The 115343-nt window shown below is 36.3% G+C and carries 132 protein-coding genes, 2 riboswitches and 1 other annotated feature (1 of these 135 running past the window's edge); of the genes, 37 read left to right on the forward strand and 95 right to left on the reverse strand.

Annotated elements, in window-relative coordinates; all coding sequences use genetic code 11:
* Positions 1 to 112 precede the first annotated feature (112 nt).
* From corA to spoIIM, 9 genes are all read right to left on the reverse strand, one after another.
* Positions 113 to 1075 (reverse strand): magnesium/cobalt transporter CorA, encoded by a 963-nt coding sequence (gene corA / locus ABH960_RS11390; RefSeq protein ID WP_002067031.1) that lies wholly within the window; start codon positions 1073 to 1075, stop codon positions 113 to 115.
* Positions 1076 to 1285: 210 nt separating this feature from the next.
* Positions 1286 to 2590 carry a pyrimidine-nucleoside phosphorylase gene (locus ABH960_RS11395; RefSeq protein ID WP_002067030.1) on the reverse strand — a complete coding sequence of 435 codons (1305 nt, stop codon included), beginning with the start codon at positions 2588 to 2590 and terminating at the stop codon, positions 1286 to 1288.
* Positions 2591 to 2597: 7 nt separating this feature from the next.
* Positions 2598 to 3419, reverse strand: a complete 822-nt coding sequence (locus ABH960_RS11400; protein ID WP_404445169.1) for a purine-nucleoside phosphorylase — start codon at positions 3417 to 3419, stop codon at positions 2598 to 2600.
* 12 nt (positions 3420 to 3431) lie between these two features.
* Positions 3432 to 4616, reverse strand: a complete 1185-nt coding sequence (deoB, locus tag ABH960_RS11405) for a phosphopentomutase (protein ID WP_002014935.1) — start codon at positions 4614 to 4616, stop codon at positions 3432 to 3434.
* 364 nt (positions 4617 to 4980) lie between these two features.
* On the reverse strand, positions 4981 to 5712 hold the full coding sequence (locus ABH960_RS11410) for a FixH family protein (RefSeq protein WP_404445173.1): 732 nt from the start codon (positions 5710 to 5712) through the stop codon (positions 4981 to 4983).
* A 140-nt stretch (positions 5713 to 5852) separates the two neighbouring features.
* On the reverse strand, positions 5853 to 6743 hold the full coding sequence (xerD, locus tag ABH960_RS11415) for a site-specific tyrosine recombinase XerD (protein WP_002067028.1): 891 nt from the start codon (positions 6741 to 6743) through the stop codon (positions 5853 to 5855).
* 6 nt (positions 6744 to 6749) lie between these two features.
* Positions 6750 to 6980 carry a YqzK family protein gene (locus tag ABH960_RS11420; protein WP_002165108.1) on the reverse strand — a complete coding sequence of 77 codons (231 nt, stop codon included), beginning with the start codon at positions 6978 to 6980 and terminating at the stop codon, positions 6750 to 6752.
* A gap of 103 nt (positions 6981 to 7083) precedes the next feature.
* Positions 7084 to 7539 (reverse strand): ferric iron uptake transcriptional regulator, encoded by a 456-nt coding sequence (fur, locus tag ABH960_RS11425; RefSeq protein WP_000392654.1) that lies wholly within the window; start codon positions 7537 to 7539, stop codon positions 7084 to 7086.
* Between the two features lie 106 nt (positions 7540 to 7645).
* Positions 7646 to 8293, reverse strand: a complete 648-nt coding sequence (spoIIM, locus tag ABH960_RS11430; RefSeq protein ID WP_002014939.1) for a stage II sporulation protein M — start codon at positions 8291 to 8293, stop codon at positions 7646 to 7648.
* Between the two features lie 126 nt (positions 8294 to 8419).
* Here spoIIM and ABH960_RS11435 point away from each other — a divergent pair, with 126 nt between their 5' ends.
* On the forward strand, positions 8420 to 8971 hold the full coding sequence (locus tag ABH960_RS11435) for a GNAT family N-acetyltransferase (RefSeq protein ID WP_002033881.1): 552 nt from the start codon (positions 8420 to 8422) through the stop codon (positions 8969 to 8971).
* 23 nt (positions 8972 to 8994) lie between these two features.
* Here ABH960_RS11435 and ABH960_RS11440 read toward each other — a convergent pair whose 3' ends face one another.
* The gene (locus ABH960_RS11440; RefSeq protein ID WP_002014941.1) at positions 8995 to 9534 is read right to left on the reverse strand and encodes an NUDIX domain-containing protein; all 540 of its coding nucleotides are present in this window, start codon (positions 9532 to 9534) and stop codon (positions 8995 to 8997) included.
* 74 nt (positions 9535 to 9608) lie between these two features.
* On the opposite strand from ABH960_RS11440, the gene mciZ reads away from it, so the two are divergent.
* Both mciZ and ABH960_RS11450 read left to right on the forward strand, forming a co-directional pair.
* Positions 9609 to 9737 (forward strand): Z-ring formation inhibitor MciZ, encoded by a 129-nt coding sequence (gene mciZ / locus ABH960_RS11445; RefSeq protein ID WP_000870295.1) that lies wholly within the window; start codon positions 9609 to 9611, stop codon positions 9735 to 9737.
* A gap of 53 nt (positions 9738 to 9790) precedes the next feature.
* Complete coding sequence (locus ABH960_RS11450; RefSeq protein WP_002088476.1) at positions 9791 to 10705, forward strand: aldo/keto reductase; 915 nt, start codon at positions 9791 to 9793, stop codon at positions 10703 to 10705.
* Positions 10706 to 10763: 58 nt separating this feature from the next.
* On the opposite strand, the gene ABH960_RS11455 is transcribed toward ABH960_RS11450, so the two are convergent.
* The 3 genes from ABH960_RS11455 to ABH960_RS11465 form a co-directional block, all read right to left on the reverse strand.
* Positions 10764 to 11591 carry an aldo/keto reductase gene (locus ABH960_RS11455; protein WP_404445182.1) on the reverse strand — a complete coding sequence of 276 codons (828 nt, stop codon included), beginning with the start codon at positions 11589 to 11591 and terminating at the stop codon, positions 10764 to 10766.
* 129 nt (positions 11592 to 11720) lie between these two features.
* The gene (locus ABH960_RS11460) at positions 11721 to 12245 is read right to left on the reverse strand and encodes a GrpB family protein (RefSeq protein WP_002165106.1); all 525 of its coding nucleotides are present in this window, start codon (positions 12243 to 12245) and stop codon (positions 11721 to 11723) included.
* Between the two features lie 68 nt (positions 12246 to 12313).
* A complete protein-coding gene (locus ABH960_RS11465; RefSeq protein ID WP_002014945.1) occupies positions 12314 to 12577 on the reverse strand; it encodes a YqkE family protein in 264 nt (87 codons plus the stop codon).
* A 200-nt stretch (positions 12578 to 12777) separates the two neighbouring features.
* Between ABH960_RS11465 and ABH960_RS11470 the strand changes: the two genes are divergently transcribed.
* Positions 12778 to 14367 (forward strand): bifunctional metallophosphatase/5'-nucleotidase, encoded by a 1590-nt coding sequence (locus tag ABH960_RS11470; protein ID WP_113937127.1) that lies wholly within the window; start codon positions 12778 to 12780, stop codon positions 14365 to 14367.
* Positions 14368 to 14538: 171 nt separating this feature from the next.
* Positions 14539 to 14856: a ferritin-like domain-containing protein gene (locus tag ABH960_RS11475; RefSeq protein ID WP_404445187.1), complete on the forward strand. Its 318-nt coding sequence runs from the start codon at positions 14539 to 14541 to the stop codon at positions 14854 to 14856.
* 49 nt (positions 14857 to 14905) lie between these two features.
* Here the strand turns inward: ABH960_RS11475 and ABH960_RS11480 are convergent, their stop codons facing one another.
* Entirely contained in the window at positions 14906 to 15382 is a 477-nt protein-coding gene (locus ABH960_RS11480) for a ribbon-helix-helix domain-containing protein (RefSeq protein ID WP_002014948.1), read from the reverse strand.
* 131 nt (positions 15383 to 15513) lie between these two features.
* Between ABH960_RS11480 and ABH960_RS11485 the strand changes: the two genes are divergently transcribed.
* Together ABH960_RS11485 and ABH960_RS11490 are read left to right on the forward strand one after the other, a co-directional pair.
* Positions 15514 to 16512, forward strand: a complete 999-nt coding sequence (locus ABH960_RS11485) for an alpha/beta fold hydrolase (RefSeq protein ID WP_404445190.1) — start codon at positions 15514 to 15516, stop codon at positions 16510 to 16512.
* A 119-nt stretch (positions 16513 to 16631) separates the two neighbouring features.
* Positions 16632 to 17951: a Na+/H+ antiporter family protein gene (locus ABH960_RS11490; RefSeq protein ID WP_404445193.1), complete on the forward strand. Its 1320-nt coding sequence runs from the start codon at positions 16632 to 16634 to the stop codon at positions 17949 to 17951.
* 25 nt (positions 17952 to 17976) lie between these two features.
* Here ABH960_RS11490 and ABH960_RS11495 read toward each other — a convergent pair whose 3' ends face one another.
* Together ABH960_RS11495 and ABH960_RS11500 are read right to left on the reverse strand one after the other, a co-directional pair.
* Positions 17977 to 18903, reverse strand: coding sequence for a LacI family DNA-binding transcriptional regulator (locus ABH960_RS11495; RefSeq protein WP_404445196.1), 927 nt, complete (start codon positions 18901 to 18903; stop codon positions 17977 to 17979).
* Between the two features lie 114 nt (positions 18904 to 19017).
* On the reverse strand, positions 19018 to 19494 hold the full coding sequence (locus tag ABH960_RS11500) for a GNAT family N-acetyltransferase (RefSeq protein ID WP_404445199.1): 477 nt from the start codon (positions 19492 to 19494) through the stop codon (positions 19018 to 19020).
* A gap of 82 nt (positions 19495 to 19576) precedes the next feature.
* On the opposite strand from ABH960_RS11500, the gene ABH960_RS11505 reads away from it, so the two are divergent.
* Positions 19577 to 20500, forward strand: coding sequence for an alpha/beta hydrolase (locus tag ABH960_RS11505; RefSeq protein ID WP_002014993.1), 924 nt, complete (start codon positions 19577 to 19579; stop codon positions 20498 to 20500).
* Positions 20501 to 20510: 10 nt separating this feature from the next.
* On the opposite strand, the gene ABH960_RS11510 is transcribed toward ABH960_RS11505, so the two are convergent.
* Positions 20511 to 20756, reverse strand: coding sequence for a DUF2552 family protein (locus tag ABH960_RS11510; RefSeq protein ID WP_002014992.1), 246 nt, complete (start codon positions 20754 to 20756; stop codon positions 20511 to 20513).
* 139 nt (positions 20757 to 20895) lie between these two features.
* Between ABH960_RS11510 and ABH960_RS11515 the strand changes: the two genes are divergently transcribed.
* The 5 genes from ABH960_RS11515 to ribH all read left to right on the forward strand — a co-directional run bounded on the left by ABH960_RS11515 (position 20896) and on the right by ribH (position 25319).
* Positions 20896 to 21102, forward strand: a complete 207-nt coding sequence (locus tag ABH960_RS11515) for a CDGSH iron-sulfur domain-containing protein (RefSeq protein ID WP_001151582.1) — start codon at positions 20896 to 20898, stop codon at positions 21100 to 21102.
* Between the two features lie 190 nt (positions 21103 to 21292).
* A riboswitch (FMN riboswitch) is annotated at positions 21293 to 21436 on the forward strand.
* Positions 21437 to 21745: 309 nt separating this feature from the next.
* Positions 21746 to 22858, forward strand: a complete 1113-nt coding sequence (gene ribD, locus ABH960_RS11520) for a bifunctional diaminohydroxyphosphoribosylaminopyrimidine deaminase/5-amino-6-(5-phosphoribosylamino)uracil reductase RibD (RefSeq protein ID WP_404445204.1) — start codon at positions 21746 to 21748, stop codon at positions 22856 to 22858.
* Positions 22840 to 23484, forward strand: coding sequence for a riboflavin synthase (ribE, locus tag ABH960_RS11525; protein ID WP_404445207.1), 645 nt, complete (start codon positions 22840 to 22842; stop codon positions 23482 to 23484). The genes ribD and ribE overlap by 19 nt, the downstream gene beginning before the upstream one ends.
* Before the next feature lie 12 nt (positions 23485 to 23496).
* On the forward strand, positions 23497 to 24708 hold the full coding sequence (gene ribBA / locus ABH960_RS11530) for a bifunctional 3,4-dihydroxy-2-butanone 4-phosphate synthase/GTP cyclohydrolase II (protein WP_404445210.1): 1212 nt from the start codon (positions 23497 to 23499) through the stop codon (positions 24706 to 24708).
* A gap of 149 nt (positions 24709 to 24857) precedes the next feature.
* Positions 24858 to 25319 carry a 6,7-dimethyl-8-ribityllumazine synthase gene (gene ribH, locus ABH960_RS11535; RefSeq protein ID WP_000230892.1) on the forward strand — a complete coding sequence of 154 codons (462 nt, stop codon included), beginning with the start codon at positions 24858 to 24860 and terminating at the stop codon, positions 25317 to 25319.
* 23 nt (positions 25320 to 25342) lie between these two features.
* Here the strand turns inward: ribH and ABH960_RS11540 are convergent, their stop codons facing one another.
* The 8 genes from ABH960_RS11540 to ABH960_RS11575 form a co-directional block, all read right to left on the reverse strand.
* On the reverse strand, positions 25343 to 25663 hold the full coding sequence (locus ABH960_RS11540) for a hypothetical protein (protein ID WP_002088493.1): 321 nt from the start codon (positions 25661 to 25663) through the stop codon (positions 25343 to 25345).
* Between the two features lie 181 nt (positions 25664 to 25844).
* Complete coding sequence (bioB, locus tag ABH960_RS11545) at positions 25845 to 26843, reverse strand: biotin synthase (RefSeq protein ID WP_113937121.1); 999 nt, start codon at positions 26841 to 26843, stop codon at positions 25845 to 25847.
* A 1-nt stretch (position 26844) separates the two neighbouring features.
* On the reverse strand, positions 26845 to 27654 hold the full coding sequence (gene bioC, locus ABH960_RS11550; protein ID WP_404445215.1) for a malonyl-ACP O-methyltransferase BioC: 810 nt from the start codon (positions 27652 to 27654) through the stop codon (positions 26845 to 26847).
* Positions 27620 to 28360: an alpha/beta fold hydrolase gene (locus tag ABH960_RS11555; protein ID WP_404445218.1), complete on the reverse strand. Its 741-nt coding sequence runs from the start codon at positions 28358 to 28360 to the stop codon at positions 27620 to 27622. Before ABH960_RS11555 ends, bioC begins: the two co-directional genes overlap by 35 nt.
* A complete protein-coding gene (bioF, locus tag ABH960_RS11560) occupies positions 28357 to 29544 on the reverse strand; it encodes an 8-amino-7-oxononanoate synthase (protein ID WP_404445221.1) in 1188 nt (395 codons plus the stop codon). The genes ABH960_RS11555 and bioF overlap by 4 nt, the downstream gene beginning before the upstream one ends.
* Complete coding sequence (gene bioD, locus ABH960_RS11565) at positions 29510 to 30238, reverse strand: dethiobiotin synthase (protein WP_404445224.1); 729 nt, start codon at positions 30236 to 30238, stop codon at positions 29510 to 29512. Before bioD ends, bioF begins: the two co-directional genes overlap by 35 nt.
* Complete coding sequence (gene bioA / locus ABH960_RS11570; protein WP_404445226.1) at positions 30238 to 31671, reverse strand: adenosylmethionine--8-amino-7-oxononanoate transaminase; 1434 nt, start codon at positions 31669 to 31671, stop codon at positions 30238 to 30240. The genes bioD and bioA overlap by 1 nt, the downstream gene beginning before the upstream one ends.
* Before the next feature lie 77 nt (positions 31672 to 31748).
* On the reverse strand, positions 31749 to 32105 hold the full coding sequence (locus tag ABH960_RS11575; protein ID WP_404445229.1) for a hypothetical protein: 357 nt from the start codon (positions 32103 to 32105) through the stop codon (positions 31749 to 31751).
* 142 nt (positions 32106 to 32247) lie between these two features.
* Positions 32248 to 32467, forward strand: a binding site (T-box leader).
* Between the two features lie 277 nt (positions 32468 to 32744).
* On the opposite strand from ABH960_RS11575, the gene nhaC reads away from it, so the two are divergent.
* Positions 32745 to 34118: a Na+/H+ antiporter NhaC gene (gene nhaC, locus ABH960_RS11580; RefSeq protein ID WP_404445232.1), complete on the forward strand. Its 1374-nt coding sequence runs from the start codon at positions 32745 to 32747 to the stop codon at positions 34116 to 34118.
* Between the two features lie 49 nt (positions 34119 to 34167).
* On the opposite strand, the gene cpdB is transcribed toward nhaC, so the two are convergent.
* Positions 34168 to 36540, reverse strand: coding sequence for a bifunctional 2',3'-cyclic-nucleotide 2'-phosphodiesterase/3'-nucleotidase (gene cpdB / locus ABH960_RS11585; protein WP_404445235.1), 2373 nt, complete (start codon positions 36538 to 36540; stop codon positions 34168 to 34170).
* Positions 36541 to 36904: 364 nt separating this feature from the next.
* Here cpdB and ABH960_RS11590 point away from each other — a divergent pair, with 364 nt between their 5' ends.
* Both ABH960_RS11590 and ABH960_RS11595 read left to right on the forward strand, forming a co-directional pair.
* The gene (locus ABH960_RS11590; RefSeq protein WP_002067002.1) at positions 36905 to 37684 is read left to right on the forward strand and encodes a GDSL-type esterase/lipase family protein; all 780 of its coding nucleotides are present in this window, start codon (positions 36905 to 36907) and stop codon (positions 37682 to 37684) included.
* Between the two features lie 72 nt (positions 37685 to 37756).
* Positions 37757 to 38203 carry a MarR family winged helix-turn-helix transcriptional regulator gene (locus tag ABH960_RS11595; RefSeq protein ID WP_404445238.1) on the forward strand — a complete coding sequence of 149 codons (447 nt, stop codon included), beginning with the start codon at positions 37757 to 37759 and terminating at the stop codon, positions 38201 to 38203.
* 24 nt (positions 38204 to 38227) lie between these two features.
* Here the strand turns inward: ABH960_RS11595 and ABH960_RS11600 are convergent, their stop codons facing one another.
* The 7 genes from ABH960_RS11600 to argC form a co-directional block, all read right to left on the reverse strand.
* A complete protein-coding gene (locus tag ABH960_RS11600) occupies positions 38228 to 38449 on the reverse strand; it encodes a hypothetical protein (RefSeq protein ID WP_404445241.1) in 222 nt (73 codons plus the stop codon).
* 58 nt (positions 38450 to 38507) lie between these two features.
* Entirely contained in the window at positions 38508 to 39059 is a 552-nt protein-coding gene (locus tag ABH960_RS11605; protein ID WP_404445244.1) for a DUF2062 domain-containing protein, read from the reverse strand.
* A 148-nt stretch (positions 39060 to 39207) separates the two neighbouring features.
* Positions 39208 to 40158: an ornithine carbamoyltransferase gene (argF, locus tag ABH960_RS11610; protein WP_002014968.1), complete on the reverse strand. Its 951-nt coding sequence runs from the start codon at positions 40156 to 40158 to the stop codon at positions 39208 to 39210.
* A 12-nt stretch (positions 40159 to 40170) separates the two neighbouring features.
* Positions 40171 to 41331: an acetylornithine transaminase gene (locus ABH960_RS11615; protein WP_002129009.1), complete on the reverse strand. Its 1161-nt coding sequence runs from the start codon at positions 41329 to 41331 to the stop codon at positions 40171 to 40173.
* On the reverse strand, positions 41328 to 42095 hold the full coding sequence (argB, locus tag ABH960_RS11620) for an acetylglutamate kinase (protein WP_404445248.1): 768 nt from the start codon (positions 42093 to 42095) through the stop codon (positions 41328 to 41330). Before argB ends, ABH960_RS11615 begins: the two co-directional genes overlap by 4 nt.
* A gap of 11 nt (positions 42096 to 42106) precedes the next feature.
* Positions 42107 to 43330 carry a bifunctional glutamate N-acetyltransferase/amino-acid acetyltransferase ArgJ gene (gene argJ, locus ABH960_RS11625; protein ID WP_404445251.1) on the reverse strand — a complete coding sequence of 408 codons (1224 nt, stop codon included), beginning with the start codon at positions 43328 to 43330 and terminating at the stop codon, positions 42107 to 42109.
* Between the two features lie 10 nt (positions 43331 to 43340).
* Positions 43341 to 44378, reverse strand: coding sequence for an N-acetyl-gamma-glutamyl-phosphate reductase (gene argC / locus ABH960_RS11630; RefSeq protein ID WP_003191291.1), 1038 nt, complete (start codon positions 44376 to 44378; stop codon positions 43341 to 43343).
* Between the two features lie 224 nt (positions 44379 to 44602).
* On the opposite strand from argC, the gene ABH960_RS11635 reads away from it, so the two are divergent.
* Positions 44603 to 44788: a YqzH family protein gene (locus ABH960_RS11635; protein WP_242307720.1), complete on the forward strand. Its 186-nt coding sequence runs from the start codon at positions 44603 to 44605 to the stop codon at positions 44786 to 44788.
* 29 nt (positions 44789 to 44817) lie between these two features.
* Here the strand turns inward: ABH960_RS11635 and ABH960_RS11640 are convergent, their stop codons facing one another.
* Positions 44818 to 45612 (reverse strand): SDR family oxidoreductase, encoded by a 795-nt coding sequence (locus tag ABH960_RS11640; RefSeq protein WP_002129013.1) that lies wholly within the window; start codon positions 45610 to 45612, stop codon positions 44818 to 44820.
* Positions 45613 to 45621: 9 nt separating this feature from the next.
* Positions 45622 to 46575: an MBL fold metallo-hydrolase gene (locus ABH960_RS11645; protein WP_002014957.1), complete on the reverse strand. Its 954-nt coding sequence runs from the start codon at positions 46573 to 46575 to the stop codon at positions 45622 to 45624.
* A gap of 166 nt (positions 46576 to 46741) precedes the next feature.
* On the opposite strand from ABH960_RS11645, the gene proI reads away from it, so the two are divergent.
* Positions 46742 to 47581 carry a pyrroline-5-carboxylate reductase ProI gene (gene proI / locus ABH960_RS11650; RefSeq protein WP_002066991.1) on the forward strand — a complete coding sequence of 280 codons (840 nt, stop codon included), beginning with the start codon at positions 46742 to 46744 and terminating at the stop codon, positions 47579 to 47581.
* Between the two features lie 57 nt (positions 47582 to 47638).
* Here the strand turns inward: proI and sdaAA are convergent, their stop codons facing one another.
* The 4 genes from sdaAA to rnz form a co-directional block, all read right to left on the reverse strand.
* Positions 47639 to 48517 carry an L-serine ammonia-lyase, iron-sulfur-dependent, subunit alpha gene (gene sdaAA / locus ABH960_RS11655; RefSeq protein ID WP_002033842.1) on the reverse strand — a complete coding sequence of 293 codons (879 nt, stop codon included), beginning with the start codon at positions 48515 to 48517 and terminating at the stop codon, positions 47639 to 47641.
* An 18-nt stretch (positions 48518 to 48535) separates the two neighbouring features.
* Positions 48536 to 49195, reverse strand: a complete 660-nt coding sequence (gene sdaAB / locus ABH960_RS11660; RefSeq protein WP_002088527.1) for an L-serine ammonia-lyase, iron-sulfur-dependent subunit beta — start codon at positions 49193 to 49195, stop codon at positions 48536 to 48538.
* Between the two features lie 45 nt (positions 49196 to 49240).
* Positions 49241 to 49387, reverse strand: coding sequence for a hypothetical protein (locus tag ABH960_RS11665; protein WP_158080567.1), 147 nt, complete (start codon positions 49385 to 49387; stop codon positions 49241 to 49243).
* A gap of 553 nt (positions 49388 to 49940) precedes the next feature.
* On the reverse strand, positions 49941 to 50864 hold the full coding sequence (rnz, locus tag ABH960_RS11670; protein ID WP_002014952.1) for a ribonuclease Z: 924 nt from the start codon (positions 50862 to 50864) through the stop codon (positions 49941 to 49943).
* A gap of 189 nt (positions 50865 to 51053) precedes the next feature.
* Between rnz and ABH960_RS11675 the strand changes: the two genes are divergently transcribed.
* From ABH960_RS11675 to ABH960_RS11685, 3 genes are all read left to right on the forward strand, one after another.
* The gene (locus ABH960_RS11675) at positions 51054 to 51305 is read left to right on the forward strand and encodes a DUF3932 family protein (RefSeq protein ID WP_000665712.1); all 252 of its coding nucleotides are present in this window, start codon (positions 51054 to 51056) and stop codon (positions 51303 to 51305) included.
* 196 nt (positions 51306 to 51501) lie between these two features.
* A riboswitch (M-box (ykoK) riboswitch) is annotated at positions 51502 to 51669 on the forward strand.
* Between the two features lie 331 nt (positions 51670 to 52000).
* Positions 52001 to 54706 carry a magnesium-translocating P-type ATPase gene (gene mgtA / locus ABH960_RS11680; RefSeq protein WP_404445260.1) on the forward strand — a complete coding sequence of 902 codons (2706 nt, stop codon included), beginning with the start codon at positions 52001 to 52003 and terminating at the stop codon, positions 54704 to 54706.
* A gap of 76 nt (positions 54707 to 54782) precedes the next feature.
* Entirely contained in the window at positions 54783 to 55484 is a 702-nt protein-coding gene (locus tag ABH960_RS11685; RefSeq protein ID WP_016096135.1) for an MgtC/SapB family protein, read from the forward strand.
* A gap of 174 nt (positions 55485 to 55658) precedes the next feature.
* Here ABH960_RS11685 and ABH960_RS11690 read toward each other — a convergent pair whose 3' ends face one another.
* A complete protein-coding gene (locus ABH960_RS11690; protein WP_404445263.1) occupies positions 55659 to 56897 on the reverse strand; it encodes a DNA polymerase IV in 1239 nt (412 codons plus the stop codon).
* A gap of 142 nt (positions 56898 to 57039) precedes the next feature.
* Here ABH960_RS11690 and ABH960_RS11695 point away from each other — a divergent pair, with 142 nt between their 5' ends.
* On the forward strand, positions 57040 to 57246 hold the full coding sequence (locus ABH960_RS11695) for a hypothetical protein (RefSeq protein WP_000809197.1): 207 nt from the start codon (positions 57040 to 57042) through the stop codon (positions 57244 to 57246).
* Between the two features lie 52 nt (positions 57247 to 57298).
* Here the strand turns inward: ABH960_RS11695 and ABH960_RS11700 are convergent, their stop codons facing one another.
* Together ABH960_RS11700 and ABH960_RS11705 are read right to left on the reverse strand one after the other, a co-directional pair.
* Complete coding sequence (locus tag ABH960_RS11700; RefSeq protein ID WP_404445267.1) at positions 57299 to 58417, reverse strand: tripeptidase T; 1119 nt, start codon at positions 58415 to 58417, stop codon at positions 57299 to 57301.
* 127 nt (positions 58418 to 58544) lie between these two features.
* On the reverse strand, positions 58545 to 59090 hold the full coding sequence (locus ABH960_RS11705) for a GNAT family N-acetyltransferase (RefSeq protein ID WP_002015105.1): 546 nt from the start codon (positions 59088 to 59090) through the stop codon (positions 58545 to 58547).
* 188 nt (positions 59091 to 59278) lie between these two features.
* Between ABH960_RS11705 and prli42 the strand changes: the two genes are divergently transcribed.
* Positions 59279 to 59371, forward strand: a complete 93-nt coding sequence (gene prli42, locus ABH960_RS11710) for a stressosome-associated protein Prli42 (RefSeq protein WP_000549036.1) — start codon at positions 59279 to 59281, stop codon at positions 59369 to 59371.
* Between the two features lie 90 nt (positions 59372 to 59461).
* Here prli42 and ABH960_RS11715 read toward each other — a convergent pair whose 3' ends face one another.
* The 19 genes from ABH960_RS11715 to ABH960_RS11805 all read right to left on the reverse strand — a co-directional run bounded on the left by ABH960_RS11715 (position 59462) and on the right by ABH960_RS11805 (position 78088).
* Positions 59462 to 59701, reverse strand: coding sequence for a DUF3894 domain-containing protein (locus tag ABH960_RS11715; protein ID WP_002088543.1), 240 nt, complete (start codon positions 59699 to 59701; stop codon positions 59462 to 59464).
* Between the two features lie 64 nt (positions 59702 to 59765).
* Positions 59766 to 60326 carry a L,D-transpeptidase gene (locus ABH960_RS11720; RefSeq protein ID WP_002067076.1) on the reverse strand — a complete coding sequence of 187 codons (561 nt, stop codon included), beginning with the start codon at positions 60324 to 60326 and terminating at the stop codon, positions 59766 to 59768.
* 16 nt (positions 60327 to 60342) lie between these two features.
* Positions 60343 to 61311, reverse strand: a complete 969-nt coding sequence (locus tag ABH960_RS11725) for an aromatic acid exporter family protein (RefSeq protein ID WP_002033971.1) — start codon at positions 61309 to 61311, stop codon at positions 60343 to 60345.
* 100 nt (positions 61312 to 61411) lie between these two features.
* On the reverse strand, positions 61412 to 62134 hold the full coding sequence (locus tag ABH960_RS11730) for an amino acid ABC transporter ATP-binding protein (RefSeq protein WP_404445274.1): 723 nt from the start codon (positions 62132 to 62134) through the stop codon (positions 61412 to 61414).
* Entirely contained in the window at positions 62127 to 62786 is a 660-nt protein-coding gene (locus ABH960_RS11735) for an amino acid ABC transporter permease (protein ID WP_404445277.1), read from the reverse strand. Before ABH960_RS11735 ends, ABH960_RS11730 begins: the two co-directional genes overlap by 8 nt.
* 36 nt (positions 62787 to 62822) lie before the next feature.
* The gene (locus ABH960_RS11740) at positions 62823 to 63602 is read right to left on the reverse strand and encodes a transporter substrate-binding domain-containing protein (RefSeq protein WP_002192550.1); all 780 of its coding nucleotides are present in this window, start codon (positions 63600 to 63602) and stop codon (positions 62823 to 62825) included.
* Positions 63603 to 63852: 250 nt separating this feature from the next.
* The gene (locus ABH960_RS11745) at positions 63853 to 64266 is read right to left on the reverse strand and encodes a BrxA/BrxB family bacilliredoxin (protein ID WP_002015097.1); all 414 of its coding nucleotides are present in this window, start codon (positions 64264 to 64266) and stop codon (positions 63853 to 63855) included.
* Positions 64267 to 64409: 143 nt separating this feature from the next.
* Entirely contained in the window at positions 64410 to 64817 is a 408-nt protein-coding gene (locus ABH960_RS11750) for a YjdF family protein (protein WP_002067071.1), read from the reverse strand.
* Positions 64818 to 64939: 122 nt separating this feature from the next.
* Positions 64940 to 65404 carry an NUDIX hydrolase gene (locus ABH960_RS11755; protein WP_002138271.1) on the reverse strand — a complete coding sequence of 155 codons (465 nt, stop codon included), beginning with the start codon at positions 65402 to 65404 and terminating at the stop codon, positions 64940 to 64942.
* A 69-nt stretch (positions 65405 to 65473) separates the two neighbouring features.
* Positions 65474 to 66178, reverse strand: a complete 705-nt coding sequence (locus ABH960_RS11760) for a DUF421 domain-containing protein (RefSeq protein WP_113937098.1) — start codon at positions 66176 to 66178, stop codon at positions 65474 to 65476.
* 106 nt (positions 66179 to 66284) lie between these two features.
* Positions 66285 to 67463, reverse strand: coding sequence for an FtsW/RodA/SpoVE family cell cycle protein (locus ABH960_RS11765; protein ID WP_113937097.1), 1179 nt, complete (start codon positions 67461 to 67463; stop codon positions 66285 to 66287).
* Between the two features lie 340 nt (positions 67464 to 67803).
* Positions 67804 to 69126, reverse strand: a complete 1323-nt coding sequence (locus ABH960_RS11770) for a dihydrolipoamide acetyltransferase family protein (protein WP_404445282.1) — start codon at positions 69124 to 69126, stop codon at positions 67804 to 67806.
* A gap of 15 nt (positions 69127 to 69141) precedes the next feature.
* Positions 69142 to 70125 (reverse strand): 3-methyl-2-oxobutanoate dehydrogenase subunit beta, encoded by a 984-nt coding sequence (bfmBAB, locus tag ABH960_RS11775; RefSeq protein ID WP_000290070.1) that lies wholly within the window; start codon positions 70123 to 70125, stop codon positions 69142 to 69144.
* 13 nt (positions 70126 to 70138) lie between these two features.
* The gene (gene bfmBAA, locus ABH960_RS11780; RefSeq protein ID WP_002033961.1) at positions 70139 to 71140 is read right to left on the reverse strand and encodes a 3-methyl-2-oxobutanoate dehydrogenase subunit alpha; all 1002 of its coding nucleotides are present in this window, start codon (positions 71138 to 71140) and stop codon (positions 70139 to 70141) included.
* A gap of 27 nt (positions 71141 to 71167) precedes the next feature.
* Complete coding sequence (lpdA, locus tag ABH960_RS11785) at positions 71168 to 72589, reverse strand: dihydrolipoyl dehydrogenase (RefSeq protein ID WP_002015090.1); 1422 nt, start codon at positions 72587 to 72589, stop codon at positions 71168 to 71170.
* 4 nt (positions 72590 to 72593) lie between these two features.
* Positions 72594 to 73697, reverse strand: a complete 1104-nt coding sequence (gene buk, locus ABH960_RS11790; protein ID WP_404445287.1) for a butyrate kinase — start codon at positions 73695 to 73697, stop codon at positions 72594 to 72596.
* Positions 73698 to 73784: 87 nt separating this feature from the next.
* Positions 73785 to 74885 carry a leucine dehydrogenase gene (locus tag ABH960_RS11795; RefSeq protein WP_002015088.1) on the reverse strand — a complete coding sequence of 367 codons (1101 nt, stop codon included), beginning with the start codon at positions 74883 to 74885 and terminating at the stop codon, positions 73785 to 73787.
* Between the two features lie 35 nt (positions 74886 to 74920).
* The gene (yqiS, locus tag ABH960_RS11800; protein WP_404445290.1) at positions 74921 to 75820 is read right to left on the reverse strand and encodes a phosphate butyryltransferase; all 900 of its coding nucleotides are present in this window, start codon (positions 75818 to 75820) and stop codon (positions 74921 to 74923) included.
* A 195-nt stretch (positions 75821 to 76015) separates the two neighbouring features.
* The gene (locus ABH960_RS11805; RefSeq protein WP_404445293.1) at positions 76016 to 78088 is read right to left on the reverse strand and encodes a sigma 54-interacting transcriptional regulator; all 2073 of its coding nucleotides are present in this window, start codon (positions 78086 to 78088) and stop codon (positions 76016 to 76018) included.
* A 137-nt stretch (positions 78089 to 78225) separates the two neighbouring features.
* Between ABH960_RS11805 and ABH960_RS11810 the strand changes: the two genes are divergently transcribed.
* A complete protein-coding gene (locus tag ABH960_RS11810) occupies positions 78226 to 78459 on the forward strand; it encodes a DUF2627 domain-containing protein (RefSeq protein WP_001190193.1) in 234 nt (77 codons plus the stop codon).
* Positions 78460 to 78510: 51 nt separating this feature from the next.
* Here the strand turns inward: ABH960_RS11810 and ABH960_RS11815 are convergent, their stop codons facing one another.
* Positions 78511 to 79239, reverse strand: a complete 729-nt coding sequence (locus ABH960_RS11815; RefSeq protein WP_002033957.1) for a glycerophosphodiester phosphodiesterase — start codon at positions 79237 to 79239, stop codon at positions 78511 to 78513.
* Positions 79240 to 79289: 50 nt separating this feature from the next.
* Here ABH960_RS11815 and ABH960_RS11820 point away from each other — a divergent pair, with 50 nt between their 5' ends.
* Positions 79290 to 79436 (forward strand): YycC family protein, encoded by a 147-nt coding sequence (locus ABH960_RS11820; RefSeq protein WP_001247671.1) that lies wholly within the window; start codon positions 79290 to 79292, stop codon positions 79434 to 79436.
* A gap of 240 nt (positions 79437 to 79676) precedes the next feature.
* Here the strand turns inward: ABH960_RS11820 and ABH960_RS11825 are convergent, their stop codons facing one another.
* The 15 genes from ABH960_RS11825 to accB form a co-directional block, all read right to left on the reverse strand.
* Complete coding sequence (locus tag ABH960_RS11825; protein ID WP_002167694.1) at positions 79677 to 80240, reverse strand: PRK06770 family protein; 564 nt, start codon at positions 80238 to 80240, stop codon at positions 79677 to 79679.
* 297 nt (positions 80241 to 80537) lie between these two features.
* Positions 80538 to 81332, reverse strand: coding sequence for a sporulation transcription factor Spo0A (gene spo0A, locus ABH960_RS11830; protein ID WP_002015081.1), 795 nt, complete (start codon positions 81330 to 81332; stop codon positions 80538 to 80540).
* A 286-nt stretch (positions 81333 to 81618) separates the two neighbouring features.
* Positions 81619 to 82911 carry a SpoIVB peptidase gene (spoIVB, locus tag ABH960_RS11835; protein ID WP_002015079.1) on the reverse strand — a complete coding sequence of 431 codons (1293 nt, stop codon included), beginning with the start codon at positions 82909 to 82911 and terminating at the stop codon, positions 81619 to 81621.
* Positions 82912 to 83030: 119 nt separating this feature from the next.
* On the reverse strand, positions 83031 to 84770 hold the full coding sequence (recN, locus tag ABH960_RS11840) for a DNA repair protein RecN (protein ID WP_002088564.1): 1740 nt from the start codon (positions 84768 to 84770) through the stop codon (positions 83031 to 83033).
* 270 nt (positions 84771 to 85040) lie between these two features.
* On the reverse strand, positions 85041 to 85490 hold the full coding sequence (gene argR, locus ABH960_RS11845; RefSeq protein WP_002015076.1) for an arginine repressor ArgR: 450 nt from the start codon (positions 85488 to 85490) through the stop codon (positions 85041 to 85043).
* A 142-nt stretch (positions 85491 to 85632) separates the two neighbouring features.
* Positions 85633 to 86472 carry a TlyA family RNA methyltransferase gene (locus ABH960_RS11850; protein ID WP_002015074.1) on the reverse strand — a complete coding sequence of 280 codons (840 nt, stop codon included), beginning with the start codon at positions 86470 to 86472 and terminating at the stop codon, positions 85633 to 85635.
* A 3-nt stretch (positions 86473 to 86475) separates the two neighbouring features.
* The gene (gene dxs, locus ABH960_RS11855; RefSeq protein ID WP_002129043.1) at positions 86476 to 88368 is read right to left on the reverse strand and encodes a 1-deoxy-D-xylulose-5-phosphate synthase; all 1893 of its coding nucleotides are present in this window, start codon (positions 88366 to 88368) and stop codon (positions 86476 to 86478) included.
* 308 nt (positions 88369 to 88676) lie between these two features.
* Positions 88677 to 89570, reverse strand: a complete 894-nt coding sequence (gene ispA / locus ABH960_RS11860) for a (2E,6E)-farnesyl diphosphate synthase (RefSeq protein WP_002015072.1) — start codon at positions 89568 to 89570, stop codon at positions 88677 to 88679.
* Entirely contained in the window at positions 89570 to 89800 is a 231-nt protein-coding gene (gene xseB, locus ABH960_RS11865) for an exodeoxyribonuclease VII small subunit (RefSeq protein ID WP_000428422.1), read from the reverse strand. The genes ispA and xseB overlap by 1 nt, the downstream gene beginning before the upstream one ends.
* The gene (gene xseA, locus ABH960_RS11870) at positions 89790 to 91148 is read right to left on the reverse strand and encodes an exodeoxyribonuclease VII large subunit (protein WP_002015068.1); all 1359 of its coding nucleotides are present in this window, start codon (positions 91146 to 91148) and stop codon (positions 89790 to 89792) included. The genes xseB and xseA overlap by 11 nt, the downstream gene beginning before the upstream one ends.
* Before the next feature lie 26 nt (positions 91149 to 91174).
* Entirely contained in the window at positions 91175 to 92035 is an 861-nt protein-coding gene (gene folD, locus ABH960_RS11875) for a bifunctional methylenetetrahydrofolate dehydrogenase/methenyltetrahydrofolate cyclohydrolase FolD (RefSeq protein ID WP_113935552.1), read from the reverse strand.
* A gap of 23 nt (positions 92036 to 92058) precedes the next feature.
* Positions 92059 to 92451 (reverse strand): N utilization substance protein NusB, encoded by a 393-nt coding sequence (gene nusB / locus ABH960_RS11880; RefSeq protein ID WP_113935553.1) that lies wholly within the window; start codon positions 92449 to 92451, stop codon positions 92059 to 92061.
* 348 nt (positions 92452 to 92799) lie between these two features.
* Entirely contained in the window at positions 92800 to 93192 is a 393-nt protein-coding gene (locus tag ABH960_RS11885) for an Asp23/Gls24 family envelope stress response protein (protein WP_000807630.1), read from the reverse strand.
* A 22-nt stretch (positions 93193 to 93214) separates the two neighbouring features.
* A complete protein-coding gene (gene accC / locus ABH960_RS11890; RefSeq protein WP_002015065.1) occupies positions 93215 to 94567 on the reverse strand; it encodes an acetyl-CoA carboxylase biotin carboxylase subunit in 1353 nt (450 codons plus the stop codon).
* A 16-nt stretch (positions 94568 to 94583) separates the two neighbouring features.
* Positions 94584 to 95072, reverse strand: a complete 489-nt coding sequence (gene accB / locus ABH960_RS11895) for an acetyl-CoA carboxylase biotin carboxyl carrier protein (RefSeq protein WP_404445309.1) — start codon at positions 95070 to 95072, stop codon at positions 94584 to 94586.
* 471 nt (positions 95073 to 95543) lie between these two features.
* Here accB and ABH960_RS11900 point away from each other — a divergent pair, with 471 nt between their 5' ends.
* On the forward strand, positions 95544 to 95741 hold the full coding sequence (locus tag ABH960_RS11900; protein WP_012261697.1) for a hypothetical protein: 198 nt from the start codon (positions 95544 to 95546) through the stop codon (positions 95739 to 95741).
* A gap of 58 nt (positions 95742 to 95799) precedes the next feature.
* Here ABH960_RS11900 and ABH960_RS11905 read toward each other — a convergent pair whose 3' ends face one another.
* The 9 genes from ABH960_RS11905 to ABH960_RS11945 are packed head-to-tail and all read right to left on the reverse strand — an operon-like array spanning position 95800 to position 101321.
* Complete coding sequence (locus ABH960_RS11905) at positions 95800 to 96456, reverse strand: SpoIIIAH-like family protein (protein ID WP_002067104.1); 657 nt, start codon at positions 96454 to 96456, stop codon at positions 95800 to 95802.
* A 15-nt stretch (positions 96457 to 96471) separates the two neighbouring features.
* Entirely contained in the window at positions 96472 to 97134 is a 663-nt protein-coding gene (spoIIIAG, locus tag ABH960_RS11910) for a stage III sporulation protein AG (RefSeq protein WP_404445313.1), read from the reverse strand.
* Positions 97124 to 97756 carry a stage III sporulation protein AF gene (spoIIIAF, locus tag ABH960_RS11915; protein ID WP_404445316.1) on the reverse strand — a complete coding sequence of 211 codons (633 nt, stop codon included), beginning with the start codon at positions 97754 to 97756 and terminating at the stop codon, positions 97124 to 97126. The genes spoIIIAG and spoIIIAF overlap by 11 nt, the downstream gene beginning before the upstream one ends.
* Before the next feature lie 12 nt (positions 97757 to 97768).
* Entirely contained in the window at positions 97769 to 98941 is a 1173-nt protein-coding gene (spoIIIAE, locus tag ABH960_RS11920; protein WP_002067101.1) for a stage III sporulation protein AE, read from the reverse strand.
* 10 nt (positions 98942 to 98951) lie between these two features.
* Positions 98952 to 99335: a stage III sporulation protein AD gene (gene spoIIIAD / locus ABH960_RS11925; RefSeq protein WP_078172833.1), complete on the reverse strand. Its 384-nt coding sequence runs from the start codon at positions 99333 to 99335 to the stop codon at positions 98952 to 98954.
* Positions 99336 to 99358: 23 nt separating this feature from the next.
* Complete coding sequence (gene spoIIIAC / locus ABH960_RS11930; protein WP_000020914.1) at positions 99359 to 99562, reverse strand: stage III sporulation protein AC; 204 nt, start codon at positions 99560 to 99562, stop codon at positions 99359 to 99361.
* 14 nt (positions 99563 to 99576) lie between these two features.
* Positions 99577 to 100092 carry a stage III sporulation protein SpoIIIAB gene (spoIIIAB, locus tag ABH960_RS11935; protein WP_002088574.1) on the reverse strand — a complete coding sequence of 172 codons (516 nt, stop codon included), beginning with the start codon at positions 100090 to 100092 and terminating at the stop codon, positions 99577 to 99579.
* On the reverse strand, positions 100086 to 101012 hold the full coding sequence (gene spoIIIAA, locus ABH960_RS11940; protein ID WP_404445323.1) for a stage III sporulation protein AA: 927 nt from the start codon (positions 101010 to 101012) through the stop codon (positions 100086 to 100088). The genes spoIIIAB and spoIIIAA overlap by 7 nt, the downstream gene beginning before the upstream one ends.
* 27 nt (positions 101013 to 101039) lie before the next feature.
* Positions 101040 to 101321, reverse strand: a complete 282-nt coding sequence (locus ABH960_RS11945; RefSeq protein WP_000816054.1) for a YqhV family protein — start codon at positions 101319 to 101321, stop codon at positions 101040 to 101042.
* Positions 101322 to 101499: 178 nt separating this feature from the next.
* On the opposite strand from ABH960_RS11945, the gene ABH960_RS11950 reads away from it, so the two are divergent.
* Together ABH960_RS11950 and ABH960_RS11955 are read left to right on the forward strand one after the other, a co-directional pair.
* On the forward strand, positions 101500 to 102081 hold the full coding sequence (locus ABH960_RS11950) for a GNAT family N-acetyltransferase (RefSeq protein ID WP_404445327.1): 582 nt from the start codon (positions 101500 to 101502) through the stop codon (positions 102079 to 102081).
* Entirely contained in the window at positions 102062 to 102382 is a 321-nt protein-coding gene (locus ABH960_RS11955; RefSeq protein ID WP_404445330.1) for a hypothetical protein, read from the forward strand. Before ABH960_RS11950 ends, ABH960_RS11955 begins: the two co-directional genes overlap by 20 nt.
* 35 nt (positions 102383 to 102417) lie before the next feature.
* Here the strand turns inward: ABH960_RS11955 and efp are convergent, their stop codons facing one another.
* Genes efp through ABH960_RS11975 form a run of 4 tightly spaced genes read right to left on the reverse strand, consistent with a single transcriptional unit; the run spans position 102418 to position 105044 of the window.
* A complete protein-coding gene (gene efp / locus ABH960_RS11960) occupies positions 102418 to 102975 on the reverse strand; it encodes an elongation factor P (RefSeq protein WP_002129052.1) in 558 nt (185 codons plus the stop codon).
* Between the two features lie 21 nt (positions 102976 to 102996).
* The gene (gene pepQ / locus ABH960_RS11965; protein ID WP_002015050.1) at positions 102997 to 104058 is read right to left on the reverse strand and encodes a Xaa-Pro dipeptidase; all 1062 of its coding nucleotides are present in this window, start codon (positions 104056 to 104058) and stop codon (positions 102997 to 102999) included.
* 4 nt (positions 104059 to 104062) lie between these two features.
* Positions 104063 to 104503: a type II 3-dehydroquinate dehydratase gene (gene aroQ / locus ABH960_RS11970; protein ID WP_002015049.1), complete on the reverse strand. Its 441-nt coding sequence runs from the start codon at positions 104501 to 104503 to the stop codon at positions 104063 to 104065.
* Between the two features lie 55 nt (positions 104504 to 104558).
* Positions 104559 to 105044, reverse strand: a complete 486-nt coding sequence (locus ABH960_RS11975; protein WP_002015048.1) for a YqhR family membrane protein — start codon at positions 105042 to 105044, stop codon at positions 104559 to 104561.
* A 244-nt stretch (positions 105045 to 105288) separates the two neighbouring features.
* Between ABH960_RS11975 and ABH960_RS11980 the strand changes: the two genes are divergently transcribed.
* Entirely contained in the window at positions 105289 to 106209 is a 921-nt protein-coding gene (locus ABH960_RS11980; protein ID WP_002015047.1) for a DUF1385 domain-containing protein, read from the forward strand.
* A gap of 79 nt (positions 106210 to 106288) precedes the next feature.
* Positions 106289 to 106690 (forward strand): SA1362 family protein, encoded by a 402-nt coding sequence (locus tag ABH960_RS11985; protein ID WP_002015046.1) that lies wholly within the window; start codon positions 106289 to 106291, stop codon positions 106688 to 106690.
* Positions 106691 to 106768: 78 nt separating this feature from the next.
* On the opposite strand, the gene ABH960_RS11990 is transcribed toward ABH960_RS11985, so the two are convergent.
* The 3 genes from ABH960_RS11990 to splB all read right to left on the reverse strand — a co-directional run bounded on the left by ABH960_RS11990 (position 106769) and on the right by splB (position 109057).
* Entirely contained in the window at positions 106769 to 107416 is a 648-nt protein-coding gene (locus tag ABH960_RS11990; RefSeq protein ID WP_050000317.1) for an HAD family hydrolase, read from the reverse strand.
* A gap of 53 nt (positions 107417 to 107469) precedes the next feature.
* Complete coding sequence (mntR, locus tag ABH960_RS11995) at positions 107470 to 107898, reverse strand: transcriptional regulator MntR (protein WP_001143080.1); 429 nt, start codon at positions 107896 to 107898, stop codon at positions 107470 to 107472.
* Between the two features lie 133 nt (positions 107899 to 108031).
* On the reverse strand, positions 108032 to 109057 hold the full coding sequence (gene splB / locus ABH960_RS12000; protein WP_002067092.1) for a spore photoproduct lyase: 1026 nt from the start codon (positions 109055 to 109057) through the stop codon (positions 108032 to 108034).
* Between the two features lie 156 nt (positions 109058 to 109213).
* On the opposite strand from splB, the gene ABH960_RS12005 reads away from it, so the two are divergent.
* The 4 genes from ABH960_RS12005 (at position 109214) to ABH960_RS12020 (ending at position 111938) form a co-directional block, all read left to right on the forward strand.
* Positions 109214 to 109567 (forward strand): PadR family transcriptional regulator, encoded by a 354-nt coding sequence (locus ABH960_RS12005; RefSeq protein WP_404445338.1) that lies wholly within the window; start codon positions 109214 to 109216, stop codon positions 109565 to 109567.
* Positions 109536 to 110222: a DUF1129 domain-containing protein gene (locus ABH960_RS12010; RefSeq protein WP_404445341.1), complete on the forward strand. Its 687-nt coding sequence runs from the start codon at positions 109536 to 109538 to the stop codon at positions 110220 to 110222. Before ABH960_RS12005 ends, ABH960_RS12010 begins: the two co-directional genes overlap by 32 nt.
* 7 nt (positions 110223 to 110229) lie before the next feature.
* The gene (locus ABH960_RS12015; protein ID WP_372488340.1) at positions 110230 to 110898 is read left to right on the forward strand and encodes a DUF1048 domain-containing protein; all 669 of its coding nucleotides are present in this window, start codon (positions 110230 to 110232) and stop codon (positions 110896 to 110898) included.
* Between the two features lie 200 nt (positions 110899 to 111098).
* Entirely contained in the window at positions 111099 to 111938 is an 840-nt protein-coding gene (locus ABH960_RS12020; RefSeq protein WP_002138306.1) for a hypothetical protein, read from the forward strand.
* Positions 111939 to 111966: 28 nt separating this feature from the next.
* Here the strand turns inward: ABH960_RS12020 and ABH960_RS12025 are convergent, their stop codons facing one another.
* Positions 111967 to 112803 (reverse strand): lipoate--protein ligase family protein, encoded by an 837-nt coding sequence (locus ABH960_RS12025; protein ID WP_002015039.1) that lies wholly within the window; start codon positions 112801 to 112803, stop codon positions 111967 to 111969.
* A 170-nt stretch (positions 112804 to 112973) separates the two neighbouring features.
* Here ABH960_RS12025 and ABH960_RS12030 point away from each other — a divergent pair, with 170 nt between their 5' ends.
* Positions 112974 to 113357: a rhodanese-like domain-containing protein gene (locus ABH960_RS12030; RefSeq protein ID WP_002015038.1), complete on the forward strand. Its 384-nt coding sequence runs from the start codon at positions 112974 to 112976 to the stop codon at positions 113355 to 113357.
* 37 nt (positions 113358 to 113394) lie between these two features.
* On the opposite strand, the gene ABH960_RS12035 is transcribed toward ABH960_RS12030, so the two are convergent.
* Positions 113395 to 113931, reverse strand: coding sequence for a hypothetical protein (locus tag ABH960_RS12035; protein ID WP_002129065.1), 537 nt, complete (start codon positions 113929 to 113931; stop codon positions 113395 to 113397).
* A gap of 317 nt (positions 113932 to 114248) precedes the next feature.
* Between ABH960_RS12035 and ABH960_RS12040 the strand changes: the two genes are divergently transcribed.
* Both ABH960_RS12040 and ABH960_RS12045 read left to right on the forward strand, forming a co-directional pair.
* On the forward strand, positions 114249 to 115226 hold the full coding sequence (locus tag ABH960_RS12040) for a LacI family DNA-binding transcriptional regulator (protein WP_404445345.1): 978 nt from the start codon (positions 114249 to 114251) through the stop codon (positions 115224 to 115226).
* Between the two features lie 98 nt (positions 115227 to 115324).
* Positions 115325 to 115343, forward strand: the beginning of a protein-coding gene (locus tag ABH960_RS12045) for a TetR/AcrR family transcriptional regulator (RefSeq protein WP_002034003.1). The gene runs 563 nt beyond the window's last position; only the first 19 of its 582 coding nucleotides appear in the window; its start codon is at positions 115325 to 115327; the stop codon falls past the right edge of the window.

Raw genomic sequence — 115343 nt, forward strand, 5'->3', positions numbered from 1 at the left:
GTCTTCAAACGAAAAACACCTCCATTGAATTTGCATACTTAGTATGCGAATTCAGGAGGTGTTTTTTTCATGTACCACTATTCGGGTTCACTTCAAAATCCTCGGTGTTTTTTTACTTAAACCAACCTTTTTTATAAAACCAAGCCATCATTCCGCCGCCAATTAATGCCATTAAAATTAAGCAAATAAAATAACTATACTTCCCGCCAAGCTCTGGCATATGTGCAAAGTTCATGCCGTATACCCCTGCAATAAATGTTAACGGCATGAAAATAGTTGAGAAAACAGTTAATGTTTTCATAATATTGTTCATATGGTGGGAATTCAACGAAAAGTAACTATCTCGAATATCTGCTGTTAATTCACGGCTCGCTTCAATCATCTCTGTCAGTTTAAGCAAATGATCATGTATATCTTTAAAATAAATTTCATGATCGCTTATACCGTAAAAACGTGTTGAATTTAATATACGATACAATAAATCACGCATCGGAATAATCGTACGCCTTAGCTTAGATAAATCTGCACGAATATCAAATACTTCTTCTAGCACACTTCCTGCTGTCTCACCCGTTAAATTATCATCAATTGCATTTAAATGGTCTTCAATGTAATAAACAGGTGCGAAATAATCATCTACAATTTGGTCAATAATTGTATGTGCTACATGCAAAGGGCTCTTCTTAATACGTTTCTTTTCACCAAGCGTTTTCCATACTCTTTCAATCGCATTGTTATGAGAGAAATGGAAAGAAACTATATATCGATCACTAATAAATAAATCGATTTCATGCGGTTCTAATCCGTCTTCTCCGAATGCATGAAGAACTAAAAAGTTATATCCATCATAAAAATCTACCTTTGGTCTCTGTACATACTCTACACAATCTTCAATTGCAAGGGGATGGAACTTGAAGTGATCTTGTAAAATATATGTATATTCCTCTTTCGTTGGCTTATATAAATCAAGCCAATACCATATGATGTTCTCTTTTTTCGTTTCTTCTAGCGAAACATCATATAAAACTTCATTTTTTTTCGTTATTGCACAAATTCTAATCATAATTTCACCCATTACTATTATAAACAAAAAATAGTAAAAAAAGCCAAGGAGAAATCTCCTCAGCTTTTTTTATCCCGCTATTTGCGGGCAGTAAGACCCCTACCTCAAAATTCAGCGAAAGCAAAGAAGTTAGGTCTGGGTCGGGCTGCCCGTAAATGCCCGATTGGTGAAGGCTAATAATCAGTGGGGATAAAGCCCCCCACTGATTAAAGTTTCACTTTATTACTTCGTTACAATACCGTGTACTAAAGTTGGTGCATCTACGTGATCTTTAGCGATTTTCATGTTCTCATAAATTTTCGCTTTTACGTCTTCAACATTTTCGCGGTTTGCGTAAATTGTAACAAGAGAGTCACCTTTTTTCACGCTATCGCCTACTTTTTTGCGAAGCATTAGACCAACTGCTAAATCAATTTCAGACTCTTTCGTTGCACGCCCTGCTCCTAAAAGCATTGCTGCTGTTCCGATTTCATCTGCAACGATTTCCGATACGTAACCGTCTTCTTTCGCTTCCACTTCAATTTTAAATTGTGCTTGTGGCAATTTAGAAGGATCATCAACAACAGATGCATCGCCGCCTTGCGCGGATAAGAACGTTTTAAATGATTCTAGCGCTTTACCATTGTTCATTACTTCAATTAACTTTTCACGTGCATCTTCTAAAGATGAAGCTTGTCCAGCAAGGTACACCATCTGACTTCCAAGTGTTAAACATAACTCTTCTAAATCTTTCGGTCCCTTACCTTGTAATGTATCAATTGCTTCTTGTACTTCTAATGCATTACCAATTGCTTCACCAAGCGGCTGACTCATATCAGAAATAACCGCCATCGTATTACGACCAACGTTATTACCGATGCGTACCATTGCTTCTGCTAAACGCTTTGCATCTTCATCCGTTTTCATAAACGCGCCTGCTCCAGTTTTTACATCAAGAACAATTGCATCTGCACCAGCAGCAATTTTCTTACTCATAATTGAGCTAGCGATAAGAGGAATTGAATTTACTGTTGCAGTTACATCACGAAGCGCATATAACTTTTTATCAGCAGGTGTTAAGTTTCCACTTTGACCAATAACAGCGATTTTATTTTCATTTACAAGACGCATGAATTCATCATTTTCAATTTCCACATGGAATCCTGGTACTGCTTCTAATTTATCAATTGTACCACCCGTATGTCCTAGACCTCGTCCAGACATTTTCGCAACTGGTACACCTAAAGCAGCTACTAATGGACCTAATACAAGTGTCGTTGTATCACCAACTCCACCCGTTGAATGCTTATCTACTTTTACCCCTTCAATGGCTGATAAGTCAATTGTATCACCGCTATTTACCATTGCCATCGTTAAATCTGCACGTTCTTGATCATTCATATCTTGGAAGAAAATTGCCATTGCAAGTGAACTCATTTGATAATCTGGAATACTACCATTTGTGTATCCTTCAACGATAAAGTTAATTTCTTCTGTCGTTAATGCATGTCCATCACGTTTTTTTGCAATTAGGTCCACCATTCTCATTGTGAAGTCACCCCTTCATTTGTTTTACAATTGCTTTTACTAATGCTAAGAAATTAGCTTTAACACGTTCTGTCGTTTCAATTACTTCATCGTGGTGAAGTGGTTGATCTAAAATACCAGCTGCCATATTTGAAATACAAGAAATACCTAGTACTTTCATACCTGCATGACGAGCTACAATTACTTCTGGTACTGTTGACATACCAACTGCATCTCCGCCAAGTGTACGAAGCATACGAATTTCAGCAGGTGTTTCATATACAGGACCTGTCATTCCAACATATACACCTTCTTGTACTTTAATATTTAAATCTACTGCAACTTGTTTCGCCATTTCGCGAAGTTCTGGCGTATATGATGTAGACATATCAGGGAAACGTACACCCATTTCAGAATCATTTGGTCCGATTAATGGGTTCGTACCCATGAAGTTAATATGGTCTGAAATTAACATAAGATCGCCTGGTTCAAATGATGTATTTACACCACCAGCTGCGTTCGTTACAACAACTGTTTCTACACCTAGTTCTTTCATAACACGAACTGGGAATGTTACTTTTTGCATATCGTATCCTTCGTAGAAATGGAAACGTCCTTGCATTGCTACTACTGTTACACCTTGAAGTGTACCGAATACAAGTTGACCTGCATGTCCTTCTACAGTTGAAACCGGGAATTCAGGGATTTCACTGTATGGTACTGCTACTGCGTTCTCGATTTCATCTGCTAATACACCTAGTCCAGATCCAAGGATTAGTCCTACTTGTGGTGTCTCTTGAAATTTCTCTTTTAAGTATGAAGTTGATTTTGTAATTAGTTCACGATTCATCTGTTTATCCCCCTATTTCTTTAGCTCGTTTAAGAAGCTTGTTCCATGTTCTGGCATTTTAACATTAAAGTTTTCTGCTACAGTTGCACCAATATCAGCAAATGTTTGACGAAGTGATAACTCTTGTCCGCCTTCTTTCATGCTTGGGCTATATGCTAATAACGGTACATATTCACGTGTATGATCAGTACCAGGATGTACTGGATCATTACCATGGTCTGCTGTAATTAATAATAGATCATCTTCTTTTAGTTTTTCGAATACTTCTGGAAGACGTGCGTCATATTCTTGTAGAGCTTCTCCGTACCCTTGTGGGTCACGACGATGACCAAATAAGGCATCAAAGTCAACTAAGTTTAAGAAGCTAATACCTGTAAAGTCCATATTTAATGTATCTACAAGCTTGTCCATTCCATCCATATTTGATTTCGTACGAAGTGATTCAGTTACACCTTCTCCATCATAAATGTCAGCAATTTTACCAATAGCAATTACATCATAATCGCTATCTTTAAGTTCATTCATTACTGTGCGACCAAATGGTTTTAACGCATAGTCATGACGATTTGGTGTACGTGTGAAGTTTCCTGGCTCTCCAACGAACGGACGAGCAATAACACGCCCTACCATGTACTTCTCATCTAATGTTAATTCACGTGCGATTTTACAAATTTTATATAGCTCTTCAAGTGGTACTACTTCTTCATGAGCTGCGATCTGTAATACACTATCAGCAGAAGTGTAAACAATTAAAGAACCTGTTTCCATTTGTTCTTGACCAAGCTCAACAAGTACCTCAGTTCCAGAAGCTGGTTTATTACCGATAATTTTACGACCTGTCTTTTCTTCTAATTCATCAAGTAATTCTTTCGGGAATCCTTCAGGAAACACTTGGAATGGTGTATCAATGTAAAGGCCCATGATTTCCCAGTGACCTGTCATTGTATCTTTACCTGTAGATTTCTCTTGCATTTTTGTATAATATCCAAGCGGTTTCTCTACTTTAGAGATTCCTTTCATTTCACGAATATTACCAAGGCCTAATTTCACCATGTTTGGCATGTGTAATCCATTCATATGTTCAGCGATATGACCAATTGTATCAGAACCTAAATCACCAAACTGCTCAGCATCTGGTGCTTCACCGATTCCCACAGAGTCCATTACGACTAGGAAAATACGTTTATATTTATTCATAACTGCAACCTCCTATATGTTCAGTTCTACTTCTTGTAGTATGTTCAAAACGCTATAAAGTGAAACTGTTATCAATGGGAATTATCTTTCGTCCTCATTATTAAACAGTACTGCTTTAAATCATTCTCTAACTTTTTCGTTTTACTTTCAAACGAATAAAAAACATTTCTAGGTTTTTCCAAGTCAGATGTCAGACATCTGATATTGATATCATAACATGTTTACGCTTTCTTTTTAATACATTTTCGTAGAATTCCTCATTTTCTTTACCCTTCTATTGTAATCCATTCTGCAAAGAAGTGCTAATCATTTTATAACATATTTCCTAATATAAAAATAAAAAGCAGCTCTAAAGAGCTACTTTTTATTTTACTTCTACTGTTTCTTCTTTATGTTCATGTAGTTCACCTTTTTTAACATGAACTTTCACTTTGTAAGCACCGTTTTCTTTGAAAGTATGTTTCGTTTCATACTCTCCTTTATTTCCTTCTTTCGCTGGAATAAATTCGTGCTTTTCAACACCATCTTTCCAAATCTCAAGTTGTACTTCAGCACCAGTTAACGCTTCTTCTTTTTGCTTCAAATGAACTTTCATTGTTGATTCAGCATTTGCTTTAATATCACCAGCCATAAGATGTATCATCGTATCACTTTTATGATCCCCATGACCTTCTTCTTTTTTCGCATCTTCTACTTTTGCATTTCCTACAGCGACTTTTGTTTCTGGCATAACATGCATTTCACGTGCATTTGTATGAGGAATAATATGATATACTCCATCAGTTTCAAATGTTTTCTCTACTGCATAAACACCTTTTCCTTTATGCTTACCATCTAACATCTCGTGTTTCTCGTCGCCATCTTTCCAAATCTCAAACTTTACGTCATCAGCATCCGTTACTCTTTCTTTTCCTTGTGTAACAAGTGCTTGTACTTCTGTTTTTTCACCAGGTTTAATTTCTTTCGGATTCGTTTGAACCGCTACTTTTATAGCTTCAAGTTTCTGTTCTTTTTTCGGTTCTTCTTTGTTTGTATTACAGCCAGCCAATGCTAGCATCGCGATAAATAATGTAATAATAAGTTTTTTCATCTTCATTTCCTCCTTCATACTTTCCTTAGTATAGAGGAAATACATTGTAATATTCTAGTCTTCTGCTGAAAACAATGTACGAAATGTTTGTGAAGTTTCTGTGAAATGGTTCACTCTTCTTAATCTATGAAAAAAGAGCATAGTGACTATGCTCTCGGGTGAAACTGTTTATATACATCTTTTAATCTAGTTTTTGAAACGTGCGTATAAATTTGTGTCGTCGAAATATCTGCATGTCCAAGCATTTCCTGTACAGCACGTAAGTCTGCCCCATTTTCTAATAGGTGCGTAGCAAAAGAGTGACGCAACGTATGCGGTGTAAGCTCTTTTGCAATATTCGCTTCTTTCGCTAGCCGTTTTAAAATTTTCCAAAATCCCTGCCTCGATAATCGATTACCATGATGGTTTAAAAAGAGCGCATCTACTGCTTTTTTACCCATCAATTCTCTTCTTCCTTTTTCAATATACTTTTGAATCGCTTCTGTCGCTAAGCTTCCTAGTGGAATAATTCTTTCTTTGTTCCCTTTCCCGATACAGCGAACAAATCCCATCGTTAAGTGCACATCTTCTAAATTTAATGCAATTAATTCTGAAACACGAAGTCCTGTTGCATACAACAACTCTAACATTGCCTTATCACGAATCCCAAAAGCACTTGCCGTTTTCGGTGTTTGAAGCAATGCTTCCACTTCGTCGATTGATAATACTTTTGGTAATTTTCGTTCCCCTTGTGGCGTTTCAATATGTACCGATGGGTCATGCTCCACTGCTCGTTCACGAAGTAAAAATTGATGAAACGAACGAATCGATGCAATATGACGCGCCAATGTTTTTGAAGATTTCCCGTTTTCTTTTAAATGCTGCAAAAAGTTAACAATATGCAAGCGTGTCACTTCATGAAACGTCTTCGTTTGTTCTACATTTTGCAAATACTTCACATAGCTTTTTAAATCGCGTTCATAAGATACAACTGTATTTTTCGCTAAACCTTTTTCAACAATCATATAATGAATAAAATCTTTTAATTGATCTTCCAATCTACACTACTCCCCATTTTCATAGAAAAACATCATTCTATTTACGAAAGCATCCTTTTCCGGCTCCTCATTCCCTGATACTTTTTCTACAGTCTCTTCTTTTGGCTTTTCATAACGATGGTAACTTTCATATTCTTGATTTATCCATAGTATAGCGAAATAAAACAAAATCGTACAACTTGTAAATAATAAAAATACTTTCATCCCATCAAAAGTTAATTTTAAAGCTCGGCGCATTGTAAATTCCTCCAAAATATAAGTTATTACAACATATGCCAAGCTTTCACCAATTTATACCTTATTCAAATAAAAAACCTCTTCCTAGTTAAATAGGAAAAGGTTATTTTTCATCCGTTTCATTTTCTTGACAATTTTTACAAATCCCATGGAATGTTAAACGATGATCTTTCACCTTAAAGCTCCAGTCTCGTTCCACTTTATTCTCCACTTCACCAAGTAAATCTTCTTGTATTTCTTGTACAGCACCGCATTGTGTACAGATTAAATGATGATGGAAACGCTGTGCACCTTCTTGGCGTAAGTCATAACGCGAAACACCGTCTCCAAAGTTAATTTTATCGACAACTTTCAACTCAGACAATAACTCTAAAGTTCGATAAACGGTTGCTAATCCGATCTCTGGCGACTTTTCTTTTACAAGGAGGTATACATCTTCTGCGCTTAAATGATCTTCTTCATTTTCTAGCAGCACACGAACTGTTGCTTCACGTTGTGGTGTCAATTTATAGCTCGCTGCATGTAATTGCTTCTTAATTCGTTCAATTCTTTCTTCCATTCGGTACTACTCCCTCCTCGCCACTCTTACACCATTATATCAGAAGAAGGGCTCCTGTCAAAAGAAAAACAATAAAAACAAATTGATAATTATTCTCAAAAAGTATTTATTGTTTGTTAATAGCCTCCACAACTTCTTTCATTAAAACTGGTGATGCATACACTTCGACACTGGAAGCAATAGCTAATACCGCTCCAATCACGAGAAAAAAGCATGTATAGCGAATTAATAACGGTAATAGTGGCTCAGTTATTTTCCGAATAAATTGATGCCTAATCATTCTCAAGGAAAAGCTTGCAGCAATTGTTGTCATTACGAGAAATACAGGAATTATAATTAAATTTTGTGGCAATACAGATACAAATGCTAATAATAGTCCATTCCATCCGTGCTGACTTACTAAAAAACCTACTGTAAATCCAACAACTACCCCTTTTAAAAATAGTAAGATAAAAATGAGCGGCAACCCAATAATTGAAATCCCCAAAATCCAAATAAAGCCGATATATTTTAATTGCGAAAAGTAACTTTCTCGAAACATTTCGCCTGCGACAGCAAATTCTCCTTTAGAAACTTGTCCAAAAAAACGCTGTAAATAAAATGATAAATCTTGCTTTTGGTTTATTTGCAAACTATTCACAAGAATCGCTCCAAATATTACTCCCATCAGTAATAAAACCGCATTAAATATATATAGTGAAGAATTTTCCTGTATGTGAGACATTACACGGTCTTGCCACGTTTTTCGCCACATTTTCCTTCCCTCCGTTCACACTCTTACTAAAAATGTATGAAAGAAAGAAAAAAAGTATGACGAATTAGCATTGAAATTCCGCTCTACTTTGCTAAACTAAAAAGTAGAGAATAGGAGGGATTTCTCTTGAAACCATTATTATTAGATTTTCCAACATTATTTCAAACTGAGCGCTTGCAAGTACGTAAGCCGTTTCCAGGTGATGGAACAGAAGTATATGAAGCAATCCAAGCTTCGCTAGAAGACTTATTACCATGGATGCCAATTACTGCTGAAACAGAAGAACGTGCTGAAGAAATTGTTCGCGAAGCTCACGGACAGTTTTTACTTCGTGAAACACTTGATTTCCACTTATACGATAAAGTATCTGGTACATTCATCGGAGCTATTACGCTCAAGCCTGAAAACTGGGATATTCCAAAGTTTTCACTTCACTTTTGGCTACATAGCGCTTATACAAAGCATGGCTATATGACAGAAGCCATTAAAGGTGCGATTCAATTTGCATTTGATAAACTAGGTGCTAGAAGAATTGAAATTCGTACTGATGCAACAAATATAAACGCATGTAACTTAGCAGAACGTCTAGAATTTATTTTAGAAGGTACAATGGAAAATGATTTCCTAGCACCCGATGGCAGCTTACGCGATGCACGTGTATATGCAAAAATCAACTAAAAACACTCGCCTTAGGCGAGTGTTTATTTTTGTAATTGTAAATATTGTACTGCAAACATCGTCTTAGCATCATGTATGCGAAGGTCTTTCATAAGATCAATCGCTTCTTCTAATGACACTTCCATTAATTCCACAAATTCATCTTCATCTAAAGCTGCTTTATTTTCTTTTTGTTTTAATCCTGTCGCTTTATATACATATAAAATTTCATCTGCAAAACCAGGTGATGTATAGAAAGATGTAATAAGCTCCATATTTTCACATACATATCCTGTTTCTTCTTCTAATTCACGAACTGCTGTTACCTCTGGCTTTTCCCCAGGTTCTAACTTCCCAGCAGGAATTTCCACAATTGCCTTTTCGAGAGCTTTACGATACTGCTCAACGAGTACAATTTTCCCCTCATCAGTAATAGCAATAATAGCAACTGCCCCAGGGTGATTTACGATTTCACGTTTACTCATTTCTCCATTTGGTAATACTACATCATCAACACGAACTTTTATAACCCTACCATCAAAAATCGGTTCAGTTTTTACTGTTCTTTCTGCAAGATTACTCATACTACTTCATCTCCCTGTTCTATTTCCTAATCGTTCTTCATACATTTTACCACATTGAAAGGAGCGTGATAGAAATGAAAGTTTACATTTTACCAAATCGCGTCACTTTAGTCGGCAAAGCATGGCAAATTCGTCATAAGCTAAAACAATATGGCAAAGAGTATACAACTGTACAAGAGTGGATTACAGCAAATAAAAAGTAAACGTTTGTCAACCTCCTTCCCCTTTCGTACAATAAAGGTAAGGAGGTTGACCTATGAAAAAACGTCAATTAGGAAACTCAGATTTATATGTTACGGAAATTGGATTTGGCTGTATGTCTCTCGGTGCATCTGAGGCTGAAGCTATGCGTATTATCGATGAGGCAATCGATTTAGGAATTAATTTTTTTGATACAGCGGACTTATACGATTATGGATTAAATGAAGAATTTGTTGGAAAAGCTCTGAAAGGAAAACGCGACCAAATTGTTCTTACAACAAAGGTTGGAAATCGATGGACAGAAGAAAAAAACGGTTGGTCTTGGGATCCTTCTAAAGCTTATATAAAGGCCGAAGTAAAAGAGAGTTTACGTAGACTTCAAACAGATTATATTGATTTATATCAACTGCATGGCGGGACGATTGAAGATCCTATAGATGAAACAGTTGAAGCCTTTGAAGAATTAAAAAAAGAAGGGATTATTCGTCATTATGGTATCTCTTCTATACGTCCAAATGTCATTCGTGAGTATGCAAAACGATCAAATATCGTTAGCATATTAATGGAATACAGCCTTTTAAATCGTCGCCCTGAAGAATGGTTCCCGCTTCTTAATGAACAGCAAATTAGCGTTATTGCTCGCGGACCACTTGCGAAAGGGATTTTAACTAACAATAATGCAAGAAAGATAGAAAGAGTAAAAGAAAAAGATTACCTCTCTTATTCTTACGATGAGTTATATTCGACACTCGCGAGTGTAAAAGAAATAATCGGGGAAAGCTCTTTAACAGGAACAGCTATTCAATATTGCTTACATAACGAAACTGTTGCAGCTGTTATACCTGGTGCAAGCTCTATTCAACAATTGCAAGAAAATATACAAGCTAGCCAACAGTTATCTTTAACAAAAGAAGAATATGTACAACTTCAAAAGATTGTTAAGTATGATTCATATGCTTTGCATCGCTAAAATATTGATACCGATAAAAGCAAAAGACTGCCTCCCAACACTAGGCGGCAGTCTTTTTTTATAACGTATCATATTTATCAGGATTCGTTCCTACATGTAAATTACGATTTAACGTATTAATTTGATCCATCTCTTCTTCAGTTAATGAGAAATCAAAAATAGTAAAGTTCTCTTTAATACGAGATGGCGTAACAGATTTAGGAATAGTCACAATCCCACTTTGAATATCCCACCTTAATATAACTTGTGCAGGTGACTTTTCATATTTTTTAGAAATAGCCTGAATAATTGGATGCTGGAATACTTCGCCGCCTCTCATTAAAGGACTCCACGCTTCCATCTGAATTTGCTCACCTTGACAGAAATCACGCAATTCAAATTGCGCTAACATTGGATGAAGTTCAACTTGATTTACCATCGGCTTCACTTTGCAATTTGGTAATAACAGTTCTAAATGATGTTTATGAAAATTAGAAACACCAATCGCGCGCACTTTACCTTCTTCATATAGCTTTTCTAAAGCACGGTACGTATCAACATACTTCCCTCTTATCGGCCAATGGATTAAATATAAATCTACATACTCCATTTGTAATTTCTTTAAACTTTTTTCAAACGCCTCGAGCGTCTCCTCGTACCCTTGATCGTCGTTCCAAACTTTTGTTGTAATAAACAAGTCTTCTCGCGGGATTCCAGATTCATGAACCGCTTCTCCGACACCGCTTTCATTTTCATATACAGTTGCTGTATCAATCGAACGGTATCCAACTTCTAACGCTGTTTTTACTGCTTGTTTAACTTCGTCGCCTTCTTTCGCTTTATAAACGCCTAGACCAATCATCGGCATTTTCACGCCATTATGAAGTGTAGTTGTTGGAATATGCACAGTCGTTCTCCCTTTCATTGTTACATTTTTATAAACCACTACTTTATTTCAACAAGATTTATTCAAAATGTCAAAACATACGTACAGTTTACATAATAATTTTATACCCCTTTAGAAAATAACATGAACTCAGTCGTTCACGTTACTTTCTATCCATTTCTTCGCTTTTTCATCAACATTACGTACAAATTCATTTTTTCCTTCTGTATACAACGTGCCATCATATGTATATTTTTCAGCTAGTTCTTTCTTTAAAGTCGCATACGCTTCTGCTTCTTCACAATGAGCCATCATATAATCACGAAATGCTAAATGCCTTACTATCTCAGGGTTTCCTTTTTCAAATACGTGTAAGTGATACGAGCGTTTTTCCTCAGTTCCATGAATAAAAAAACGACGACCTGAAATACCATTTTCCCCTTTCACGATGTAACCAAGCTCTTTAAATCGTTCATTCCAATGATCTACTCTGTCGATACTTTCTACTTCCATGATCATATCAATAATAGGTTTAGCTGCTAGTCCTGGCACTGACGTACTTCCAATATGATGGATTTTTACCGTTTCTGGCATCGCCGATTTTAATCTTTCGGCCTCCATTTGAAATTTCTCACTCCAATGATTTTCATACGGAACGACTACAATTTTCCTCATTCTAACTCCCCTTTTCTTACAAACTCGTCAAAAAAATGATCAGTGGCATTTCACTGATCATCTTTTTATTATTTAAAGTCTTTCCAAGTAAGGCTACTTTCACTTAACAGTTCTTCAAATGATTTATTCTTTTCACGTTCTTTTTGTTCTTTACGCTTTCTTTCTTGTTCTGCTGCCTCTTTTTTCTCTTCTCTCACTTGCAACTCTTTTTTCTTATTCTTTAATTGTTGCATTAACGAATCGTTCAATTGATCACCTAGTGTAAGTGATTCTTTCTCTGGTTGATTCATTTGAGAGTGTCTTTGTGTTTGTCTTTGCTTCTTTTTCTTCATACTATTCACCTTTTACTTTTTTCTCCATTATAGAGGATACACGGCGAAATCGACAATAAAAAAGGTTCCCTACTCTATTATTTATCTTTTGTAAATATGTTAATTTTTCGAAAAAACTAAATTTTATATGGATATAATCCTAGTAATCTATTAAAATTATGTCGTATGATGTCAGATTATAAAAAAAGGAGAAATTAATTATGTGGAAAAAAATTATTCCTGCTGTTGCTGTTTTAAGTACTATTACTTTTTCAAGCGTATTCGCCGCTCCTCCATCTCAGACTCCTGCCGAACAAAACCGATACATAGACGTACAAATGCTTGGTATTAATGATTTACATGGTCAACTAGATACTGTAAAAAAAGTTAACAATAAAGAAGCTGGTGGCGCTGATTATTTAGCTACTTATTTAAAAGAACGTAAAAAACAAAACCCTAATACACTTCTCGTACATGCCGGTGATATTGTCGGAGCCAGCCCACCAGTTTCCGCATTATTACAAGACGAACCAACAATTGAATTTTTAAATGACTTAAAGTTTGATGTTGGTACAATCGGAAACCATGAATTTGATGAAGGTATCGATGAAATGAAACGCCTCATTTACGGTGGATATCACGAAAAAACAGGGAATTTCAAAGGAGCAAACTTCCCTTATGTCGCTGCAAACTTCTATAATAAATCAACTGGCCGCTTATTTTTACCACCATTCACTGTAAAAATGGTTGACGGAGTTCCTGTAGGGTTCATTGGAGTTGTTACAACGGATACACCGAATGTCGTTATGCCTACTATGCTTAAAAATGTAGAAATCACTGATGAAGTAGAGGCTATTAATAAATCCACACAACAATTAAAACGTCTCGGCGTTAAATCTATCGTAGTCCTTGCACATGTCGGCGGAACAACTGATGAGTCTGGTGTAACAAATGGAGACCTCACTCGAATTGCAAATGAAACAGATCCAGAAGTCGATGTTATTTTCGGCGGACATAGTCATACGTATGTAAATGGTACTGTAAATAATAAACTTATCGTGCAAGCGAACTCTTACGGGATGGCTTTCTCTGATGTAGATGTAACGATTGATAGAAAAACAAAAGATATTGTGAAGAAAAAAGCTGAAGTTATTACAACGTACCATGAAGGTGTAGAGCCTGATAAACAAGTAAAACAAAAGTTAGATCAATATAAAGAAAAAATCGCACCTCTTGTAAATGAAGTAGTCGGAAAATCTACAGCACCTATCGACCGTAAACAAAACGATGCTGGTGAATCTACACTTGGAAATTTAGTTGCGGATGCCCAGCGCCAAACTATGCAAACACAAATCGCTCTTATGAATCCTGGTGGAATTCGTAATGATCTAGACGCTGGAGATATTACATGGGGCGAATTATACGGCATTCAGCCTTTCGGAAACCAATTAATTAAAGTAGATCTAACAGGTCAAGATATTCGTGATATTTTAAATCAACAATGGCAAAAAGGAGCAACGAGAATGCTTCAAATTTCAGGTATTCAATACACTTGGGATGCAAATAAACCAAATAACGAAAAGGTTACGAATATCCGTTTAACAAATGGTGAAGAATTAGTTCCCTCTAAAACGTATAGCGTAGTTGCAAATGCTTTCCTAGCTTCTGGCGGTGATGGATTCGTATCCTTTAAAAATGGAAAAAATGCTGAAACTGGTCCAAACGATTTTGAAGCATTAGTCGATTATGTAAAACAAGTGAAAGAACCAATTCAGCCGATTATTGATGGACGTATTCAAAAAAACAATTAAATACTATTCAAACTAGTGCGTGACACTCGAAAGAAGAAGCTCCTTTTATATGCAAGGAGCTTCTTCTTTTAGAGTCATACGTATTGTCATTCTTCTAGTGCAGTAAAGGATACGCACATAGCCCCTTGTTTCTTCGTAGTATATAGAAAACTATAATGGGAAGATTTGTATGTGTTTTCATCAAACAATGACGATACATTGTATCGAAAAAACGACAAACACATTCGTAGTATTGAGAAAGCAATTAATGGAGAATATAGCGCCATTCATTTTCATGCTAGATTAGCTACTTTAGCTCCAGACATAAATGAACGAACTCAAATCCTTGAAATTCGGCAAGATGAGCAACGAACAGTTGATTTTTACTTAGAAATTGCTGACGAAACGACAAATCAACAAGTGAAAGAAACATTTCGGCGCGCAGCAGCTGATGAACAAAATCATGCCGTTTGGTTCCTATATTACTTTTCGAAACAAAATAAAAAATGAAATAAAAGAAAGGATACACGCTCTTATATGGAACATAGTATCCTTTCTTTTATTTCTCTGGATACGTTTCATGATTAACATCATACCGTTGCAAAAATTCCTGTAGTGCTTCTTCTACAATTTTAGACTTTTGAATCCCTTTTGATTCCGATATAACATCTAGTCTTGCTAATACTTCTATATTAATCGAAAAGGTTCGTTTCTTTTTCTCTGTGCTCTTACTTATAATTTGAACACTTACTTCTTCTCTTTTTCTTAGCAATTCATAAATGCTTTGTAATTGTTCATAAATTAGTAATTGATAGTCTGTTTTTGCATATTGAAGGGCAGTAGCTTCTTGGATTTGCAAATGACGTGGCTCTTCACCATCACCTATAAAGATACGTTTTTTCTGCTCTCCATCATATTCATATCCAATCACCCTTAATTTCTTTGATAATGTATATGGGCTCATTTCAAGCCGTTTCGCTATAATAGCGATTGATTCGCGTCTATTTAAAGAATCAATAATTTCTCCAATCGTCACATTCTCCCTCCTCTCTTAATCGCCTAAACTTGAAATCAAACCAGTATGTTATGATACAATGATTTTCTAGTAGTATATGCAAAAGAAAGAGCCTGTGCGATTCATACCATTTAAGAAAAGGAGGTTTACATATGCTTTTTCGTAGCCATACCCCTCAGTTTTACAACGAAAAGAAGCAACTAATCCCTAACAGTATCGCTACGATAGAAAGCGTTATGATTAATGACCGGAAACAATCTCTCCTTATACGCGGCCAAAACGTGGAACAGCCTATTTTATTATGCTGCCACGGCGGCCCTGGTATGGCACAAATCGGCTTTATTCGCCATTTTCAAAAAGAGTTAGAAAAGCACTTTATCGTTATTAATTGGGATCAGCGAGGGGCAGGTAAATCCTTTTTATGGCGGGACATCCAAACAAATCTTACGATTGATCAATTTTTTTCAGATGCAAAAAAGGTTATTCAATATCTTCTCAAACGCTTTAATAAGCAAAAACTATTTCTCGCAGGTCATTCTTGGGGAAGTATTATCGGACTACAAATCACTAATCAATGTCCCGAATATATAGAAGCATACATCGGCATCGGTCAAATCGTACATATGAAGCAAAATGAAGAATTACTATATCAACATTTAATTAGCTCTGCCAAAAAACATGACCATAAAAAGGCATTAGCTTCTCTTTTAAAATTAGGGAAACCACCCTTTTTAGATACGAGACGCCTCATTATTCAAAGAAAGTGGCTTGGTACATTCGGAGGAGCAATCCAAAATGGATCTTCCTTTTCTTTCATACGAAAAGGCTTCTTTTCTCCTGAATATACGCTATTAGATTGGTTCAAATTTCTCGCAGGAAATTTAAAATCCGGAGTTTTATGGGAAGAGATGCTGACAATCGATTTCTTTTCATCTATTTCAAGTTTATCTGTTCCTGTTTATTTTTGTTCTGGTCGCTATGATTATCAAACTCCTTATGCACTCGTTCAACAATATTGCGATATCATTCAAGCTCCTATTAAAAAGATGATTTGGTTTCCAAACTCGGCACATTCTCCAGATTTAGAAGAGCCTGAGTTATTCGCTAAATCTTTACAATCAATTAAACAAGAACTATCTTTTCAACATTAATAACAAAAGGCGCTTTTACATTTCATAGAAAACATTTTATAATGATATGTCGCAAGTATATGTCACTACAAACACTTGCTTGCCTTAACAGAATAAAAATTAGGGAGATTACATTTATTATGAACGCTGTACTCATCGCAGTAGCAGTCATGCTACTGCTTAGTTTGTTACGTGTCCAAGTCATTGTCGCCATTATCGTTGGAGCTTTAACAGGCGGACTTATCGGCGGACTCGGTATTTCAGAAACAATTAGTACTTTTACAGCCGGTCTTGGGAACAGTGCTCCTATCGCATTAAGCTACGCAATGCTCGGTGGATTTGCTATTTCCCTTTCAAAAACAGGACTTCCTGATGCAATGATCCAATCAGCTTTAAAATGGATCGGCAACGAACAAGACACGAAAAAACAAGTCTATTCTAAAATACTTATATTATTTATCATTTTAATAATGGCTTGCTTCTCACAAAATATTATCCCTGTTCATATCGCCTTCATCCCAATCTTAATTCCAGCACTTTTAAAAGTATTAAATGAGCTGAGGGTGGATCGTAGGCTTGTAACATGTCTTATTACATTTGGGTTAATTACCCCTTACATGTGGGTTCCAGCAGGGTTCGGAAAAATTTTTCATGACGTATTGCAAACAAATGCTGCGCAAAGCGGTCTTACATTTGATGTCGCACTTATTCCAAAAGCGATGACTATTCCAGCAATCGGTATGATTATCGGATTATGTGTAGCGGTTTTCATTACATACCGAAAACCACGTACATATGAAACAGAACAAATTCATTCTGCACAGAATGAAATCGTTCCCTATACGAAAAGAAGCATTACTTTGGGTTTATTATCAATACTCGCTACATTAACTGTACAATTAGCAACAGAATCAATGATTTTTGGTGCTTTAGCAGGTATTATCGTCTTATCAGTTAGCGGTAGCCTCCCTCTTAAAGAAGCCGATGCTATTTTAACGAGTGGAATGCGTATGATGTCCTTTATCGGATTTGTTATGATTTCTGCCGCTGGATTTGGCGCTGTTCTTCGAAAAACTGGACATGTTGAATCTCTTGTGCAAACGAGTGCACATATAATCGGAAATAATAAACCGCTTGCTGCATTTCTTATGCTCATTATTGGACTTCTCGTTACGATGGGAATTGGCTCTTCCTTTTCAACCATCCCAATCTTAACAACAATTTTCGTACCGTTATGCGTCCAGCTCGGATTTAGTCCCATGGCTACAATCGCAATTATCGGTACAGCTGGTGCACTTGGTGATGCAGGTTCTCCAGCATCTGATAGTACACTTGGACCAACGTCCGGTTTAAATGCTGATGGTCAGCACCATCATATATGGGATACATGTGTCCCAACATTTCTACACTATAATATACCGTTACTTATATTCGGCTTTATTGCCGCAATTACACTATAAAAGGTGCGTTTTAAAAACGCACCTTTTACTTTGTTGTTTCTCTCTCAATGCATCTAAATTCTGTTTCCACTTCTTCTTGTCGCACTTGTTTCTTCTTTATTTTTCCTATTAACTGTTGAAAAGCTATTTCCCCATTTTCTTCGATATAACTTCCAATCGTCGTTAATGATGGACTTATCCATTCACCCTCTACACTCCCGTTAAATCCAATGATTTGTAACTTACCTGGTATATGAATATTAAGAGTTTTCGCCGCCCTGATTAGCTCAATAGCGACCTTATCACTTGAAGCTACAACCCCATCTATGTATGGATGCTTTTGTAACAATTCAAGAAACTGTTGATTCGTATACCCTTGTACAATTCCCTCTCGATAAGAAAGTCCTTCTTTCCAAGCAGTATCTAGAAATCCTGCCACATGCTCTTCCATTTCTTCACTCTCTACTTCCTCACCGATATAAGCAAGAAACTGGCAGCCTTTCTCTTTTAATAAAGAAACAGCTTTCTGTCCACTTTCATAATAGCTCATAAGAGATTGTCGTTCTTCAAGCACAGCGAAAGGAAGTGAGATTTCTCCTATACTTCGAAAAACAGATTTCGTCATTATAACGCCTGCAATGTTATTTTGCGCCAACATATCTATGTATCTATTCTTATTTTCTATATTACAAACTATTACTTGATACCCTTCTTTGTATGCTATTTCCTCAACGAAACGGAGCAAAGTGATGTATGATGGATTATGCAAATTATCTACAAGTAATGCAATCACCGTTGAAGGCTGTTTAAATAAAGGCTTTGCTGTAGCATTCGGTCTATAATGTAATTCTTCAATTGCTTTTTTTACTTGTTTCACCGTATCTTCATGGACATATCCTTTTTCGTTAATGACTCTTGAAACGGTTGCGACTGAAACACCGGCCAATTTTGCAACATCACGTATAGTTGCCACATCGTCACCCCTTAATATGGTAATAGATTACAATTTTAAATTAAACCAAAATATAACATTCGTCAAGGTTATTGTTTTATATTTCTGAAAATTGTTACACAATTTCCACTCTACTCAGAAAATATACTCCAGCTGAATTTCATGTGAAATCGCGATATTATCATAACCAATAAATGGAATTTCTTTCTTTATTTTTCGTGCTTCCTTTACCGCATCAATATATAAGTTCGTCATCATGAAGCTACGTTTTTGATAAAAACGAAGTGCGTTCATATTATCATTCGTCGTAATAAGCCACACTTTTTTACATTCGTTCTCTTTTGCCACTCGCAATACACAATCCACCAGTTTTGTACCAATCCCCTTCCCTTCCTCAAAACTATTTAACGATACAATTTCACACATATTTTCTATCACTTTATATGTTGAAATTCCTACTATTCTGTTATTTCTAAGTGCAATAAAACCAGGTAATTCTTCTAATTGATGTACTCTGCCTCGCGAGACCATCATTGAGCTTCCCCAGTTTTCACACATAAAATCCTGAATTGCTTCTTTCATTTCTGGTGTGATTTTTTGTATATGAACCATACACGATTTCTCCCCTTTTCACATCATTGTGATACAATGTTAGTGTATCACATGTAGAGGTATTTGGAGGATGAGGTAAAGTATGAAACGTTTTTTTACAGCATTGTTTACTATACTAGGCGCACTAACTGCGATTGGGATTTTCTTTACAAATAAAGTTATGTACTTGAAGAAAAAAACAGAGGAAGAAGTTTTAGAACGCGAAACGAAAAAGCATTTTCATTTGGACGATTTTAAGGCTATTCAAAAAGAAGAGGTTCACATCCCTTCTCAATTCGGATACGAACTTCACGGATATTACATGCCAGCTGGTCATTCCAATAAATTTATGATTTTTTGCCACGGTGTGACTGTAAATAAAATGAATTCCGTTAAATATGCAAACTTATTTTTAAATAGAGGATATAACGTATTTATTTATGATCATCGCCGTCATGGTAAAACCGGTGGTAAAACAACAAGTTATGGCTATTATGAAAAACATGATTTAAAGTCAGTAGTTGACTGGCTAAAAGATCGTTTCGGAACGAATATTACACTCGGAATTCATGGTGAATCTATGGGTGCTGCAACTCTTCTTCAATATGCAGGACTTGTAGAAGATGGTGCTGATTTTTATATTGCTGATTGTCCTTTCTCTGATTTTTATGGACAGTTACAACATCGTTTGAAAGTTGAGTTTCATTTGCCAAAATGGCCTTTATTACCTTTAGCAAATGCCTTTTTAAAAGTTCGTGATGGCTATACAATTCGTGAAGTTTCACCAATTGATTGTATAAAAAATATTAACAATCCGGTTCTCTTTATTCATAGTAAAGATGATGACTATATTTTATCTGATATGACGAAATCACTTTATGAAGCGAAAGAAAATAATAAACAGCTTTATATTGCAGAACATGGTGCACACGCTTGCTCTTATAATGAAAATAAAGAAGAGTACGAAGATGCCATCGATCAATTTTTAAACACATATGTAAAAGAAACAAAAAACAGGCTTGCATAAGCCTGTTTTTTTACTGCGCTAAAACGTCTGTAACTTGTTCCATATTTTCAGAAATCCACTTTACTGCCTCGTCTAGCGTTGGGAATTCCGTCGTTTGAAAAGTTACCTCATCTTGAAGTAACCAAACATCTTTCGGTTCTTGTCCTACACCTGCGATTGACCAATGAAGTAAACTATATGGATGATTATCATTCAAAAATGATGCCCATGTGCGCTCATTTGCAATATTTTGTAGTGTGTGTAATTTTTTATCCATCTTTCGTCACCTTACTCTAGTCAGTTATAAAAACTATTATAACACTCTCTTCTCTCTCAAACAAAGTGCTCTTTTTATATTGTCAAGTACTCTCCCTAATTATATGATGAGAGTAAGCGTTTGGAAAGGAGGGATAACGTTGGCAAAAGTACAAATTAAAGTGAATGATAATGGCTCTTTTCGCGTTACAGGGGACGTGGAATTAGTTGACTCACAAGGGAATGTATTCCCAGCAAAACCGGCATTTTCTTTATGTCGTTGTGGTTTATCAAAAAACATGCCTTATTGCGATGCTTCGCATAAAGGAAAATTCGAGTCTGTTGTTAGAGCACCAGAGGCAGAGTAATTTTGGACGTAACATGCACATTTTTTTGTGCATGTTTTTTCTTTTGATCAAAGCCTATACAGCCCTTCCCCTTTCAACATTTCTATTACTTTCGTCCCCATTCAAATCGGCATATATTTTCACACAATTCTTCACATTCGAATATTTTCCACTTTGCTTTTTTCTTTTTTGTGCTATAATGTGAGCAAACAACATCCTTCGGGGTCGGGTGAAATTCCCAACCGGCGGTGATGAAGCGATAGCTTCTAAGTCCGTGACCCGTTTTCAACGCGAAAACGGTGGATCTAGTGAAACTCTAGGGCCGACAGTATAGTCTGGATGGGAGAAGGATATGTTTTCTAGTAATTTTATATAGCGAATACACTTTTATTTCAGTATGCATATTTTTAAAGTTTCATTTTGAATCTTTATATATGTTTTATTTTGTATACTTATGTTTCTATACTGAAATAAAAAGATACGACTAGCGTTGAAAGAATTTGATATTTTGCTAGGTTTTTTCCTTATGCCAAAATATCAGTCATCGTTAGGTTTCTTTCCTATACTTTCGTATTCGAACTATATTTCTAGAAATCACGTCTCCCAAACCCCAAGGATATAAAATCCTTGGGGTTTTTTGATTTTTTCAGGAGAGGTGAAAAGAATGACAGATCAAGAATATATGAGGATTGCCTTGCAGTTAGCACAAGGAACATCGGGACAAACAAGCCCAAATCCTATGGTTGGTGCTGTTGTTGTAAAAGATGGAAACATCATAGGAATGGGAGCTCACTTGCGTGCTGGTGAAGAACATGCCGAAATTCATGCACTTCATATGGCTGGTGAAAAAGCAAAAGGTGCTACTGTTTATGTAACACTTGAACCGTGTAGCCATTTTGGAAAAACACCACCTTGCTGTGAATTACTCATTGAAAAAGGAGTTCAGCGTGTTGTAATTGCTACTCTTGATTGCAATCCACTCGTTTCCGGAAATGGAAAAAGGAGATTAGAAGAAGTTGGAATCGAGGTAACTACTGGTGTTCTTGAGGCGGAAGCCACTTTATTAAATCGATACTTTTTTCACTATATGAAAACGAAACGTCCCTTTGTAACAATAAAAACAGCAATGAGCTTAGATGGAAAAACAGCAACTGTAACCGGTGAAAGTAAGTGGATTACAGGCGAAGAAGCACGCGCTGACGTTCACCAATATCGTCATATACATGATGCTATTCTAGTCGGTGTGAATACAGTTCTAACTGATAATCCACACTTAACAACACGAATTTCAAACGGAGGTAAACATCCTATACGCGTTATTTTAGATACCCACTTACGAACGCCGCCATCTTCTCATGTCATAACAGATGGCTTAACTCCGACATGGATTATTGTCGGTAAGGATGTAAATAAAGAGAAAATAGCGTCTTATGAATCTAACAATATAGCTGTATTCCAAATGAAAACACAGCAAATTGAAATACAAGATGTCCTATCCCTGCTCGGTGAGAAACAAATTCTTTCTCTGTTCGTTGAAGGTGGTCAAACGGTGCATGCAAACTTCTTAAAAACAAATTGTTTTAATGAAATCGTGACCTATATAAGCCCGAAATTAATTGGTGGAAAAGATGCACCCACCTTATTTGGCGGAGCTGGTTTTTCGAAGTTACAAGATGCACTTTCCTTAACAATTCAAGAGATAAAACAAATCGGTAATGACATAAAAATTGTTGCAACCTTAAAAAGCGAGGTGACGGAATGTTTACAGGAATCGTAGAAGAGTTAGGAACGATATCAAGCATGACTCAAAGTGGTGAAGCAATGAAGCTAACTATTAGCGCGAATCAAATTTTATCCGATGTCAAATTAGGTGATAGTATCGCGGTTAACGGCATTTGCTTAACAGTAACTACTTTTACGACTACTTCATTCACTGTCGACGTAATGCCTGAAACAATGAAAGCAACATCACTTCGTATGCTAAAGCCAAGTGCCAAAGTGAATTTAGAACGGGCGATGGCTGCAAACGGACGATTCGGTGGACATTTCGTCACCGGACATATCGATGGCATCGGTACGATTTTAACTAAAAAACAACATTACAATGCCATCTATTACAAAATAGCAATTTCTGATGAATTACTACGCTATTGTTTGCATAAAGGATCCGTTGCTGTTGATGGCACTAGCTTAACAATATTTGATATAGACGAATCTTCAATTACAATTTCACTCATCCCCCACACAGTAAGCGAGTCTATAATCGGAGAAAAAAAAGCCGGGGACATCGTAAACATTGAGTGTGACATGATTGGAAAATATATTGAACGCTTTATCTCAAAGCCCGCAAAAAGAACTGGTTCAATGACCGAAAGCTTTTTACAAGAAAACGGATTTCTATAAGGAGGAAGCACAATGTTTCATCGTATTGAAGAAGCTCTAGAAGATTTAAAACAAGGAAAAGTCGTTATCGTATGTGATGATGAAAACCGAGAAAATGAAGGCGATTTTATTGCTTTAGCAGAGTACATTACACCAGAAACGATTAATTTTATGATTACACACGGTCGTGGTCTCGTTTGCGTACCGATTACGGAAGGGTACGCAGGACGTCTACAGTTAGAACCAATGGTATCTCATAATACAGATTCACATCATACTGCTTTTACAGTAAGCATCGATCACGTTTCTACAACAACAGGCATTAGTGCTCATGAGCGTGCTACAACAATACAGGAATTATTAAATCCCGCATCTAAAGGAACTGATTTTAACCGCCCTGGACATATCTTTCCATTAATTGCGAAAGAAGGTGGCGTCCTTCGCCGCGCAGGTCATACAGAAGCTGCTGTTGATTTAGCAAAACTTTGCGGAGCTGAGCCCGCCGGCGTCATTTGCGAGATTATAAATGAGGACGGTACGATGGCACGTGTACCTGATTTAATAGAGTGTGCAAAACAATTTGATATAAAAATGATTACAATTGAAGATTTAATTGCTTATCGCCGCCACCACGAAACACTTGTGACGAGAGAAGTGGCAATTACATTACCTACAGATTTCGGTAATTTCCATGCAATTGGCTATTCTAACTCATTAGATATGAAAGAACATATCGCGCTCGTAAAAGGTGATATTTCAACAGGCGAACCTGTACTTGTACGCGTTCATTCAGAATGCTTAACAGGAGATGTATTTGGTTCGTGCCGCTGTGATTGCGGACCACAGCTACATGCTGCACTTGCTCAAATTGAGCGTGAAGGAAAAGGTGTTCTTCTCTATATGAGACAAGAAGGACGAGGCATTGGCCTTCTGAATAAGCTTCGCGCTTATAAGTTACAAGAAGAAGGGTTAGATACTGTAGAAGCAAATGAAAAACTTGGGTTCCCAGCTGATCTTCGTGATTACGGTATTGGTGCTCAAATTTTAAAAGATTTAGGCTTACAAAGTTTACGATTATTAACGAATAATCCACGAAAAATTGCTGGCTTACAAGGTTACGATTTAGAAGTAACCGAGCGTGTACCGTTGCAAATGCCAACAAAAGAAGAAAACAAAACGTATTTACAAACGAAAGTAAGCAAATTAGGACATTTACTAAACTTATCCCGCATTAACGGGCAGTAAAACTCCCACCTCAAAATTCGGCTGGAGCAAAGAAGTTAGGTGGGAGATCAACTGCCCGTAAAGGCCCGATTGGTTCAACTAATAATCAGCGGGGGATGAATCCCCCCACTGATTATAGTTTCACTTTATAATTAAAGGAGAGATACATTATGGTATTCGAAGGTCATTTAGTTGGTACAGGATTAAAAGTTGGGGTTGTTGTTGGACGTTTTAATGAGTTTATTACAAGTAAGTTACTTGGCGGAGCTTTAGATGGATTAAAGCGTCACGGTGTAGAAGAGAATGATATTGATGTTGCATGGGTTCCTGGTGCATTTGAAATTCCTTTAATCGCTAAAAAGATGGCCAATAGCGGAAAATATGATGCTGTTATTACATTAGGTACAGTAATTCGCGGTGCTACAACACATTACGATTACGTTTGTAATGAAGTAGCAAAAGGTGTTGCGTCTTTATCACTACAAACGGACATTCCAGTTATTTTCGGTGTATTAACGACAGAAACAATTGAACAAGCGATTGAACGTGCAGGTACAAAAGCTGGTAATAAAGGATATGAATCGGCAGTTGCTGCGATCGAAATGGCTCATTTATCAAAACAATGGGCTTAAAAAAGAGGCTACGGCCTCTTTTTTTATTTTCTCACCTTTTTTCGTACATCTTCTATTAATTCATCCATCGTTTTTCCTTCTGTTTTTATACGAAGAGCTTGTGCTGTTCTCCACACATTTTCTCTCTTTTCCGCTTCTTCTATAATAGAAATTTCCTTCCTCACTTCTTTTAAATCTTTTCCTTCTGTTTCAAGCCCAAAATGTTCAGCTTTCGTTCGAAAATGCTGTTCAATTCTTTGTTGCATTTCTTTTTGTTCAGGATTTTCAGCCGCCTTAACTGGATCAGCACTTATCGCTTTTATTAAAATCAGACAGGTCATAATAGTTAATATGTATTTGTACATGTAAAATCCTCCAACCCGATATAAATTACATTTTTACTATGTACAATTAGGGCTTGGAAAATTCGTCCACAAAATTATTTTTCTCGTCCAAAAGTGACTACTATCAAGCGTTAATGGACTTTTATTACATTTTATTTACAAAAAAAAGCAAACCCTTTAAAGAGTTTGCTTTTCATCTATCTTATAGCGCACATTCTTCAATCTCAAATCCTAAATCTTCAATCATACCCCAGTCCGCAGTCGGCTCTTGTCCAGCTGTTGTTAAATAGTCCCCGACAAAGATAGAGTTTGCTGCAAATAAACCAAGTGGCTGTACAGAACGTAAATTAAGTTCTCGACCACCTGAAATACGAATTTCTTTTGTTGGATTTACAAAACGCATCATCGCCAGCACTTTTAAACATTCTACAGGTGTTAATTCTTTTTGTCCTTCAAGCGGAGTACCCTTTACAGCAACAAGGAAATTACATGGAATAGAATCAGCATCTAAACGTTGTAATTCAAATGCAATTTCAGCGCGCTGTTCAATCGTTTCTCCCATTCCGAAAATTGCTCCAGAGCATGGAGAAATACCGGCTTGCTTCGCTTTTTGGACTGTATCAACACGATCGTCATACGTATGCGTTGAACAAATGCTATCATAATTGTTGGCATGCGTATTTAAATTGTGATTATAACGATGCACACCAGCTTCTGCTAACTGACCTGCTTGATCTTCATTTAAAAATCCTAAACAACAGCAAATTTTTAAATCTGTCGTTTCACGAATTTCCTTAACTGCTCCAATAACGTGATTTACTTCTTTATTCGTCGGACGACGACCAGATGCAACAATACAATATGTACCTGCTTTACGACGAATTGCTTCGTGCGCTCCTTCAACAATTTTCTCTTGTGTTAACCATGCATACTTATCAATCGGTGCTTCTGAAATAATAGACTGTGAACAATACCCGCAATCTTCAGGGCATAAACCAGATTTCGTATTTATAATCATGTTCAACTTTACTTTCTTACCAAAATGATGATGGCGAATGATGTAAGCTGCATTCATAATTTCTAAAACCTCTGTATCATCAGCTTCTAATATTGCAATTGCATCTTCTTTCGCAATCATTTTCTCTTCTACTACGTCGTATGCAAGTTTTTTCCAATCCCTTTTTATTTGTACTTGTTTCATTTCATCTCTTCCCCTCTTTTGTTATATACGTAAATAAAGCATGATATGTTGCTACTATCCCTTCTTTTTCCGTGAAGTCTCTTTCGTATATACGAAGCATCGTACGAAAGAGTGAAGGGCTTTGACAATAAGACTCTTCATTACTATTGGTCGCTCCTACTTTTCGAATAGAATGTAGAAACTCCCTAACTTCTGCAAATCTTTCTATGTAACATGTTTCAGAAACATGTACATTTCCTAATGGCATTTCACATATATTTACTAACTGTTCTTTCGAAACGAATCGTTGTCCTATTGAAGTACAATTGTGTATCCCCTTTTCTTTCTTAGCGCGCTGAAAAGACGTATGCAATTCTTGAAAAGTCGTATTACCAAACGTGGAAAATAATAATATTCCTTCTTCAGACAAATAGTTAAATAAATTTTTCACTGTCTCTTTTAAATCATTAAGCCATTGAAATGTAGCATTTGAAATGATGACATCATATGAATTTTCTAATTTTAATTGTTCAATATCTTCACATCGAAACATCACATTTTCCAAACTTTTTCTAGTTTTCGCGACTGCAATCATCTCATCAGCAAAATCCACAGCTGTAATATGAACTTTCGGAAATAAATTTGATAATTGCTCTGTTACATATCCTGTCCCGCATCCAAGTTCTAAAATACGTATCGATGATGTTTCACTATATCGTTCCTTCAATGTAGAAAGTAACGAATACGCCATCTTTTTTTGTACATTTGCATATTGATCGTAGGATACAGCCGCCCCGTTAAACCGTTTTTGCAGTAACGTTTTGTTGATCATGTCGTATCCCCTCTACAAATTGAATAATTTCATTTGCGCAATATTCAAAATTCGTTACACATAATGCATGCCCAGCACCGCTTACTACTTTTAGGTTGGCATTCGTATTATTGGCCATACTATGGGCTGCAGACAATGGACATATTACATCCTGCTCTCCATGAAGGAGTAACAGCGGGGCTTTCATATCTATTACTTCATTTCTCATATCTGTTTCTATTAAATAATCTAAGCCTAATTGTAAAGACTGAATCGAGTCTCCTTTAAACTTCTGCGCAATCTCTTCAAAACTCGTATTCTCCCTCAGCTCACTTTTTGTAAACATATTTTCATAGAAACGCTTCAAAGTATCTTCTTTTTTTCTCGTTAAATTCTTTTTCATACGTTCTACATGCAAGGAATTCCATCCACTTGTATAGTCACTTGTATTGGTAAATTTAGCGGTACCACCAATTAGTACCATACCTTGGGCCTTAATCTTTTTATAAGCTTGTACTGCCGCTAACGCTCCTAGTGACCATCCAACTAAAATTACATTTTCATCCTGCGATACATCTATTATTCGCCCCGCAAATTCACTTTGTTCTTTCACGTTACGCCAATCTATACATTGAACAGAATATCCTTTAAAATACGGCAGAACCAAAGTCCAAACACCTTCTTCCATTCCCCATCCTGGAATAAAAATAAGCTTTAGCTCTTTCATACTAAAAACCCCTCTTCTTTACCAATGCATATAATATGCTGAATAGCCCATTTTAAATCGGCTATTGTATGTTGTGACGTAACTGCAAAACGGACTCGGGAACTACCAACTGGAACAGTCGGCGGACGAATTGCAATGGCTGCGATACCTACCTCTTGTAACCTTTCACTAAACCGTAAAGTATTTTCATTTGACCCAACTACAATCGGTACAATATGAGTTGAGCTATTCCCAATATCAAAACCAGCTTCTTGTAAATGCGTCCTGAAATATGCACCATTCTCTATAAGTCGCTCTCTTCTTTCGTTATCTTCTTTCACAATTTCAATTGCTTTTCGGATCGCCCCTAATGTTCCTGGTGGTAAAGCTGTAGTAAAAATCAAGCTTCTCATCATATTTTGTAAATACTCTATATAAATGGAATCACCCGTTAAATACGCACCATAACACCCTAAAGCCTTACTAAACGTCCCCATATGTATATCAATTTTTTGAGCAATATCTTTTTCTACATGAGATAATCCGGCTCCACCGATTCCATATATTCCACTTGCATGTGCTTCATCAACTATAATGATTGCCCCGTATTTCTCTTTCAGCTGAACTAAGCCTCTCAAATATGCAATATCTCCATCCATACTAAAAATCGTATCTGTTACGATTAATTTTCTCTTTTCTGGTGACGCTATTTGCAACATCTTTTCTAAATGATCCAAATCATTATGACGATATCTTTTATGCTCTGCTCCGCTTAATATAATTCCATCAACAATACTTGCGTGATTTAATTTATCACTAAAAACCATATCGTGACGACAGGATAAAGCAGATATAGCACCTACATTTGCTGTATACCCGCTATTTACAATTAAAGCTTTTTCAGTACCTTTCCAATCACATATACTTCTCTCAACCTCTTCATACAGTGGATAATTTCCTACAACGAGACGAGAGGCAGTCGCTCCAGTTCCATATTTTTTTGTGCAGACAATAGCAGCTTCTTTCAACCTTTCATCTCCAGCTAACCCTAAATAATTATTTGATGCTAAATTTAGCATCCTTTTCTCATTTCGAATAAGCCATGTCTCTTCCGCTTTCTCTGTTACATGTAAATTACGATACTGCCCTTGCTCCTTTAATTGTTCTACTTTAGATTGAAGATGCGTGCGCCACATTTGATTCATTTTGGATGAGCTCCTCTAATTTTGAAATCATAATATGTTCTTTTGCCGATTCCAATAATTCTTCCCTTGTAAACTCACCTTCAAGGAATGGTAATAACCCTAAAACCGGCACGCCACTTAACTCCTCAATCATTATTTTATTTTCTTGCACTCTTTCTTTTTCATATCCTTTACATCCAGATAAAATTACACCTGCTACTTTTAATCCATGTGCTTTTGCATAAGAAATTGTTAAAATAGTATGATTAACTGTCCCAAGCGTAGGACGCGCTACTACAATAAGAGGAAGCTGTAATTCTTTTGCAAAATCAATCACTAAAGCATCTTCTGTATATGGAACTGCAAGCCCACCAGCCCCTTCTACAAATAGGCTATTAAACTTTTTTAGTAGTTCATTATAGTGATCAGTAATTTCTTTTAACGTTACTGTCCTTCCAGCTCTTTTCATGGCAAGTCTCGGAGCAAGTGGTTCTTCAATGGAATAAGGACAAATTTCATCCTCTTCTGTCGGTACACCCGATAATGCTTTTAACCTTGCTGCATCACCCTCAGGATTTGATGCAACATGTCCACTTTGCAACGGTTTATATACACCAACATTATGTCCACGCTCTCGAAATATACCTGCCAATGCTCCTGTCACTACCGTTTTGCCAACTTCTGTATCCGTTGCTGTTATAAAGAAACCACTCATTACTCTCCCTCCGTAACATCCGAGATTGCTTTATATAAAATGCGTAACATCTCATCAATCTCAGCCACCGTAGATGCAAGAGGAGGCATAAATACAATCGTATTACCGAGTGGTCGCAAAATCATGCCCAGCTCTCTTGAGCGTTTACACACTTGAACACCGACTCTTTCTGTCCATTCAAACGATTCTTTCATTTCCTTATTCTTCACAAGTTCAATACCAACCATTAGCCCACACTGACGAATATCTCCTACGTGCTTATATTCATTAAGAGCTTCTAATTGTGCCGCTACATATTCTGCTTTATGCGCAACATCTTCTATTAAATTAGTCTTTTCATATAGTTCTAAATTTGCAATTGCTACGGCACAACCTAACGGATTCCCTGTATAACTATGACCATGGAAAAACGTTTTTTGTTCTTCATAGCCTCCTAAAAAGGCATTATAAATTTCATCTGTCGTTACCGTAATTGCCACCGGTAAATAACCACCTGTTAAACCTTTTCCGGCTGTTAAAATGTCTGGCGTCACATCCTCGTGTTCACATGCAAACATTTTCCCGGTACGCCCAAATCCAGTCGCTACCTCGTCTGTAATAAATAATACATTGTATTTTGCACATAAATCGCGAAGCCCTTTTAAGTATCCTTTTGGCATTGTAATCATCCCACCAGCACCTTGCATTAATGGCTCCACAATAATAGCTGCTACTTCTTCATGTTTTTCTTGTAGCATTTCTTCCATTTCTTCTAAATGTTTCTTTACAATTTGTTCCTTATTATCTCCATAAGGAGAACGATATGTATATGGATACGGCATTTTAATTGCCTCAAATAATAGTGAACTATACACTTGGTGAAACAAGTCTATTGCCCCCACTGAAACAGCACCTATCGTGTCACCGTGATATGCTTCTTTTAATGTAACAAATCTTTGTTTTTTCGGTTTTCCTTTATGCTGCCAATATTGAAAGGCCATCTTAATTGCAATTTCAACGGCGCTAGAACCAGAGTCTGAATAGAATACTTTCTTCAAACCTTCTGGTACAACTTCAATTATTTTTTCTGCTAATAAAATAGATGGAACGTTAGCAAGTCCTAGCATAGTAGAATGAGCAATTTTATTTAATTGCTCGCGAATTGCCTCATCTAGTTCTGGTACTTGATGCCCATGAACATTTAACCAAATAGATGAAACACCGTCCCAATATTCATTTCCATTTACATCGTATAGCTTTCTTCCCTCTCCACGTTCAATAATGACAGGATCTTCTTCTAAATAATCTTTCATTTGTGTAAATGGGTGCCATACGTAATCTTTATTCTTCTTCGATAATTCTTCATATGTATAAGATGATTTTTCACTCGTGTTACTATTAACAGCCACAATTGCCACCCCTAATGTTAACTTATTTATAAATAAAGTTAACATTAAAAATAAATGACTGTCAATTATTTTTAAATCAAATAGTTCTTAAAAAAGAACAACTTATCATACGATAAGTTGTTCTACTTTCCATGTTGTATCTTTCCAATTTCTAAAATAATCTCTTCATCTTTTTTTCCTTCTGTATCAATTCCAAGTTGCTTAGCATGCTCAATTAACAAATCATGGCGCTGCTCAAATCTAGTGGTATCTACTTCTTTTGTAACCTCTTCTTTTGTTTTCCCCTCAGTAGAAACTCCTAGTTTCGTAGCTGCTTTTTCCATCGATTTCTTCTCTTCATTTTCTTTCACTTTCTTCACTTCTGACTGCTGTATTTGCTTTTGTTTCGACTGCTCTGATTCAGCTGCAAAAGCTGTGTAAATTCCAGCACTTCCGCCAACGACTAGTAAGGTGGTAAAAAGAATTATTTTTTTCTTCACTCTTTCCTCCCCTTTCAAATTCATTATAACGCACACTTTTACAGTATTAAAAACATTTCTCCTTTATTTCCCTAAAAAAATATCGAATGTTTTTATTGACATGTATGATGAATATATGATAAAAATTTAACTAACATCATATGAATCGGCGTTGATAGGATTTAGTAGTATTTCGTTTTCTGATTTCAGAGAACTGGTGGTCGGTGCGAACCAGTACAGAGCGATTTATGAATTACCCCCTGGAGCTTCTTTTACGAAACGTGAGGAGTAGTGAAAGACGGTTTAGACCGTTATGTCTAAAGAGTGGTGAAACGAAACTGTTTCACAATTTAGGGTGGTACCGCGAATTTTTCGTCCCTGCATATATTGCAGGGGCGTTTTTATTTTATGAGCGCATATCATATGACCCTTTATTTTGTGATACATTCCTTTCACAAGCTAGGGTGGTACCGCGATTTCTTCGTCCCTGCATAATTATATGCAGGGGCGTTTTTTTATCCAATCATTTCCGTATCATATTGAGATGTTGACAATTACCGGTAATTTGTCACAAAATTCTAAATTTTAGAAGGAAATATACAATATTGGCGAATTTTATATAAAAAAGAGCTATTTTAAATTACTTAGGAGGGAAACACAATGGTTTCAAAAATTGAATCTGTTCTTTTAACATTATTTATCTTTTTCTGTATCGGCTTTAGTGTTATCCAATTAGAAGTTTCACCACACATCCCAATTTTATTTGGTATCGTTCTTTTATTAGCATTTGGATTTATGAAAAAAATCTCTTGGTCTACTATGGAAAAAGGGATGATCAGTAGTATTTCAGCTGGTATTCCATCTATTTTTATTTTCTTACTTGTGGGCGTATTAATTAGTGTTTGGATCGCTGCTGGAACAATTCCAACTTTAATGGTATACGGCTTCCAGCTTGTATCTCCTAAAATTTTCGTCCCAACTGTTTTTGTTGTTTGTGCAATTGTTGGAACAAGTATCGGTAGTGCCTTTACGACTGCCGCAACTGTAGGACTTGCCTTTATGGGAATGGGTAGTGCTCTCGGATACGATCCAGCTCTGATCGCTGGTGCAATTATTTCTGGTGCATTCTTTGGAGATAAAATGTCTCCTTTATCTGATACAACAAACTTAGCTCCTGCTGTAACGGGGGTAGATTTATTTGAGCATATTCGTAACATGCTTTGGACAACAGTTCCTGCTTTCATTATTGCTTTTATCGCATTTTTCATTTTAGGAAGCGGTACTAGTGGAGACGTTGACTTCACAAACTTTATTAGCACGTTAGAAAAACACACAACGATTTCTATCGTTACACTTATTCCAATTTTATTACTGTTCCTATTCGCATTTAAAAAAGTTCCAGCAGTTCCAACATTGCTTGCAGGAATTGTGGTAGGAATTATTATTCTCTTTATTTTTAAACCTAGCACTTCTTTAGCTGATTTAATGAAAATTATGCAAGACGGCTACGTTTCTAAAACTGGTATTAAAGACATTGATAGCTTACTATCTCGCGGTGGTCTACAAAGTATGATGATGTCGATTGCTCTTATTTTCCTAGCTCTTTGTATGGGAGGATTATTACAAGGAATGGGTATTATAGCGCAGCTGATGAATATTATCTCTAGCTTTGTAAAAAATAGCACACGCTTAATTATTTCTACTGCTTCAACTGCAATTGGTGTAAACTTCTTACTTGGTGAGCAGTACTTATCCATCGTTTTAACAGGACAAGCATTCGCTAATAAATACGATGAACTCGGTTTAGAACGTCGTAATTTATCACGCGTATTAGAAGATGCAGGTACAGTCATTAACCCGCTCGTACCATGGGGTGTAAGTGGCGTATTCTTAACAAACGTCCTTAGCGTTCCAACATTCGATTACCTTCCATACGCAATCTTCTGTTTAGCTTGCCCAGTCTTAACGATTATCGTCGGCTTTACTGGATTTGGCCTTTCATGGAAGAAAGAAAAAGCAGTACCAGTTTCATAATATAATAAAAAGGATTACCTTAATCGGTGATCCTTTTTATATTTCTCCGCTATCTATTCGCTTTCTTTCTTCTAAATAACATAAGTAATCCCGCTCCAACAAACGCCAGACCTGCTCCAATTGTAGAAGCAACACTTGTACCTGTTTTCGGTAAATCACGTTCCTCTTTATCTGCTTCTTTATTTTCACTTACAGTTTCTTTTGTATTTTGATTATCCGTTGTAGTTTGTCCAGATCCTGCGTTGTTTCCATCTTGTTTTGGTTCATTAACAGCATTACCTTCATCCGTTGGTGGTGTCGTTGGATTTTCTCCGTTATTGCCCTCACCTGTTGGCGGTGCCGTTGGATTCTCTCCATTATTGCCTTCACCTGTTGGTGGTGTCGTTGGATTTTCTCCGTTATTGCCTTCACCTGTTGGCGGTGTCGTTGGATTCTCTCCACCAGTTTCCTTATCATTCTTCTTCGTTATATCAATTGCATATTTAGCAAATTCATTTTCAGATGGTCCAACATATGATATTTTTCCATCTTTCTTTATATGGTTTTGTGCATTTGGTGAAGAATCAAATGTTGTATTTAATTTATCTGCAATAATCGGTTTAAACGTCCAATTTTGATCTGCTGCTGGATTAATAACTGGTGTTTCCTGCATGTACTTCACAATAATTTGACGCGTTTCATCTTGTGATTGGTATACAACTTCGCCTTTACTTACACCAGGGAACGTTTGGCTACTTCCACGATAGTTGTTTGTAGCCACAATAAACTCTTGATTGTCAGCTACAGGCTTACCTTCATACGTCATATTTACAATACGATTCGTATTTTCATTTACAACTTTGCCATCTTTATCGTATTTCGCTGGTTGCGTTACGTCAATTTCGTATTTTAGGCCATCTAAAATATCAAAGTTATATGTAGGATAACCTATATTTACTAATGGTTGTTCTTCTGTTTTCTTTGAATCAATTTGATTAAATTGACCAGCAGACATTTCAAGCCATTCTTTCACTTGTGCCCCGTTTACTTTTACAGCATATAACGTATTTGGATATACATATAAATCCGCTACGTTTTTAATTGCTAACGTCCCTGCTGGAATATCCGTATAGTATGTAGCACCGTTTCGGCCACCTGCTTTAAATGGCGCCCCTGCAGATAATACTGGAATTCCTTTATATTTACTATATTGTCCGTTTTCAGCGAATAGTTTTTCTACATACCATTTTTGTGCATTTGTCACAAGTTGTACGGAAGGATCATCTTGTACTAATGAAAAATAACTATTAATTGGTGCTGTCGTTTTACCTACAGCTGTATTTACATAATCGATTGTCGCTTGATGATCTTCTTTAATTTCATTAACTAATTTTTGATCAGATTCTACTAATGGGTTACCTTTACTATCAGCAATCGGACGAAGTTGTGGCTTAGACTGATCTTTTTGCACTTCCCATTTTCCGTTTACCTTTTTCAATTGCATATCAATAATACCTAAGTTACTACCAAAAACACCAGGCATTACAACTGGAACACCATTAAATATATCCTTCACTTCAGTATGTGAATGTCCCATTAATACTGCATCAACACCAGCAACTCCTGTTAAATAATATGATGCGTTTTCCATTCCAACGTTGTATCCACTCTTATCAACGCCTGAATGAGCTAGTGCAACGATAACGTCCGCACCTTTTGCTTTCATTTCTGGAACTAACTTTTCCGCTGTTTGAACAATATCTTTCGCTTTTACTTTTCCTTCTAAATTCGCTTTATCCCAGTTCATAACTTGCGGTGGAACAAATCCCATTACACCAATTTTCACTTTTTGTTTTTGGCCAGATTCATCCTCTACTTCTTTTTCAAAAATATGATATGGTTCAAAGTAATGCTTGTCATTCTCTTCAATACCATCATGATCATCTGTATAAACATTCGAGTTAATAACTGGGAATTCTGTTTTACTAATCACTTTGTTTAAATAATCTAAACCGTAGTTAAATTCATGATTCCCAAGAGAGATGACGTCATACTTCATTAAATTCATTAAACGATATAATGGATGTGTATAACTAGGATCCACAGGATTTTTCGGATCATTTATTTTATTCGCTACGTAATCTCCAAGCGGTGTCCCTTGTAATGCATCCCCATCATCAAATAGGACAGAGTTCTTCGCTTCTTCACGCGCTTTATTAACAAGTGTTGCAGTTTGCACGAGACCTACTTTATTATCTGTTTTCGTTTGATAATAATCGTAATTCATTAAGTTAACGTGAATATCTGATGTTTCTAAAATTCGTAAGTTAACTGTACTCTCCCCAATTTTTTCCTCTGCTTGAGCTGTTGTTGGCAACACTTGCGGTGCTATAACGCCAATAGCAAGAGTTGCTCCAGCTAACATTTTTTTTGACTTTTTCACAAAAAATCCCCCTTATACAATTACCAGAAATAATGAAATGAATCCCTATCTGTCTCTAACCACATACTTTTTTCTTCTATTAGAGACACGATTTTCATTTCATCCTGCGCTAACGAGTAGTCCCCTTAAACGCTCGATTGATGAAGACTAACAATTAACGGGAGATAAAGCTCCCACTAAGCAGCATTTCACCTTATCTGACATTATCATATATAAAACTCTTTCGTATCGTCAATATTTTTTGACAAACTTCTACAAATTTTCTGTAAAGTCATTGTAAACTTTTCATAAACATATAATATGCCCTTACATTGCTAATACTGCTGAATATGATACAATTACCAATTACAAGGAGGATGAATTTATGAAAAAAGTCATCTTAACAATTGTTTGTCTCCTCCTTCTAATCATTTCTTGTTCTAATTTTGAAAAGAACGATGAGATAGAACAAAAAGGAACTGAAGGAAAAGCAGAAAAAACATCTGCTCCGAGTTGGATTGATAAGCAAACGAACGACTCCTTTTATCACCTCGTATTAGGTGATTCATTTGCAAAAGGATATGGATCTACACAAGGGGGATTTGCCGAATTAGCTTCTAGACAATTAGAAGGACAAATTCATAAACCAATTACGGTAGAAAACCTCGGTGTAAATGGTCTCACTACAGATCGTCTTGTTAAGAAAGTCCAGTCAGAAGAAGTTCAACAAAAAATTAGGGAAGCAAATATCATTACTATTAGTATTGGAGGAAATAATTTATTCCGCTTAAATCGTGATGTAGGTGTTATAGATGGTATTAAAATGTTAAATAAAGAAAAAGCCCGTTTTGAAACGGATGTGAAAAATATTGTAAAGACCGTTCGAGATCAAAATCCGAATGCTTTACTCATTCTCTCTGAACTCTATAACCCTTTACAACTAGATGACTCCATCGCAAGTTATGCAGATATGTTTTTAGACGGTTGGAATGATTCTATTTATTCTATTTCAAAAGCACATCAACCGTCGATCGTTTTACCAATTCGCAAATTAATTTCGAATGATAAAAAAGAGTTACTATTTGACCAAGTACACCCAAATGATAACGGTTATGCGATTATTGCCAATACATTTACAAAGCAAGTGTTATCCTACAAATATTAAGGCTACCATGAAACAATTCTATTTTTATACCTTGTCTTTTTTGTTACAATGATAGTGGAAGGGGGCCGTTATATGGAATCACGCGAGTGGGAACGTATTGTTGATCATCTTCTTTCGCTAGTGCCTCTTTTTTATCGCAAATTTATGCTTCCTGGAGAGTTTTCTTCTCAAAGACATATGCCGCCATCACATACGCAAGTGTTACTGCTTTTGCATGAAAATGCTACATTAGCAGTTTCAGAAATTGGCAAGCGGCTAGCGATTTCACGGCCTAACATGACCCCTCTATTAAACAAACTTATTCAAGAAGAGCTAATAGAGCGTCATTATAGCGAAAAAGATCGAAGGGTCATTTTAATTTCCCTAACAACTGAAGGGAAAATGTTAGTAATTCAGTATCAGCAATTCATTTTAGGCAAACTAAAAGAAAATTTTCAAACATTATCTGAGGAAGAGCGTGAAAAGCTCATTTATTCTCTTAAAACCATTCAAAATTTAATTTTGAAAACAAACGCATAAAGCTGCTTCTAAATAGAAGCAGCTTTATGATTCGTAATAATTACCATAGTATACATTTGAATACGGCCATGTCATTAAATACGGTTTTCGTTCTTGAACAGGTTGCTGCTCAGGCTGTTGCATTTGTTGCATTTGTTGTATTTGTTGTATTTGTTGCTGCGGATATACTCCGAATTGCTGTCTCGCTCCAGTTACAGGATAATAATTTGTATATGGATATACTTGAGGTACATAGTAATAATACATTCATTCTCTCCCCCTTTTTCTTAAACATATTCAAAGGAGAAAATGAATGTGACATTCTTTATATTTGAACAAGTGGTTCTCTCACTTGTTTCTTTCTTTTCTTCAAACGTAACTTACGATTCTTTTCATATAAATAATGCACAACGAAATATGAAATTACCCCAAACACAATTCCTATTATCGTCATACCAATTAATACATATACTTCACTCTGTAATAAGCTCTTTAACATCGTAAAAATATGGCTCGAAAACAAATCTGATATCGTAAATGGTTCATGATGTATTTTCTGTACATGAAATGGGTAAATCATTTTTCCTAGCGCATAAGCAAACGGAAATAAAAATACTGGGAGAAACGATATTTTCCCAATAATATTACCAATGACTGCGGCTGGAAAAGATCCCTTTGCTAACCTGACAATTGGATAAAATATTAAATATACGAGCGATGCCGTATAAATCACCAACATTTCTAAACCAAATCCAATAGCAAAACCTAGTGACACTTTCTTTGCTCCTTCTGGCGATCGAAGCAACCTAAAATATTGAAACTTTAATATTCTCCACATCCGCTGAAAAAACGAATATGTTTTCTTAGTTGTTTTCAAATTCATCATCTCTTTAACTATATTTTTTTATCTAGTATGTCCTTACATGATATGAAAAACAAATTTAGTTTGCTCTTTTTATTATAAATGATATAGAGATAATTAACTAAATATACATCCGACATTTCCATATAAAAAAACCTCCCTTTTAGGAAGGCTCTTCTATATTTTTAAATAAACTCACTAATAAAGCTTTTTGCGCGTGCAACCTGTTACCAGCTTGCTCAAAAACGATAGACTGTGGCCCATCTATAATCTCTCCAGTTACTTCTTCTTCACGATGAGCGGGCAGGCAGTGCAGGAAACGATATGTTTGCTTTGCATGTATAACAAGCTCTTTATTTACTTGGAAAGGCTGGAATAAAGTATATTTTTCTGCTTCTCCTTCTTGGCCCATACTCATCCAAACGTCAGTATAAATAAAATCTGCTCCACTTACCGCTAATTCAGGATTATGCAAAATCTCAATTTCAGCCCCTGTTTCATCAGCAATCGCTAATGCTTTTTTAACAATTTCTTCATTCGGCTCATACCCTACAGGAGTTGCAACAGTCATATTCATTCCGACTTTTGCACTCGCTAGCAATAGTGAATGACATACATTATTCCCATCACCTACATAAGCTAATTTAACTCCTTTAAACGTATGAACTTCTTCATATATCGTCATTAAATCTGCCAATGCTTGGCAAGGATGATGATCATCAGTTAAACCGTTAATAACTGGGATACTGGACTCTTTTGCAAGCTCCTCTACATCCGCATGCGAAAATGTGCGTATCATAATTCCATCAATATAATGAGATAGTACTTTCGCAGTATCTGACACCGTTTCTCCTCTGCCAATTTGCATCTCTTTTCCACTTAAAAACATTCCATGTCCTCCGAGCTGTACCATTCCTGCTTCAAAAGAAACGCGAGTACGGGTTGAATGTTTATCAAAAATGAGACCTAATATTTTCCCTTGTAATAAAGGCTCCTGCTTGTTCTTTTTTAAATATATAGCGAACTCAATTAAAGAAATGATTTCTTCTTGCGTCAATTCTTCTAACGTTAAAAGATCTTTCGTATTTAATTTCGGTACTTGTACAGTTGACATGAAATTTCCCCCTTATATTATTGATGCATTTTTTGTACAAACCACTCTTTTTATCATATATATTGCCTGTTCTAGCTCTTCATTCGTTACAATAAGTGGTGGTAATAGTCTTATAACATTAGGCCCTGCTTGTAATACGAGAAGTCCTGCTTTTTCTAGTTGTTCTATGACATTTGCAACCTCATGCTTGCATTCGATTCCAATCATAAGTCCCTTACCACGAATATTTTGAACACATTCAACGTGTCGTAATTCTTCTTGCAATTTCTTTAATACGTACTCGCCCTTTTCCTGTACCTCTTTAAAAAACGATTGCTCCTTAATGAATTGCAATACTTCTTTCGCTGCAGTCATAGCAATATAATTCCCACCGAAAGTTGAACCGTGTGACCCGGCAGTAAAAGAAGAACCTAGTTCTTTTCGGCCAATCATCGCTCCAACTGGAATACCATTCCCAAGCGCCTTTGCGATGGTAACGATATCAGGAACTATTCCCATTTGCTCATAAGCGAATAGTGTTCCTGTTCTGCCTATTCCAGTTTGTACTTCATCTATAATAAAAAGAGCATTGTACTGATTACATAGTTTTTCAATTTCCTTCAAAAAGGATGGATCAGCTAATATTACTCCTCCTTCTCCTTGAATAACTTCTACCATTACCGCCGCAACTTCTTCATTCATTACTTCCTCTAATGCTCGTATGTCGTTAAATGGTATATGTAAAAAAGACGGAAGTAATGGACCGAATCCTTCTTTCACTTTATCTTGCCCTGTTGCACTCATCGTTCCAAATGTTCTCCCGTGGAAAGATTGCTCACATGTTACTACGAGAGATTTTCCAGTATGCTTACGTGCTAGCTTTAAAGCCGCTTCATTTGCCTCCGCCCCGCTATTACAAAAAAACACATGATCTAATGCTGTATCTTCTGTTAATAATGATGCGACCTCTTCTTGTAAGGAGTTCGTAAATAAGTTAGATATATGCCATATATTTCTAAGTTGCTTTTCTACTGCCTTTACAACCGTAGGATGACAATGTCCTAAGTTACATACTCCAATACCAGAAGTGAAATCTAAATATTGCTCACCACTTTTATCAATAACTTTAGCCCCATTGCCCTTTAGAAATTCAATTTCTCTTCTTCCATATGTTTGAAAAAGATGGTTTGTCATACGATACTCACTCCTTTTGTTACCGTAGTTCCAACACACTCTCCTGTAACCTCAGTAAAATCCTTTGTACCATTTACGATACTAGCCTTTTCCACTCCCATTTTTAACGATGTAAGTGCCGCCTGTACTTTCGGAATCATTCCACCTGTAATGACGCCTTGTTCTATAAAAGTAAGAATTTCATATTCATCCGTTTTCTTTACCAATCTTCCTTCGTGTAATACTCCATCTACGTCCGTTATAAAAATGAGTTCTTTTGCGGATAGTGCATATGCTATTCCAGCTGCAGCGGTATCTGCATTTATGTTATAAACCTCATTACCATTTATCCCAATAGGGGCAATGACAGGAATATAATTCATATCTATCAACCCTTTCAATAGGGCTGTTTCTACATAACTTACTTCTCCTACATATCCTATCGCTTCGCCAACAGGTTGAACTTGAAGTAAATTACCGTCACATCCTGAAAGCCCCACCGCAAGTAAATCATGTTTTTGTAAATTCATTACGAATTTTTTATTCGTACTTCCGCATAGCACCATTTGAACAACATCCATAACCTCTTTTGGTGTTACTCTTAATCCATCTTTCTTTTCTATCTCGATATTAGATTCTTCTAACTTGGCATCAATTTCTGGGCCACCGCCATGGACAATAACAACCTTATACTTATTTTGCAATTTCTTTATACAATCAAAAAAGACACTATTTAATCGATTCAACATGCTACCGCCACATTTAACTACAATATAATCACTCATCTTCTCTCTCCTTATGTACGATAACAAGCATTTATTTTCACATATTCATAACTTAAGTCGCAGCCCCAAGCTGCTCCCGTTTCATCTCCTAAATGTAAACACACATCAATTTTTATTTCATGTTCTTGTAATTTCTTTGTCATTTCCTCTTCAGAAAACATTTGAGGCTCACTATTTTTTAATACGGCGATAGATTGAAGAGTGATATCAATTGTATTTGGGTTAATAATTACTTCACTCTGTCCAGTACTACTAATAATTCGTCCCCAATTTGGGTCCTCACCGTATATCGCTGTTTTCACAAGACTGGAACCGACTATTTGTTTTGCAATTTTCTTTGCTTCTTCATTTGTTCTAGCCCCTAACACGTTTACTTCTATTAACTTCGTAGCACCTTCACCATCTTGTGCAATTTTTTTCGCTAAATCTTCACATACCTTTTGTAAAGCAACTACGAAAGTTTCCCAGTCTTCATGTTCCATATTCATCGTTTTCGTTTCTGATAATCCACTTGCCATAGCGATGACCATATCATTTGTAGAAGTATCTCCGTCCACCGTAATTTGATTAAACGTATGATTCGTAATTTGTGATAATGCTGTTTGCAATACTTCATGCTCTATATTGGCGTCTGTTGTAATAAAACTAAGCATCGTTGCCATATTCGGTTTGATCATCCCTGATCCTTTTGCGACCCCAGCAATGATCACTGCTTTCCCATCAATTATCATCTCATAGCAAGTTTCTTTCGTTATAAGATCTGTCGTTAAAATTGCTTCACAAAAAGAATAAGCTTCACTTACTTCCTTTGTTGGCACAAGAGATTCAATTCCCTTTCGAATGATACCCATCGGTAAAGGTACTCCAATTACACCTGTTGAAGCGACTGCGACGTACTTTTCTTTTATTCCAAAGTGTTCCGCTCCTAATGTTCGCATCTCATAAGCATCTTGCAATCCTTTCATCCCCGTACAAGCATTTGCATTGCCGCTATTTACAACAATTGCTTGTAATTTCCCTTCTGCTGCTATGCTATCCTTCGTTACTTGCAACGGCGCTGCTTGTATTTGATTTGTTGTATACACAGCGGCACATGATGCTGGCACCTCACAAACGATTGCACCCATATCCTTTTTCACCTTTTTCAGACCATTTGCAGTACCGATTGCCAAAAAGCCTTTTGGTGTAACAATTGAACCATTTGCTAATTTTGTAATAGACGATGCTTTAATCATAATTTCCCCCTTATGGATAAAGCGGCATATGCTGTAAACCCGTTGTCTCTTCTAGTCCCGCTAATAAATTTGCATTTTGAACTGCTTGCCCTGCCGCACCTTTCATCATATTGTCTATAACAGAAACGACCGTAACTTTTTCTGTTCTTTCATCGTAAGCTATCCCAATATCACAATAATTTGAGCCCCTTACTTCTTTCGGACTTGGAAATTCTCCTTGCGAGCGAACTCGAACGAAAGCTGAGTATTCATACGTTTCTTCATACAACTTTTGAAGTTGCTCTATTTTCATTTCCTTTTTCACTTTCGCATAAAGTGTAATCATAATCCCTCGTGATATCGGTATTAAATGTGTACTAAACGTGATTGGCCTCGTTTCACGATTCCACTCTGCAAGCATTTGCTCAATCTCAGGAACGTGCTGATGCTGATTAACTTTATAAATGTGTAAGTTATCGTATAACTCAGGAAAGTGAGTCATTGTTGTTGGCGTTTTGCCCGCTCCAGATACTCCTGATTTCGCATCAATAATAATCGAAGCTTCTTCAATCATGCCGCTACGTACTAACGGCGCTACCGCTAATAATGCAGCTGTAGCAAAACATCCTGGGTTTGCAATTAAATTTGCATTTTGGATCTCAGGCCTTTTCCATTCACTTAATCCATATACTGCTTTCCTAAGAAGTTCTTCCTGTGCAGCTGGCCTTTTATACCACAATTCATATGACGAGGGATCTATCATACGAAAGTCTCCAGATAGGTCAATTACTTTTAAACCTACTGCCAATAATTTTGGTGTTAACTCTGCCGATACTCCCGCTGGGGTTGCTAAAAATACAATTTCAGCTTCCTTCTCTATTTTCTCCGCATCAATTTCTTGTAACGTATGGACAAGAACATTTCGAAAATGCGGGTATACATTTGTTATAAATTCACCGACTTGTGAAAAAGAATGGAGAGATGCTATCGAAAAATATGGATGTTGCTCTAATAACCGAATTAACTCAATACCTCCATATCCAGTTGCTCCAATAATTGCGACTTTCATAAGCTCCTCCTCATATCTATTCTTTAAATTAAGTTTGATTATAATATTGCATAATTATAAAGTCAATTAAATATTTATAATTTTTAAAAACTTTAAAATATTAACTTTGCTATAAAAACAATATATACAAGTGGATTTTTATGCAAAAATAGTGCATAGTAGTATTTTCATTTCACTTCAAGTACAATAAAACAATACATGTATACATATAGGCGGGGAAAAACATGAATAAAAAATTAATTGAGAAAATGATTATAAAAAGTTTTCGGCAATATCAATGTAATCCTGTTTCAAAAGAGGATCAGGCAATGCTAATTAAACATATTCAAATGATAATTCATTCAAATACTGAAATTGATGTATACGAGGCTGTTGAGGATATCGTTTACGATTATGTGACTGGAAAATAAAAAATAGGAGATTTCCATATGGAAATCTCCTATTTTTTACTTAATGATTTGCCTGCAACGCGTTCAAATAAACCTGGGAATAATGCGTAGAGCTTTGGCCCCATTCCCATCCACTTCGGCAAGTTTACTTCACGTTTTTTCGTTTGCATCGCCTTTACGATTTGTTCTGCTACATATGTTGGTTTTAACATGTAACGTCCCATATTTTTCACATATGTACCTGATTGATCGGCTATTTCAAAAAAGTTCGTTTCTATCGGTCCTGGGTTAATTGCTGTTACATACACATTTGTGTTAGATAACTCCATACGTAAACTATTCGTAAATCCTAATACAGCGTGTTTTGTTGCTGCATAAGCACTCGACTTCGGAGTTGCAATTTTTCCAGCCAATGAAGCAATATTAATAATTTGTCCTTCGTTCCTTTTTACCATATTAGGTAATACCGCTTTCGTACAAGCTACTAATCCAAATACATTTACTTGAAACATATCCTTTACTTCATCCATTGAAGCATCTTCAAACGTTTTAAAAATACCAAACCCAGCATTATTTACCAATATATCAATACGTCCTACTTCTTGTAATACCTTTGAAAAAACAGATTGTACTTTCGTTTCTTCACTTACATCTAATACATAGTAATAGCAAGGCGTATTATAAGTTACTTTAATTTTGTCTGCTAATGCTTGTAGCTTCTCTTCTGTTCGAGCCATTAATACCGGCGTCGCCCCTTGCTCTGCAACCTGCATTGCAACTTGCTCTCCAATTCCACTAGAAGCACCTGTAATGACGATTACTTTTTCTTGTAAACGTCCCGTCATTGCTGTCACCTACTTTGCATAATAAATCAATTGTTGTGAAGATTCATCAATCATCACCTGTTGATTATATGCTAAAAAGTCTAATTGTCCAACAGTTTCTGAGATAGTAAGTGGTAATTGCTCTTTATATAATACCGGAAATAGTTTTACACACACCTCAAATGCTGTCATTGGCTTTTCCTTTAATAGTTCAAGCACTTTAAAAGCACGTGTCTCTTGCTTTTGTAATCTTGTTTCAATAAGTTGTTTCACATTCAGAACATCTTCCCCATGCCCTGATAAAATCCGTGAAATATTCATTTCACTTAAACGTTTTAACGTTTGATTGTACTGCAATAAGGGATGCGCTCTTTCTGTTTGCCCTTCATATGGTGGTTCTAATATTGGATTTGAAGAAATATGACTAATGAGAGCATCCCCACCAATTAATATTCCATCAGATTCTCTATATAATGAAATATGAGTGGAAGCATGACCCGGGGTTTCAATCACTGTAAATCCAGGTAACGAATCTATACGATCTCCCTCTCTCACGGTATGTGTTAACGATCTATTACAAGAATATTTAAGTGTCTTCGTCGTCAATAACGCCTCACCATTCAGAAATACTGCTGGAACGCCGAACTGCAAGGCTGTCTCTTTAAAAAATTCATGATACCTCTTTAAAAATTCAGCATTCTGTGTAATCCACGGTTCATTCCAAGGATGTCCGATAATCTTTACTTTTTCAGAAAATGTATTTAAAAGTCCGCAATGATCCGCATGGTGATGCGTAATCACTACCGTTTCAATATCTTCTATCTTATATCCTAATGCACCTAATTGACTTTCTAGTGCTTTCTTTGCTTCTTCTGTATTTGTCCCTGTATCAATTAACGTTAATGTTTCTCCCTCAACTAAAAACACATTCACTGTCTCAACTGCAAATGGAACAGGAATCTCCATTCGATGAATCGCCGTCATGCTTAGCCCCCCCTGTCTTTTTCCGGTTCAAAAATGAATACCTCTTCAGTTTACAACTTCCCTATAAATTTGTCATTATTTTCAGATAAAAAGAGGTCTTTTCCATAAAAAAACGAATGTATGTACATTTATAAGTATTTCTAACCAAATTTAAAGGAGGCACATCATGTCTATGCAAAACATTTCCTTTCTCGGTGCAGGCTCTATTGCCGAAGCGATTATTGGTGGCTTATTAAACGCAAATGTTGTTAAGGGAGAACACGTCACTGTAAGTAATCGTTCTAACGAGACAAGATTACAGGAGTTACATAAAAAATACGGTGTCAAAGGTACACATAATAAAAAGGAATTACTTGCTGATGCAAATATTCTTTTTCTAGCTATGAAGCCAAAAGATGTCGCAGAAGCGGTTATTCCTCTTAAAGAATACATAAATAATGACTTGCTTATTATTTCGTTATTAGCAGGTGTTTCTACTCATTCAATTAGAAACCTACTTCAAAAAGACGTTCCGATTATTCGTGCAATGCCAAATACATCTGCAGCCATTTTAAAATCCGCTACCGCTATCTCACCTTCAGAACACACAACGGAGGAACATATTCGCACTGCAACATCTTTATTTGAAACGATTGGTCTCGTCTCTGTTGTAGAAGAAGAAGATATGCATGCTATCACTGCATTATCTGGAAGTGGACCAGCTTATATTTATTACGTGGTAGAGGCACTGGAAGAGGCAGCAAAAAAAATTGGTTTAAAAGAAGATGTTGCAAAATCTCTTATTCTTCAGACGATGATTGGTTCTGCTGAAATGCTAAAAGCAAGCGAAAAACACCCTTCTATTTTGCGAAAAGAAATTACTTCTCCTGGCGGAACAACTGAAGCAGGTATTGAAGTATTAAAGGAGCATAATTTTCAACAAGCATTAATCTCATGTATTACACAAGCAACGAAACGATCACACGATCTTGGAAAAACATTAGAAGAAATAGCAAAAGAAAAATAAAAAACGGAGCTCAACTTTATTTGAGCTCCGTTTTTACTTTAATCATATGATATGCTTTTAGTTATTACTCTTACCAAAAATCTCTTCTTGCAAACGACGACCTGTCGGTGTTGCTGCAAGGCCACCTTCTGCTGTTTCACGAAGTGCTACTGGCATCGTTTGTCCAATTCTAAACATCGCCTCAATAACTTCATCACATGGAATTGTACTAGTTACACCAGCTAATGATAAATCAGCTGAAATCATGGCATTCGCAGCTCCTGCTGCATTACGTTTTACACAAGGTACTTCTACAAGCCCTGCAACAGGATCACATACTAAACCAAGCATATTCTTTAATGAAATCGCCATCGCTGTAGCTGCTTGATCTTGTGTTCCACCAGCCATCTCAACTGCTGCTGCAGCTGCCATTCCACTTGCTGAACCTACTTCAGCTTGGCAACCTCCTGCCGCGCCAGAAATACAAGCATTATTCGCAACAACCATACCGAAAGCTCCTGCTGTAAATAAAAATTCAATCATTTCTTCGCGTGTCGGCTGTAATTTTTCTTGCAGTGCAAACAGTACACCTGGCACTGTTCCAGCAGATCCTGCTGTTGGTGTTGCACAAATAATTCCCATCGCCGCATTTACTTCATTTGTCGCAACAGCTTTACTCACTGCGTCCAAAATCGTATCTCCAGATAAGCCTTTTCCACTCTGCATATACGCTTGGACTTTCACAGCATCCCCGCCAGTTAAACCAGTCGGTGATTTTACACCACGAATACCGCGTTCTACTGCTTGTTCCATCACGACTAAGTTCTTTTCCATTCCAGCAATTACTTCTTCACGTGAGATATTTCTTGTTTGCATTTCACATTGAATCATAATTTCTGCGATTTTTACATTTTGCTCTTTAGCTTGCGCCACTAGTTCCGCTGCGTTCCGAAACATGGTGTGTCCCCCCTGCAATTAATCCATAATAGTTACTTGACAAATATTTTGTTGCCCATTTATTTCCGCAATTACTTCATCTGCTAATAATTCATCTGTTTCAATGACCATAAGCGCTCTTCTTCCTTTTTCTTTACGAGAAACACTCATTGTACTTATGTTAATCTCATGCTTAGCAAGGATTGAAGCTACAGCTGCGATAGCACCAAAGCGATCGTTATTTACAATAAGTAGTGCTGGACTCGTGCCTGTTAATTGAAGATCGAATCCGTTTAATTCTACAACTTCAATTTTACCGCCACCAATTGAGCAAGCAACAACTTCAATTTCCTCTTCACCTTTATACAGACGAATTTTCGCTGTATTTGGATGCGGAGCATTTGCATCTTCTTCAATGAATTCCACTTCAATCCCGCGTTCTTTTGCAATATCTAACGCACTTGGAATACGTAAATCATCTGTTTCAAATCCTAGTATTCCACCGATTAGCGCTACATCCGTACCGTGACCACGGTATGTTTTTGCAAATGAACCATATAATGAAATGCTAACTCTCTCTGGTTCATGACGAAACAGCTGCCGAGCAACTTGCCCCATTCTTGCCGCGCCTGCTGTATGTGAACTTGATGGACCAATCATAACCGGACCAATAATATCAAACACTGAGCGATACTTCATCATAACTCCCCCTAAACCTCTATGAAAAAATTATTTACTATTCTATTAAGCTACCGAATCGGTTGCTGTTCCAGTCGTACCACGAATTTGTTCCGCTGTAAGAATTGGATAGTTTTTGAATAACAGTGAAGCAATATATCCTGAAATAATACCAGTTATAATAATAAATAAGAAACTTAGCATTACCTGCATTTAAAAATAATATAAGATAGTCCACAATAAAGTCTGGTAGCAATCCAAAGTTTAACACAGAACCCCTTACAAGCATAGCATAAACAAGTGAAACTCCCATTGCTTTCATACCTTTTGATATTTTAAAGCTAAAAAGGAAAAAAAGACTTAGTACAAATAATAGTAATATCCTTCCTATTATAATTTCCATGTTGCTCTCTCACGATTTAGTCAACTTCACTTGTTATGACAAATGGCTAAAACGCATGTAGCCTACAATAAATTATAATCTGCCCTCATTATAGCTTGTTTTTAATAAAACGCTTACTTTTAATGAATTTTAAAAGTTCTGAATAAAAATCCATTTTCGCTACTTGTACCACTCGTATGTCGTCTGACTTATATAACAGTTTTTCTAAATAATCGGTATTATGTATTTTTATCCTATATCTTCACATCATTAAAAATTTCTGTGTCATCCTATATAAAAATAAAATGATAACAGTTTTATTTTTAATTTTTTTTAGAAATAAAAAAAATGGCAACCTATCGTCACCATTTTTTCACAACATTATTATCTTTCTACTGGAAATGATTTTAAATCCGTAGCTATTTCTGTATTAGAAAATAGCTCTCTTGCCTCTTTCAATAATTCCTTATATGTATCTCCTTGATAACGAGAACTAATATGAGTCAATATTAAGCGTTTTGCATTTGCCTGAAGTGCAATACTCGCAGCTTGCTTAGATGTGGAATGAAAATAATCATACGCTTGTTGTTCATCTTCTGCCGCAAAAGTCGCTTCATGAACAAGTACGTCAGCATCTTGCGCAAGCTCTCTACTCGCTTCGCAATATCGTGTATCGCCTAAAATTGTAATAACTCTTCCTTTTTGAGGCGGGCCAATAAAATCTTTTCCATCTAACACTGTGCCATTCTCTAATTCAACTACTTCACCATCTTTTAAGCGTTTAAAAACTGGACCAGGTTTCACACCCATTCCCAGTAACTTATCCACTAAAAGAGCTCCCTGTATATCTTTCTCTACAATTCGATATCCGAAGCATTCAATTCCATGTGATAACCTTTTTGTTTCTACACAAAATTCATTATCCTCAAACACAATACCCTCTTCCGTAATCTCAACGATTTCAAGTGGATATTTAACATGTGTCGTACTTACTAATAATGCCACTTCAATAAATTGTTTAATTCCTTTTGGTCCGTACACTGTTAATTTTGTTGTTCCACCTTGAAACGAACGGCTACCCAATAAACCCGGCAATCCAAAAATATGATCGCCATGTAAATGCGTAATAAATATTTTTTCAATGCGGCGTGGACGTACAGACGTATGTAGTATTTGATGTTGCGTCGCCTCGCCACAGTCAAATAACCAAGTCTGTCCTCGTTCTTCTAACAACTGCAAAGCAATTGCTGAAACATTCCTTCCTTTTGAAGGAACACCTGCACCAGTCCCTAAAAATACAAATTCCACTTTCTTTCCTCCAGCTCTTTATATAATCTATCTTTCATCTTACGGAATGTTATTTCAAATGGCAAATTGAATTTGTATAACCAATCATCTAGACAACTATATAACACGAACATTATACTTAAAAAATTTAGCTATCGTTCGTATTTTGTGGTAAAATGATTGTACTACATTTTAAGGGAGCGTTTTATTATGAAAGAAGTATTTCGTTTACAAACTGATTTTTCATCTTCATTTGATCGCTGGGTAAGTTCTTTCGTTTCTGATCACCCAGCACAATTAGAATGGACGACTTTAAAAGAATTAATCCATGAATATACAACATCACATACAAATGAGACGTTACCAACATATATTTCTTCAGCTTTAACATATTACGCACAACGCGTTTCAACAACAAGTAACTCAGAAATTGTTATTTTTGAAAATCCTACAATCTCATAATCTATAATAAAAAGCACTGTAATCAGTGCTTTTTATTTATGTTCATTAAAGTATTTATTTTCCCGCCTTATTTCAAAAAACTCCGCTTATTTCCTACTATATAGCCATCATAAATCTATTTGATTTTTCAAAAAAACAGATTAAAAAGATATTGACACTACGATTTTACAGTGCTAATATTCAACGTGTAATTGAATATGGTCTCTGTTAGGTGAGGCTCCTGTATAGAGAAACGCTGCTGCCCAAAAATGTCGAGAGACGCCAATGGGTCAACAGGAAAGGTCGGAATGAAGGCCTTTCTTAACGTAGCTGGTTTCAGTACCTATGCTATACAGTGCTAAAACTCAACGAGGGAGAGGTGCGTATGTTTTGTCATACACAAAAACTGTTTTTATCTATGTTTACTAACAGTCTTTGTTGTTGACTCTTTTTGACTATGAATTCAGACCTTTACTCGTTTTGAGTAAAGGTCTTTTTTATATCTTTATGCACCCTACTATGAAACAAACATAGCATATTCAGAAACTATTAAATTGTATGGAGGTGAGGAACAGTGTCAAATGATGATTCGGCCCAGATACCCATATGTTTTACATTTATATTTCATCATGTAGGTAGGAAAGAAGCTGTTCCTCCCTGTTTAAAATAGTCGAGTAACAGATTGTTTCCTCCTTCATGAAAAGGAGGAACTACCAATGTTAAATTTACAAAAACAAGAAACGAAGCATGCTTACGATCAAGATAGCATGAAAGCAAATAACGAATTATTAGTGGAAGTTGCAACACAGGATGTAAACTCTGCGTTAAAACTCTTAGAAACAACACAAAATGGACTCTCTAAACAAGAAGCGTCTCGTAGACTTTCTTTATATGGTCCGAACGAAATCGCTCATAATAAAACATTGCCGTGGTACATTCAATTTCTGCTGGCATTTAAAAATCCATTTATTTTTGTTTTGTTAGCTCTTGGAGCACTCTCTTTTTTCACAGATGATATACAAGGAACAATTGTCGTATCTGTAATGGTACTGCTAAGTGCAACGATTCGCTTTTTACAAGAATTCCGCTCTCAGAAAGCGGCGGATAAGTTAAAGGCTATGGTTCGAACAACTGCGAGTGTCTTTAGAATAGATGGATTTGTACACGAAACAAAAAACGTAACAAATTTAAATCGAAATTACACAACAGAAATTCCAATTGAAGAACTTGTACCTGGCGATATTATTTCACTTTCAGCTGGTGATATCGTGCCAGCTGATGTGCGTATTTTATCCGCAAAAGATTTATTTGTTAATCAGTCTTCTTTAACCGGGGAAGCACTTCCTGTAGAAAAATACGAAAACTGCTACCATACGGAAAATAAACATATATTACCGAAAAATATGAAAAAAAATTACAATCCGCTCGATATGGAAAACCTTTGCTTTATGGGTACAAATATTGTTAGCGGTAGCGCAAAAGCTGTTGTTGTTTCAACTAGTACGGATACGTATTTCGGCTCTTTAGCAAAAAAGGTTATCGGAAAACGTGCAGAAACAAACTTTGATAAAGGCGTAAACAAAGTAAGTTGGCTCTTAATCACATTCATGCTTATTATGGCACCCATTGTCCTTCTCATTAATGGATTCACAAAAGGAGATTGGCAAGAAGCTTTTTTCTTTGCTATTGCTGTTGCAGTTGGCCTTACACCTGAAATGCTGCCAATGATTGTAACTGCTAATTTAGCTAAAGGCGCCGTGAACATGTCTAAACAAAAAGTAATTGTAAAACAGCTCAACTCAATTCAAAACTTAGGTGCTATGAACATTCTTTGCACAGATAAAACTGGAACTTTAACAGAAGATAAAGTTGTCCTAGTTCGTCATTTAGATCCTAACGGAAATGAATGCGATCGTGTATTACACTTTGCCTATTTAAATAGCTTCTATCAAACTGGATTGAAAAATTTAATAGATAAAGCTGTTATTGAACATACAGAGGAGAACCATAAATTTGATCCATCAGCTTTTCAAAAGCTAGATGAAATTCCATTCGATTTTGCTCGTCGTCGTATGTCTGTCATCGTGAAAGATATTTCAGGTGAACATACAATGGTTTGTAAAGGTGCCGTAGAAGAAATTTTATCAATCTGTAATTACACTGAAGTTGATGGGCAAATTGTCCCTCTCACTGAAGAAATGAGAGCAAATGTAAAACATCTTAGCGAAACTTTAAATAGTGAAGGAATGCGTGTCATCGCTGTAGCATACAAGAAAGATAACAAACCTTATCATAAAGCTTATGCAGTACAAGATGAATCCGCTATGATCCTTACTGGATATATCGGCTTTTTAGATCCACCAAAACCATCTGCTGCTTCTGCAATTCAAGCATTGCAAAAACACGGCGTACAAGTGAAAATCTTAACTGGTGATAACGAAATTGTTACAAGAAAGGTTTGTAAAGACGTTGGATTAAATATAGGAGAGCCTGTCCTCGGTTACGAAATCGATTCTTTACCAGATAAAGCATTAGCAAAACTGGCAGAAGAAACAACAGTGTTCGCAAAACTAAATCCAATGCAAAAATCTCGTATTATTCACGTATTACAAGGTAATGGTCATACTGTAGGTTACATGGGCGATGGCATTAACGATGCCGTGGCATTACGTGAAGCTGACGTTGGAATATCTGTTGATACCGCTACCGATATCGCAAAAGAATCTTCTGATATTATTTTACTCGAAAAAAGTTTAACTATATTAGAAGCAGGTATTTTAGAGGGACGTACTACGTTCGGCAATATTTTAAAATATATCAAAATGACGGCGAGCTCTAACTTCGGAAATGTATTTAGTGTATTAATAGCAAGTGCTTTCATTCCATTTTTACCGATGCTTGCAATTCATCTCTTAATTCAAAACTTACTTTATGATATTTCACAGCTTTCAATTCCATGGGATAAAATGGATAAGGAATTTCTAGAGAATCCTAGAAAATGGGATACTGCAAACTTGCGTAACTTCATTATTTGCATCGGTCCAATTAGCTCTATATTCGATATTATCACATTCGTTGTCATGTGGAATGTATTCGGTGCAAATACACCTGGAGAACAATCACTATTCCAATCTGGTTGGTTTGTCGTCGGGTTACTAACTCAAACATTAATTGTCCATATGATCAGAACACAGAAAATTCCGTTCATTCAAAGTACAGCATCAATACCAGTTCTTGTATTAACCGCTTGTATTATGGCAATCGGAATTTACATTCCATTCTCACCACTTGGTGCAGCAATTGGTTTACAAGCATTACCACTAAGCTATTTCCCGTGGCTCATAGGAATATTATTAGGTTATGCTTTCTTAACACAATTCCTGAAAAAGCTTTATATTAAAAAATTCCATAGCTGGTTGTAAAAATGAGAATGAGTGGGTATTTCTCACTCATTCTCAAAAAATATAACATGTACTTATATGTATGGAGGTGACCATGATGATATGGTATGACATCGTATTAAGGTTATTTATAGCAATTATTGTAGGAGCTTGCATCGGAATGGAAAGACAATGGAGACATCGAATGGCTGGTTTGCGGACAAATGCTCTCGTATCACTTGGCGCCTGTATATTTGTTTTATTATCCGTCATGCTTGATCATGATGCTAGTCCATCACGCATCGCCGCTCAAGTTGTTAGTGGTATTGGCTTTTTAGGAGGCGGTGTTATTATTCGTGACGGTTTTAGTATTAGAGGGTTAAATACAGCGGCAACTTTATGGTGTGCAGCTGCTGTTGGTACTCTTACAGGTGCTGGCTTCCTCGTTGCAGCTATGCTAGGTGCAGCCGGCGTCTTACTAGCAAATATACTACTACGCCCAATCGCTCTATTTATGAATAATAAATCAAAAGAAGATTTACCCGAGCAAACAAACTACTTACTTTCTCTTACTTGTTCAGAAGAAAATGAAGCACATATTCGTTTTCTTCTCATGCACATGGTAAGTTCTGAAGGTATCGGTTTAAAAGAATTGTACAGTGAAGACGTTGATTCTAACCAAAAAGTATGTATACAAGCTACATTACATTGCAATACAAATGCAGCTGTCTTAATTGAAAAAATAGTAAGTAGAATGCTTTTAGAATCTGGTGTTACTGCCGCGGGGTGGAAGACAACACTAGACTTAGAAGCAAGTTAAATCATAAAGGTGTCATGAATAAAACAGAAGGTTTAATATTCATGACACCTTCTGTTTTATTTTCAAGTTATTAGCAACTGCTAGGAATAACTAAAAGTAATCCATACTCATTCAATCTTTTTGTTTCAACTTAGTATGGGGCTAAAAAAGAAGGGTTTAAATCTCTAAAACCTTCTACATAAACTTATTTTCTAATTTTTGCTGAAAAGACTTTTCTTGCTTACGCAATAATTGACTACCTCTCTGTAAAAGAGGTGTTCCATACTTTTCATTAATTTGATCAATAACAGCAAGTAACGGCTCTTCTTTCGCATCTTCTTCGAATGAAAACAAATCTAACTGTTTCACTGATTCTGTCTTCCACTCTAATTCAGTAGCTGTAACACCTAACAGACGAACAGAATCACCATCCCAGTGTTGCTTCCATAAACGTGATGCTGATTGGAAAATAACCCGTTCTTCCCATATTGCATTTTTCAATTGTTTACTCCGTGTTACCGTGCGACGATCATGGTATTTAATCATAATTTGAATGTTATAACTAACGAGAGTTCGTTTTTGTAGCCTTTTGCTTACTGATTTCGATAATCTTTCTAACATATCAAGTAATTCTTTTTCTTCGTCCATATCCTTTGAGAAAGTCATCGAATTTCCAACGCTTTTATGTTGTCCCATTTGATTCGGATCAACTTCCCTGTCATCCATACCTTTTGCACGTTTTTGTAAATCAACACCGTGCTTTCCAATTTTAGCGCGAATGATATGCTCGTCTCCTTTTGCTAACTGTTCAATTGTATGTATATGAATGTCTTTTAGTTTTTCAGCTGTTTTCTCTCCGATTCCATGCATCTCTGCAACTGATCGTGGCCAAATAATTTCTGGGATATCACGCTTTCGAAGTACTGTAATTCCAAGAGGTTTTTTCATATCTGAAGCAGTCTTTGCTAGGAAAAGGTTTGGGGCAATCCCAATGCTACATGGAAGCTGTAACTCTGTTAGTAACGCTTGTTGAATCATCTTCGCTATTTCAAGAGGCGAACCGAGCGCATAGCAATCTGTAATATCTAAATACCCTTCATCTATAGAAAACGGTTGTATTTTTTCTGTAAAACGGGAAAGAATTTGAAACATTTGAAATGAAGCTTCTCGATATAATGTAAAATTAGGGTGCCTCACAACTATTTGCGGGCATAATCGCTTCGCTTCCCATAGAGGCATCGTCGTACGTATTCCATATTCTCTCGCCTCATAACTACATGTTATGATAATCCCTTTTCTCTCTTTTTCATTCCCCGCAATCGCTAATGGCTTTCCTTGTAATGATGGGTCATGAGCAATTTCAACAGATGCGAAAAAGCAATTCATATCTACATGTAAAATGACACGACCATTTTTCGGATACATTTCTCGCATACTACTCACCCCTCAAAGAACATTTGTTCCTTCATTATATCAAATTTCTTTACACTTTATAATAATTATTGGCTTTTCTCTATCTATTTTTTGTTATACTGTACGTAACAAATGGATATTATTGTAAAGGAGATGAATCGTTATGAAACAACATAATAAACTCAATTATGTATTTATTATTATTATAGTAATCCTTGCGATTAATTATTTGTTACTTCCCCTTTTTAACATTAACATTTACGCTTTAGGAATCTTCTCTCATTTCATACGTTTTACAACAACTTATGTACTTCCATGGGTCTTCTTATATTGGCTTATCCGCCTTGTGAAAGCAATTGAATCAAAATAAAAAAAAGACGTGTAAACCATAATTGGTTCACGCGTCTTTTTGACTTTATTACTTACTTCGCTACTTCTTCGATAATAGCTACAACTAATTCTGCTGTTTTCGCTAATTCTTCAACAGGAATTTTTTCATTTGTTGTATGAATTTCTTCATAACCAACTGCTAAGTTAACTGTTGGGATACCATTTCCTGCGATTACGTTCGCATCACTTCCGCCACCACTTTGGTGAAGAGAAGGCGTACGACCAATGTTTTCAGCTGCACGTTTCGCAACTTCTACAACGTGATCGCCAGCAGCAAACTTAAATCCTGGATACATAACGTTTACTTCAACGTCTGCATGACCACCCATTTCTTTTGCAGTTGTTTCAAATGCTTCTTTCATTTTTGCAACTTGTGCTTCCATTTTCTCATTTATTAAAGAACGAGCTTCTGCAAAGATTTGAACATGATCGCAAACGATATTTGTTTGTGTACCACCTTCAAAACGTCCAATATTTGCAGTTGTTTCAGAATCGATACGACCAAGTGGCATCTTTGCGATTGCTTTTGCTGCGATAGTAATTGCAGATACACCTTTTTCTGGTGCTACGCCAGCATGAGCTGTTTTCCCGCGAATAATCGCATTCACTTTCGCTTGTGTTGGCGCTGCAACTACAATTTCACCAACTTTTCCATCACTATCTAATGCATAACCATATTTTGCTGTAATGCGCTCGCGGTCTAACGCTTTTGCGCCAATAAGACCAGATTCTTCTCCAACTGTAATAATAAATTCAATTTTACCATGAGGAATGTTTTTCTCTTTTAAGACACGAATCGCTTCAAACATAGATGCTAATCCAGCTTTGTCATCGGCTCCTAAAATTGTAGTACCATCTGATACGATATACCCATCTTTAATAGAAGGCTTAATTCCATTACCAGGAACTACTGTATCCATATGAGAAGTGAAATAAATTGTATCAACACCGTCTTTTGTTGCTGGTAAAGTACAAATTAAGTTACCTGCACCATGACCAGTCACACCCATCGTGTCATCCTCAAATACTTCCACACCTAAAGCAGTAAATTTCTCTGTTAACACTTTGCAAATTTCTGCTTCAAATTTCGTTTCAGAATCTACTTGTACTAACTCCATAAATTCATTTACTAAACGTTCTTGATTAATCATAAGACTGCGCCTCCTGCACTACCATTATGTATGTAACAACATTAATTATAACAGAATTTCGCAAAAGTTTCGAAATACAAGACAAAAAACAGATGGTTAACACATCTAGATACCCATCTGCCTTCTATTACTCGTTTAACAATACCCAGCGCATATGATCTTCCCAGATGCCATTTACCATTAGCATTTTTCGAGATACACCTTCATATTGAAATCCTATCTTCGTCACTACTTGTATAGATGCTAAATTTCGTGGCATAATTGGTGCTTCTATACGATGTAAATGAAATTCTTCAAAGGTAACTTGAATTGCTTTTCTAAGCGCTTCTGTTGTGTAACCTTTATTCAATTCTTCCTTATCTAATTTATAACCGAGTACACAAGATTGATAAATTCCGCGAACAATTAGATTAAATGAAATACATCCAATAATTTTTGTATCATCACCCTTTTTAAAAATCCAAAGCCTGATAATCTTGCCTTCCGCGAACTCTTTTCTATCCTTTTGTAACTTTTTCTTTTGATAATCTAACGTGAAAAAACCCTCCGGTCTATACTCTTCCCACGCTTTTAAAAATTCACGATTTTTGTCGTAATATTGAAGAACTTTTTCCGCATACGACTCATCAATTTCTCTTAAATGTAAACGATCTGTCTCGTATATTTTCATCATTGTATCTCCATTCTTCAGCTTGCATAACAAAAAATTAATAATCTATCTTTTAACATATTCTCTACGTATGCTCAAATTTCCTGTAATATTTTGCACCCCCTTCCCGAATTTTGTCCTTTCTCTCCCCTTGTCCACAATTTCATTTCTCGTTACAATGAAATTGTACTGATTTGCAAGGAGGTTTAACGATGCATAAAAAAGCTCAAAAAATTATGGTTTATATAATGTTAATTTCTATGCTTGTAACAACATTACTTACTGGCGCAAGTATGTTTTGGTAAAAAGGACGATTCACTCGTCCTTTTTTTACTGCTTACACATACAAAATAGACCATCTCGAAATCGAGATAGTCTATCTTGTAATGAACATTTTATTTTATATATATTACAATTGCTACAATGCTAAAGGAAAAGGCCATTACAAGTGCTATTACAAAACTTGTATATTGTTTCTGCTGAAATGCCCCAATAACAAAAGTAAGATTGAGTAATGCCATAAATACAATCGCTACAACGTAAGAACATATATTAAAAGTTGCCAATATGAATGTAATAACAAATAGAAAACCAACACAAAACTGCATGTAAGAAATTTTTGGATTTAAATACATATGAGCAACCCCTTTACTCAATTATCTTTATATATTCTCATTAACGCATGGTTATGTACACATGTCAAGACAACTTATAATAAAAGAAAAAGCCAACCGTTTCGTTGACTTTTCCAAATACTATGGCCCCTTTTTCCTTCGCCAATTGCTGAAATGTTTTTTTCGATTTCACAATCGATACTTTTGTTCCAATTGGAATACGATCAAACAAATATTCCACATCATGTTTCTTCATTCTTATACATCCTTGCGAAATATATTTTCCAATTGAACTAGGCTGGTTTGTCCCGTGTATCCCATACTTACTTCCATCCGTTCCTCTTGCATTAAATCCCATCCACCTCGATCCAAGTGGATTTTTTGGAGAGCCCCCAGGAATATCCTTCGCAATATAATAGGGATCCTTCGCCTTCAATACAATGTCAAAGGTTCCTTCTGGGGTTAATTCATTTGTTTTCCCTGTCGCTACTGGAAAAACCTTTTGGATCTTCCCATCATCGATGTAAGCTAGTTTATTCGTTGCTTTATTTACAATTATAAAAGGATCTCCAGCACGTGGGTTATCACCAAGAGGCCAGATCGGTGATAGAGAAAGACATAATACTAAAGAAAGAAGATACGGCATATATAGTTCCTACCTTCTAAATAAGTTCTTTTATATTATCCTTTCCCTTAAAACGACTTTTAATGAGTAAATATTGCTCCATCTCATAAACAAGTTGAACAAGTTTTGCACGTATTTCAAATTCTTCTCGCGAGACTGGTAAAGGCATTTCTCTAAATACTTCTCGCATTTCTTGAAGTTGTCTTAACGAAATGACCCCTGTACTTTCAGGTCGAATAGAATTCCCTATATTTTCAATTACGTCTGCAATCATATCAGCTTGTTCATACGTCCAAGATAGTGATGCAGCTAATGGTATCATGCGCTCCAAAATTTCAAATTGTTGCATACGCATATCAAAATACCGATAATAATAGTCATCTTCACGCATAAATTCATTCTCAAGTTTTTTAAATGATAAATCTTTCGCTTCTTTCAGCATCATTTCTGTTTCAATTAATTCGGCCCCACTCCAATTACTATCTCGATTCCGTAAATAAACGACCATTTCAAACAAAATCGTTCTGAAATGCTCTTCTATTTTTCCTTGATACTCTTTCAGTTTATTCTCACTGCTTGGCATGTACATGTTTACTAATAAAGCGACACTAATTCCAATCGTTAATATAGCAATTTCATTACCAACTATAGACCATGTAATTTGCTTTAATGAATACAGATGCATAACGATAACCGAACTCGTGACAATCCCTTCTTGAATTTTGCACATAACTGCAGTTGGAATAAAGGTAAGCAGTAATACGCTAATCGCAAGTGGTGTATAACCAATCGTTTCAAAAATACAAAACGCAAATACCATCGATAATACACAAGCTAAAAAACGGTGCAACGATACTTGAACGGATTTTCGTTTCGTATTTTGCACACATAAAATGACTAAAATACCAGCTGAACTATAAAATTCTAATCCTAATAACTGAGCAATAAAAACTGCCGCTCCCGTTCCAAGCGCTGTTTTCACTGTTCTATATCCAATTTTAAACATATCATTACTCCTATATGTATAAATGTATTTAAAAATAGTATAAAAAAAGGATGACGCAATGTCATCCTTTTCTACCTATTATTCACGTACCCTTCACATATTACAATATCTTTTGCAAAAATTCTTTTGCACGGTCACTTTTGGGTGCTGTAAAAAACTCTTCCGGATTACTATCTTCTACGAGCTTTCCACCATCTAAAAAGAGAACACGGTCTGCTACTTCTTTTGCAAATCCCATTTCATGTGTAACGATTGCCATCGTCATTCCTGTCGTAACTAATGATTTCATAACTTCTAACACTTCTTTCACCATTTCTGGATCTAGCGCAGAGGTCGGTTCATCAAATAACATAACTTCCGGTTCCATCGCTAACGCTCTTGCAATTGCTACACGCTGCTTTTGTCCTCCTGAAAGACGATTTGGATATGCATCTTTCTTATCTAATAACCCCACTTTTTCTAGAAGTTTCTCAGCTTTTTTTTCAGCTTCTTGCTTCGTTACTTCTTTTACATTGATAGGAGCATACGTAATATTTTCTAATACAGTCATATGAGGGAATAAGTGAAAATGTTGAAATACCATTCCGACATTTTCACGAACGTGCATAATATTTGTTTTCGGATTCGTTACTTCTTCCGTTCCAATCCAAATGTGACCATCTGTCGGCGCTTCTAATACATTCATACAACGTAAAAACGTTGACTTTCCAGATCCAGACGGTCCAATAATTGCAACAACCTCTCCTTTCTCAATCGTTGTTGTAATTCCTTTTAATACTTCATTTTTCCCAAATGATTTATGAAGGTTTTCAACTTTAATCACTTTTCTTCATTCTCCCTTCAATGGCTTTCCCGACTAATGTAAGAATAATGACTAACATATAATAAATAAGTCCAACAAACAGTAATGGTTCAAGATATTTAAATGTTTCACCACCTACAATATAAGCACGGCGCATTAAATCTGTGGCTCCAATTACAGTTACTACAGCCGATTCTTTCGTAAGAGTCGCAAATTCATTTACAAGTGCTGGTAATATATTTTTTAAAGCTTGAGGAAAAATAATATTTTTCATCATTTTCCCGTAAGGAATCCCTAAAGCCATAGCTGCTTCTGTTTGTCCTTTATCAACCGCTTGAATGCCGGCACGAATTACTTCTGACATATATGCACCTGAATTTAAACTAAATGCAAGTACAGCTGCTAAAAAGGCTGGTATCTCATATCCAATCATTTGCGGAACACCGAAATAAATAATCATTAATTGTAATACTAGTGGTGTACCACGAAATATTGAAGTATATATATCTGCTGCAATATTTAATACTCGTATTCTAGCAATTTTGCAAAGTGCTAATAACGTTCCTAAAATAAATCCTACCACAGCTGATGCAGCTACAATTTTCAATGTAACTTCTAATCCCTTTAATATATATGGTATTGAAGGCGTAATTGCCGAAAAATCTAGATTCATCCTTTTCATTCCCCTCACAGAAAAGTGAAAGGCAGCTTATTTTCCGCTGCCAAACCATTTCTTCACTAATTTATCCATTTCTCCATTTTCTTGCATTTTCTTAATTACTTTATTAAATTCTTCTGTTTTATCACTATTTTTCGGAAGAGCAATTGCTGCACCTACTTCTTCTGGTGCTTCTTGAATTTCAATTCCTTGTAGTTCTTTCATTTTTTCTAAATAATTTTTTGCAACTGTGTCTTCTATAATTGCAGCGTCAAAACGACCAGCTTTAATTTCTTGTACGATTTCTGGTATACGGTCACGTCCCTCAGCTTTGAAATCGACTTGTTTCTGAAATTCTTTTGCCTTTTCTTCTTGAATTGATCCTGTTTGTACTCCTACTTTTTTCCCTTTTAAATCTTCTAACGATTTAATATTAGAGCCCTTTTTTGAAACGATCATATTTTTTGCAACAAAATAAATATCTGTGAAATCAGCATTATTTTTACGCTCTGCAGTTGGCGTCATACCCGCCATAACGAAATCAACTTTTCCTGAATTAAGAGATGCTAATAATCCGCCGAAATCCATGTCTTTCACTTTCACTTCGTATCCAAGTTCTTTTCCGATATATTTGGCAATATCAACATCAAAGCCGATAATTTCATCACTTTTTGAAGCTTCCACGTATTCATACGGTTTATAGTCTGCTGAAGTCCCCATAACGAGTACTTTTTTATTTTTTCCAGTAGCCTTTTCTTCCCCATTACTACAAGCACTGAACATACTTACAATTAAAATAAGTGCAAATGATATTGATAATAACTTCTTCATCTTTCTTCCCCCTAATAATGTATATTTAAAAGTTTAATAGAATATTTATTCGATGTTTGTATTGTATCAGCACTTTCATTTTTATGCAATATTTAAAATAAAAATAAATAGAAAAACAGCATTAAAGCTGTTGTCAATGCATAAAAACATGCATAAAATAACAATTTCCTGCATGTTTAATTATTTTAAAAACTAAATAAAAAAGGCGGTACACCCACTTGATCGTGGACATACCGCCTTTTTCTCTTCCCTATAGTTCTTCGCAATTATCTTCGAAATAAGATTGTAGTTTTGCAATTACTTGCATTGGTTCATGACCTTCAATTTCATGACGTTCTACCATCGTTACAATTTTTCCATCTTTCAATAACGCAAATGATGGAGATGAAGGTGGATATCCTTCAAAATATTCACGAGCTCTTGCTGTTGCTTCTTTATCTTGACCCGCAAATACCGTTACAAGGTGGTTAGGGCGTTTATCATAATGTACGGAATGTGCAGCAGCAGGACGAGCAATGCCACCTGCACAACCACATACAGAGTTTACCATTACAAGTGTTGTACCATTTCTTTTAAATGCTTCTTCGACTGCTTCTGGTGTCGTCAATTCTGTATATCCCGCAGAGACAATCTCTTCACGCGCTTGACGGACAACATCATTCATAAAAAAGTTAAAGTTAATCAATCTTTTCCCTCCTCTAATTCTACCTATTTGTATCTTACCAGTTAATGTTTAGAGAATACAAGTAAGTTTACTTGTATTTCAGCATAGAAAAGGTGTTAGAGCCCTGTTCTAACACCTTTTCTTTAATGACCACGATGTTTTTGCTTTGCTTTTTGTACTTTTATAAAACGTTTTCTCTGCTTTTCAGCTTCCCGTTTCTCCTTAGATTGCACTTTCTGTTCTTGTTTATGCAGTTCATAAGATAAACTAATTGCTTCTTGTGCCTTAGTAAAACGTTTTACATTTACTTCTTTTGCCGCTTGTCGTATGATACGCTTTATATTTTTTGGACGCTGTTTTTCTTTAACTTCCACACCGCATTTTGCAAAGTACTGGAAATATGCTAACATCGGACCATTCACAAATATAAGTACTTCCTCGTCTGAAGGTTCCATCCCAAAAATATACCTCGCTCCATACAATTTCTCTTTTTCTTTATGCGTAATAATTCCTACAAAAAATTGACCATCGTGATATACTGTCAAATCCATTGACAGCCCCTCCTTTAAAAAAATTAGAAATACTGGACATCCCGGAGGGGAAGGTTACTGACATGAAATCATGCGTCTGGACTACCGACCAGAACTGTGTTTTTGTATCTCTTCCAATATTATTATATATTTTTTTCCATAATTTTCATATATTCAACAATCATTTTTTTATGCGATCCTACAATATAATCAGGTAGCTCTGTCACCGGGAAGAATTTAAGCTGAACCGCTTCTTCTTTATTCATAACAAAATTCCCTTCGTATTCATCGGTATAATAGGCTGTCGTTACGGATTGAAACTCATCACCGTTTGTTAATTTTGAAAAATAGTTCGCTCCAGAAAATACATTGATTAATCGGAGGTTCTTTACTTCTATTCCTGTCTCTTCATATACTTCACGGTAAGCTGTTTCTTCTGGTGATTCACCAAGCTCCATTAGCCCGCCAGGCAACCCCCATTTTCCGTACGGCTCTGTTCTTTGCTGTAATAATACATATCCACTTTCATTTATAACGAGTACAACAGCACCAACTAAAATTAAAGGGCGATGACCAACTACTTTTCGTAATTCCTCTACATATCCCATCGTATCCCTCCTTTTTCGTTGTCCACACTATTGTATCATATGTATGAAACGACAAAATGCGTATATTTTTCATTTTTTTAACAAAACATTTATTTTATGCGCTTCATCTACTGTAGCTAACATAATGGATTCGATTTCTGCACTCTTCTCTAAACACTCTTTCGCCCACTCTTCTGTTTTTCCTACTAAAGCTAGAACATCTTGCTGAATCCTCCCATCCTTTACTAATACAAAAGAAACTGGAGATCTTCTTCCCGCCACTTTCAGATCAAGCCGCGAAACTGCTTCATATTCTGGATACTGAAATATAGAAACAACACCATTCGCTTCCCACAATGCTAATTTAATCGTTTGAATATCGCTCACATTTCGCATACGAATTTCCGAAAATAAATATTCCACCGTAATTCTCGCTTTTTTCAAATTGCTAAAATCAATGGAACCATTGTGTATAAGAATAATAGGTGCTGGCTCTAAAAAGCGTCTCCATCTATCCCATTTCAACATTAAGACTGAGCTTATAATGTGAAGTACAACGAGTATGAACGTTGTAATCATCGAGCCGAGTAACCCCACTTTTTCATCAGATAATGCGTTAGAAATATTCCCACCAAGCAATAATACTAATACGACATCTAAAAAACGAAGTTGTGCGATGGACCTTTGTCCCATCGCTTTCGCAACTAATATTAAAAATATGTATGCTATGATAGCTCGAATAACCCATTCACCATTAGATAGATGCCGTGCTCCTTCAAAAATATGCATATGCATCACTTTGCACTCCTTACCCGTCTCAAACTGCTATTCTGTCTTAGTTTGCAACGTTTAAGGGCATATATGTAAAAAAGCTAGTTCGTTTTTACACGAACTAGCTTTTTTACTTAACTGAAAACATATATTTTTTATACGTTTTCCGTACCGATAATATGAGCCCCATCATAATCATATTCGAAAATAAGGAACTTCCCCCATATGATAAGAAAGGTAATGCGATACCTTTTACAGGCATTAATCCAACGATCATACCGATGTTTTGGAATATTTGAACCGTTAGTATTCCTATTGATCCAGCACATAATAATGTACCAAATAAATTATCAGCAGAATAACCGATAATAATTGTTCGATATAGTAGTAATAGGAACAAGAACACAACTAACGCCGCTACTATAAATCCACCTTCTTCGGCAATTGTAGCGAAAATAAAGTCAGTGTGTTTCTCTGGAATATAGACGTTCCCTTCACCGAATCCTTTCCCTTCCATACCTCCACTACCTACAGCTAAAATCGATTGCTGTGTTTGATAGCCTTCATTTGCATTCTCAAATGGATTTAGCCAACCTATAATACGTGATTGTTGGTGAGGTTTTAACAAAGTAACTAATTTATTAAAGAAGAAATCTGGATATTTTACAAATATAAATATTAATGTAGACAATATGGTCACCGGAATGACTGTACATAACGCAATTAATTTCTTTTGAATTCCTGACATAAATAAAATACATGCGATAGCTGCTGCATATAAGAACACCATACCTGTATCCGGTTGGCTATATACAACGGCCATAGGCGGGAGGGATACTAGCATAATTTTACCTACTAATTTTAAATCCGTTTGGAATGTCCTTGCCATATACTGTGCATTATGCTTCACTGCTATACTTGCTACTACAAGAAGCAATGCGATTTTGAAAAACTCGGATGGCTGAATTTGTCCAAGTACTGGAAAAACGAACCACCTTTTTGCCCCTAACTTTTCAGGTGTGAAACCTGATGCTGGTAATACTTTCAAAAGAATAAGTGAAGCAAACCCAGCAATATAAAGCGGCCAAGACAATTTTTGCAACTGATCTAAGTCGATGCTAGCAACAAGAAGTAACAATACAACCCCAATTATGTAGTTAACTCCCTGCTTCATAGCAAAGTTTGCATCTCCATACTGTCCGGTTTGCTGACTGCTATATATAGCAGTTATACTTATAACACAAAATGCACACAAAATTAAAATTAATTTTACATCTAAACTTTTTAGAAACTCGGTACTTCTTTTCATGACATCCTCCTGAAACATTGTTACAGCAAAATAAAAAACCAGGAGTCAACATTCTTCATGTTTTGACGACTGATTACACATTATCTATAAAACACTTATATAGAATAACTCTCTTTTTCATACAATACAATATATTATACTACAGTTTCATCAGTAAGATTTGCCAAAAAAATTATTCTTTTCTTATTTTATATCTATATACCATATATCAGCAATGTATTTTCGTAAATTTCTAATACATAATCGTTCATTGTAAGATTACTGGGAAAAGTTTTGTACATATAGTAGGATGCAGATGAAGAAATAAGATGATAAAAAGCTCGCATAAGCGAGCTTTTTATTAATATACAGATGTATTGTTTTCTGACGTATTTTCTAAAATTTCTTTTACACGTCCTAAGAACTTACCACAAATTAAGCCATCTAGTACACGGTGATCAAGTGATAAACATAAGTTAACCATGTCGCGAGCACCGAACATACCATTATCCATAATTACTGGGCGTTTTACAATTGATTCAACTTGTAAAATAGCCGCTTGTGGGTAATTAATAATACCCATAGATTGAACAGAACCGAATGATCCTGTGTTATTAATTGTAAATGTTCCGCCTTGCATTTCGTCCGCTTTTAACGATTTCGTACGTACTTTTCCTGCAAGCTCTGTAATTTCACGAGCGATGCCTTTAATCGTTTTTTCGTCCGCGTGCTTAATTACTGGTACAAATAGTTCTTCCTCTGTTGCAACAGCGATAGAAAGGTTAATGTCCTTCTTCTGAACGATTTTATCGCCAGCCCACATTGAGTTAATTTGAGGATATTCTTTTAACGCCTGTGCTACTGCTTTTACGAAGAAAGCAAAGAACGTTAAGTTAAAGCCTTCACGCTTTTTGAAATCGCCTTTAATTGAGTTACGGTATGATACAAGGTTTGTCACATCTACTTCAATCATCATCCAAGCATGAGGTGCCTCATGTTTACTGCGTAACATATTTGCTGCAATTGCTTTACGCACACCTGTTACCGGAATTTCGATATCGCCAGGCATTGTTGGTACAGAAACTGGTTTTGCAGCTTCTACTTTTTGTGCTACTGGCGCTGCTTTTGGTGCTTCTGGACGCGCTTCTACTACTGCTGCTACCGCTACCGCTTCCTCTTTCTTCGCACCTGCTTGCGGAATATTTCCAGATTCCACTAGCTTTAAAATATCTTTACGAGTGATACGGCCATTTGCTCCCGTACCTTCTACTAAATCTAAATCAACATTATGCTCACCCGCAAGTTTTAAAACAGCTGGTGAAAAACGTGGTTTTCCATCAGTTGGTTGTTTTGCTTTCGGTGCTTTTTCAGGCGTAGCTACTTCTGCCTTTGGTTCTTCTTTTGTTTTTTCCTCAACAGCTGTCGCTGCTACTTCATCTGCGCCTTCTACTTGAATAACACAAACTACTTCACCTACAGCTAACGTCTCACCTTCGCCAGCTATTAGCTCTTTCACAATACCAGTGAAAGAAGATGGTACTTCAGCATTTACTTTATCAGTCATTACTTCTGCAAGCGGATCATACTTGTTTACGTGATCGCCAACATTAACGAGCCATTTACTAATTGTACCCTCTGTAACGCTCTCCCCGAGCTGAGGCATTGTGATATTTTCTACAGCCATGTATAGTCCCCCCGATTAAAATTCCGCAAGTTCACGCATTGCTTTTTCAACTTTATCTGGATTTACCATAAAGAATTTTTCCATTGTTGGTGCATATGGCATTGCTGGAACGTCTGGACCTGCAAGACGTGCGATTGGCGCATCTAAATCAAACAGACAGTTTTCAGCAATAATTGCTGCCACTTCACTTATAATACTTCCTTCTTTATTGTCTTCTGTTACAAGAAGAACTTTACCTGTTTTAGAAGCCGCTTCAATAATCGCTTCTTTATCTAACGGATATACCGTTCTTAAATCAAGAATGTGTGCAGAGATTCCATCTTGTGCTAACTTCTCAGCTGCTTGAAGAGCAAAGTGAACACATAATCCGTAAGTGATAACAGTAATATCATCACCTTCGCGTTTTACATCTGCTTTTCCGATTGGTAATACATAGTCATCTTCTGGCACTTCACCTTTAATTAAGCGATATGCACGCTTATGCTCAAAGAATAATACTGGATCTTCATCACGAATTGCAGCTTTTAATAAGCCTTTTGCATCATATGGTGTAGAAGGGATAACAATTTTTAAACCTGGTTGGTTTGCAAACATCGCTTCTACAGATTGTGAATGATACAATGCACCGTGAACACCCCCGCCGAATGGTGCACGAATTGTAACTGGACAAGTCCAATCGTTGTTAGAACGATAACGAATTTTTGCTGCCTCAGAAACAATTTGGTTTACTGCTGGCATGATGAAATCAGCAAACTGCATTTCAGCGATTGGACGCATACCATACATTGCCGCACCAATTGCTACCCCAGCAATTGCAGATTCTGCAAGCGGTGCATCAAGCGCACGATCTTCACCAAATTGATCATACAAACCGTGTGTCGCTTTAAACACGCCACCTTTTTTACCAACATCTTCTCCTAAAACGAATACTTTCTCATCGCGTTCCATTTCTTCGCGCATTGCTAATGTAATAGCATCAATATAAGACATTACAGCCATGAAACGTTCCCCCCTATTCTGCGTATACGTGCTTCAATGCATCTTCAGGTGCTGCATACGGAGCATTTTCTGCATATTCTGTTGCTTCATTTACGATATGCATAATTTCGTCTAGCATTTGTTTTTCAAATTCCTCAGTTAACACACCAACTTCTTTTAAATAAGCTGCAAATGTTATAATTGAATCTTTTTTCTTCGCTTCTTCTACCTCTTCTTTATCACGATAAACACGATCATCGTCGTCACTAGAATGTGCTGTTAAACGATATGATACTGCTTCAATTAAAGTCGGACCTTCACCACGACGACCGCGGTCTGCTGCTTCTTTTACAGCTTTATATACTGCAAGCGGATCGTTTCCGTCTATTGTATATCCAGGCATGCCGTAACCAATTGCACGATCTGATACGTTTTTACATGCTAATTGTTTTTCAACTGGAATAGAGATTGCATATTTGTTATTTTCACACATGAAAATAACAGGTAGTTTGTGTACACCAGCAAAGTTTGCTCCTTCATGGAAGTCACCTTGGTTTGAAGAGCCTTCTCCGAATGTAACGAACGTTACTAAATCTTTCTTCTCCATTTTTCCAGCTAGTGCAATACCAACTGCATGTGGTACTTGCGTTGTTACTGGTGATGATCCTGTAACAATACGATTTTTCTTTTGACCGAAGTGACCAGGCATTTGACGACCACCAGAGTTTGGATCTCCAGCTTTTGCGAAAGCAGACAACATAAGCTCTTTAGCTGTCATACCAAACGCTAGTACAACACCCATATCACGGTAGTATGGTAATGCATAATCTTTCTCTCTATCAAGAGCGAACGCCGCTCCAACTTGTGCAGCCTCTTGTCCTTGACAAGAAATTACGAATGGAATTTTACCTGCACGGTTTAATAACCACATACGTTCGTCAATTTTACGTGCAAGTAACATCGTACGGAACATTTCTAATACTTGCTCATCACTTAAGCCAAGCTCTTCATGGCGCTTTTCTTTTACTTCTGCCATTTTTCATAACCTCCTAAATCCACATTTTTATGCGTGTAACGCTCTTCCATCTACAGCAAGTGCCGCTTCACCAATCGCCTCAGATAATGATGGATGCGGATGAATTGTATGTGCTACTTCCCAAGGTGTTGCATCAAGTACTCTTGCAAGACCAGCTTCAGAAATCATATCTGTTACATGTGGTCCGATCATATGAACACCGAGAATGTCATTTGTTTCTTCATCAACTACAAGTTTTACAAAACCGTCTGATTCTCCGTATACAAGTGCCTTTCCGATTGCACGGAATGAGAACTTACCTACTTTTAACTTATAGCCTTTTTCTTTTGCTTCTTGTTCTGTTAAGCCGACAGAAGCAACTTCTGGACTACTATATACGCATTTTGATACCATAGAATAATCAATTGGTGCAACTTCTTTACCAGCGATATGTTCTACTGCAACAATTCCTTCATGAGAAGCAACGTGAGCAAGTTGCAAGCCACCGATTACATCTCCAATTGCGTAAATATGAGATTCCTTCGTTTGATAAAACTCATTTGTTTGAATGTATCCTTTTTCCACAACAATATCTGTGTTCTCTAAGCCCATATTTTGCGTATTCGCTTGTCTTCCTACAGATACAAGCATTTTTTCTGCTTTAAATGCTTTGTTCTCACCGTTATGTTCAGCTTGAATTGTTACTCCATTATCTTTTACCAATGTTTCTGGTAATACTTTTGCACCAGTTACCACTTTAATACCTTTTTTCTTGAATAGACGTTGCATTTCTTTGGAAACGTCATTATCTTCTAGTGGTAATATGTTTTTCGCATATTCTAATACAGTAACTTCTACACCGAAGTCAGCAAGCATAGATGCCCACTCAATACCAATTACACCGCCACCAACGATAATAATTGAACTAGGAAGCGTTTCCATTTTTAGGGCATGATCCGAAGACATTACATACTCTCCGTCTAACTCTAATCCTGGTAATGAATTTGGACGAGAACCTGTTGCAACAAGTACATTTTTTGGAATTAACATTTCATTCTCTTCTCCACTTGCAAGTTCAACTGAAATTGTACCTGGCATTGGAGAGAAAATAGATGGGCCAAGAATACGGCCAATACCTTCAAACACATCAATTTTACCTTGTTTCATTAAATGCTGAACGCCTTTATGAAGCTGCGTTACAATCTTCTCTTTACGCTCTTGTACTTTAGCAAAGTTTAGTTCTACATTACTTGCAATAACTCCGAACTCTTCTCCTTTTTTAGCAGTTGCGTATACTTCCGCACTACGTAAAAGAGCTTTACTAGGAATACATCCTTTGTGTAAACAAGTACCACCAAGATTTTCTTTTTCAACAAGTGCAGTTTTTAACCCTAGTTGTGATGCACGAATAGCAGCAACATATCCACCAGTACCGCCGCCAACGATGACTAAATCATATTCTCTTGCCATTATCTCAACCCCTAGCTACTGTTTGTTTTTCTCGTACAATATATTCTTTTGGAGCTTCTTCTTCACGTAATACACGAAGTGCTCCTTCTGCTAACGCTTGTAATTCATCTTCTCCTGGATGTACGATAACATCTGCAATCCAGTGAACACGTTCTTTTATTTCATCGACAAGAATTTTACTGTACGCAAGTCCACCAGTTAATACGATTGCATCGATTTTCCCGTGAAGTACAGCACTAGCTCCGCCAATCTCTTTTGCAACTTGATACGCCATTGCTTTATAAATAATAGTTGCTTCAGGATCACCTTTTTCAACCATTTGTTCTACTTTAATTGCATCGTTTGTACCGATAAGACTTACAAGTCCACCTTGTCCGACAAGTTTTTTAACCATTTCGTCTCGGTAATACTCACCAGAAAAACACATTTCAACTAATTGTCCTACTGGTACTGTACCAGCACGCTCTGGACTAAATGGTCCTTCTCCGTTTAAGCCATTATTAACATCGATAACTTTTCCTTTTTTATGAGCACCAACTGTAATACCACCGCCCATATGTGTAACTAATAAATTTAAATCCTCATATTTGTGATTTAATTCATCTGCCACTTTACGAGCAACTGCTTTTTGATTTAATGCATGGAAGATACTTTTGCGTTCCATACCAGCAATACCACTTATACGAGCAATTGGCTCCATCTCATCTACAACGACAGGATCCACAATGAATGCAGGAATGTTTAATCCAGAAGCGATTTCATATGCTAAAATGCCTCCAAGGTTTGAAGCGTGATGACCGCTAAACCCATTTTTTAAATCTTCTAACATCGCATCGTTTACTGTATACGTACCGCCTTCGATTGGACGAAGTAATCCACCACGCCCACAAACAGCGTTTAATTTTGAAATGTTAATACCATGAGAATGTAGAACTTCTAAAATCGTTTCTTTACGAAACTCATATTGGTCGATAATTCGCTTATATTTTCCAATCTGTTCTACGTCATGACGAATAGTTTCTTCTAGAACGGGTCTTTCATTATCAAAAACACCAATCTTTGTGGATGTACTACCTGGGTTAATAACAAGAATTCGATTTACAGACAATGTTGCTACCTCCACTAATAAATTTAAAAGGAAGTGGAAACCTCATAAGAGGTAACCACACCTTTTGTAAAAGTTATATATGAATGATTAGCGACGGCTAATAATGTCGTGACCGTTGCGTAAGTATGTGCTACGAGAGTTTTTCAAGCTTGCAATGCGCTCTTCAGCTAGACGATCTGCTGCTACATAAGTTGCTATGCCATCGCGTTTTGAAATTTCGATTACTTTTGCAATTGTGTCATAAATAGACTCAACACGTTTTAATGCACGTTCTCTATTGTATCCATATAATTCGTCTGCTACGTTAATTACGCCACCTGCATTAATAACATAGTCTGGTGCGTATACAATACCCATTTCATGAATAAGGTCGCCGTGACGATCTTCTTTTAATTGGTTATTTGCAGAACCAGCGATTACTTTTGCTTTAAGTTGTGGAATAGTTTCATCATTAACTGTTGCGCCTAATGCACATGGTGCGTAAATATCACATTCAACACCGTAAATTTCATTTGGCTCAACTGCTGTTGCACCGAATTCTTCTACTGCACGTTGTACAGCTTCTTTATTAATATCTGTAACGATTAATTTTGCTCCTTCAGCGTGTAAATGTTTGCATAGGTGATACGCTACGTTACCAACACCTTGAATAGAAATTACTCTTCCTTCTAGGTTATCTGTACCAAATGCTTCTTTTGCAGCTGCTTTCATACCACGGTAAACACCGTATGCAGTTACTGGAGATGGGTTACCAGAAGAACCGAATGATGGTGAAATCCCTGTTACAAAATCAGTTTCCTCATGGATAATATCCATATCATCTACTGTTGTACCAACATCTTCAGCTGTAATGTAACGTCCGTTTAGTCCTTGAATGTAGCGTCCTAATGCACGGAACATCGCTTCGCTTTTATCTTTACGTGGATCACCGATAATTACTGTTTTTGCACCACCTAAGTTTAAACCAGCTGCTGCATTTTTGTATGTCATCCCTTTTGCAAGACGCAATGCATCTTCAATCGCCGCTTCTTCAGAATCATATGTCCACATTCTTGTTCCACCAAGAGCTGGTCCAAGTGTTGTATCATGGATTGCAATGATTGCTTTTAAACCAGATTCTTTATCTTGACAAAATACCACTTGCTCATAATCATATTTTTCTAAGTATTCGAAGATTTCTAATGTCATTGTCGTTTCCCCCTAATTGTTTTACCCTATTTGGTTTATTTTGAAGCAGTCGCAACTGCCAATGCTAATGAATATACTTTTGTTTCTGCTGAATCAGCACGTGATGTTAAAACAATCGGTGCTTTAGCGCCAGCAATCATCGCTCCTACCTTTGCATTTGCAAAATAGACGAGTGATTTATATAGCACATTTCCAGCTTCAATCGTTGGGACGAGTAAAATGTCTGCCTTACCTGCTACATCACTTACTATGCCTTTATGTTCTGCTGCAATTTGTGATACTGCATTATCTAAAGCAAGTGGTCCATCAACGACACAATTTTTAATTTGTCCGCGGCGATTCATTTGAGTTAACATCGCTGCATCAATTGTCGCTTGCATCGCAGGATTAACAACCTCTACCGCTGCAATTGGCGCTACCTTTGGCAAATCAATTCCTATTGCCTTGGCAACTTCTACAGTATTTTGTATAATAGCAGCTTTTTGTGTTACATCAGGTGCAATGTTCATCGCTGCGTCTGTAACAAAAATAAGACGATCGTAATTTGGAACTTCAAACGCTGCAACATGTGAAAGCACGCTGCCCTTACGAAGTCCCCACTCTTTATTTAATACAGCTTTCAAAATATTTGCTGTTGGGATGTTCCCCTTCATTAGCACATCTGCTTCGCCATTGCTTACAGATTTAACAGAAAGTTCTGCAGCCTCAGCACTTGACGCTGCTGCAATCACTTCAATATGTTCTGAAGTTTGTAACCCATGCTCTTGTAGCATCCCTATTATTTTCTCTTGATTTCCATATAGACGAAATTGAGCTAGCTGTAACTTGATTGCTTTCGCTACAGCTTCAATTACTTCATGATCTTCAGCTACTGCTACAGCCACAGTTTTTTTAGGCTGTCTTGCTGCTTGATCAATTAAGTGTTCTAACTTCATATTTTGTAATCAACCCTTTCCGTCGTCCCTCGTCTATTCATTAAGCAAATACCGTGCCAACTTTCAAAAGTGGTCTTACCAATAATGAAAACGCATTCAAAATGCAGCGAAATCAATACTTTGGAAAACAACGAAATATTCTGTCTCGTTTTGTCGCTTTTTGTATACCACGCAATAAATTGCACGGTACGCAATTTATTGCATGCTATTTTTTGCACAGTTATACTTTTCTAGCTTGTAATATAAGTTTCGAACTGAAATTCCTAACGCTTTTGCAGTCTTCGTTTTGTTCCCATCAAATTTCTCTAAATATTCACGGATAATATTCCCCTCAAATTCTGTCACTAGGTGTTCAAGGGCCTTCTCTTCTAATTCAGGTAATAAATTATTTTGTTTCGTCTCTACTTGTTCTTCTTTATGTAAAGGCGGTAAATGATGTACATCAATATATATTTCGTTATAATTCATAAAGATAATAGCTCGTCCTAAAATATTTTCAAGTTCCCTAACATTCCCTGGCCATTCATATGATTGTAAATACGAAACGGCTGAATCGGTGAGTCCTTCTACATTACGACCATAATCTTGATTAATTTTTTGAATTAACCTTTCTGCAATCGCTGGTATATCTCCTTTACGCTGACGAAGGGAAGGAATTTGAATCGGGATTTTATTTAAACGATAATATAAGTCCTCTCTGAACTCTCCTTCTAGAATGCCCTTTTCTAAATTCACATGCGTTGCTGCAATTACCCGGACATTAATAGGTATCGCTTTCGTTCCCCCTACTTTCACAATTTCTTTTTCTTGTAGCACACGAAGGAGCTTCGCTTGCGTATTTGCAGATAACTCTCCGATTTCATCTAAAAAAATACTTCCATTATTCGCTTCTTCAAAGAATCCTCGTTTCCCGCCTCTTTTCGCTCCAGAAAACGCGCCTTCCTCATAACCGAATAATTCACTTTCTAATAAGGTCTCAGAAATAGCAGCACAGTTTACTCGTACAAACTTATTGTATTTTCGATTACTACTGTTATGAATAGCGTGTGCAAATAACTCTTTCCCCGTACCAGATTCCCCTCTAAGTAATACTGTTGCCGGTGTATTCGCTCCAAGTTTTGCTTGTTCAATAGCTGCCGTCGTTTCATCTGAATCACCAACAATATCATCAAATGAATATTTTGCTTCTAACGTTCGAATAATTTGTCTTGCCCTATTCAATTCATTTGTTAACTTTTGAATTTCTGATACATCGCGAATTACCCCGACGCTCCCTTTCAATATTCCATCGACAATAACCGGTGCTACGTTTACAATTACATCTCGCTTTTTTTGCCCAATCTTCATATGTATTCCTCGTACCGCTCGGCGCGTCCGAAGTACTTTCATATGCATACTTTCACCTTCCACAATATCAGTTGTAGCCGGCTTCCCAATAATTTCTTCTTCAGTCAAACCCGTTAACTTCGTATAAGCAGGGTTTATAACTAGTCCTCTTCCTTTCTCATCAACAACCGAAATTGCTTCCTCAGATGAGTTAATAATCGCCTCAAGTAGCGTTTGAATTTCTTTTAAGTCTGTAATTTCTTCCGCTAAATCTACAACTTCTGTAATGTCTTTAAAAATCGCAAATGCCCCTTGAACCTCTCCACCTTCTTTTAATATCGGAATACGCGTTGTAATAATCTTTTTTTCATTCTCTAACGTCAGTTCATGATTCACTTCTATTTTTTTCGTGCGTATAATACGAAGCAACTTACTCGTTGGAATAACTTCTAAAATATATTTCCCTATTGCTTCCTCTTTTTTATATCCAGTAATACGCTCTGCGCTTTTATTAAACAGACGAACTTGTCCCTCTTGGTCTATAACAATCATACCGTCATGCGTTGAATTTAAAATTAAATTCCCTTGTTGCGTCTGTTCTTCTAGCTTTCCAATTAAGCTTTCCTTCTCATGCGCTAGTCTCGTAACAATTTTTGCAATATCCCCTGGTATAAGAAGGGTGTCTTTATGCTTGCTTCCCAATAAAACTTTATGTAAATCATAATCACCTGTCATATCAAACATTACATCAATATGCATAGAAAGAAACGGAGTTACACTATCACCAATCGGAACCCCATATTCCTTTGCGATTTGTAATCCTTTCGCAATTGGATTACTATCAATAACTCCTATAATTTGAAATATATTCGAATTTTGCAACAGACTCAGCAGTGTACTCCCACCTTCACCTGCTCCAACAATTAACACATTTTGTTTCATACATTACACTTCCTCTCGAAGTATCTCTGCAAAATTTTTCACATTCTTATCTTACTCGTTCAGCAACCTCTTGACAAACCCCCATTCCATATAACATCATTAAAATACACAAAATAATCTGAAAAGGAGCGTTATATATGCAGCGTTACCTCGCTCTATTATTAGCACTCATCCCCATTTCATTAGCCGTGCTTGGTATTAAACTAATGAGAGATACTGTATTTGGGATTTTGTTCTCCCCAATCCCTATATTATGGTTACAATTTTTAATCGGCGCTCTTTGCTTCGCACTCGGGTTTTATATCTTCGGCGGCTTCGTCTTACACAGAGATCGTAAGAGAAATAAAGTACAAGCACGCTTCAGAAGATAAAACAAAGTTTTCACATATCATAAATAAAAAATGAGACCATTATATTAGGTCTCATTTTTTTATCGGTAATAAAGTTCTTGCTGTTTCAGGATAATCAGTAATAATCGCTGATATATTCATATCAAAATATTTACGCATAAGCGTTTCTTCATTTATCGTGTAAGGACGAACCTCCACACCACTTCCCATCGTTAATTCAGCGATAGCATCTTGAAGATAACGATAATTCGGATGTACTGCAGTAGCACCCATCTTTTTTGCATATGCCCATGGGCTATGCAAACCTTCACGATACAAAATAGCTGTTTGAATATCAGGAGCCATCATATGACATCGCTTCATACTGTAGTGATTAAAAGAAGAAAACACAATCCGATCCTCTAGACTAAACTTACGTACAAGTGTTATAACCTCTTCTTCTAAACCTCTGTATGGGATTTTATTATTTTTCAGTTCAATATTGAGTAGCAATTTCGTTTTTGCGAGCCATTCTAACACCTCTTCTAGAAGAGGTATTTTGCAAAAACCTACTTTGTCACCGAATTTATAACTCGCATCCAACTTACATAAATCCTCATATAAATAATTTCGAACCGCACCTTTTCCATTTGTTGTCCGATCCACCGTTTCATCATGAATAACGACAACTTTTCCATCTTTCGTGAATTGAACATCGAGTTCAATTCCATCTGCCCCGAAAGCCTCTGCTGCTTCAAATGAAATCATTGTATTTTCCGGATACGTTCCCGCCGCACCACGATGCGCAAATATAAGAGTCATCCTCACTCCCCCAATCTTATGCTATACTATACGAAAAAGGAGGTACTTCTATGAGACCATTACAAATTTCTCCAGACACTGCAGTCCGCCTATCAAAAGCGTTAGGTGTTCCACTTGAACAACTTATGCATATGCCACAGCATATTTTAATCCAAAAGTTAGTTGAATTAGAAAAACAAAATAAAGACGAAGAATAATATAGTCCTGTTTTGCAGGGCTTTTTATTATTATCTATTATATCATGGATGACTTCCCCGCTAAAATCCTTTAACAGATGTACTACGATGCGATTTAGCCTTTACTTCATCATTTAATAATGAATTATATATCTTCTTTTTTGTTACAAGTCATAAAGAAAGCAGAATATTTATTCACAAGTCACCATTGCCCCCTTAAAGCAAGGTAATAAAAAAACTAGAAGCCCTTCATATTATTTTTTATTGAATGTGCGGAGTATCCCCTGATTCGTATAGTTCTTTCGCTTTTTCCTCCCCGAATGTAGTTAAAATATAATGTTGCTCTTCTACCGCATCCATCGCTCTAGTGGCTTTACAAACATTACCCTCTTGAGCATCCGAGAAAAAATTGTGATCTTCTACAATTTTACTAAAATCTTTTTTCGCCCATCTATCAGCAATTGCTACAAGCTCATTTTTCTTCGCAAAACTACTCTTATTTATGATTTTTTTTAATTTTTCAGCGTTATTTTGAATCATTGGGATGGATCCCGATTTTCGTTCTGCCACTACTTTTTGATGAGTCATGTGATACATCGCTGTAATGACTTCGCTTTCAGTAGAATTTTCAGTAACATACACATCAACAAAGACTCCATCTACCTCTCTACCTACTATCGTTGGGTCTTCTTTTTTATCTATTTGAGCACTCACTTCTTTATCTACTGGATTATCGGCAAGCTCTAACATTCCAAATGTAACTGCAACAGCAAGAACTCCCATAGCTGCTACTATTCCTAGCCAAGTTAATATTTTGTTTTTCATTTTCCTTCTCCCTCTGTATACCTATTTAATTACCTTAAAAAACTCACTTATATGTAATATTACCAAAAACAGGTTTTATTTTCCATAATATCAAACAACCCTTTTTATCTACCCAAATAATTTTGATAAAATCGATATCACTTCTCCCTCTTTTTCTCAACAAAATAAAAAGACCAACGAATTCTAAAATTCATTGGTCATTAAATAAAAGTTTATTGGTTTTAAAATTGATATCGAGTATAAATTTCAAGAATTATTAAGCTCTACTAAAACTTAAATCCCTTACTACTTTTCCTCTCAGCTAGCCTTATGTTCAAGTCTCAGCTTATCCGCAACCATTGCGATGAACTCGGAATTCGTAGGTTTTGCTTTTGACATGGATACAGTATAACCAAATAAGGACGAAATAGAATCAATATTCCCACGGCTCCAAGCTACTTCAATTGCGTGACGGATTGCGCGCTCGACACGGCTTGCTGTTGTATTATATTTCTTTGCAATATCTGGATATAATACTTTCGTAATAGATCCCAGTAATTCGATATCATTGTACACCATAGAGATTGCTTCTCGTAAGTACATGTACCCTTTAATATGAGCGGGTACACCAATTTCATGAATGATACTTGTAATACTCGCATCTAAGTTTTTCGGTTTTCCATCGATTGTTGTTGCTGATCGGAAAGATGGTAATGGACGTTTAATAGTAGCACTTTCCTTACCACTAACTTGACGAATATGACTTGTTAAATTCTCCATATCAAATGGTTTTAATATGAAATATGATGCCCCTAAATCAACCGCTTTTTTCGTCACATCTTCTTGTCCGAATGCTGTCAACATAATAACGCTAGGTTGTCTTAACCTTTCAATATGTCGCATTTTCTCTAGCACAGCTAGACCATCTAAATGTGGCATAATAATGTCTAAAACGAGTATATCAGGCTGCTTTTCTTTCAATAAGTTTAAACATTCTTGACCATTGTAAGCAATTCCGATAACTTCCATATCATCTTGGGCAGCAACATAACTCTCTAGCATCGATACCAATTCTTTATTATCATCCACAAGACATACTTTAATTTTCTCCACAGTTTTTCCTCCCTTACCGAATCGATTCTTCCGACATGTGTAAGCTTCTAGGCTACATGAATTGTTCGACAATTGTGTGAAAATTCCCTTTAAAGTTTCTTACTTTCCGATAAAATCACAAAAAAATATGTTTATCGTTCATTTTTTTACTTTCGCAACACATTCCATCATAGAATTACAGCGAAACGTTCAACCCTTTGCTTATATCTTACAACAAAAAACAGCTCTTGCGGAGCTTTTACAAAATTTCAACGAATTTTTCAAAAGAAAAGCGAGCTAATATGTATTAGCTCGCTTTTTTCTCTTGATCATAAATATTAATTCCAGCCTCATGTAACATCCATTCAATATGAACACCGTATCCTGACGTTGGATCATTTACAAATACATGTGTAACCGCACCAATTACTTTCCCATTTTGTACAATCGGACTTCCACTCATTCCTTGTACAATACCACCTGTTTTTGCTAGTAAACGTTTATCTGTCACTTTTATAACCATACCTTTTGTAGCCGGGAACTTTTGTGGTACCGTACTAACAACTTCAATATCAAACGCTTCCACCTTATCTTGATCAATAACTGTTAATATTTTCGCTGGCCCTTCTTTTACTTGATGGGATAATGCGATAGGCATTGCTTTATCCATTATGCCGTTTGTCATATCTGTATTTAATTTCCCAAAAATACCATACGGGCTATTTATTGTAATATTACCAATCACTTCACGATCCGGTGAAAATCTTGCTAATTTTTCTCCCGGGTTCCCATGACTTCCTCTTTCAATAGACGTTACTGTCGAACGCATAATTTGTCCATCTTCTACTTGAATTGGCTTTTTTGTATCATTATCGGAAATCACATGACCAAGCGCTCCATATTTCATGGAATCTGGATGTACAAATGTCATCGTTCCGATACCAGCTGCTGAATCACGAATATACAGTCCAATTCGGTAAGAGGATTCACCATTGTCTTTTTGTGGTGTTAGCTTAGCACGAATATATTTTCCATCTCTTAATAAAACAAGATTAAGCGGTTCACCTGTTTCTCCACTATTATGAATAAATGGTGCTACATCACTCATTCTTTCAATTGTTTTACCATTGATTTCAGTAATCATATCTCCAATCTGTACACCAGCTGTTTCACCAGGAGATACTTTACCCTTTTCAGTTTGAATTAAATGATGGCCTACAACAAGTACACCTTTTGTGTTCAATTTTACACCAATCGATTGTCCACCTGGAATAACTTTAAAATCTTTTAATACTTTCACATTTACTTTTTTCACTGGAAAACCAGCAAGTTGAAACACCATATCAGCTTCACCATTTTGGTGAGAATTTACCATAAGTTCTTGTTCATTTGAACTTACAGTAAACACATTACGATTTGTAGATGCAGCCTTAAAAACTGGTAATGATGCTATTTCTGATTGTTGTCCTTCAAAAACAACAAGTTGCTTCGGAGATGAAATAAACGTTCGAAGCGGTTTAAAACATCCAATAAAAACTAGAGAAACAAGGAGACAAAGACCTATTATTTTTCGAAATCTTTCTAATTTCAATTTGTTCACTCTCCTCGCTCCTACCCCACATTCAGCCTCTTGGCTTCACTTTTTAATCTCTCCTTGCAGCGCTTTATTTATAACCGGAAGAATTAAGAAATCGTCATTTGAGAAAAAAAAGCTATCCATTACTGGATAGCCTCTGCTGTCTGTTTGAAATGATGCGCTTGCGTAAGTAACTCTTTCGCATGCTCTGTCGTTAAATCTGTAATTTCAACACCAGAAATCATTCGAGCAATTTCTGTTACTTTTTCATCCGTACTTAACACAGTAACCGATGTAATCGTACGATCATTCGCCACTTGTTTTCTAATAAATAAATGAGAGTCCGCCATTGAAGCTACTTGAGGTAAGTGCGTAATACAAAGTACTTGCGAGTTTACTGATACACGATAAATTTTTTCCGCAATAGCCTGTGCAACCCGACCACTCACACCCGTATCCACTTCATCAAAAATAACAGATGCAACACCTTGATGCTTAGAAAAAATGCTTTTTAAAGCTAAAATAATACGAGATAACTCTCCGCCAGAAGCGACCTTTGAAAGTGGCTTTAACGGTTCACCCGGATTCGTTGAAATATAAAATTCCACATGATCGTAGCCATCCGCCGTAAGTTTTACCGGTGTTCCTTCCACGAGAGGTTCTTCTACATTTCCTACCCTCTTCATAATTCTCACTTCAAATTTCGTTTTTTCCATATATAGTTCTTTTAATTCTTGATGAATAGCGCTTGTAAGATGATCTGCAAGCTCATGACGCATAGTACTTAACAACGTTGCTTCTTTTACAATAACACCTTCTAATTTCGTTAACTGCTTTCTCGTCGTTTCAATATGTACGTCTTTATTTTCAATCGTAAAAATTTCTTGTTCAATTTTATCAGCATACGCTAAAATCTCTTCTACAGTATTTCCATACTTTCTCTTTAACATACGGATTTCATTCAAACGTGTTTCAATTTCATCTAGACGTTTCGGATCGTATTCCATCATGTCTAATTTTTCTCTAAGCTGGTATGCAACTTCTTCTAATAAGTAATAACTATTCGCAATAGAATCATGATTTTCTTGATACGCTTCATCTAAGTGCGTAATACTCTCCATTTGTCCCATTGCATTTCTTACGTGATCCAATCCCTGTCCGTCTCCACTTAACGAACGATACGCATCTCCTAGTGCTTTATAAATCTTTTCAAAATTGGAGATTTTTAATCGTTCCTCAGTCAATTCATATTCTTCATCCATTTTTAAATCCGCCTTACGAATTTCTTCATGTTGGAATTGAATTAAATCTAGACGATGGGCCATTTGTTGTTCATTTTCACTTAAAGATTTCAGCTGTTTTTTTAACTTCTCATAGTCTGTATATACATTTTGATATATGCCCAATTGTTTAACAATGCGATTTCCATCAAAATGATCAAGCATAAACATATGACGCTCTTCATTCATTAAATCTTGTGTTTCATGCTGTCCATGAATATCAACTAGCGTTTTTCCAATCTCTTTTAATATGCTGAGTGTAACAAGTTTCCCATTTACTCGACAGACACTTTTTCCGTTCGCAGCGATGTCACGCTTCAAAATAATCATGCCATCTTCTATTTCTATATCTAACTCTTCTGCCTTTGCGATACATGGATGTTTGTCATCTTCTACATAGAATAAGCCTTCTATTTCAGCCTTTTCTGTTCCATATCGAACAAATTCTGCTGAACCACGGCCACCAACAAGCAAACTAATTGCATCAATAATAATGGATTTTCCAGCTCCTGTTTCACCACTTAAAACGGTTAAACCTTTTTGAAAAGAAATATTTAATGCCTCAATAATAGCAAAGTTTCTGATCGATAATTCCGATAACAATGCCCCATTCACCTCGTTATAAACTAATCCCCTATTAAGGGCTTTTCTCAGTATTCTTCATTCAAATAGTTATACTATATGTTTGTATGTATAAATTACTCTTCTAACCCGCTCCATTGTACCAAACATTCGTTTTACGGGTCAATCCACCTATTTTCTAACTTCATTCAAAAAAAATAATGTATTGTATTTGAAAATCCGTATTTTTCGCCAATAAAAATATCTTGTTTACTTTCCACTTTACAGAGGAAAGTAAACAAGATTTTTCTGTTAAAGCATATTTAAGAAACGATCAGAGACAACACCTGTATCTTCAGGTGTACGGCAAATAATTAAGCAAGTATCATCACCACAAATGGTTCCGACAATCTCATCCCACTCTAAATGATCAATGAGTGCCCCAAGTGAATGAGCGTTACCAGGCAATGTTTTTAGCACAAGCATATGTCCTGCCGTGTCTAATTTTACAAATGAATCCACTAGATTTCGTTTTAATTTTTGCAACGGATTAAATCGTTGATCTGCTGGCAAGCTATATTTATAGCGGCCATCATGTAATGGCACCTTCACTAAGTGCAGTTCTTTAATATCGCGCGATACTGTTGCTTGCGTTACATTAAACCCCACATTACGTAAAATATCAACTAGTTCATCTTGTGTTTCAATTTCTTTGTTAGCAATAATTTCCCTGATTTTAATATGGCGCTGACCTTTATTCATACATTTGCACCTCACACTATCTCTTACCATAGTTTAAACATTGGTATACTTCATTTATTTATGTTACCGTATAATCCATTACTTGTACACAATTGTTTTTACAATCATTATACGATTACAACAAAAAGAGGAACAACATATGTTATTCCCCTTTCCCTTTTTGTTTTAGAACATCATGTGCTTCTGTAACAACTTGCTCAATAGAAACCGGAGAATGATTTTCGCCATTCTCACGCTCACCGTGCCACTTTAGATGAATTAAAAATTCAATATTTCCATCCCCGCCTGTAATTGGTGAGAATGTTAAACCTTCGATATTATAGCCTTCCTTAAGAGCAAAATCGACAATCATTTCCACGACAGCTTCATGTACTTTTCTATCACGAACAATGCCTTTTTTCCCGACTTGTTCTCGTCCAGCTTCAAACTGAGGTTTAATCAATGCAGCTACATCACCATTTGGCATAAGCATTGTTTTTAAAACCGGCAATATAAGCCTTAATGATATAAATGAAACATCAATACTTGCAAACTGCGGTAAACCACGCTCTAAATCTGCCGGTGTCACGTAACGGAAGTTCGTTCGTTCCATCACAACAACACGCTCATCTTGACGCAATTTCCACGCAAGTTGATTATATCCTACATCTAATGCGTAGGATAACTTCGCCCCATTTTGAAGCGCACAGTCTGTAAAACCACCAGTTGATGAACCAATATCTATCATAACCTTATCTTGTAAATCAAGTTGAAATGTTTCTAATGCCTTTTCAAGCTTATAACCACCACGGCTTACATACGGCATGACTTGCCCTTTCACCGTAATCTCCGTATCTTGTGAGATTTTCTCCCCTGGCTTATCGAGTCTCATTTCATTCGCATATACAAGACCTGCCATAACAGCACGTTTAGCCTTCTCACGCGTTTCTATAAGCCCTCGCTCTACTAATAGTACATCTACTCTTTCTTTTTTTACGCTCATTTGTTACGCCCTTTTTTGTTTTGATGGAATCATTGTATGAATACGGTCTACAACAGCATCTGTTGTTAAACCAATTTCTTCTAACAGTTTTGTTACACTACCATGCTCTATGAAGCGATCAGGAATACCCATTCGTTCAATTAAAGCACTATGGTATCCGTTCTCAGAAGCAAATTCAACTACTCCCGTTCCAAAGCCACCGATTAAACAAGCCTCTTCAATCGTTAAAATCGGTATATTTTTCCCTAAAAGCTCATGTAAATATGCTTCGTCCATCGGCTTAATAAAGCGAGCATTCACTACTTTCACTGATATTCCAGCTTGTTCAAGACGCTCAGCTGCTTCCATTGCCATCGGGATTGTCGTACCAAACGTTAAAATTGCTGCTTGTGTGCCTTCTTTTAACGTTTCCCATGTACCGATTGGAATCGCCTTTAATTCTTCATCCATTTGAACGCCAAGTCCATTTCCGCGTGCATAACGTAAAGCAATCGGTCCATCTTCGTATTGCATCGCTGTATATACTAAATGTTGACCTTCATTTTCATCTTTCGGCATCATAAGCACCATATTCGGCAAGTGACGTAAAAACGCGATGTCAAATACACCTTGATGCGTTTCACCGTCTGCTCCTACTAATCCAGAGCGATCTATTCCAATAAAAACGTTTAAATTCTGGCGACAAATATCATGAACAACTTGGTCATATGCTCTTTGTAAAAATGTTGAATAAATTGCTAAGAACGGCTTCATCCCTTGTGTTGCCATACCAGCTGCCATTGTTGTAGCATGCTGCTCTGCAATACCTACATCAATCATGCGATCCGGAAATTCTTTTTGGAATTTCTCAAGTTTCGATCCAACAGGCATTGCAGGCGTAATTGCAACGATACGTTCATCCGTTCTCGCTAGCTTAAGCACTGTTTCACTAACAACAGCACTCCATGCTGGTGCAACTTCTTTCGGTTTAACGAAGTCACCTGACTCAATTTTATACGATCCTGTTCCATGCCAAGTTCCAATAACGTCACTTTCAGCTGGTTTATAACCTTTTCCTTTTTTCGTAATAACATGAACAAGTACTGGGCCTTTTGTTTTCTTTGCATATTGCAACGTTTCGAATAACTTTTCATAATCATGCCCATCGACCGGACCTAAATATGTAAAGCCTAATTCTTCAAAAAAGACGCCTGATACTAGTAAATATTTTAGACTATCTTTTATTTTCTCTGCTGTCGCAGCAACTTTCCCGCCGACTGCTGGGATTTTCTTCAATATATACTCTAGTTCATCTTTTACCCAATGGTACTTCCCTGCGGTACGTAAACGACCAAGTACATTATGAAGTGCACCGACGTTTGGTGCAATTGACATTTCATTGTCATTCAAAATAACAATCATGTCCGTTTTTTCATGCCCAATGTGGTTCAATGCCTCTAAAGCCATTCCGCCTGTTAATGCACCATCGCCAATGATTGGTATAACGTATTCTTCCGTTTTCTTTAAATCACGTGCTAGAGCCATTCCCATTGCAGCAGATAACGACGTTGAACTATGACCAGTTTCCCAAACATCATGCTCACTCTCACAGCGTTTTGGAAAACCACATAGACCTTGGTATTGCCTTAATGTGCCGAATTCTTTCGCACGCCCTGTTAAAATTTTATGTACATAGGATTGATGTCCTACGTCCCATAAAAACTTATCTTTCGGACTATCAAATAATTTATGCAGAGCAATTGTGAGTTCTACTACACCTAAATTAGGTGCAATATGTCCACCTGTTTGAGAGAGCTCTTCAATTAAAAACTTACGAATATCCTCACTCAACCCCTCTAGTTCACTGATAGACATATCTTTCAAAAAACTAGGGTTTTGAATTTGCGTTAGATCCACATGGATCACTCACTTTCATTTCATAATCTGTCAACATGTCAAATATTATAAGAAACATTTACACAACACAAGAAATTATCTTTTCTATTCTTTTTATCTTGTCCTGCTTTCAGAAAACACTTCCATTTTTTCACTTATCATATTATACATCATATTTCTTTACGTGATGAAAAAAATAGCCGCTAACACGAAGTGATAACGGCAATGTAATCTACATATATTTTTGCCAATAACAAGAAAAGAAAAACCTTTTCCTACATTTATATCATAAAATGATGAATGACTCAACAAATGGAAACGCTGTTATATTAGTTATTACGTTTTGCGATTAAATCACAAATAGATAGTAAATATTCATCTTGTAATTGTAAGGAGCTAATAGAATCTTTTGCTTTTGCAATTTTCTCCTCTAAAATAGATTTTGCTCTATCTACAGTAAATAACGTCGTATATGTGCTCTTCTCGTTGGAAGCATCACTACCAATCGGTTTTCCAATCTCTTCTTCTGTTCCTTCTACATCCAAAATATCATCTCTAATTTGGAAAGCTAGACCGATATATTTCGCAAATGCAAGTAACTTCTCTTCTTGCTCTTCTGTAGCATCAGAAAGTATCGCGCCTGCAAGTACAGCAAACTCAAGCAGTTTACCTGTCTTATGATTATGAATGTACTCTAATTCATTAATTGTAAGTCGTTTTCCTTCAGCTTCCATATCTGCCACTTGTCCAGCAACCATTCCTTCAGGTCCTGCTGCTTTCGCAAGCTCAAGTACAAGTCTTACTTTTTTTTCAGCAGAGATTTCTTTTTGCTCATATGCCATAATAACTTGAAAAGCATATGTCAACAAACCATCTCCCGCTAAAACTGCCATTGCTTCACCAAATACTTTATGATTTGTAGGCTTTCCTCGTCTTAGATCATCATCATCCATACAAGGTAAATCATCATGAATTAACGAATATGTATGAATCATTTCAAGGGCACAAGCTGCACCCACTCCAAGATTTCTTTCTTTCCCAAACGCTTGTAACGTTGCAAATAAAAGTAACGGGCGGAGACGTTTCCCACCCGCTTCCAAAGAATATGCCATCGCTTCACGAAGCACATTTGGACATTGTAATTCATTTGCATAGCTTACAAGCTTTTCTTCTACGAAAGTTTTACTCTCTTTCAAAAAAGCATCAAAAGCTATATGTGTCACTATGCTTCATCTCCTAAAGCAGTAAACGGTTTAAGCTCTCCATCTTCCCCAAGGATAACTGCCATTTGTTCTTGTACATCTTTCAATTTCTCATCACAAAGCTTAGATAATTCCATGCCTTCCTTAAAATAAGAAATTGCTTCCTCTAAAGGTACATCACCTTGTTCAAGCTTAGAAACGAGATGCTCAAGCTGCGAAATTGCTTCTTCAAAGCTTAACTTATTTTCCATTATTCAATTCACGCTCCTCTATGCTTGATACACTACAATCTAGTATTCCATCTTGTAATTGAACCGAAACAGCATCTCCAAGGCTAACATCTTTCACGCTTTTTAATACTTGTTTCTCTTCATCGTATACAAGCCCATACCCTCTCATCATTACTTTAAGCGGGCTTAATACCTCAAGCTTTTGAGCCGCTCTCACAAATACGAATTCCTTCGTTTGAAGTAATGTTTGCATTTCACGTTGCAACTGCTTTTGCAACGTTTCAATTGCCGTTTTCGTTTGTATAATTTTTTGAGATGGGTGGTGCTTTTCTAAATAAAATGAAAGTTGCTTTAATTGATTTACTTTTTTATCTATATAACGCTCTTTCGCTAAAACAAGTTGTTCAAGAGCCCTGTCTAACTGCTCTTCTTTTTGCTCGTACACTTGCCTTGGATAACGGAACGCATAAGATTTTTGTAACACTTGCAGTTTTTCTTCTTTTTTATGTACTCTCTCTCTCATTGCTCTTTGCAATCTCAGAGTTCTTTGTAATACCTTTTCTTGTAACTCTATAGTATTAGGTACCGCCAACTCAGCTGCTGCAGTCGGTGTTGGTGCACGTAAATCCGCGACAAAATCTGCGATTGTAAAATCTGTTTCATGGCCTACAGCCGAAATAATCGGAATCTCACTTGTGAAAATTTCTCTTGCAACTACTTCCTCATTAAAGGCCCATAATTCTTCAATAGAGCCTCCACCACGCCCAACAATTAAAACATCAATATCTCCCATTTCATTCGCTGTACGAATTGCTTGTACAATCGAGGGAGCTGCTGACTCCCCTTGTACAAGTACAGGAAACACAATAACATTTCCAATTGGATAACGACGTTTAATTGTTGTTATAATATCGCGAATTGCTGCTCCTGTTGGCGACGTGATTACACCTATTGTTTTAGCATACGGAGGAATTATTTTTTTATAAACTTGAGAAAACAAGCCCTCTTCCTCTAAACGAACTTTTAATTGCTCATAAGCTAAATGCAAGTTTCCAATTCCGTCAGGCTGCATGTCTTGAATATAAATTTGATAAGAACCACTCGCCTCATAAACAGAAATCTTTCCTTTTACAAGTACTTTCATTCCATTTTCCGGTCTGAATTTAATGTTACGATTATGACCCGCAAACATAACCGCTGCAATTCTTGCATTTTCATCTTTCAATGTAAAATACATATGACCACGACTATGATATTTAAAGTTGGAAATTTCTCCTTTTAACCAAACAGACTGTAAATGCGGATCATACTCTATTTTTGTTTTAATATAGCGTGTTAACGCTGTAACGGTTAAATATTGTTTCTCCATTTCTCTCTCCTCATAGCCGATTCAAATTATTGACAAACAACACCTGCACGCTTTGCAGACTCCACAGTGTTGTGAAGAAGCATTGTAATAGTCATTGGGCCGACTCCTTTTGGCACAGGCGTAATGTAACCTGCAACGTCTAATACATTGTCAAAATCAACATCACCACAAAGTTTGCCTGTTTCTAAACGGTTAACACCAACATCAATTACAACCGCACCCTCTTTAATATAGTCAGCTGTTACCATTTTCGGTCGTCCAACGGCTACGATTAAAATATCAGCTAACTTCGATAATTCTTTTATATTTTGCGTCTTAGAATGACAATATGTGACAGTTGCATTTTCATTTAAAAACAGTTGCCCCACTGGTTTACCAACAATATTACTTCTTCCAATTACAACAACATGCTTTCCAGAAATATCAAGATTCGTTTCTTTTACTAATTCTAAAATGCCATGCGGTGTACATGGAAGGAATGTGTCTTGTCCCGTCATCATACGTCCTACGCTGATTGGGTGAAATCCATCTACATCCTTTTCCGGTGAAATTCTTTCAATGATAGCTTTTTCTTCAATGTGTTTTGGTAAAGGTAATTGTACCAATATGCCATTAATGCGGTCGTCTCCATTTAAGCGATCGATTTCAGCAAGCAAACGCTCCTCAGTAATCGTTTCAGGAAGTTCAATTAGCTCTGAATAGATTCCTACGTGCTCACAACCTTTTTCTTTTCCTTTTACATAAGAACGCGATGCTGGATCTTCTCCAACTAAAATAACTGCTAATCCTGGTACAATCCCTTGCTCTTTTAACTTCACAACTTTTTCTTTTAATTGTGCTCGTTTTTTCTCCGCAACTTCATTTCCTTTGATGATTACTGCTACCATTTTAAGTTTCCCCCTTAAAGAAATTACAGTGTATCTTTTATATTAGATAAAACGCCGTTAATAAAACGACGAGATTCCTCATCCCCAAATGTTTTTGCGATTTCAATTGCTTCGTTAATTGTTACATTGTGCGGAATTTCTTCCATGTATCTCATCTCACACACAGCTACACGTAAAATACTGCGATCAACAATACTAATACGCTCAAGCTTCCACTTTTTTAAATTTTGACGAATTGCTGCGTCAATCTCTTCTTTGTTGTCTACAAATCCTACAACAAGTGATTCTAGAAACTCATTTGTTTCTTCGCCTTCATCTAGCGTATTTTCCACCGCTACTTTCGGTTCTAATTCACCTGTAATATCCATTTGGTATAATGCTTGCATTGCTCTTTCTCTAGCCGTCCTACGTTTCATTGTAACTCTCCTTTATACTTCAAGTCTTTCCTTATGTTTTGTTATATTATTATAATTTATAAGCCGTCAATTCACTTACTCTTGCAGTTTTCATTGATTTTCCAACCTTATAATACAATGATAATAACACAATTTATCGTTTCACACACGGGGTACAAGGCTGAAAAATAATAAAAAGATTAACTTCAAGTTCCATATCTTATCACAATGTACGTTTTTTGGAAAAATGAAACATACCGTTTTATTTTTCTTTTTTTTTGAAATAGTATAATAATTAGAGGGTTTTAATTTGTGAAGAAATGAAACGATAAAAAAGATGCCTATTTTACTAGGCACCTTTTTCCACTCTTACACTGGTTCGATTTCTGTTTTTTGTGTTTCGAATGTTACGCCAACGATGTGAACGTTCACTTCTTTTGGCTCAAGTCCTGTCATTGTAAAGAGTGCTTGGCGAATATTGTCTTGAATTTTTTGTGCAACAACCGGAATTGCTACACCAAAATACATCACAACATAAAGGTCAACAATAATATCTTCGTTTGCTAATTCAACCTTTACACCTTTACCATGATTTTTCTTACCTAACTTCTCAACAACATCTGTAGCAAAATTACCACGCATTGCCGCTACACCTTCTACTTCAGCAGCTGCAATACCTGCAATTACTTCGATTACTTCTGGTGCAATTTCTACTTTTCCAAGAGTTGTATCTTGACCCATATCTAACATATGTTCAGCCATGAAAAAAACCTCCTTTAATGTATCACTGCGTCACAAGTTCATGCTCTTCCAAAAATTTCGTGTTAAACTCACCTTTTACAAAATCAGGATGCTCTAGCAATTGCAAATGGAACGGGATTGTTGTATGTACGCCTTCAATGACAAACTCACTGAGCGCTCGCTTCATTTTTGCAATTGCCTCTTCACGTGTTTTTCCGTGAACAATTAATTTAGCAACCATCGAATCATAGAAAGGTGGTATTGAATATCCCGGATATACAGCTGAATCGACGCGAATACCAAATCCGCCTGGTGGTAAGTACATTTCTACTTTACCTGGAGATGGCATAAATTTTTTGGCAGGGTTTTCCGCATTAATTCGACATTCCATTGCCCAACCATTAAATTGTACTTCTTCTTGCTGTAACGATAACTTTTCTCCAGAAGCAACAAGAATTTGTTCTTTAATTAAATCCATCCCTGTTACCATTTCAGTAACTGGATGTTCAACTTGGATTCTCGTATTCATCTCCATGAAATAAAAGCTTTTCGTTTTATATTCATAAATAAACTCAACCGTACCAGCACCTGTATAATCAACCGCTACCGCCGCTTTAACTGCTGCCTCACCCATTTGCTTGCGAATATTCTCATCAAGTGCAGGTGATGGACTTTCTTCTAATAGTTTTTGCAGACGGCGCTGAATTGTACAATCACGCTCTCCTAAATGAATGGCATTTCCATGTGTATCTGCCATTATTTGAATCTCAACATGGCGGAAATCTTCAACGTACTTCTCCAAGTATACACCAGGGTTCCCAAAAGCGGTACTGGCTTCTTGCTGTGTAATTTGAATTCCTTTTACAAGCTCTTCTTCATGGCGCGCAACACGAATACCTTTTCCGCCGCCACCTGCAGTCGCTTTAATGATAACTGGATATCCAAGTTGATTAGCAAGCTCGATCGCTTCTTCGGTATTTTTAATAATCCCTTGTGAACCTGGTACAATCGGAACCCCTGCTTCTTTCATTGTATCACGTGCAACGTCTTTTGTGCCCATCTTTGAAATGGCTTCTGGGCTTGGACCGATAAAAATCAAGTTACACTCACGGCATAATTCTGCAAAATCTGCATTCTCTGCTAAAAATCCATATCCCGGATGAATTGCATCACAACCTGTTAATTTCGCAACACTAATAATGTTCGTCAAATTTAAATAGCTTTCTTTTGAAATCGTTGGTCCAACACAATACGCTTCATCTGCAATTTGCACATGAAGTGACTCTTTGTCTGCTTCTGAATAAATTGCAACTGTTTCAATATCCATTTCTTTACAAGCACGAATAATTCGTACAGCAATTTCCCCACGATTGGCTATTAATACTTTTTTTATCATCACAAAGACTCCCTTATTACGCTTTTACAAGAAATAGCGGTTGTCCATACTCAACAAGCTGTCCATTATTAACAAGAATTTCAACAATTTCGCCCTCTACATCTGCGTCAATTTCGTTAAATAATTTCATAGCCTCAACAATACATACGATAGAATCTTTCGATACTCTGTCCCCAACACTTACATATTGAGGTGTATCAGGCGAAGAAGAGGAATAAAATGTCCCTACCATCGGTGATGTGATTTTATGTAGGTTTTCATTTTGAACAGCTGTCTTCTCTTCTTGTTTTGGCGCTTCTACTTGCGCTGCCGCTACTGTTGTTTCTACTTCAACAGATGCTGCTGGTTGTACTACCTGTTTCGTTACCGGTGCTTGCACAGCAACAACTTCATTACCACGTTTTTTCATTTTGATTGCTGTACCGTCTTTTTTGTATTCAAATTCATCAATATTAGAGCTATCAATTAATTTAATTAATTCACGAACTTCTTGAATTTTAAACATGTAAAATCCACTCCCATACTCTTGTTTGTCCCGTTTTTACAGATTGGCATCAAACTGATTTACTGTAAAAATACGATGTATTCTATTAGAAAATTTATTCCTATGACATTTACTAATAGAAATATTTACTATTCCCATCTTACGCTAAATTTTTTAAACATTCCAATTTATATTTCTTTATTATAAATCGAAACTCCTGTAAAAATATTATTCCACCAAAAAATTATTACCTAGTAATAATACCAAGTTTCACACAAAATTGGCAAGACCACTTCCTAAAAAACATTCTTTACTTTTTCAAAACTGCAAAGTGTAAAAACGTAATTCCCTCAGAATTCTTCATTTTATCTACGGTAAAAAAACATATTTTTACCAAATATTATTTTTTTGTTTACGCGCCGTTCATTCTTCCTTCATAAAAGAATAGTATGTTCAAAGTGTAGCAAATTTATTGTAGTGAGGTGCGGACATATGATATGGCTCATCCTGTTCTTGCCTGCCGTAGTGATTTGGACATTGGTCCTCTTCATTCACGTCAAATCTGGAAAAACTAATCACCATCATCACGAACCATTAATCTTTTACTCACAGCGTATTTCCCCGTTTCCAATTGAAAATACTAAATACAACTGCAAAGATGAAATAGAAAAAAGCTATCGAAAACGATAGCTTTTTTCTATTATTCTTTTATCTAATTTGAAGCAGCAACACCTATTATAATTTCAATTTATTTTACTGATGGATCAAATTTCACACCTACATCTTTTGGACCACCTTCACTTCTTACAAGCTGAATAATTTTATTCGCTTCTTTTTGTGAATGCTTTGCCGATTTAACTGTTACTTTAATGTCCGTTCCATCAGCTCTTACAAGAGCATCTTTATATCCACCTTGAGATTTAATCACTGTCTCAAGTAATTGTTGCTTCGTTTCCATCGTAGTGATGGCATCAAGATTATCTTTCGCTTTACTCTTTTCTTCTGCTGAAGATTTTGATGACTTCATTACATTTTGTAACTTTTCTTTCTCTACACTACGCTGATCTTCCATTTGCATACGTAGCGCTGTAAAATTCTCATCGCTTGATTGAACTGTTACGCTAGCCTCTTTTTTACTTGTTTCTTTTTTGTCATTCTCTTTTTTGTCTGTTTCTTTATTTGTAGTTTCCTTGCTTGTATTTTCTTTTGTTGTCTCTTTATTTGTAGTTTCTTTCGTTGTTTCTTTTGTAACTGCTTTATCAACACCTTGCTTTTCTTGTCCCATCTTTTCACCCGTTGCCGGTGCTGCTGTATTCATTTTATCAGGAGTTGTTACGTAATAAACAGATAGTACAACCACTAAACTTAACATCGTTAATAGCCAAACCGTTTGTTTTTTTAACACTTTATTTCCTCCCTATCAATTTTTCGGTGATACTGAAACGCGATGAGCTGGTACATCTAATAATCGCGTCACAGCTTCTTTTACCATTGCTTTTATTTGTATATTATCCACTCCCTTTGCTACGACCAGAACACCTCGTACTTTCGGTTTCTCTGTTCGCAAAACAATTGGAGTTTCTTTATCACCTTCACGTATAATGACTGTCTTTTCATCAAGAGACTCGTCTTCTACTTCCCTTTTCCCGCCTGCTTTATCAGTTTCACCTGTCGTTTGTGAACGTTTTACTGTATTTTTCTCGAGTATTTTTTCTTCAGATGAATCTAAGTTCACTTTAATAGTTACATCTTTTACTCCGGCTATCTCTTCTAAAGAAGTTTTCAATTCTTGTTCATACGCTTTTTCGTATTTTTCTACATTTGACATATTATCATTGTTTTTTTGACCGAAAGTTGGTACATCTTTATCTTGGCTTTGACTTGTCTTTTCTTTAAACACAGGCACTTCTTCTTTTTTAGGTGATAAGAAATTACTAGAAAACATAAGCGCAATCCCAAGTATGAGTAGGACAAGCAAAAACTTAGGTGTTACCTTTTTCCCCTTCTCATTACTTTCTTTTCCATCCCCATTTAATAGGTTTCGAAAAAATGAGAACCTCGAATTTTTATCTTTATTGTCCATTTACGCTACCTGTCCTCCCTTCCATCTGAACTTGGATTTGTTTATCCTCTAGTTGCCACCTGCTTGAAAAGAAATCTTTCATTTCTACATTCGTTTCTTCTATTTTTTTTGGAGGTTCTTTCATATTAATTTCAATGGGCTTTACTGTTTCGATTGCATCATTTTTACTACGTTCTTTTTCTTTCAACATCACAACAACAGATTGAATATCTTTCGCTGACTTTACTTCTTCTGCATGTTCCACTGCGACTATTTGTATTTCAGAGACTGTCATACCATACTTTTTCTCAAACTCTTTTCCTACGTCTTTTTTCATTTTGGTAGCCATCTCTTCTAAACTATATGCACGTGTTAGAGCTTGTATTTCTTTTTTCTTCGAATCTATCGAATTTTTTACAGATCCATCTGCTACGTACTTTTCTTCATTGAAATTTGCGATAACTTCATTTACATCTGTTTGTAACAACTTAAATAGAGGCGTTAAAATTAATACGACTAACAATAGACTTACAACGAATTTAACGTACTTTTGCAAATTTGAATTTGGAAGAATAAGATGAAGCATTGTCGCTAAGAGTAAAAAAACGATAATATTTCTAATCCACTCTGTAACAAATTGCATACTCTTCACCTCCTACCGCATCATGAGAGTAATGTTCCCGGCAGCAATAATAATTGTGATACTTAAAAAGAACATAAATGATACGATAGCTAAGCAAGCAAATACGTAAATGATACTTCGTCCAATGATATCTAAACATTGAATAATTGCTCCTCCGCCTACTGGTTGCAATACTGCTGCTGCGAATTTATAAATAAACGCGATACAAAAAATTTGAATCGCTGGGAAAGCGACAATTAAGCATAAAATAACGAGCCCGATAATTCCTACTGTGTTTTTTAATAATCCAGATGCACTAATAACAGTATCCGCCGCCTCAGTAAACATCCTTCCTACTACAGGAATGAAGTTTCCTGTTACAAATTTAGCCGTTTTCACAGCTATACCATCAGCAACGGCTGAAGCCGTTCCCTGTACAGATAATACGCCTAAAAAAACCGTCAAAAAGATACCAATAATCCCAACACTAACGTTTTGCAAAAGCTTGGACAATTTCGTAACTTTATATTGATCACTCATCGTGCTTACAATACTTAATATAGTTGCAAGTAATAAAAGTGGTAGAACGATATAGTTCATAAGAAGCCCACTCGTATTCATTAAGAAAATGATGATTGGATGAAAAAATGATACAGAAACAACACCGCCGCCTGTTGCTACGAGTGCAAGTAAAATTGGTAATAACGCTAGTATAAAATCTACCATTGTTTGTATCGTCTCTCTTGCATATGTCATAACGACATAAAAACTATTTAAAGCGAAAATAATAAGTACCATGTATACGACTGCATCAGCGATTTTACTCACGCTACTCTTTGAAAAAGCAGATTGTAACGATTGCAACAATGCACTGAAAATCGTGAGCATAATGAGCGTTCCAAGTAACTTTCCATTTGCAACAAGCTCATGAAATAAATATTTTAGTAGACCTATCATCCACTCTTTTATGGAGAACTCTTTTTCTCCCTTTACAAACTCCATAAAGCTTCCTTTTTGACTCTCTGGTAAATAGCCTCCATACTTTGTAACAAGCCCGTCCCAAAATTGCTTCACATCTTCAATTCCGAGCTTATCCAATTGTTGATCAACGACGTTTGTTTCTATAGGAGAAGCTTGTACAACAATCGGTAAAGAAAAGAAAAGGAAGCAAGCAAATAATAGCTTAGCTCCAAACTTCCTCAACATTCACTCCCCCTTATCCCGTAGGTAAAAAACCGAGAATTGTTTCAATTACAACCGTCAAAATAGGAATTGCCATGACGAGAATTAAGATTTTCCCAGCTAATTCAATTTTCGAAGCGATTGCACCTTGACCAGCATCCTTTGTAATTTGCGCACCAAACTCAGCGATATAAGCAATCCCTATAATTTTCAATAACGTTTCTACATATACGTTGCTAACCTTCGCTTCACTCGCCACTCTCTCAATCATTTGTAAAATAGAATGAATTTGATCGATTAAGAGAAGAAACATCATGCTACCAATGAACACAATAAATAACGATGTAATACTAGACTTATGCTGATTTAAAACAGCAGCTAAAAATGTAGCAACGAGGCCTAATCCGACAATTTGTATAATTTCGATTCGAACCGCCTCCTTTACTGGAAGAGAAAGACACTTTTAATCTTGTCGAATAGAGTATTAATTAAAAATGCAACATGAAACAAAATAACGACAAAACCGACAAGGATAACCCAATTTGCAATATCCTCTCGCTTTAATTCTTTTAGTACAGTATGAATGAAAGCTAAAACAATGCCGATTCCGGCGATTTGAAATATTAATCCAACATCAATGGACATCGCCTTTCTCCCCCCTATAGCAGTAAAATTACGATAAGTAGCCCTGCTAGTACCCCTAAACTCTTTATCATTTTTTCATATTGTAGTTGTAATGCTTTCGCTTCTCCTTCTTCTCTCTCCAAATGTGTAATACATAAGCGAATATGTTTTTGCTGTGATTCACGATCATGTTGTCCAAGTGTTTCACCAAATTGTTGTAAGATTTCATACTCGGTTTGTTTAAACGCCGTTAACGTCCAGTTCTCCTTCAAACTATCAATCCAAGCTTCTCTAACTGTTTGCTCCCCGTCCTCTAGCCGTTTCGAAAAGCTTTGAAATATCCAATTTAACGGCTTCGGCATTTGTTTGACTAAACGCTCTGCAGCCTCAGATAACGGCGTGTGTCCATACATAATTTCAGCTTCTAATGATTGCAATGCTGCCTTCAATAACCTAAGTTGCCGCGGTCTCTCACTGTACCTTTTAGCGTATGAAAATCCGAAAAAAGTGCTAACAGCAACTATTAATACCGCACCAAATATTTTCACCATACGCCTTGAGCCTTTCTATGAGGTAATACTGATTTTCCATATTTATCTTTCACTTGCATAACCGTTCCTGGCCCTCTCGCTTTTGACAATTCCACAAACCGATCAAATACACCAAGTTCCAGCACCGCCTGTAACGATGGACGTTTCACAACATCATCATAAGAAAATCCATGTGCACTTATAAAAAGCTGAACGCCGGCATGCACCGCCTCCATAATTGCTTCACTATCTTCTTTACGTCCAATTTCATCTACGATTAATATGTCTGGGCTCATAGAACGGATCATCATCATCATTCCTTCAGCTTTTGGACAAGCGTCTAATACATCTACTCGCGTGCCAAAGTCATATTGCGGGATTCCTTTCACACAGCCCGCAATTTCTGATCGTTCATCAACAATTCCCACTTTACATGAAGGGATTTTCGAAGCACTTACACCTTGACTCATACAGCGTGCTACATCTCTTAAAAGTGTTGTTTTCCCCGTTTGCGGTGGCCCAATTACCATCGTGTTTAACCATCGCGATTCATAAAGATATGGCAGAAGCGGCTCAGCAATCCCTATTTTTTGACGGGCAATACGAATATTAAAAGAAGAGACATCCCGAATCATTTTCACTGCACTTTTTTCTGTAATGACTTTTCCTGCTAGGCCAATTCTATGTCCTCCTCGTAGTGTCACATATCCACGTTTCAATTCCTCTTCCATCGTATAAATTGAGAATTGACTTAATTTATTCAATAAATGGATTGCATCTTCCGCTGTAGCGATATAGTCATAGAAAAACACTTCTCCATGTGCGATACACTCTAGTGGCCTTCCAATTCGAACGCGAATTTCCTCTAGAGTATCGTATTGCTTACAACCTTCAACTAACTGTTTCATCGTTTTCGGTAAAACTTCTAATACTTCTTTCATAAGCTTCTCCCCACTATACTCGACTTACTATTTCAACAACGCGATAAAAATGCAGCCAATTCCAAGTGCTAGAAAAAAGAGTTTCAAGAAAGAAATCTCACTTGCTACACTCGCTATGCCAATTGTCATTGTTAAAATTAATACGGTCGGTCCAACAAACGCCAACATACCATTTATAAACAATGCTTTCTTCGCATCATTCACGTAAAGCATAAGCAAAGCGGCGAATATTTCCGCGCTTCCTGAAAACAACCGAAGTAACCCCATAACAAGCACGGATGTTTCCATTGCCGCTAGCCACTGTTTCATTCTCCCACCTTCTCCCATAACAGTTACTACTTCCTTCTTCTGAAAAAGAATATATTTGTACAACCATATGCAGAGGTTGTCTATTTCAGAAGTAAAAACATAATTTTTCTCTATCGACTTAATGTAAAACTGAATATTCTAATTATTTTATGGTATATTTAATAGAAAAGGAGCATAGATGATGAAGCAAGTTACTTTATTACCACTCGATTTACGATATGCAAATGTGCTTTTTGAGCTATCAAGCAATCCACATGTAAAAAATGCATTAGGGCTAAAAGTAGAATCAGTGGAAGATACAAAAACATTCATTCTTTTTGCAATTGAAGAGGAACGAAAAAAGCACTCCTTATCAAGAGTGATTGTAAGTGAGGAAAATGAAATAATTGGCCTCACGACACTTAAACATATTAATTACGAGCAAAAGCACTCACATATTGGAAGTTGGCTCGGCTATCAATATTGGGGAAGAGGATATAACGAATCTGCTAAAAAAGAGATCTTTAAAATCGCTTTTTTAGACTTGCAACTTACATACGTATTTGCCGGTGCTAAAACGAATAACATTCGCTCTTTAAAAGCACAAGAGAAACTACCTTACATTTCATTACATGTGGAAAAACAATTTCCAGACATACACGCTGCTTTGGAGAAAGAAGTAAAATCACCTTGCGTACTGCATGTTGTATCATGCGAAAAATTTTCAAATTGGTTGGAAGTACAAAATGAGGGGGGAAAATATGAAAGGATTGAAAATTAGTTTAACAATTGTAGTAAAATTAGCTATTATTTATCTTTTTTCAAAAATGGTCGGCTGGTCATTTATGGAGAGCTTTTTCCTTGGCAGTCTAGCAATATTTGCAATTACGTGGTTAATTATTATGAGTACCTTTAGAAATAACAATATGGATCATGCAACGAATAAAACTTTTACCGGTATTGAAACTGGTGAAATACGCCCGTTTCAAATTGTTTTGACTCCATATATTATGGGTACCCTTTCACTCGTCACAGTTAGTTTTGCTATAACTGCAATTTACTATCTGCCCTATTTCCTATAAAAAAAGCACTCGTGATAATCACGAGTGCTTTTCTACTATGCACGAGAAACGTATTTACCTTCACCAGTGTTGATGATAAGCATTTCGCCTTCGTTAATGAAGATTGGTACTTGTACAACAAGACCAGTTTCTAATTTAGCTGGTTTTGTTACGTTAGAAGCTGTGTCACCTTTAATACCAGGCTCTGTTTCTGCAACTTTTAATTCAACTGTGTTCGGAAGTTCAACACCAAGTATTTCATCTTGGTATGTCATAATAGATACTCCCATGTTTTCTTTTAAGAATTTTAATTCGCGCTCGATTTGGTTTTCACCAAGTTCGATTTGCTCATAAGTTTCGTTATCCATAAATACGTGAGACTCACCGCTCGCGTATAAGTATTGCATACGACGGTTTTCGATGTGTGCTTTTTCTACTTTTTCACCTGCACGGAATGTTTTCTCTTGAACAGATCCTGTGCGAAGGTTACGTAGTTTAGAGCGAACGAATGCAGCACCTTTACCTGGCTTTACGTGTTGGAAATCCATTACTTGCCAAAGGGCATTGTCCACTGAAATTGTTAAACCTGTACGAAAATCGTTTACTGAAATCATGTAAAAAAATCCTCCTGTGTATTACAAAATAATAAGTTCTTTTGGTGATTTCGTTATTACTTCATTACCTTCACTTGTTACAATGATATCATCTTCAATACGTACCCCGCCAACACCTGGAATATAAATACCTGGTTCTACTGTTACAGCCATACCTGGTTCAAGTACTGTATCAGAACGGAACGCTAAACCTGGTGCTTCATGGATTTCAAGACCGATTCCATGACCAGTAGAGTGTCCGAAGTATTCACCATATCCTTTTTCCGTTATGTAATCACGCGTTAATGCATCAGCCTCACGACCCGTTAAACCAGCTTTAATACCGTTCACACCACGTAGTTGTGCTTCTAAAACAATATTATAAATTTCTTTTAATTTATCAGATGGTTCACCGACTGCAATCGTACGAGTAATATCAGAGCAATATCCTTTGTAATAAGCGCCGAAGTCTAATGTAACGAAATCTCCTTTTTCTATCACTTTTTCAGATGCCACGCCGTGCGGTAATGCCGAACGAAGACCTGAAGCAACGATAATATCAAACGAAGAAGATGTTGCTCCTTGTTTTCTCATGAAAAATTCAAGTTCATTTGACACTTCAATTTCAGATACTCCCGGGCGAATGAATGATAGAATATGCTCAAAGGCAGCATCTGCAATCTGTGCAGCTTCCTTTAATATCTTAATCTCTGAATCAGTCTTTATCAAGCGTAACTTTTCTACAAGCCCAGAAGTTGGGATGAATTCAGCTTCGATCGCTTCATTATGCGTTACGTAAGAGCTATATGTAAGAGTATCTTGCTCAAATCCTAGCTTTTGAATTCCAAGTTCTTTAACTTGTTTCGCAACTTCATCAAGAATTAATCCTGCATGCTGCACTATTTCGTATCCAACCGCTTGCTTACTAGCTTGCTCTACATAACGGAAATCTGTAATAAATAGAGCACGCTCTTTTGAAATTAGTACAACACCAGCTGTTCCTGTGAAATTCGCCATATATCTACGGCTATGTTCATTCGTTAATACGATACCATCAATACCAGCCTCATCAAACGCACTTCTTAATCTCTCGATCTTTTCCATTACTTTATGCCTCCCTCAATTTCTCCATTAATGCAAATAACGCTAACTTATAGCCATAAAAACCAAATCCAACAATTTGTCCCGCACAAACAGCCGCCGTCACAGATTCGTGACGGAACGATTCACGCTGGTGAATGTTAGAAATATGTACTTCAATAACAGGAATCGAAATGCTCGCAATTGCATCTCGAATCGCATAGCTATAATGCGTAAATGCTCCAGGATTTAAAATGATCCCTTCATATATATCTTCAGCCTCATGAAGACGATCGATAATAGCACCTTCATGATTCGATTGGAAACATTCTAACTCCACTCCCATTTTCTCTGCTTCGTGTTTCATATCTGTTTCAAGCGTCGCTAACGTTCCTTTTCCGTATACATTTACTTCCCTAACGCCAAGGCGATTTAGGTTAGGACCATTTACGAGGAGTAACTTTTTCATTTTCTTAAAACTCCTTAATATTAAAAAATGTCTATACGACATTTTAACATAGGAATCACTTATTTGAATAGTTTGTCTTCTCGACCCCTTCTCCTCTATTTGTATTATTCGATTCGAATGCTACAGAATACGAAATAAAAACACCATATAATATAAAGATACATATTGTCGTTACAATTGTTTCTTTCGGTAAATGGAGTGCACTTTTAATAACAGGTGCCATTAGCCCCATCCCCAAAAATAATAATGCCCACCAAAACAAACCGTATAGTACGCCAGGGAATACTCCTTCAAACTTTTTAAAAAGGGCTTTATAGAGAAATGCCACTAAAATTGAAAGAAGTCCCATACAAACGATACCTAGTACATTTCCCCAAACCCCTTCTTTCCAATCTCCAAATGCAAACGGTAAAAGTAAATAGTTAGGTCCAGCTTCTGTAAATGAGAATATATGAAGGAAATACCATATACCTCCCCAAAATAAGCCACCAAATAAACCAATTTGTACAAAGTTTCTTATTGTTGATTGTTCTTGATTCACATTGACACCTCCGCTCACTAGTATGCCCGAAACTATTTTGAGGCATGTTTAAATCCTGCAAAATTTGTCTATAAAAAGAATAAGAAATGTCCGACTCTCGTAACATTTTCCCTTGTCATCTGCCTGTATTTGTCGATAAAATAAAGGAAACTCGGTGATTGTCTTATTTCAAGATGACAAAACCAAGTATGACAATTGCCTCTTTTTCTACATAAGAGAGAAACAAATACAGGTTGGTGTTAACATGGCAGAAGAGTCAAAACAAATATATGGCGGGCAGGCAGTCATAGAAGGAGTTATGTTTGGCGGTAGAGAATATACTGTTACAGCGGTTCGTCGTAAAGATAAATCGATTGAATTTTATCGTTTACCACGCGTTCGTAATAAAGCATTATCTCTACTAAAGAAAATTCCATTTTTACGAGGTATTGCCGCTATTGTGGATGCAAGTGCGAATGGAGCGAAACATTTAAACTTTGCTTCAGAACGATTTGATGTCCACCCAGAAGAAGATGAACAACTTGCAAATAAAAAAGAAGAACAATCAAAATTAACGATGGTATTAGGAGTTGCAGCAGTTGGCGTTTTATCGTTCATATTCGGTAAAGTAATTTTCACAGCAGTTCCTGCACTTTTAGCTGAATTAACGAGACCGATTTTCCCATCTCATACAGGGCAAATCATTGTCGAAAGTGTCATTAAGCTCATGCTATTATTGAGCTATATATACTTCATTTCTTTAACCCCACTTATTAAGCGGGTATTTCAGTACCACGGTGCGGAACATAAAGTAATCAATGCTTACGAGAATAACCTTCCACTGACTGTAGAAAATGTTCAAAAGCAAACTCGCCTCCATTATCGCTGTGGCAGTAGCTTTATAATATTTACAGTCATTATTGGAATGTTTGTTTATTTCCTAGTTCCTACAGATCCACTTTGGGCAAGGGTAGTAAACAGAATTTTATTAATTCCAGTTGTTCTCGGCATTTCTTTTGAAGTATTACAATTTACCAATCGATTACGAGATGTCCCTGTTTTGCGAGTACTTGGATATCCAGGATTATGGCTGCAACTATTAACAACGAAAGAACCAACAGATGATCAAGCGGAAGTTGCAATCGCATCGTTTGAAGAATTATTACGTTTAGAAAACAAACAATAATTATTTAAAAATGGTGTTCAACTCCTTTCCTCATCGTTAATATACTAATTTTAATATATGTTTTTAGGAGGTGTCCCTTATGAACGGTCGTTCGTTTACATTCGCTATATTTGTGCTTATTATCGGATTAGCAATATTCGGCCTTGTTTCATCTGTTATTACAAATCCAATGGAAGTATTGAAAAACATTGGTATCATGTTAGCTGTCGTCGGTATCTTTTACTTACTCTACAAAATGTTTACAAACTCTAGTGGTTCTGCAAATTCGCAAAGCTCATATAAGCGTGCAGCGAAACAATCGAACCGCAAACACGGGAAACAAAATGTAGCACCCCTAAGTAATTCTTTCTTGAAACGAAATGCTTCTGATGACAAGGGGAAAAAGGGTAATTCTCCATCGTTGAAAAGAAAAAGAAAACAATCTCATTTAACTGTCATTGAAGGTAAAAAAAACAAAAAGAAAGACCGTGCTTCCTTTTAGGAAATACGGTCTTTTTTATCTCAATTAGTATGGGCAAATAATCAGTGGGGATGAGAAAAGCCCCGACTGATTAAAGTTTCACTTTATATGTTGAAGTACTTCTTTCAAACTTTTATCTTTCATACTTTCGATACGAAGGTGATGGTTTTCAAATTGTAAATTTCTTGTCACATCATTAGGTACGACGACACATTTTAATCCTGCTGCCACCGCTGCTTTCAATCCATTTAATGAATCTTCAAATACAACAGCTTCTGATGGTTCAATTCCTAATTCTTCTATCGCAACTTTATAAAGAGCTGGATCTGGTTTTACCTTCTCTACATCTTCTCGCGTTTTAATCACTTCAAAATAATCTCTAATTTGTAGCTCTTCTAAAAAACGAACGACCCACTCCCTAGATGAACTAGAGGCTAATGCGATTTTCAATCCAAGTTCTTTCGCTTCTTCTAAATATTCTTTTACCCCGTCACGTGCTTTCGGTATTTTCATTTTTTCTTTATGTAAAGTTGTTACTTTTTCCTTTAATGTATGCTCATTAAACTTTTCTTTTAATTGCTCTTTTAAATATGCATAAAGCACTTCATCTGTCGTTCCAATACATTTCGCAAATTCCTCTAAAGGTAACTCGCTGCCGTATTCACGAACAGCATCTCTGAAAGAGTGAAACCATATTGTTTCTGTGTCCACAATTAATCCATCAAAATCAAAAATAATCGCTTTCATGATTCTCCCGTCCTTTTCGATTGAAATAAAAAAGGAAACGCCACACGTTCCCCTTAATTACTTTTCTCTTCATTTGCTTTTTGAACACCACGAAGTGTTTCTACTCGAACTTCATCTTGTTCAAAGTATTGTACTAAATCACCGATACGGTCAATTGATTCCCAACTTAAATGATGTTCAATTCCTTCTACATCATTATAAATTTTGCTTTCATCCACACCGATAATGCGCATAAACTGTTCTAACAATTCATGACGATATACGAGACGTTCTCCGATTTTTTTACCTTTTGATGTTAATACAAGCCCTCTATATTTTTCATAAATTAGATATTCGTCTTTGTCTAATTTTTGTACCATTTTTGTTACAGAGGATGGATGTACACTAAGCGCTTCAGCAATATCAGATACACGGGCATAACCCTTTTCATCAATCAACAAATAAATTTGTTCAATATAATCTTCCATACTAGGGGTAGGCATCGGTTTCCTCCATCCAATTTCATTTTGCTTATTCCGTACGAAGCAATCAATAAAATGATACACCAGAAAGAATAACGTGACAAGGTGGAAACGAGCCTAAATACATAAAACAAAAAAAGAATCCAGATTTCCCTTATGTAAAATATTGAATTTCTGCATCGGGAAAATACTCATATATATAACCTCGTATTGTTTCTTCCAATACTTCTGCATCATCCTTTTGATATACATATTTCCCAATACCGTATCGTCCCCATTTATATTTCCGCTTCTCTTCATCCATTTCAAGTTTCGTATTCGGATAACGTTCTTGAATGACTTTTTTGGCTGGTTTCGTAAAACGATGTTGAATTAATTCGAACGTTAAATTTGGTATCGTCATGTCTTTTAACTCATTGTACAATCGTTCAAACAATTCACGGTACCCTTCTTCCCACCCTTCATGCATATAAATTGGCGCAACAATAAAGCCAAGAGGATAATTAGCCCCCGCTACTTTACGAGCAGCCTCAATTCGCTCTTCAAATGGCGATGTCCCTGGTTCAAAATTTTTAATCACATAACGTGAATTAATACTAAATCGAAAACGCGTTTTCCCATTATGCTTTGCATCTAATAAATGATCAACATGCGAATATTTCGTAACGAAACGTAAACGTCCATGTTCACTTTCTCCGATAAACTCTATCGCCCGCTTTAATGCATGTGTCAAATGATCAATTCCAACGATGTCTGATGTACACGCCGCTTCAAATCTTGTTATTTCAGGGGCCCTTTCATCCATATATTGCTTTGCCTTCTCAAATATTTCATCTAGATTCACATACACCCTTACGTAAGGTTTGCTCCCAAGTGTCGTTTGCAAATAACAATAATGACAATGCCCCATACATCCTGTTGCAAGCGGGATTGCATATTCAGCTGAAGGTTTTGATGTATCGAACTTTAACGTCTTCCTCACCCCAACGACAAGTGTTGCTTTTGCATTACGATACTTTTGCAATTCATTTTCCCCTGGAAAATTTCTAATTTGATTATGTGATGTCGTTTCACGAATTTCTAATCCCATCTTCGTAAACTTCTCATAAAGCTCTTTTCCAAGCGGATATTCGAGTGCCCTCGGTTCAAAGTAAACGAGTTTTGGCATAAATGGTTTCATGTGCTTCCCTCCTCTCGTTAGTATGGGAAGCACATGAAAATTAACACAGATTAAAGTTTTCCACTTCAGTAACTTGCGTTGCAAGTTACTGACTGTTATAATTCGGATAACAGCTACCTTGCAAGGCAAGTTACCTGGATAAAAGGTGGTGAAATCATGCACAGCCAAATGTTAAAAGGTGTACTAGAAGGTTGCATTCTATATATCATTTCACAAGAAGAAGTGTACGGATATGAACTAAGTACAAAATTAAATAAACACGGCTTTACATTCGTAAGTGAAGGAAGCATCTATCCTTTATTGTTACGCATGCAAAAAGAGAAACTTATTGAAGGAACATTAAAAGCTTCCTCACTCGGTCCAAAACGAAAATATTATCACGTAACCGATAAAGGATTAGAACAGCTTGAAGAATTTAAAAAAAGTTGGGGAATGGTTTCAACGACGGTAAACAACTTATTACAGGGGAGTGATGGGGATGAAGGCGAAAGATTTAATCGAATTAAATAATCAAAAGCGTAAATTATTAAATGCAGAAAATGAAACCACCTATAGTGACATGTTAATATACATCCGCCTAGCTAAAGTGCCAGAGTACCAAGCAGAAGAACTGCTAATTGAAATTCTTGATCACCTTATTGAAGCTCAACAAAAAGAAAAAAGTGTTTATGATATTTTTGGTGACGACTTACAGGCGTACTGTGACGAGCTAATTGCTGCTCTACCGAAGCAAAGTTTATGGGAACAATTATCGATTCCTTTATTTATAACTAGTTACTTGTTAGCAATATACTTTGCTATTTCTTCCGTAATTGCATTGGTATTTCCCTTATTTTCAAATGAAGCACGTTTTAAATTTGTACACATTGATTTCATTTATCTGCTCGTATTTATCTTGTCCGTACATCTTATGATACGTTTTGTTTTCGATTTTATTAACACTGATTTATTTAAAAACACAACAACTATTTGGAGGCATATAGGAAGTTTTTTAATACGCCATAGCCTATGGATACTATTAATTGGTATTTCCTTTTTATTTATAAAAAAGCCCTATACTACTTTGCAAATTTCACCTTGGATTGGCGCTTTACTTGCCATCTCTTGCTATGCACTATATAAACTTTTCTTCAAAAAAGAATACTTAGAATTTAAAAAGGAGTAACGAGGTTATGACCGAAAAAGAAATGGTTAAGTTAAACAATGAAAAAAGAAAATTATTAACACCTGAAAACGAAGCTGCTTATGGTGATATGCTTATTTATTTACGCTTTACTAGCGTTCCGCAAAAGCAAATGGAAGAATTGCTTTTAGAAATATTGGATCATCTTTTAGAAGCGCAAGAAGATGGTAAAAATGCACATGATATTTTCGGAGAAGATTTAAAAGCTTACTGCGACGAATTGATTAACTCTTCAGAGCATCAAAATTCTTTCCAACAAGCTACCGTTATTGGATTTGCAGTTAGTTTATTATTAGCTATTCAAATTGGATACGATACATTTACTACTCTTATGCAAAAACTATTTACAGATACAAACACTTCAGAAATTCCACTTAGTATTCCTGGAACAATATTATCTGCTATCGTTTTAACAATCGGTGCTTTCATAACTTTTTCGTTATTTAGACGTTTTTCTTTTACAATACTGGTTTCCTGGAAACAAAAAGCACTCCTCTTATTATCAGTGTTTATACCTTTTATCTTATCAGTTTTTTCAAACGTATTTTTTAAAACACAACCATACTTATTTTATAATTTGTCTATTTGGCAAGGTGCTCTTGTTACACTTTCTTTTTATATTCTGTACAAATTTTTATATAAAACATCTAAATTTTAACAGCCTTTCAAACGGCTGTTTTTCTTCTGTCTAATTTTACAAATTGAAAAATTTCATAAAGAAAATAAGAAAAATGCAAAATAATTAAAGTTAATTGTTGACGTGATGCTTTTATTATCGGTATCATAAATCTTCGTGAGCAATTATTTTTCGTTATACGATTTTTTTATTATTATTGAATTTTTGAGAGGAGAAATTTGATGTCAGTTAAGAAGAAAACGCAAGTACGCACCGGCAAAATGGTACGTGAACTAATGTTAGCAGACGAAGATGTAAATGCTTCGCTAATTATGGTATATAGTGAAAACGGTGTAAACGCAGAAATTAAAATCGAGGGCTTAACGCCAAAATGTAACGAAGAATTATTTTTGAGCGGAAACGTGGATTGGAACAAGAGTGTTATTTATAAAATTGTTGATTTCACTGGGAACGCTGAGGTTGGTAAAGTTACATTAACAGCGATGAACAAAAATAATGTTTCTCTAGAAGTTGAACGCGTTATGTGGAGCAAAGAAAATAAAGAAGCTGCTGAGCAAGAAGAAACAGTTGTAGAAGCTACTCCGAAAAAAGAAGTAGTTGTAGAAGCTCCAAAAGCAGTTACACCTGCTCCAAAGCCTATTACGCGAGTAGAAACACCTGCTGCACCTAAACCTACTCCGGTACCAACGCCGAAGTCAGTAAGTGTTGAAGCAGCTATAGAACTATCTACTCCAGCACCTGTGAAAAAAGCAGTACCTACTCCAGTTACAAAGCAAGAGACAGCACCGGTTACTCCTACAAAACCGAAGCAACCTGCTTTGACTGAAACAAATACAAAACTACAAGAAAATTATGTTAAACTTGTGAAAAAGACAATTGAAGTTTGTCAAGATTACGAGCTTGGCATCGACATAGATGATTCTATTGAAGGATTAAAAAAAGAACTACAAAGCCAAGGTATTAGCGTTACATTCGACAAAGAAATTATGGACGTTGTAAATCGCCTTCGTTCTTTACAAGATAAAGGAATCAAAGTAGAAAAAGTACTTAATTTACTATAAAAATAAGGAGATGGCGGTCGCCATCTCCTTATTTTTTATAATTCCATTCATTACTTTCATACTTCTCTTTTGCTAAAGTTTGAACTTCATGAAGCTGTTCTTCTGTTAGTTCATACGGCACAAGCTCTATATCTAAACCTTTTTCAAATCCAGTTTCAAACGCTTTAATTAACTGTTCAATCGTAAATGTACGGTCTGTTAATTCATTAATCGCTACCGCTTTAGAAGAAAACATGTTTTTCATACGCTCTTTTACTCGCTCATTTGGGAATAAAAATAGGTCGTATAACTCATCTAAATCTATTTCTAACGGAATAGAACCGTGTTGTAAGATAACACCTTTTTGACGTGTTTGAGCACTACCCGCGATTTTTCTTCCTTCAACTACAATTTCATACCAAGATGGTGCATCAAAACATACTCCTGAACGCGGATTTTTTAAATTCTCACGATCCGCTTCTGTTTTCGGAACTGCATAATACGCTTCTAATCCTAATGCCTTAAAACCGTCCAATAAGCCTTGCGAAATAATTCGATATGCTTCTGTAACTGTTTTTGGCATATTCGGATGATCTTCAGACACAATAACACTGTACGTTAATTCTTTGTCATGTAGTACACCCCTGCCGCCTGTTTGACGACGAACGAATCCATATTTCTTTTCGTTAACTACATCCATATTTATATCTTTTTCAACACGCTGGAAATACCCGACTGTTAATGTTGGTACTTCCCATTCATAAAAACGAATTGTTGGTGACATTTTCTTTGCACTTTGCCAATTTAATAAACATTCATCTAACGCCATATTAAATGCTGGTGAACATTGACCAGAGTTAATATAACACCATTTTTCTTTTCCCATCCTGCACCTCATATAACCAATTATTTTTCACATTCTCTAGTCTACCAAATTCGACAAAATTTGTGAAAGAATACGAAATTTCTTCTTATATACAAATGAATCTGTTGCATAAATACATATGGGCATTATAATATTGAAAGTAGGATAAGAAAAAAGGGAGCGATAGAATCGTGTCAACAAACTTGATTATTATACTAGCCGCAATTGCAGCATTCATCGGCTACACTGTATGGATGTATTTCTATCAGAAAAAATTAATTAAAACACTTTCAGAAGATGAATTTCGCGCTGGCTACCGTAAAGCACAGCTTATCGATATTCGCGAAGCGGATGAATTTAACGCGGGACATATTTTAGGTGCGCGTAACATTCCATTATCACAAATTCGCCTTCGCCACAAAGAACTCCGCCAAGATCAACCGGTTTATTTATATTGCCAAAGCGGATTCCGTACAGGTCGTGCAGCTCAATACTTAAAAAAACAAGGCTACACAGATTTCTACCAATTAAAAGGTGGATTTAAATCTTGGTCAGGAAAAATTAAAAAGAAATAATATACAAAAAACTAGCTGCACGATACAGCTAGTTTTTTCATTCCATATTGTTCGCAATGTACAGCAGATTTTGTTTAATCACATCTTCAGCTTTCTCATCTACATTACGATATAATAGCTGATATTCAATCCCCTTCTCTTTCCATATAAGCGTAGCAAATTCGTCCCCTCGCTCGTAATCATCCTTATTTTTAAAATAAGCAGGTGCTCCATTATTCAATTTCATTTGTTCTTGAAATCGATTCTCTTCTACGAGGTATGGAAAACTGTAAGAAAAGTTGGCCACTGTTAATTCTATATAATCGTGCCTTCCTTTCTCTTGTTGCTTATATTTAATCGTTAAGACAGCATTCTTCTTTCCCATCGTTCTTACCTCTCCCTTCACATCACTCGTAATGTCATAAGGTAAAAACGTTGGAACTTTAAACTTTGCCGGAAAATATTTTGGAAGTTCCTTTAGGGGAATCGGATCAGTAACACGGTCCTTAGCCCCTCCTGTTGTTCCTACAAATGTTTTTTCTTCTTGCATCGTTTGCTGAAATGAACATGAGCTAAGTATTACACTAGAAAACACGAAACAAATGATTCCTTTTTTCAATTTGTTTCCGCCCTTTCATACCGCTCTCTTAACGAGCGAAGCGTTTATACTCTCTTCTATTCGCTTCGTTATCAAACGCCTCCTCCGAAAACTTTCCACGTTATTCTCACACATTTTGACAAAAATTCTTTGCAGACATACAAAAAAGACCTCGCTATTCTTACGCCCAAATAAAAAGGTTACGCGAATAACAGAAGCCATGCTTATAACATAGATTGTGAAAAGCTTTTCAGGTCAAGATTTTTTTCATTCTTATTATTTTCCCCTTATAATTAAGGAAAGAGGTGATACATATGGCCAATATAAAACAAATTGCAAAAACTTCTGGTGTATCTATATCAACTGTTTCTCGTGTCCTTAATAATCATCCTTACGTAAAAGAGGAAAAACGTAAGCGTGTTTTAGATGCAATTGAAGAATTGAACTATGCAAAAAATATAAATGCTATCCATTTAATAAAGGGTAAAACATATACAATTGGCGTTATGCTACCTTTTATTAATCTTCCGTACTTTAGCACGATCATTGAAGGAATCGGAAACGAAGCGTTAGCAGCTGGATATCATATTAATTTATGCCAAACGAATTACGATAGTATTGAAGAAATTCACGTTCTTGAAATGATGAAAATGAAGCAATTTGACGGGATGATTATTTGCTCTCGCACGAGTTCATGGGAACAAATTGAACCGTTCGCAAAATTTGCCCCTATTATTTCATGTGAAAAAATGAAACATCCCCTCATTTCATCTGTCTATGTAGATCATTACGAAGGATTCCGCCTTGGTACTTCCTATTTACTCAGTAAAGGTCATGAAAAAATCGGCATTTGTTTAGCAAGAAAAACAAGTGCTAATTCAATCGATCGTGAAAAAGCTTTCGCCGATACTCTTCGTCAAGAAGGAAAAACAGTGCACCCTGATTGGGTTTTTCATCAATGTTATACGATGCAGGACGGGGCAAAAATACTTCATCGTATTTTAAACATGAAAAATCGTCCAACCGCTATTTTCACAGCGAACGATCAAGTAGCTGCTGGTTTATTAACAGAGGCAAAAAAACATGGCATTCGCATACCTGAAGACCTCGCTATCCTGGGATTTGATAACCATGAAATTTCAAAAGCATTAGAAATTACAACTATTGAGCATCCCGGGCTCACAATGGGATCACGTGCTTTTTCTTTATTTCATAAACAGATACAAAACGAACACATTATTGGAAACTCAGAAGAACTTTCATTCCATTTAATTGAGCGAAAAACAGTCTAGAAAAGAGTGCCAACCATAGCACTCTTTTTTCAGTTCTTCACCTATTGACTTTATATTTTTTATCTCATATAATGAACCTAACGAACGGTAGGTAGGGGATGAAAATGACAGCAAACC

This window comes from Bacillus sp. RC252 (assembly GCF_044909215.1).
Taxonomy (GTDB): Bacteria; Bacillota; Bacilli; order Bacillales; family Bacillaceae_G; genus Bacillus_A; species Bacillus_A mycoides.

Bases quoted from the DNA above. Each gene is read 5' to 3' on its own strand.
- ABH960_RS11510 (WP_002014992.1), bottom strand. From the start codon at position 20,756: ATGGATAAAAAATTACACACACTACAAAATATTGCAAATGAGCGCACA.
- pepQ (WP_002015050.1), bottom strand. From the start codon at position 104,058: ATGGAAAAGATCGAGAGATTAAGAAGTGCGTTTGATGAGGCTGGTATT.
- ribBA (WP_404445210.1), top strand. From the start codon at position 23,497: ATGTTTCATCGTATTGAAGAAGCTCTAGAAGATTTAAAACAAGGAAAA.
- ABH960_RS12005 (WP_404445338.1), top strand. From the start codon at position 109,214: ATGCACAGCCAAATGTTAAAAGGTGTACTAGAAGGTTGCATTCTATAT.
- yqiS (WP_404445290.1), bottom strand. From the start codon at position 75,820: ATGAAGTTAGAACACTTAATTGATCAAGCAGCAAGACAGCCTAAAAAA.
- ribE (WP_404445207.1), top strand. From the start codon at position 22,840: ATGTTTACAGGAATCGTAGAAGAGTTAGGAACGATATCAAGCATGACT.
- ABH960_RS11555 (WP_404445218.1), bottom strand. From the start codon at position 28,360: ATGAAAGAGCTAAAGCTTATTTTTATTCCAGGATGGGGAATGGAAGAA.
- ABH960_RS11740 (WP_002192550.1), bottom strand. From the start codon at position 63,602: ATGAAGAAGTTATTATCAATATCATTTGCACTTATTTTAATTGTAAGT.
- ABH960_RS11820 (WP_001247671.1), top strand. From the start codon at position 79,290: ATGAGACCATTACAAATTTCTCCAGACACTGCAGTCCGCCTATCAAAA.
- ABH960_RS11470 (WP_113937127.1), top strand. From the start codon at position 12,778: ATGTGGAAAAAAATTATTCCTGCTGTTGCTGTTTTAAGTACTATTACT.
- deoB (WP_002014935.1), bottom strand. From the start codon at position 4,616: ATGAATAAATATAAACGTATTTTCCTAGTCGTAATGGACTCTGTGGGA.
- ABH960_RS11765 (WP_113937097.1), bottom strand. From the start codon at position 67,463: ATGAAAAGAAGTACCGAGTTTCTAAAAAGTTTAGATGTAAAATTAATT.
- ABH960_RS11980 (WP_002015047.1), top strand. From the start codon at position 105,289: ATGGCAGAAGAGTCAAAACAAATATATGGCGGGCAGGCAGTCATAGAA.
- accB (WP_404445309.1), bottom strand. From the start codon at position 95,072: ATGTTTAAAATTCAAGAAGTTCGTGAATTAATTAAATTAATTGATAGC.
- bfmBAA (WP_002033961.1), bottom strand. From the start codon at position 71,140: ATGGCAGAAGTAAAAGAAAAGCGCCATGAAGAGCTTGGCTTAAGTGAT.
- ABH960_RS11500 (WP_404445199.1), bottom strand. From the start codon at position 19,494: ATGGTTCATATACAAAAAATCACACCAGAAATGAAAGAAGCAATTCAG.
- mciZ (WP_000870295.1), top strand. From the start codon at position 9,609: ATGAAAGTTTACATTTTACCAAATCGCGTCACTTTAGTCGGCAAAGCA.
- ABH960_RS11805 (WP_404445293.1), bottom strand. From the start codon at position 78,088: ATGAAACAAAATGTGTTAATTGTTGGAGCAGGTGAAGGTGGGAGTACA.
- ribH (WP_000230892.1), top strand. From the start codon at position 24,858: ATGGTATTCGAAGGTCATTTAGTTGGTACAGGATTAAAAGTTGGGGTT.
- ABH960_RS11395 (WP_002067030.1), bottom strand. From the start codon at position 2,590: ATGAGAATGGTGGACCTAATTGCAAAAAAACGTGATGGACATGCATTA.
- ABH960_RS11595 (WP_404445238.1), top strand. From the start codon at position 37,757: ATGGAATCACGCGAGTGGGAACGTATTGTTGATCATCTTCTTTCGCTA.
- ABH960_RS11755 (WP_002138271.1), bottom strand. From the start codon at position 65,404: ATGGGATATGTAGAGGAATTACGAAAAGTAGTTGGTCATCGCCCTTTA.
- aroQ (WP_002015049.1), bottom strand. From the start codon at position 104,503: ATGAAAAAGTTACTCCTCGTAAATGGTCCTAACCTAAATCGCCTTGGC.
- sdaAA (WP_002033842.1), bottom strand. From the start codon at position 48,517: ATGTTTCGGAACGCAGCGGAACTAGTGGCGCAAGCTAAAGAGCAAAAT.
- ABH960_RS11675 (WP_000665712.1), top strand. From the start codon at position 51,054: ATGAAAGAAGTATTTCGTTTACAAACTGATTTTTCATCTTCATTTGAT.
- ABH960_RS11695 (WP_000809197.1), top strand. From the start codon at position 57,040: ATGAAACAACATAATAAACTCAATTATGTATTTATTATTATTATAGTA.
- ABH960_RS11665 (WP_158080567.1), bottom strand. From the start codon at position 49,387: ATGCAGGTAATGCTAAGTTTCTTATTTATTATTATAACTGGTATTATT.
- ABH960_RS11420 (WP_002165108.1), bottom strand. From the start codon at position 6,980: ATGCGCCGAGCTTTAAAATTAACTTTTGATGGGATGAAAGTATTTTTA.
- efp (WP_002129052.1), bottom strand. From the start codon at position 102,975: ATGATTTCAGTAAACGATTTTCGTACAGGTTTAACAATTTCAGTGGAC.
- lpdA (WP_002015090.1), bottom strand. From the start codon at position 72,589: ATGGCAAGAGAATATGATTTAGTCATCGTTGGCGGCGGTACTGGTGGA.
- ABH960_RS11485 (WP_404445190.1), top strand. From the start codon at position 15,514: ATGCTTTTTCGTAGCCATACCCCTCAGTTTTACAACGAAAAGAAGCAA.
- xseB (WP_000428422.1), bottom strand. From the start codon at position 89,800: ATGGAAAATAAGTTAAGCTTTGAAGAAGCAATTTCGCAGCTTGAGCAT.
- ABH960_RS11540 (WP_002088493.1), bottom strand. From the start codon at position 25,663: ATGTACAAATACATATTAACTATTATGACCTGTCTGATTTTAATAAAA.
- prli42 (WP_000549036.1), top strand. From the start codon at position 59,279: ATGCATAAAAAAGCTCAAAAAATTATGGTTTATATAATGTTAATTTCT.
- mntR (WP_001143080.1), bottom strand. From the start codon at position 107,898: ATGCCTACCCCTAGTATGGAAGATTATATTGAACAAATTTATTTGTTG.
- ABH960_RS11715 (WP_002088543.1), bottom strand. From the start codon at position 59,701: ATGTATTTAAATCCAAAAATTTCTTACATGCAGTTTTGTGTTGGTTTT.
- folD (WP_113935552.1), bottom strand. From the start codon at position 92,035: ATGGTAGCAGTAATCATCAAAGGAAATGAAGTTGCGGAGAAAAAACGA.
- ABH960_RS11460 (WP_002165106.1), bottom strand. From the start codon at position 12,245: ATGAGGAAAATTGTAGTCGTTCCGTATGAAAATCATTGGAGTGAGAAA.
- ABH960_RS12010 (WP_404445341.1), top strand. From the start codon at position 109,536: ATGAAGGCGAAAGATTTAATCGAATTAAATAATCAAAAGCGTAAATTA.
- ABH960_RS11825 (WP_002167694.1), bottom strand. From the start codon at position 80,240: ATGAAAAACAAAATATTAACTTGGCTAGGAATAGTAGCAGCTATGGGA.
- ribD (WP_404445204.1), top strand. From the start codon at position 21,746: ATGACAGATCAAGAATATATGAGGATTGCCTTGCAGTTAGCACAAGGA.
- ABH960_RS11850 (WP_002015074.1), bottom strand. From the start codon at position 86,472: ATGAGCGTAAAAAAAGAAAGAGTAGATGTACTATTAGTAGAGCGAGGG.
- spoIIM (WP_002014939.1), bottom strand. From the start codon at position 8,293: ATGTGGCGAAAAACGTGGCAAGACCGTGTAATGTCTCACATACAGGAA.
- bioD (WP_404445224.1), bottom strand. From the start codon at position 30,238: ATGAGTGGTTTCTTTATAACAGCAACGGATACAGAAGTTGGCAAAACG.
- ABH960_RS11635 (WP_242307720.1), top strand. From the start codon at position 44,603: ATGAATAAAAAATTAATTGAGAAAATGATTATAAAAAGTTTTCGGCAA.
- ABH960_RS11725 (WP_002033971.1), bottom strand. From the start codon at position 61,311: ATGTTTAAAATTGGATATAGAACAGTGAAAACAGCGCTTGGAACGGGA.
- bfmBAB (WP_000290070.1), bottom strand. From the start codon at position 70,125: ATGGCTGTAATGTCTTATATTGATGCTATTACATTAGCAATGCGCGAA.
- ABH960_RS11590 (WP_002067002.1), top strand. From the start codon at position 36,905: ATGAAAAAAGTCATCTTAACAATTGTTTGTCTCCTCCTTCTAATCATT.
- ABH960_RS11645 (WP_002014957.1), bottom strand. From the start codon at position 46,575: ATGACGGCGATTCATCGAATGGAGATTCCTGTTCCATTTGCAGTTGAG.
- ABH960_RS11615 (WP_002129009.1), bottom strand. From the start codon at position 41,331: ATGACAAACCATCTTTTTCAAACATATGGAAGAAGAGAAATTGAATTT.
- ABH960_RS11795 (WP_002015088.1), bottom strand. From the start codon at position 74,885: ATGACATTAGAAATCTTCGAATACTTAGAAAAATATGATTATGAGCAA.
- bioA (WP_404445226.1), bottom strand. From the start codon at position 31,671: ATGTTAACTTTATTTATAAATAAGTTAACATTAGGGGTGGCAATTGTG.
- xseA (WP_002015068.1), bottom strand. From the start codon at position 91,148: ATGGAGAAACAATATTTAACCGTTACAGCGTTAACACGCTATATTAAA.
- bioF (WP_404445221.1), bottom strand. From the start codon at position 29,544: ATGAATCAAATGTGGCGCACGCATCTTCAATCTAAAGTAGAACAATTA.
- ABH960_RS11985 (WP_002015046.1), top strand. From the start codon at position 106,289: ATGAACGGTCGTTCGTTTACATTCGCTATATTTGTGCTTATTATCGGA.
- spoIIIAG (WP_404445313.1), bottom strand. From the start codon at position 97,134: ATGGACAATAAAGATAAAAATTCGAGGTTCTCATTTTTTCGAAACCTA.
- ABH960_RS12025 (WP_002015039.1), bottom strand. From the start codon at position 112,803: ATGGGAAAAGAAAAATGGTGTTATATTAACTCTGGTCAATGTTCACCA.
- ABH960_RS11685 (WP_016096135.1), top strand. From the start codon at position 54,783: ATGATATGGTATGACATCGTATTAAGGTTATTTATAGCAATTATTGTA.
- ABH960_RS11950 (WP_404445327.1), top strand. From the start codon at position 101,500: ATGATGAAGCAAGTTACTTTATTACCACTCGATTTACGATATGCAAAT.
- ABH960_RS11720 (WP_002067076.1), bottom strand. From the start codon at position 60,326: ATGCCGTATCTTCTTTCTTTAGTATTATGTCTTTCTCTATCACCGATC.
- spoIIIAB (WP_002088574.1), bottom strand. From the start codon at position 100,092: ATGGTGAAAATATTTGGTGCGGTATTAATAGTTGCTGTTAGCACTTTT.
- ABH960_RS11400 (WP_404445169.1), bottom strand. From the start codon at position 3,419: ATGAATCGTGAACTAATTACAAAATCAACTTCATACTTAAAAGAGAAA.
- argJ (WP_404445251.1), bottom strand. From the start codon at position 43,330: ATGATTAAAGCATCGTCTATTACAAAATTAGCAAATGGTTCAATTGTT.
- splB (WP_002067092.1), bottom strand. From the start codon at position 109,057: ATGAAACCATTTATGCCAAAACTCGTTTACTTTGAACCGAGGGCACTC.
- argR (WP_002015076.1), bottom strand. From the start codon at position 85,490: ATGAATAAAGGTCAGCGCCATATTAAAATCAGGGAAATTATTGCTAAC.
- ABH960_RS11770 (WP_404445282.1), bottom strand. From the start codon at position 69,126: ATGGCTGTAGAAAATATCACAATGCCTCAGCTCGGGGAGAGCGTTACA.
- ABH960_RS12040 (WP_404445345.1), top strand. From the start codon at position 114,249: ATGGCCAATATAAAACAAATTGCAAAAACTTCTGGTGTATCTATATCA.
- ABH960_RS11450 (WP_002088476.1), top strand. From the start codon at position 9,791: ATGAAAAAACGTCAATTAGGAAACTCAGATTTATATGTTACGGAAATT.
- mgtA (WP_404445260.1), top strand. From the start codon at position 52,001: ATGTTAAATTTACAAAAACAAGAAACGAAGCATGCTTACGATCAAGAT.
- nusB (WP_113935553.1), bottom strand. From the start codon at position 92,451: ATGAAACGTAGGACGGCTAGAGAAAGAGCAATGCAAGCATTATACCAA.
- proI (WP_002066991.1), top strand. From the start codon at position 46,742: ATGTCTATGCAAAACATTTCCTTTCTCGGTGCAGGCTCTATTGCCGAA.
- argF (WP_002014968.1), bottom strand. From the start codon at position 40,158: ATGTCAACTGTACAAGTACCGAAATTAAATACGAAAGATCTTTTAACG.
- ABH960_RS11900 (WP_012261697.1), top strand. From the start codon at position 95,544: ATGATATGGCTCATCCTGTTCTTGCCTGCCGTAGTGATTTGGACATTG.
- spoIIIAA (WP_404445323.1), bottom strand. From the start codon at position 101,012: ATGAAAGAAGTATTAGAAGTTTTACCGAAAACGATGAAACAGTTAGTT.
- nhaC (WP_404445232.1), top strand. From the start codon at position 32,745: ATGGTTTCAAAAATTGAATCTGTTCTTTTAACATTATTTATCTTTTTC.
- corA (WP_002067031.1), bottom strand. From the start codon at position 1,075: ATGGGTGAAATTATGATTAGAATTTGTGCAATAACGAAAAAAAATGAA.
- ABH960_RS11990 (WP_050000317.1), bottom strand. From the start codon at position 107,416: ATGAAAGCGATTATTTTTGATTTTGATGGATTAATTGTGGACACAGAA.
- bioC (WP_404445215.1), bottom strand. From the start codon at position 27,654: ATGATCAACAAAACGTTACTGCAAAAACGGTTTAACGGGGCGGCTGTA.
- ABH960_RS11505 (WP_002014993.1), top strand. From the start codon at position 19,577: ATGAAACGTTTTTTTACAGCATTGTTTACTATACTAGGCGCACTAACT.
- ABH960_RS11465 (WP_002014945.1), bottom strand. From the start codon at position 12,577: ATGAAGAAAAAGAAGCAAAGACAAACACAAAGACACTCTCAAATGAAT.
- accC (WP_002015065.1), bottom strand. From the start codon at position 94,567: ATGATAAAAAAAGTATTAATAGCCAATCGTGGGGAAATTGCTGTACGA.
- spoIIIAF (WP_404445316.1), bottom strand. From the start codon at position 97,756: ATGCAATTTGTTACAGAGTGGATTAGAAATATTATCGTTTTTTTACTC.
- ABH960_RS11815 (WP_002033957.1), bottom strand. From the start codon at position 79,239: ATGACTCTTATATTTGCGCATCGTGGTGCGGCGGGAACGTATCCGGAA.
- ABH960_RS11885 (WP_000807630.1), bottom strand. From the start codon at position 93,192: ATGGCTGAACATATGTTAGATATGGGTCAAGATACAACTCTTGGAAAA.
- ABH960_RS11490 (WP_404445193.1), top strand. From the start codon at position 16,632: ATGAACGCTGTACTCATCGCAGTAGCAGTCATGCTACTGCTTAGTTTG.
- argC (WP_003191291.1), bottom strand. From the start codon at position 44,378: ATGAAAGTCGCAATTATTGGAGCAACTGGATATGGAGGTATTGAGTTA.
- ABH960_RS11410 (WP_404445173.1), bottom strand. From the start codon at position 5,712: ATGAAGATGAAAAAACTTATTATTACATTATTTATCGCGATGCTAGCA.
- argB (WP_404445248.1), bottom strand. From the start codon at position 42,095: ATGAGTGATTATATTGTAGTTAAATGTGGCGGTAGCATGTTGAATCGA.
- bioB (WP_113937121.1), bottom strand. From the start codon at position 26,843: ATGAAACAAGTACAAATAAAAAGGGATTGGAAAAAACTTGCATACGAC.
- ABH960_RS11600 (WP_404445241.1), bottom strand. From the start codon at position 38,449: ATGTATTATTACTATGTACCTCAAGTATATCCATATACAAATTATTAT.
- ABH960_RS11945 (WP_000816054.1), bottom strand. From the start codon at position 101,321: ATGAAACAGTGGCTAGCGGCAATGGAAACATCCGTGCTTGTTATGGGG.
- sdaAB (WP_002088527.1), bottom strand. From the start codon at position 49,195: ATGAAGTATCGCTCAGTGTTTGATATTATTGGTCCGGTTATGATTGGT.
- spoIIIAE (WP_002067101.1), bottom strand. From the start codon at position 98,941: ATGTTGAGGAAGTTTGGAGCTAAGCTATTATTTGCTTGCTTCCTTTTC.
- ABH960_RS11750 (WP_002067071.1), bottom strand. From the start codon at position 64,817: ATGGATTTGACAGTATATCACGATGGTCAATTTTTTGTAGGAATTATT.
- ABH960_RS11640 (WP_002129013.1), bottom strand. From the start codon at position 45,612: ATGACGGGACGTTTACAAGAAAAAGTAATCGTCATTACAGGTGCTTCT.
- ABH960_RS11735 (WP_404445277.1), bottom strand. From the start codon at position 62,786: ATGAATCTAGATTTTTCGGCAATTACGCCTTCAATACCATATATATTA.
- ABH960_RS11760 (WP_113937098.1), bottom strand. From the start codon at position 66,178: ATGCATATGCATATTTTTGAAGGAGCACGGCATCTATCTAATGGTGAA.
- ABH960_RS11690 (WP_404445263.1), bottom strand. From the start codon at position 56,897: ATGCGAGAAATGTATCCGAAAAATGGTCGTGTCATTTTACATGTAGAT.
- ABH960_RS12020 (WP_002138306.1), top strand. From the start codon at position 111,099: ATGTCAGTTAAGAAGAAAACGCAAGTACGCACCGGCAAAATGGTACGT.
- ABH960_RS11745 (WP_002015097.1), bottom strand. From the start codon at position 64,266: ATGAATGATGTTGTCCGTCAAGCGCGTGAAGAGATTGTCTCTGCGGGA.
- fur (WP_000392654.1), bottom strand. From the start codon at position 7,539: ATGGAAGAAAGAATTGAACGAATTAAGAAGCAATTACATGCAGCGAGC.
- ABH960_RS11440 (WP_002014941.1), bottom strand. From the start codon at position 9,534: ATGAGTAATCTTGCAGAAAGAACAGTAAAAACTGAACCGATTTTTGAT.
- ABH960_RS11700 (WP_404445267.1), bottom strand. From the start codon at position 58,417: ATGATTAATCAAGAACGTTTAGTAAATGAATTTATGGAGTTAGTACAA.
- ABH960_RS11705 (WP_002015105.1), bottom strand. From the start codon at position 59,090: ATGATGAAAATATACGAGACAGATCGTTTACATTTAAGAGAAATTGAT.
- spoIIIAC (WP_000020914.1), bottom strand. From the start codon at position 99,562: ATGTCCATTGATGTTGGATTAATATTTCAAATCGCCGGAATCGGCATT.
- ABH960_RS11955 (WP_404445330.1), top strand. From the start codon at position 102,062: ATGAAAGGATTGAAAATTAGTTTAACAATTGTAGTAAAATTAGCTATT.
- ABH960_RS11810 (WP_001190193.1), top strand. From the start codon at position 78,226: ATGCAGCGTTACCTCGCTCTATTATTAGCACTCATCCCCATTTCATTA.
- ABH960_RS12015 (WP_372488340.1), top strand. From the start codon at position 110,230: ATGACCGAAAAAGAAATGGTTAAGTTAAACAATGAAAAAAGAAAATTA.